93 protein-coding genes, 2 tRNA genes and 1 pseudogene (2 of these 96 only partly in view) are annotated in these 115,343 nt (G+C 40.3%); 56 read left to right on the top strand and 40 right to left on the bottom strand.

Annotation, left to right across the window (positions count from 1 at the left end):
* Both AC04Q1_RS09200 and AC04Q1_RS09205 read left to right on the top strand, forming a co-directional pair.
* On the top strand, nt 1-339 hold the 3' portion of the coding sequence (locus tag AC04Q1_RS09200; RefSeq protein WP_478363898.1) for a chemotaxis protein CheB. It extends 246 nt beyond the left edge of the window; only the last 339 of its 585 coding nucleotides appear in the window; its start codon lies beyond the left edge, outside the window; its stop codon occupies nt 337-339.
* A gap of 18 nt (nt 340-357) precedes the next feature.
* On the top strand, nt 358-723 hold the full coding sequence (locus AC04Q1_RS09205) for a response regulator (protein ID WP_478363900.1): 366 nt from the start codon (nt 358-360) through the stop codon (nt 721-723).
* A 119-nt stretch (nt 724-842) separates the two neighbouring features.
* Here AC04Q1_RS09205 and AC04Q1_RS09210 read toward each other — a convergent pair whose 3' ends face one another.
* From AC04Q1_RS09210 to AC04Q1_RS09225, 4 genes are all read right to left on the bottom strand, one after another.
* Nucleotides 843-1,799 carry a DUF3137 domain-containing protein gene (locus AC04Q1_RS09210; RefSeq protein ID WP_478363902.1) on the bottom strand — a complete coding sequence of 319 codons (957 nt, stop codon included), beginning with the start codon at nt 1,797-1,799 and terminating at the stop codon, nt 843-845.
* Complete coding sequence (locus AC04Q1_RS09215; protein ID WP_478363904.1) at nt 1,799-2,356, bottom strand: LemA family protein; 558 nt, start codon at nt 2,354-2,356, stop codon at nt 1,799-1,801. The genes AC04Q1_RS09210 and AC04Q1_RS09215 overlap by 1 nt, the downstream gene beginning before the upstream one ends.
* A gap of 50 nt (nt 2,357-2,406) precedes the next feature.
* Nucleotides 2,407-4,221 carry a hypothetical protein gene (locus AC04Q1_RS09220; RefSeq protein ID WP_478363906.1) on the bottom strand — a complete coding sequence of 605 codons (1,815 nt, stop codon included), beginning with the start codon at nt 4,219-4,221 and terminating at the stop codon, nt 2,407-2,409.
* Between the two features lie 67 nt (nt 4,222-4,288).
* On the bottom strand, nt 4,289-6,076 hold the full coding sequence (locus AC04Q1_RS09225) for an AsmA family protein (RefSeq protein WP_478363908.1): 1,788 nt from the start codon (nt 6,074-6,076) through the stop codon (nt 4,289-4,291).
* A 515-nt stretch (nt 6,077-6,591) separates the two neighbouring features.
* On the opposite strand from AC04Q1_RS09225, the gene miaB reads away from it, so the two are divergent.
* From miaB to AC04Q1_RS09265, 8 genes are all read left to right on the top strand, one after another.
* On the top strand, nt 6,592-8,007 hold the full coding sequence (gene miaB / locus AC04Q1_RS09230; protein ID WP_478363910.1) for a tRNA (N6-isopentenyl adenosine(37)-C2)-methylthiotransferase MiaB: 1,416 nt from the start codon (nt 6,592-6,594) through the stop codon (nt 8,005-8,007).
* A 70-nt stretch (nt 8,008-8,077) separates the two neighbouring features.
* Nucleotides 8,078-9,325, top strand: a complete 1,248-nt coding sequence (locus AC04Q1_RS09235) for a sigma 54-interacting transcriptional regulator (RefSeq protein ID WP_478363912.1) — start codon at nt 8,078-8,080, stop codon at nt 9,323-9,325.
* Between the two features lie 66 nt (nt 9,326-9,391).
* Entirely contained in the window at nt 9,392-9,907 is a 516-nt protein-coding gene (locus AC04Q1_RS09240; protein WP_478363913.1) for an LptE family protein, read from the top strand.
* Nucleotides 9,908-9,978: 71 nt separating this feature from the next.
* A complete protein-coding gene (locus AC04Q1_RS09245; RefSeq protein ID WP_478363914.1) occupies nt 9,979-11,040 on the top strand; it encodes a hypothetical protein in 1,062 nt (353 codons plus the stop codon).
* 15 nt (nt 11,041-11,055) lie between these two features.
* On the top strand, nt 11,056-11,421 hold the full coding sequence (gene secG / locus AC04Q1_RS09250) for a preprotein translocase subunit SecG (protein WP_478363916.1): 366 nt from the start codon (nt 11,056-11,058) through the stop codon (nt 11,419-11,421).
* Nucleotides 11,422-11,577: 156 nt separating this feature from the next.
* Entirely contained in the window at nt 11,578-12,603 is a 1,026-nt protein-coding gene (locus AC04Q1_RS09255) for a sensor histidine kinase (RefSeq protein ID WP_478363918.1), read from the top strand.
* A gap of 303 nt (nt 12,604-12,906) precedes the next feature.
* Entirely contained in the window at nt 12,907-13,548 is a 642-nt protein-coding gene (locus AC04Q1_RS09260) for a DUF47 family protein (protein ID WP_199564342.1), read from the top strand.
* Between the two features lie 12 nt (nt 13,549-13,560).
* Nucleotides 13,561-14,571: an inorganic phosphate transporter gene (locus tag AC04Q1_RS09265; protein WP_055904207.1), complete on the top strand. Its 1,011-nt coding sequence runs from the start codon at nt 13,561-13,563 to the stop codon at nt 14,569-14,571.
* A gap of 57 nt (nt 14,572-14,628) precedes the next feature.
* On the opposite strand, the gene AC04Q1_RS09270 is transcribed toward AC04Q1_RS09265, so the two are convergent.
* The 3 genes from AC04Q1_RS09270 to AC04Q1_RS09280 form a co-directional block, all read right to left on the bottom strand.
* A complete protein-coding gene (locus AC04Q1_RS09270; protein ID WP_478363920.1) occupies nt 14,629-15,249 on the bottom strand; it encodes an FMN-binding negative transcriptional regulator in 621 nt (206 codons plus the stop codon).
* 108 nt (nt 15,250-15,357) lie between these two features.
* Nucleotides 15,358-16,623: a carboxypeptidase-like regulatory domain-containing protein gene (locus AC04Q1_RS09275; protein WP_478363922.1), complete on the bottom strand. Its 1,266-nt coding sequence runs from the start codon at nt 16,621-16,623 to the stop codon at nt 15,358-15,360.
* Entirely contained in the window at nt 16,616-17,194 is a 579-nt protein-coding gene (locus AC04Q1_RS09280) for an RNA polymerase sigma factor (RefSeq protein WP_478363924.1), read from the bottom strand. Before AC04Q1_RS09280 ends, AC04Q1_RS09275 begins: the two co-directional genes overlap by 8 nt.
* Nucleotides 17,195-17,408: 214 nt before the next feature.
* Here AC04Q1_RS09280 and AC04Q1_RS09285 point away from each other — a divergent pair, with 214 nt between their 5' ends.
* The 11 genes from AC04Q1_RS09285 to AC04Q1_RS09335 all read left to right on the top strand — a co-directional run bounded on the left by AC04Q1_RS09285 (nt 17,409) and on the right by AC04Q1_RS09335 (nt 25,261).
* Complete coding sequence (locus AC04Q1_RS09285; protein ID WP_478363926.1) at nt 17,409-18,170, top strand: DUF4197 domain-containing protein; 762 nt, start codon at nt 17,409-17,411, stop codon at nt 18,168-18,170.
* A gap of 115 nt (nt 18,171-18,285) precedes the next feature.
* Nucleotides 18,286-19,221 (top strand): hypothetical protein, encoded by a 936-nt coding sequence (locus AC04Q1_RS09290; RefSeq protein ID WP_478363928.1) that lies wholly within the window; start codon nt 18,286-18,288, stop codon nt 19,219-19,221.
* A gap of 10 nt (nt 19,222-19,231) precedes the next feature.
* Nucleotides 19,232-20,164: a ketopantoate reductase family protein gene (locus AC04Q1_RS09295; protein WP_478363930.1), complete on the top strand. Its 933-nt coding sequence runs from the start codon at nt 19,232-19,234 to the stop codon at nt 20,162-20,164.
* 119 nt (nt 20,165-20,283) lie between these two features.
* On the top strand, nt 20,284-20,835 hold the full coding sequence (locus AC04Q1_RS09300; RefSeq protein WP_307524385.1) for an RNA polymerase sigma factor: 552 nt from the start codon (nt 20,284-20,286) through the stop codon (nt 20,833-20,835).
* A gap of 10 nt (nt 20,836-20,845) precedes the next feature.
* The gene (locus tag AC04Q1_RS09305; protein ID WP_478363932.1) at nt 20,846-21,199 is read left to right on the top strand and encodes a hypothetical protein; all 354 of its coding nucleotides are present in this window, start codon (nt 20,846-20,848) and stop codon (nt 21,197-21,199) included.
* Nucleotides 21,200-21,471: 272 nt separating this feature from the next.
* Nucleotides 21,472-21,738 (top strand): hypothetical protein, encoded by a 267-nt coding sequence (locus AC04Q1_RS09310; RefSeq protein WP_478363934.1) that lies wholly within the window; start codon nt 21,472-21,474, stop codon nt 21,736-21,738.
* A 5-nt stretch (nt 21,739-21,743) separates the two neighbouring features.
* Entirely contained in the window at nt 21,744-21,977 is a 234-nt protein-coding gene (locus AC04Q1_RS09315; protein WP_478363936.1) for a hypothetical protein, read from the top strand.
* Between the two features lie 4 nt (nt 21,978-21,981).
* A complete protein-coding gene (locus tag AC04Q1_RS09320) occupies nt 21,982-22,374 on the top strand; it encodes a hypothetical protein (protein ID WP_478363938.1) in 393 nt (130 codons plus the stop codon).
* Nucleotides 22,375-22,424: 50 nt separating this feature from the next.
* Nucleotides 22,425-22,877 carry an Hsp20/alpha crystallin family protein gene (locus tag AC04Q1_RS09325; RefSeq protein ID WP_478363940.1) on the top strand — a complete coding sequence of 151 codons (453 nt, stop codon included), beginning with the start codon at nt 22,425-22,427 and terminating at the stop codon, nt 22,875-22,877.
* Between the two features lie 181 nt (nt 22,878-23,058).
* The gene (locus AC04Q1_RS09330) at nt 23,059-24,279 is read left to right on the top strand and encodes a DEAD/DEAH box helicase (protein WP_478363942.1); all 1,221 of its coding nucleotides are present in this window, start codon (nt 23,059-23,061) and stop codon (nt 24,277-24,279) included.
* A gap of 70 nt (nt 24,280-24,349) precedes the next feature.
* Nucleotides 24,350-25,261, top strand: coding sequence for an AEC family transporter (locus tag AC04Q1_RS09335; RefSeq protein ID WP_478363944.1), 912 nt, complete (start codon nt 24,350-24,352; stop codon nt 25,259-25,261).
* A 238-nt stretch (nt 25,262-25,499) separates the two neighbouring features.
* Here the strand turns inward: AC04Q1_RS09335 and AC04Q1_RS09340 are convergent, their stop codons facing one another.
* A complete protein-coding gene (locus AC04Q1_RS09340; RefSeq protein ID WP_478363946.1) occupies nt 25,500-26,927 on the bottom strand; it encodes an L-serine ammonia-lyase in 1,428 nt (475 codons plus the stop codon).
* 110 nt (nt 26,928-27,037) lie between these two features.
* On the opposite strand from AC04Q1_RS09340, the gene AC04Q1_RS09345 reads away from it, so the two are divergent.
* Nucleotides 27,038-27,529: an RDD family protein gene (locus tag AC04Q1_RS09345; RefSeq protein WP_478363948.1), complete on the top strand. Its 492-nt coding sequence runs from the start codon at nt 27,038-27,040 to the stop codon at nt 27,527-27,529.
* Here the strand turns inward: AC04Q1_RS09345 and AC04Q1_RS09350 are convergent.
* From AC04Q1_RS09350 to AC04Q1_RS09395, 10 genes are all read right to left on the bottom strand, one after another.
* Nucleotides 27,510-28,169 carry an MgtC/SapB family protein gene (locus AC04Q1_RS09350; RefSeq protein WP_478363950.1) on the bottom strand — a complete coding sequence of 220 codons (660 nt, stop codon included), beginning with the start codon at nt 28,167-28,169 and terminating at the stop codon, nt 27,510-27,512. The genes AC04Q1_RS09345 and AC04Q1_RS09350 overlap by 20 nt on opposite strands.
* 23 nt (nt 28,170-28,192) lie before the next feature.
* A complete protein-coding gene (locus AC04Q1_RS09355) occupies nt 28,193-29,215 on the bottom strand; it encodes a PorP/SprF family type IX secretion system membrane protein (protein ID WP_478363952.1) in 1,023 nt (340 codons plus the stop codon).
* Nucleotides 29,212-35,160: a PKD domain-containing protein gene (locus AC04Q1_RS09360; protein ID WP_478363954.1), complete on the bottom strand. Its 5,949-nt coding sequence runs from the start codon at nt 35,158-35,160 to the stop codon at nt 29,212-29,214. Before AC04Q1_RS09360 ends, AC04Q1_RS09355 begins: the two co-directional genes overlap by 4 nt.
* Nucleotides 35,161-35,457: 297 nt before the next feature.
* Nucleotides 35,458-37,092 (bottom strand): chaperonin GroEL, encoded by a 1,635-nt coding sequence (gene groL, locus AC04Q1_RS09365; protein WP_316843415.1) that lies wholly within the window; start codon nt 37,090-37,092, stop codon nt 35,458-35,460.
* A gap of 126 nt (nt 37,093-37,218) precedes the next feature.
* Complete coding sequence (locus AC04Q1_RS09370; RefSeq protein WP_025141798.1) at nt 37,219-37,509, bottom strand: co-chaperone GroES; 291 nt, start codon at nt 37,507-37,509, stop codon at nt 37,219-37,221.
* A gap of 252 nt (nt 37,510-37,761) precedes the next feature.
* Nucleotides 37,762-38,526, bottom strand: a complete 765-nt coding sequence (locus AC04Q1_RS09375; RefSeq protein ID WP_478363957.1) for a TIGR03915 family putative DNA repair protein — start codon at nt 38,524-38,526, stop codon at nt 37,762-37,764.
* A 117-nt stretch (nt 38,527-38,643) separates the two neighbouring features.
* On the bottom strand, nt 38,644-39,900 hold the full coding sequence (locus tag AC04Q1_RS09380) for a putative DNA modification/repair radical SAM protein (protein ID WP_478363959.1): 1,257 nt from the start codon (nt 39,898-39,900) through the stop codon (nt 38,644-38,646).
* Between the two features lie 90 nt (nt 39,901-39,990).
* The gene (locus AC04Q1_RS09385) at nt 39,991-40,521 is read right to left on the bottom strand and encodes a hypothetical protein (RefSeq protein WP_478363961.1); all 531 of its coding nucleotides are present in this window, start codon (nt 40,519-40,521) and stop codon (nt 39,991-39,993) included.
* A gap of 87 nt (nt 40,522-40,608) precedes the next feature.
* Nucleotides 40,609-41,253: an HD domain-containing protein gene (locus tag AC04Q1_RS09390; protein ID WP_478363962.1), complete on the bottom strand. Its 645-nt coding sequence runs from the start codon at nt 41,251-41,253 to the stop codon at nt 40,609-40,611.
* 75 nt (nt 41,254-41,328) lie between these two features.
* Nucleotides 41,329-41,610: a helix-turn-helix domain-containing protein gene (locus tag AC04Q1_RS09395; RefSeq protein WP_316843420.1), complete on the bottom strand. Its 282-nt coding sequence runs from the start codon at nt 41,608-41,610 to the stop codon at nt 41,329-41,331.
* A 308-nt stretch (nt 41,611-41,918) separates the two neighbouring features.
* Here AC04Q1_RS09395 and AC04Q1_RS09400 point away from each other — a divergent pair, with 308 nt between their 5' ends.
* From AC04Q1_RS09400 to AC04Q1_RS09420, 5 genes are all read left to right on the top strand, one after another.
* Nucleotides 41,919-42,152 carry a hypothetical protein gene (locus AC04Q1_RS09400; protein ID WP_478363965.1) on the top strand — a complete coding sequence of 78 codons (234 nt, stop codon included), beginning with the start codon at nt 41,919-41,921 and terminating at the stop codon, nt 42,150-42,152.
* 266 nt (nt 42,153-42,418) lie between these two features.
* The gene (locus AC04Q1_RS09405) at nt 42,419-42,652 is read left to right on the top strand and encodes a hypothetical protein (protein ID WP_478363966.1); all 234 of its coding nucleotides are present in this window, start codon (nt 42,419-42,421) and stop codon (nt 42,650-42,652) included.
* Nucleotides 42,653-42,718: 66 nt separating this feature from the next.
* Nucleotides 42,719-42,934 (top strand): hypothetical protein, encoded by a 216-nt coding sequence (locus AC04Q1_RS09410; RefSeq protein ID WP_478363968.1) that lies wholly within the window; start codon nt 42,719-42,721, stop codon nt 42,932-42,934.
* 96 nt (nt 42,935-43,030) lie between these two features.
* Nucleotides 43,031-44,236 (top strand): HlyD family secretion protein, encoded by a 1,206-nt coding sequence (locus tag AC04Q1_RS09415; RefSeq protein ID WP_478363970.1) that lies wholly within the window; start codon nt 43,031-43,033, stop codon nt 44,234-44,236.
* Nucleotides 44,233-46,488 carry a peptidase domain-containing ABC transporter gene (locus AC04Q1_RS09420; RefSeq protein WP_478363972.1) on the top strand — a complete coding sequence of 752 codons (2,256 nt, stop codon included), beginning with the start codon at nt 44,233-44,235 and terminating at the stop codon, nt 46,486-46,488. Before AC04Q1_RS09415 ends, AC04Q1_RS09420 begins: the two co-directional genes overlap by 4 nt.
* Here AC04Q1_RS09420 and AC04Q1_RS09425 read toward each other — a convergent pair.
* Together AC04Q1_RS09425 and AC04Q1_RS09430 are read right to left on the bottom strand one after the other, a co-directional pair.
* Nucleotides 46,485-46,979, bottom strand: a complete 495-nt coding sequence (locus AC04Q1_RS09425) for a hypothetical protein (protein WP_316843425.1) — start codon at nt 46,977-46,979, stop codon at nt 46,485-46,487. The two genes, AC04Q1_RS09420 and AC04Q1_RS09425, sit on opposite strands and share 4 nt — an antisense overlap.
* Nucleotides 46,980-47,046: 67 nt before the next feature.
* A complete protein-coding gene (locus AC04Q1_RS09430; protein ID WP_478364095.1) occupies nt 47,047-48,225 on the bottom strand; it encodes a THUMP domain-containing class I SAM-dependent RNA methyltransferase in 1,179 nt (392 codons plus the stop codon).
* 71 nt (nt 48,226-48,296) lie between these two features.
* On the opposite strand from AC04Q1_RS09430, the gene AC04Q1_RS09435 reads away from it, so the two are divergent.
* The 3 genes from AC04Q1_RS09435 (at nt 48,297) to AC04Q1_RS09445 (ending at nt 51,629) form a co-directional block, all read left to right on the top strand.
* Nucleotides 48,297-48,662, top strand: a complete 366-nt coding sequence (locus AC04Q1_RS09435) for a DUF3127 domain-containing protein (protein ID WP_478363974.1) — start codon at nt 48,297-48,299, stop codon at nt 48,660-48,662.
* Nucleotides 48,663-48,914: 252 nt separating this feature from the next.
* Complete coding sequence (locus AC04Q1_RS09440; RefSeq protein WP_478363976.1) at nt 48,915-50,756, top strand: sensor histidine kinase; 1,842 nt, start codon at nt 48,915-48,917, stop codon at nt 50,754-50,756.
* Between the two features lie 177 nt (nt 50,757-50,933).
* Nucleotides 50,934-51,629 carry a response regulator transcription factor gene (locus tag AC04Q1_RS09445; protein ID WP_478363978.1) on the top strand — a complete coding sequence of 232 codons (696 nt, stop codon included), beginning with the start codon at nt 50,934-50,936 and terminating at the stop codon, nt 51,627-51,629.
* Between the two features lie 93 nt (nt 51,630-51,722).
* Here AC04Q1_RS09445 and AC04Q1_RS09450 read toward each other — a convergent pair whose 3' ends face one another.
* On the bottom strand, nt 51,723-52,562 hold the full coding sequence (locus AC04Q1_RS09450) for a menaquinone biosynthesis family protein (RefSeq protein WP_478363979.1): 840 nt from the start codon (nt 52,560-52,562) through the stop codon (nt 51,723-51,725).
* 117 nt (nt 52,563-52,679) lie between these two features.
* A complete protein-coding gene (gene mqnB, locus AC04Q1_RS09455; RefSeq protein WP_478363981.1) occupies nt 52,680-53,303 on the bottom strand; it encodes a futalosine hydrolase in 624 nt (207 codons plus the stop codon).
* A gap of 116 nt (nt 53,304-53,419) precedes the next feature.
* Here mqnB and AC04Q1_RS09460 point away from each other — a divergent pair, with 116 nt between their 5' ends.
* The 4 genes from AC04Q1_RS09460 to AC04Q1_RS09475 all read left to right on the top strand — a co-directional run bounded on the left by AC04Q1_RS09460 (nt 53,420) and on the right by AC04Q1_RS09475 (nt 59,262).
* Nucleotides 53,420-53,830, top strand: coding sequence for a 6-pyruvoyl trahydropterin synthase family protein (locus AC04Q1_RS09460; RefSeq protein WP_090501570.1), 411 nt, complete (start codon nt 53,420-53,422; stop codon nt 53,828-53,830).
* Between the two features lie 12 nt (nt 53,831-53,842).
* Nucleotides 53,843-54,478: a GTP cyclohydrolase I FolE gene (folE, locus tag AC04Q1_RS09465; protein WP_478363983.1), complete on the top strand. Its 636-nt coding sequence runs from the start codon at nt 53,843-53,845 to the stop codon at nt 54,476-54,478.
* Between the two features lie 76 nt (nt 54,479-54,554).
* On the top strand, nt 54,555-55,436 hold the full coding sequence (gene fabD, locus AC04Q1_RS09470; protein ID WP_478363984.1) for an ACP S-malonyltransferase: 882 nt from the start codon (nt 54,555-54,557) through the stop codon (nt 55,434-55,436).
* Between the two features lie 91 nt (nt 55,437-55,527).
* A complete protein-coding gene (locus AC04Q1_RS09475; RefSeq protein ID WP_478363986.1) occupies nt 55,528-59,262 on the top strand; it encodes a sensor histidine kinase in 3,735 nt (1,244 codons plus the stop codon).
* A gap of 33 nt (nt 59,263-59,295) precedes the next feature.
* Here the strand turns inward: AC04Q1_RS09475 and AC04Q1_RS09480 are convergent, their stop codons facing one another.
* Nucleotides 59,296-60,198, bottom strand: coding sequence for a hypothetical protein (locus tag AC04Q1_RS09480; protein WP_478363988.1), 903 nt, complete (start codon nt 60,196-60,198; stop codon nt 59,296-59,298).
* Nucleotides 60,199-60,403: 205 nt separating this feature from the next.
* Between AC04Q1_RS09480 and AC04Q1_RS09485 the strand changes: the two genes are divergently transcribed.
* A complete protein-coding gene (locus tag AC04Q1_RS09485) occupies nt 60,404-61,948 on the top strand; it encodes a glycoside hydrolase family 10-like protein (RefSeq protein WP_478363990.1) in 1,545 nt (514 codons plus the stop codon).
* A 7-nt stretch (nt 61,949-61,955) separates the two neighbouring features.
* Here AC04Q1_RS09485 and AC04Q1_RS09490 read toward each other — a convergent pair whose 3' ends face one another.
* From AC04Q1_RS09490 to nagB, 4 genes are all read right to left on the bottom strand, one after another.
* A complete protein-coding gene (locus AC04Q1_RS09490) occupies nt 61,956-62,975 on the bottom strand; it encodes a LacI family DNA-binding transcriptional regulator (protein WP_478363991.1) in 1,020 nt (339 codons plus the stop codon).
* 37 nt (nt 62,976-63,012) lie between these two features.
* Nucleotides 63,013-64,173, bottom strand: coding sequence for an acyltransferase family protein (locus tag AC04Q1_RS09495; protein ID WP_478363993.1), 1,161 nt, complete (start codon nt 64,171-64,173; stop codon nt 63,013-63,015).
* Nucleotides 64,174-64,374: 201 nt separating this feature from the next.
* Nucleotides 64,375-64,743, bottom strand: a complete 369-nt coding sequence (locus AC04Q1_RS09500; protein ID WP_478363995.1) for a transposase — start codon at nt 64,741-64,743, stop codon at nt 64,375-64,377.
* A 339-nt stretch (nt 64,744-65,082) separates the two neighbouring features.
* On the bottom strand, nt 65,083-67,008 hold the full coding sequence (gene nagB, locus AC04Q1_RS09505; protein WP_478363997.1) for a glucosamine-6-phosphate deaminase: 1,926 nt from the start codon (nt 67,006-67,008) through the stop codon (nt 65,083-65,085).
* 152 nt (nt 67,009-67,160) lie between these two features.
* Here nagB and AC04Q1_RS09510 point away from each other — a divergent pair, with 152 nt between their 5' ends.
* From AC04Q1_RS09510 to AC04Q1_RS09520, 3 genes are all read left to right on the top strand, one after another.
* Complete coding sequence (locus AC04Q1_RS09510) at nt 67,161-68,357, top strand: anhydro-N-acetylmuramic acid kinase (RefSeq protein ID WP_478363999.1); 1,197 nt, start codon at nt 67,161-67,163, stop codon at nt 68,355-68,357.
* Nucleotides 68,358-68,555: 198 nt separating this feature from the next.
* A complete protein-coding gene (locus AC04Q1_RS09515) occupies nt 68,556-71,693 on the top strand; it encodes a SusC/RagA family TonB-linked outer membrane protein (RefSeq protein ID WP_478364001.1) in 3,138 nt (1,045 codons plus the stop codon).
* Between the two features lie 17 nt (nt 71,694-71,710).
* Nucleotides 71,711-73,006, top strand: coding sequence for a RagB/SusD family nutrient uptake outer membrane protein (locus AC04Q1_RS09520; protein ID WP_478364003.1), 1,296 nt, complete (start codon nt 71,711-71,713; stop codon nt 73,004-73,006).
* A 32-nt stretch (nt 73,007-73,038) separates the two neighbouring features.
* On the opposite strand, the gene AC04Q1_RS09525 is transcribed toward AC04Q1_RS09520, so the two are convergent.
* Nucleotides 73,039-73,785: a DeoR/GlpR family DNA-binding transcription regulator gene (locus tag AC04Q1_RS09525; RefSeq protein WP_478364005.1), complete on the bottom strand. Its 747-nt coding sequence runs from the start codon at nt 73,783-73,785 to the stop codon at nt 73,039-73,041.
* A 243-nt stretch (nt 73,786-74,028) separates the two neighbouring features.
* On the opposite strand from AC04Q1_RS09525, the gene AC04Q1_RS09530 reads away from it, so the two are divergent.
* From AC04Q1_RS09530 to AC04Q1_RS09550, 5 genes are all read left to right on the top strand, one after another.
* The gene (locus AC04Q1_RS09530; protein WP_478364007.1) at nt 74,029-77,112 is read left to right on the top strand and encodes a SusC/RagA family TonB-linked outer membrane protein; all 3,084 of its coding nucleotides are present in this window, start codon (nt 74,029-74,031) and stop codon (nt 77,110-77,112) included.
* Nucleotides 77,113-77,120: 8 nt separating this feature from the next.
* Entirely contained in the window at nt 77,121-78,725 is a 1,605-nt protein-coding gene (locus AC04Q1_RS09535; protein WP_478364008.1) for a SusD/RagB family nutrient-binding outer membrane lipoprotein, read from the top strand.
* 23 nt (nt 78,726-78,748) lie between these two features.
* Nucleotides 78,749-79,546, top strand: coding sequence for a DUF4397 domain-containing protein (locus AC04Q1_RS09540; RefSeq protein ID WP_478364009.1), 798 nt, complete (start codon nt 78,749-78,751; stop codon nt 79,544-79,546).
* A 265-nt stretch (nt 79,547-79,811) separates the two neighbouring features.
* On the top strand, nt 79,812-83,042 hold the full coding sequence (locus AC04Q1_RS09545; RefSeq protein WP_478364011.1) for a SusC/RagA family TonB-linked outer membrane protein: 3,231 nt from the start codon (nt 79,812-79,814) through the stop codon (nt 83,040-83,042).
* A gap of 8 nt (nt 83,043-83,050) precedes the next feature.
* The gene (locus AC04Q1_RS09550) at nt 83,051-84,703 is read left to right on the top strand and encodes a RagB/SusD family nutrient uptake outer membrane protein (protein WP_478364013.1); all 1,653 of its coding nucleotides are present in this window, start codon (nt 83,051-83,053) and stop codon (nt 84,701-84,703) included.
* Nucleotides 84,704-84,768: 65 nt separating this feature from the next.
* On the opposite strand, the gene AC04Q1_RS09555 is transcribed toward AC04Q1_RS09550, so the two are convergent.
* Together AC04Q1_RS09555 and AC04Q1_RS09560 are read right to left on the bottom strand one after the other, a co-directional pair.
* On the bottom strand, nt 84,769-86,601 hold the full coding sequence (locus AC04Q1_RS09555; protein ID WP_478364014.1) for an outer membrane protein assembly factor BamB family protein: 1,833 nt from the start codon (nt 86,599-86,601) through the stop codon (nt 84,769-84,771).
* 188 nt (nt 86,602-86,789) lie between these two features.
* The gene (locus tag AC04Q1_RS09560) at nt 86,790-87,392 is read right to left on the bottom strand and encodes a porin family protein (RefSeq protein ID WP_478364016.1); all 603 of its coding nucleotides are present in this window, start codon (nt 87,390-87,392) and stop codon (nt 86,790-86,792) included.
* A gap of 259 nt (nt 87,393-87,651) precedes the next feature.
* Between AC04Q1_RS09560 and AC04Q1_RS09565 the strand changes: the two genes are divergently transcribed.
* The 5 genes from AC04Q1_RS09565 to AC04Q1_RS09585 all read left to right on the top strand — a co-directional run bounded on the left by AC04Q1_RS09565 (nt 87,652) and on the right by AC04Q1_RS09585 (nt 96,279).
* Entirely contained in the window at nt 87,652-87,867 is a 216-nt protein-coding gene (locus AC04Q1_RS09565) for a hypothetical protein (RefSeq protein WP_029280579.1), read from the top strand.
* Between the two features lie 187 nt (nt 87,868-88,054).
* Nucleotides 88,055-89,746, top strand: a complete 1,692-nt coding sequence (locus AC04Q1_RS09570; protein ID WP_478364018.1) for a S41 family peptidase — start codon at nt 88,055-88,057, stop codon at nt 89,744-89,746.
* Nucleotides 89,747-89,774: 28 nt separating this feature from the next.
* Entirely contained in the window at nt 89,775-91,100 is a 1,326-nt protein-coding gene (locus AC04Q1_RS09575; RefSeq protein ID WP_478364020.1) for an alpha-L-fucosidase, read from the top strand.
* A gap of 180 nt (nt 91,101-91,280) precedes the next feature.
* Nucleotides 91,281-93,539 (top strand): GH92 family glycosyl hydrolase, encoded by a 2,259-nt coding sequence (locus tag AC04Q1_RS09580; protein ID WP_478364022.1) that lies wholly within the window; start codon nt 91,281-91,283, stop codon nt 93,537-93,539.
* A 133-nt stretch (nt 93,540-93,672) separates the two neighbouring features.
* A complete protein-coding gene (locus AC04Q1_RS09585; RefSeq protein WP_478364024.1) occupies nt 93,673-96,279 on the top strand; it encodes a glycoside hydrolase family 2 protein in 2,607 nt (868 codons plus the stop codon).
* A 318-nt stretch (nt 96,280-96,597) separates the two neighbouring features.
* Here AC04Q1_RS09585 and AC04Q1_RS09590 read toward each other — a convergent pair whose 3' ends face one another.
* The 3 genes from AC04Q1_RS09590 to AC04Q1_RS09600 form a co-directional block, all read right to left on the bottom strand.
* Nucleotides 96,598-96,924, bottom strand: coding sequence for a 2Fe-2S iron-sulfur cluster-binding protein (locus tag AC04Q1_RS09590; protein WP_025141835.1), 327 nt, complete (start codon nt 96,922-96,924; stop codon nt 96,598-96,600).
* 42 nt (nt 96,925-96,966) lie between these two features.
* Nucleotides 96,967-97,977 carry an NAD(P)/FAD-dependent oxidoreductase gene (locus AC04Q1_RS09595; RefSeq protein ID WP_478364026.1) on the bottom strand — a complete coding sequence of 337 codons (1,011 nt, stop codon included), beginning with the start codon at nt 97,975-97,977 and terminating at the stop codon, nt 96,967-96,969.
* Between the two features lie 289 nt (nt 97,978-98,266).
* Nucleotides 98,267-100,396: a prolyl oligopeptidase family serine peptidase gene (locus tag AC04Q1_RS09600; RefSeq protein ID WP_478364028.1), complete on the bottom strand. Its 2,130-nt coding sequence runs from the start codon at nt 100,394-100,396 to the stop codon at nt 98,267-98,269.
* 175 nt (nt 100,397-100,571) lie between these two features.
* Between AC04Q1_RS09600 and AC04Q1_RS09605 the strand changes: the two genes are divergently transcribed.
* From AC04Q1_RS09605 to AC04Q1_RS09615, 3 genes are all read left to right on the top strand, one after another.
* Entirely contained in the window at nt 100,572-101,321 is a 750-nt protein-coding gene (locus AC04Q1_RS09605) for a UDP-2,3-diacylglucosamine diphosphatase (RefSeq protein ID WP_478364030.1), read from the top strand.
* 457 nt (nt 101,322-101,778) lie between these two features.
* A complete protein-coding gene (gene prfA, locus AC04Q1_RS09610) occupies nt 101,779-102,852 on the top strand; it encodes a peptide chain release factor 1 (RefSeq protein WP_478364032.1) in 1,074 nt (357 codons plus the stop codon).
* Between the two features lie 103 nt (nt 102,853-102,955).
* A tRNA-Asp gene (locus AC04Q1_RS09615) sits at nt 102,956-103,029 on the top strand.
* Nucleotides 103,030-103,085: 56 nt separating this feature from the next.
* Here the strand turns inward: AC04Q1_RS09615 and AC04Q1_RS09620 are convergent.
* Nucleotides 103,086-105,422, bottom strand: a complete 2,337-nt coding sequence (locus AC04Q1_RS09620; RefSeq protein WP_478364034.1) for a hypothetical protein — start codon at nt 105,420-105,422, stop codon at nt 103,086-103,088.
* 311 nt (nt 105,423-105,733) lie between these two features.
* Here AC04Q1_RS09620 and AC04Q1_RS09625 point away from each other — a divergent pair.
* A tRNA-Asp gene (locus tag AC04Q1_RS09625) sits at nt 105,734-105,807 on the top strand.
* A gap of 279 nt (nt 105,808-106,086) precedes the next feature.
* Here AC04Q1_RS09625 and AC04Q1_RS09630 read toward each other — a convergent pair.
* From AC04Q1_RS09630 to AC04Q1_RS09645, 4 genes and pseudogenes are all read right to left on the bottom strand, one after another.
* Nucleotides 106,087-106,968, bottom strand: a complete 882-nt coding sequence (locus AC04Q1_RS09630; RefSeq protein ID WP_478364036.1) for a helix-turn-helix domain-containing protein — start codon at nt 106,966-106,968, stop codon at nt 106,087-106,089.
* 3 nt (nt 106,969-106,971) lie between these two features.
* Nucleotides 106,972-107,295 (bottom strand): annotated as a pseudogene (locus AC04Q1_RS09635) (deaminase); the annotation flags it as partial.
* Between the two features lie 241 nt (nt 107,296-107,536).
* Nucleotides 107,537-107,902, bottom strand: coding sequence for a hypothetical protein (locus tag AC04Q1_RS09640; protein ID WP_478364038.1), 366 nt, complete (start codon nt 107,900-107,902; stop codon nt 107,537-107,539).
* 347 nt (nt 107,903-108,249) lie between these two features.
* Nucleotides 108,250-109,089 (bottom strand): NADH:flavin oxidoreductase, encoded by an 840-nt coding sequence (locus AC04Q1_RS09645; protein ID WP_478364040.1) that lies wholly within the window; start codon nt 109,087-109,089, stop codon nt 108,250-108,252.
* A gap of 320 nt (nt 109,090-109,409) precedes the next feature.
* On the opposite strand from AC04Q1_RS09645, the gene AC04Q1_RS09650 reads away from it, so the two are divergent.
* The gene (locus AC04Q1_RS09650) at nt 109,410-109,805 is read left to right on the top strand and encodes a RidA family protein (protein ID WP_478364042.1); all 396 of its coding nucleotides are present in this window, start codon (nt 109,410-109,412) and stop codon (nt 109,803-109,805) included.
* Nucleotides 109,806-109,934: 129 nt separating this feature from the next.
* Here AC04Q1_RS09650 and AC04Q1_RS09655 read toward each other — a convergent pair whose 3' ends face one another.
* Nucleotides 109,935-110,495: a GIN domain-containing protein gene (locus AC04Q1_RS09655; protein WP_478364044.1), complete on the bottom strand. Its 561-nt coding sequence runs from the start codon at nt 110,493-110,495 to the stop codon at nt 109,935-109,937.
* 316 nt (nt 110,496-110,811) lie between these two features.
* On the opposite strand from AC04Q1_RS09655, the gene AC04Q1_RS09660 reads away from it, so the two are divergent.
* The 3 genes from AC04Q1_RS09660 (at nt 110,812) to AC04Q1_RS09670 (ending at nt 114,991) form a co-directional block, all read left to right on the top strand.
* Complete coding sequence (locus AC04Q1_RS09660; protein ID WP_478364046.1) at nt 110,812-112,395, top strand: Na+/H+ antiporter; 1,584 nt, start codon at nt 110,812-110,814, stop codon at nt 112,393-112,395.
* An 84-nt stretch (nt 112,396-112,479) separates the two neighbouring features.
* Nucleotides 112,480-112,899: a hypothetical protein gene (locus AC04Q1_RS09665; protein ID WP_478364048.1), complete on the top strand. Its 420-nt coding sequence runs from the start codon at nt 112,480-112,482 to the stop codon at nt 112,897-112,899.
* A 418-nt stretch (nt 112,900-113,317) separates the two neighbouring features.
* Nucleotides 113,318-114,991, top strand: a complete 1,674-nt coding sequence (locus tag AC04Q1_RS09670; RefSeq protein WP_478364050.1) for an alkaline phosphatase family protein — start codon at nt 113,318-113,320, stop codon at nt 114,989-114,991.
* Nucleotides 114,992-115,072: 81 nt separating this feature from the next.
* Here the strand turns inward: AC04Q1_RS09670 and AC04Q1_RS09675 are convergent, their stop codons facing one another.
* On the bottom strand, nt 115,073-115,343 hold the 3' end of the coding sequence (locus AC04Q1_RS09675; RefSeq protein WP_478364052.1) for a hypothetical protein. 869 nt of this gene lie beyond the right edge of the window; only the last 271 of its 1,140 coding nucleotides appear in the window; its start codon lies off the right edge, out of view; the stop codon is at nt 115,073-115,075.

Below are 115,343 nucleotides of genomic sequence, written 5' to 3' on the forward strand. Positions count from 1 at the left end.
GCTCCGGCTGATTATCATCTTTTGGTGGAAGAAGATCAAAGCATTTCTCTGGATTATTCGGAAAAAGTGAATTATTCGCGGCCATCTATTGATGTTACCTTTCAATCTGCAGCTGAGATCTTTAAAGAAAAATTAGTCTGTATTTTACTGTCGGGCTCTAATGCAGATGGAGTTGAAGGATTAAAAATTGTAAACAATTTGGGGGGTAAAGTGGTTATACAAGATCCAAATACAGCGATAATGCCGTATATGCCCCAACAGGCGGTAATTAACGTAAGGCCACATGTGATATTGGATGGCCATGATATGGCTGATTATATAAATAATTTAAATGGTTAATTTGCTTTCGGAGGTAATATGATAGTTGCAAAAAAAGTATTTGTTTTTGATGATAATAGGGATATTCTAGATCTGTGTACATTTATTTTGGAAGATGCTGGGTATGAGATAAAAACATCTGAGAACGCCAATAATATAGAAGAACAGGTAGCAGAATATATGCCTGATTTAATTTTTATGGATAACTGGTTGCCAGATTTAGGCGGAATACAGGCCACAAAAGCATTAAAAAGCCATCCTGATTTAAAACATATCCCGGTAATTTATTTTTCGGCCAATAACGATATCTCTTCATTGGCTGATGAAGCTGGTGCAGATAGTTATTTATCGAAACCATTTGATATTGCTGCGCTTGAGGAGATTGTGAAAAAGCATTTGAGTTAGCAGCGCAGATCTTACGAAGGTTCGATTGGCTTGATGCTGAAAAAACTTCGTAAGCCCAGGCCCGGCCCACACGAAACCCCACATTTTGCCATTTATTTTGCCCTTGTTAAACCTCGGGTTTATGCTTTCCCCCAAATCCTGGTATTCAGGTCCAGTTCCTTAACAATATCATACATAAACTTGATGGTGGCAATATCTTCATTTACCGTTTCCGGGTTTAACAATGATTTAAAAACAGGAGCCTCGAAATAGTTCCGGTTTAAGGGAAAAGCGATATACATTCTCGATTCGATAAAGGATAGGCTAATGTTGTGTTTAGTTTGATGGTTGAGGTTTAATATCCGCTCCATCATGGCAGGAGTAAGGATGTACCTCGATTCAACCTGATCCGATCCATGCGTTACAAAAGTCTTATCGAAATCTACGTTTTCCAATTGAATAACATCTTTACTACCAAAAGAAAATAGGTTTTTTGAAAACCATGCGCCAAAAGCAGCACCAAAATCTTTCGGCTTAACAATGGTAACACCATTAAATTTCTTGTTAAAATCGGCCGCAAAAATAATTCCCTTAAAAATATCGTGCCATTCAGTTCGGGTTCCGTTCTTTGTTTGGGTAACCGTTTTATATTCAGCGTGTACTTCGGCAAAATAAAACCTGGTTTTGCCGGCACATCCTGTTACCAGGTCTTCTGTTTTATAACGATCGGGCCCGGTGTTGAAAAGCTGAGTATACATAAACTCTGAAGCCTCAATTCCCTGATAAGGACTAATGGCTAAACTTTCGTCTAAAAATTTAAGGGCAGTGCCAATTACATCGTTTTTGTAGGTGTTTTTATAAATGTTCAGCGCGTCGCTGATTTTATAAAATATAACAGACCCATAAATAATGGGGATTAAACCTGAAATTACACCTGGTATGGGAAAACCTAACAAAAAGCCAAGAATGAGAACTAAAATACCTGCAGCAATAAAAATATAGCCTTTGGTTTGGGTCGCGGCAATTCTTTTGCGCTCTACCTCCATTGTAGCCAGAACCTGCTGTAAGGCTACATTGCTTTCAATATTGACCAACATTAATTATTGAAAAGTTCTTTGGCGCTGATGTTTTTACGTTCTTCGGCCGCGGTTTCTAAAACGGCAATCGGCTGAAAGTTTAACATTCCGGCAAATAAACTGCCTGGAAACATCATAATCGAATTGTTATAGTCGGTTACTGATGCATTATAAGTTCTTCTGGCAGCGGCAATCTGCTCTTCGCTTTCGGTCCAGGTGGTTTGCAGGTTAATGAAATTGGTATTAGCCTTTAAATCAGGATAGTTTTCAATGTTCACCATCAAACCTTTAACACTGCTGCTCAATTGCGCATCTAGATCTGCTTTTTCGGCAGTACTCATGTTACCCGAAGTGGCTCTTGATCTGAGTTCAACTATTTTGGTCAATGTTCCCTGTTCGTAAGTGGTGTATTGTTTTACCACTTCAACCAGGTTAGGGATTAAATCAAAACGTTTTTTGAGCATGACATCAATGGCCGAGAAAGCATTGGTTACCTGGTTTTTTTTACCGATGAGTGAGTTGTAGAAGAAAATTCCGATCAGGAATATAAATCCGATGATAATGAGGGCAATAATCATAATTTTGGTTTAATGGTTAGAGAATAAAGATAAGAAAAGGTTACAAATTGTTAGCGCTTTTCATTTTGTTCCTGCTCCCTTTTCATGCGGCGTTCTAGTCTTTTCTGTTTTCTTAGATTATGACTGGCCCGCATGGCCTTAAACTTTGCAATGTGTTCGCGCACTTCATTCTGTTTTTCTTCAGTAATACCGATACTGTATTTTATGCCTGTAAAAAGGCTTTTCCAAATCAGGTTAAAGAAAGAAGTATTTGCTGGTCTGCTGTAATTCACATTTACCGGGACTAATTTCCCGTCTGCACCAGGGTTTTCAGATTTAATAATTAAAGCGTTCGCCAAAAAAGAAAGAAAGCCACGGGTAACCAGGTGATCTTTTTCAGGGTCGTTTTTCATCAGGGCTACAGAAAGGTCGTAATAAGAGAATGCTACCGTTCCCCTTGCGCCCAAATCATTTGCCTTAAAATCGAACTTCAGCTTATCTATATTGCCGCGGTTAATGCGTACCAGGCCAAGGGGTTTGGTAATCTGGTTTAAAACCCTCGAATTAAAATTATGTAACACGCCGTTATAGGAAAAAGCACCATCTTTGGCTGTTAAGTCGAATTTAAAATTTACATCCAGTTTTCCCTGACCAAAAAGATAAGTGTTCAGGTTAACCTCCATTGTTGGGTTTATGGCCTTGATTTTTTCCAGATTGGTAGCGTTTTTTATGATCCCTGAAGTATGCTCAAAGCTAATCTGTCCCTTCTGGCTGCTTTCGCTATTGTAAACGGCATAATTAACATTTACATCTTTCAGTTGAATTTTCTGCACCAGTATAGGGGCATTCAGCAACTGTAAAAGTTGATGGGGGAATTTGCCTATTTTGTTTTCCTGTGGTTTTTGCGGAAGCCCATTCTGATTAAAAACCGAAATAAAACCATTAGAAATGGCCATTTCCTTTGCCCATAACTCTTGCTTGCTGATATAAAGCGGCAAGTCAATACCGTTGAGCATAATATCACTCATGTTGATATTAAAGCGTTCGCGGGCATAACCAGCTACTTTTCCAAAGGTCATTTCATCATATAAGGGAACCATGGCAAAACTGTTTATCCTCAGCTTACCCGTTGTTGCCCTAAAATCCAGCTGATCCAGCTTAATATCGTACATTTTATCCGGTGTGCGGTAAACGTAATTATTAAGGTTGATTACAATATCTTTAAGCAGGTAAAAGCGTGAAGGATCTTCTGCAGAGGTAGAATCGACCAATAGGTCGGTTAACGTAATATTGAGATCGTCAATTGAAAATGGAGAGGAGTTGGGTCTGTTTTTATTGATGTACTTAAAGCCAACATCCTTAAACCGGATGGTTTTAATGCTAAATTCTTTCAGGTTTTTGGAGATGATGTCGTAAGGAGACTTAATCGGTCTTGGCGCACGGCCCTCGTTAAAGGCAAACTGCTGATTAACCATCGTTACTTCCGGTTTATCAAATATGATCTCCTCGAGCTGGAGTTTCTGTTCCCTGTACAAGGTTAAAGGATGGAAACGTTTCACCACCAGCTTTTTTAAAGATACCGTGTACAGGTTATTTGGGGCTCTTTTTAAGGCGATAAGTTGTTTAAACCGATTGGTATCGGGCGTTATTTTTACATTTTGTAAAGTAGCATTGCCGGTAATCACATTGGTAGAAACCTTGGTAAAGCTAATGGTGTATAAACTATCGGTCGATTTATAGAGCAGCGTTTTTATCCTATCGGTTAATATCGGGCGCGATTTTACATTTAAAAACCAAGCGACACCTGCAAGTAGGATAAAAATGCCAAGCAGCGTGCCGGCAACCCATTTCAAAACTTTATAACGGTATCTTTTTGTATCAGGCATTAAAAAAAGGAGGCTGTGGTTTTATCAGCAATATACGCTTATAAACATATATTTTAGAAAGGTAAGATCAGTTTTTTTCTCTCCTTGCTTTCCTTGCGGCTTTTCTATCTGCACGCTTTTGTTCCCTTATTTTTTTAGCGGTTACTTTTTGTTGCTTTACCGGATTTTTTTCCGGTACGATGCCAACACCTACTATATCTTTTATACCAACAAAAACGGTTTTCCACATCAGGTTAAAAAAAGATGCCGAATTAATCCTGGTATTGGTCATCGTTGCAGTTCTTGGGGCCTCGCCTTTCTGTGGATTTTCATTTTTAACAAGAATGGCATTGGCCAGAAACGATAAAAATCCCTTTTCCTTAGTTCCCTCACCATCAATGTTATCCGAAAGCAACTTTACCTTTAAATTGGTGTACAGCATATTCATGGAACCTGTAGCCGACCTTAAATTTCCATTCGCCTTGAAATCGATGTGTTGGATGTCGCCGCTTTCTATTTCTACTAAACCCAGCGCTTTAGATAGTGGATTTAGGTTTTTCATATCAAATTTGCCCAGGTTTCCACTGTAGGTAAAGGCGCCGTTATTGTCGGTAAGGTTAAAATCAATCTTTACATTGAATTTTCCTGTGCCCATCAAAAGTGTATTTAAATTGGCTATAGCATGGTTCTTTCTGCTCAATTGTACGCTATCATTGGTTACGTTTAAAATATTTCCGGTTACTGCCTTAAAATCAACGGATCCCGTTTTTTTACTGGCAGGGTTAAATTCCGAATACTTCACATTCACATTTCTCAGCTTTACCGTATCGATTAGTGTAGGCATATTCAATCTCTTCAAGGCAATATGTGGATAATTTTGACCTTTATCCAGGCCGGGAGGTGGCGGCGATTCGCGGCTCATAAAAACTTCAACATTTGCCGGACCGACTCTTAACGATTTTGCATGCAACTTCTGATCGGTATTTAAACCGATAAAATCAACACCATTAAACTCTATCTTCTCAAATGCCAGGTTGTAGCGGTCTTTCTGGACTTTATATTTCCGGGCAAAAGTGAGTTCATCATATAGTGGCGTGAGTTTAAAACCTTTAACCGTTATTTTTTTTGATGCTGTAGAACCGTTAATGGTATCCACCTTCATGGAGTACATTTTATCTTTCGTTACCGACTTGTATCCTGCAATCTGAAAAGAGGCATCTTTTGTATAATAGAATCTGGTGGTGTCATTTCCGGAGAGCGAATCCAATAAAAAATCGTTAATAGTGATATCAAGGTGTTTGATAGCGTTTTTGGTCTTTTTTGCAGCAGTTTTGTTGATGTAATCAAAATCTGCATCCACAATTTTGATGCTTTTAATGTGTACCGATTTGAACGTTTTTGAAATTTGCTCGTAAAGCGATTTTTCGTCTTTTATGGTATCTGGTTTTTTGCTTACCTTGTTAAAAACCATATTGATGGATGGTTTCTGCAAAAGAATTTCACTCACATCTACCCGTTTTTTAAAATAAGCGGTTAATATCCCAACACGGGTAATTTGCAGTTTCTTTAATTTGATTTCAAAGGTGTGGGCGGGTGCCAGCTGCTTTTTCTCTAAGCTGTCAAAAACAGCCGTATCGGCTGTTAAGGTAACATCCCGCAGCGCTAAACTGCCAGTAATAACATTTAGGTTGATGCTTTTAAAATCAATCCGATATAAATGATGGGAGCCATTGTACACACCGGCCTTAATTTTCTCGGTCAGGATAGGTTTCCATCGGGCACTCAAAAACATAGCACCAAAGGCGATAATTAATACCAGTATACCGAATATGCTTCCTATCCAGGTCCAGATTTTGTTTTTATGCTGAGCTGTCATTGTTGTGGCTTATCGTTAGGTAACAGATGGGAGGGCGAAAGGTTTTTTGAAGCTAAAAGTCTAAAGGAGAAAGGCCTCAATCGGATACTTTTTGTAGCGCAAGGACAGCATTAATAACGAGGTACGGTCTTTTGCTACGCTTATACGCTTTGGCCATCGTACCTCCTGCCTGCAGGGTACCGCTTCGCCAAGGGCTATATAGGTTAGGGCGGTGTCATGGAAACCCTCATAGGAGCAAAAGCAGCTGTCATCTAAACCCGACCGGAGTGAAATGCCGGTTTCAAGCGGCAGAAACGGGGGCGGGGCTGAAGCCCGCAATAATAACTGAACCGCTCGTTTCCAAAAAACCGTTGATCTTAACGCCTTTTCTATACTCAGTGGCAATAAGATTGCTTCATTACTTCCCGCAACGGCTTGGGGATCATAATCCCAGGGTAAACATTTCAATAAAATATGTCAATTTGTCACTTTTAATTTTATTTGTGTATTTTTGCAATCCCCAATTTTTTTAAATAATGATTGATTTACAAGTACCAGATAAGACGCACGATGAGGCCAGACAAGGTGAAGCTTTAATTTTAGATGCACCTGTTAAAGCCGATGCCCGTAAATTATACATCGAAAGTTATGGCTGCGCAATGAATTTCGCCGATAGTGAAATCGTTGCCTCTATTTTATCCGAAACTGGGTTTGAAACCACCGGGGATTATCACCAGGCAGATGTGATTTTCATCAATACCTGCTCTATCCGCGAAAATGCAGAAACCAGGGTAAGAAACCGTTTGTCGCAGTTTGGTGTTGAAAAACGCCGTAACCCAAAATTAATTGTTGGGGTTTTGGGCTGCATGGCAGAGCGTTTAAAATCTAAATTTTTAGAAGAAGAACGTTTGGTTGATGTAGTTGTAGGGCCAGATGCTTACCGCGACCTGCCGAACCTAATCGAACAGGTAGAAAGTGGACATAAAGCCGTTAACGTTTTATTGTCGCGCGAAGAAACTTATGCTGATATCAGTCCGGTTCGTTTAAACAGCAACGGAATTACCGCATTTATCTCCATCACCCGTGGTTGTAATAACATGTGTTCGTTCTGTGTGGTTCCTTTTACCCGTGGTCGCGAACGTAGCCGTGATGCACATTCGATTATTGAAGAGGCAAAAGGTTTGTTTGCCGCAGGCTACCGCGAGGTGACGCTTTTAGGCCAAAACGTAGATTCATACACCTGGACATCAGAAGATGGAACCGAAACTGTAAATTTTGCACAACTCCTGGAGCAAACGGCCCTCGTTAATCCTGATTTAAGGGTTCGTTTTTCTACTTCGCACCCTAAAGATATTACCGACGAAGTTTTACATACTATCGCCAAATACGATAATATCTGTAATTATATCCACTTGCCTGTTCAATCTGGAAACACCAGGATATTGGAGTTAATGAACAGAACTTATACCCGCGAATGGTATATTAACCGCATTGATGCCATCCGCAACATTATTCCGGGTTGCGCAATTTCTACTGATATTATTGCAGGATTCTGTACCGAAACCGAAGAAGAACACCAGGAAACATTGAGTATAATGGATTATGTGGAATATGATTTTGCATATAATTTTACCTATTCGGAAAGACCGGGCACTTTAGCCGCTCGTAAATTAGCAGATGATATTCCGGAAGAGGTGAAAAAACGACGTTTGGCTGAAATTTTAGCAAAACAGCAGGCACATTCACTGATGCGTTTACAGGAATGGGTAGGTAAAACCGTTCGTGTTTTAATTGAAGGCACTTCTAAAAAATCGGATCTTGATTATTGCGGAAGAGGAGATAGTGGGGCAATGGCCATTTTTCCGGCAATTGAAGGCGTTAAACCTGGTGAATATGCAAACGTATATATCGAAAGATGTACGTCTGCAACATTGATCGGTAAAATAGTTTAAAAAGGTGGCGGGTTAGAAGATAGAAGGCCTAAGGTCTGGTATCTCAAATCTCCATACTCAAATCTAAAGAATGGATACACAAAATATTAAACAACGGTTCGGGATTATTGGGAATTCACCCTTACTTAACCGTGCCATCGATATTGCAAGCCAGGTAGCGCCAACCGATATGTCGGTATTGATCACAGGTGAAAGTGGTAGTGGTAAGGAGGTTTTCTCACAGATTATCCATCAGATGAGTGCCCGTAAACATGGTGCCTTTATTGCCGTAAACTGTGGTGCTATTCCAGAGGGAACAATTGATTCAGAGCTGTTTGGTCACGAAAAGGGATCTTTTACAGGTGCACACGAAGCACGTAAAGGTTATTTCGAGGTGGCCAATGGCGGAACAATTTTTTTGGATGAAGTTGCCGAACTGCCTCTAGGCACACAGGCCCGTTTACTGCGGATTTTAGAAAGCGGCGAATATTTGCGTGTAGGTTCATCCAAAGTACAAAAAACAGATGTCCGCATAATTGCAGCAACCAATGTTGATGTATATAACCGCGTTAAAAACGGAAAATTCCGCGAGGATTTATATTACAGGTTAAATACGGTTCCTTTGCGTATTCCGGCACTGCACGAGCGTAAAGAAGATATTTACTTGTTATTCAGGAAATTCTCTGCCGATTTTAGCGATAAATACCGCAGTCCGGCCTTACATTTAGAGCCAGATGCAGTACAGATTTTAACGAATTACAGCTGGCCTGGTAATGTGCGTCAGTTGAAGAATATCGCCGAACAGATCTGTGTTTTAGAAAAAGACCGTAACGTTACCGGACAGGCCATTTTAACCTATATTCCAAATGAAGCCGGGAGTAACCTGCCAATGGCGATTAATGCGCAATCAAAAGAAGACTTTACAGAACGCGATATTTTGTATAAAGTTCTTTTCGACATGAAAAAGGATATGGTTGAGCTTAAAAAACTTGTTGCCGAGATTATCCAACATGGTGGAAATACCGCGACTGTTTTGGCTGATAACCCTCAGTATATCAATCAATTGTATCGGGATGTGGAATTGCCTGCGGGCCAGGAACATGCTTTTACCATTCAACAAGCCACGCCAGGTAATAATAACGGAAGCAATAATAATAACACTGATTATTTTGCGCACGAAGCCGAAGAAGTAGAAGAATCGTTATCGCTGGTTGACAAGGAATCAGATCTGATTAAAAAAGCCTTAAAAAAACACAAGGGCAAGCGTAAATTTGCTGCCCAGGAATTGGGTATTTCTGAAAGAACATTGTACAGAAAGATTAAGGAATTAAATTTATAATTTGACTTGTAGTTCCAGCCTAAAGCTGAATAAAAAGCACTCCCAATAATTATACTACTTTCGATAATGATGAAAATTAAAATATTAGCGTTAATCCTCGTTGCTTCAGTATTGAATGCCTGCTCTTATAAATTCAGCGGAGCATCTACAACTGGTTTAAAAACGGTTGTGATCAGGTTGTTTGAAAACAATGCACCGCTTGTAGTGCCAACCTTAAGTAACCAGATCACGGAATCCTTAAAAACCCGTATCCGTAACCAAACCAAATTGATCATTTCTACTACTGGCGAGGGCGATGCCTCATTTGAGGGCAGAATAACCGGCTACGACATTAAACCGGTTGCACTTCAAAACAGTGCCACGCCTACTTCAGGCGCAAACCGGTTAACGATTACGGTTGCTGTAAAATATAAGAACAACCTTAAAGAACACGAAAAGGAAAGTTTTGAAGAGAGCTTTACCAAATTTTTTGATTTCCCGATCAGTGGAGCGCCTATCCAAACCTTATTGCCGGGCGCTATTGAAAATATCAACAAACAATTGTCAGAAGATATTTTTAACCGCGCATTTGCGCAATGGTAGATAAAGCGGAGCACTAAGACAAAATTTTAAAAAACCCGTCTATATTTTTAACTTAGCGGCAAACCTCAATAATGGATAACAAAAAGCTACTGGCAGATTTACTTGCGCAACCTGGAAAGGTTGGACCAGAGCATGTATCCTTATTACAGGAAATGGTACAGCAATTTCCCTATTCCCAACCCATTCATTTGCTTTTAGCTAAGGCGAACGCCTCATCGATTCCGAAGGCTGCGCTATATAGCCAGGGACATGTACTGTTTCATGTGCTCAATATGGTGTCGGTTAGAGAGTTAAGCGAAGTTAAGGAGGAAATAGAAGCTGATTTGGCTGTTATCGAAAATACGGCAGACGAACAGGAGGTTTTTGATGAGATAGGTGAATTTGCATCGGATTCTTCTTCACCGATAAATAATCCCACACCTATAGAAACACCGAATAACCTGCCAGGAATTGATCGCCATCTAATGGATTTACCTGCTGTAGATGATTCGTTTATTGAAAGTGTTGCTGCTGTTGATTTCTTTGCTTTCGAACAGAAATTAAGCACTGATGTAGTTACCCAGGCGCCAGAAATTGAAACGGTAGTTCCTGATGAGCCTGAAAGAAATTTTGTTTCGCAATATAACGACGATAAACTTCCTTACACGTTTTTATGGTGGCTGGCTAAAACACGTAAAGAGCACGAACAGATTTTTCAGCCTTATGCGCATCCTGGCGCAGGGAAGTTAAAACCGCAACCACAAAATAATCAGCAGCAGGAGCGTGCAGAATTTCAGCAACAGTATGTGGAGCACATTTTTCACATTCAAACACCTTTCGAAGTAGCCGATCATCTGGCCGAATATCCTGCCGGAGAAATTAAAGATGCCAAAGGTGCGGAGATTATTGATAAGTTTTTAAAAGAAGACCCCACAATCAAACCGCCGAAGCCCGAACAGATTGATAATGAAAACAAGGCAAAGAAGAGCGCAGAAGACAATTATGACCTTGTTTCGGAAACTTTAGCAAAAATTTATATCGAGCAGATGCTTTATCACAAAGCCATAGATACTTATAAAAAATTAAGTTTGAAATATCCGGAAAAAAGCCGTTACTTTGCCGACCTTATCCAATCTATAGAAAAGAAATTTTAAAATATAAATATTAGCATGGTAACCTTTTTAATCATTTTATTAATTATTGTTTGCGTAGCCTTAGGCTTATTTGTTTTAATACAAAACCCTAAAGGCGGTGGTTTAGCTACAGGTGGTGGCACCAGTAATATGTTTGGTGTACAACGCACCGGCGATGTTTTGGAAAAAGGATCGTGGGTATTGTTAGCTGCTATTGTTGTTTTAACATTATCAATTACTACAATTGCTAAAACCGGTGGTGGCACTGCTGCTGTTGGAAACTCTGCTATTCAGGAGCGTTTGGATAAGACACCATCGCCATCTCCACTTGGCGGAACTTTAAACAATACTAAGCCGGCTGCAACTCCTGCACCAGCTAAATCAGATACGACTAAGAAATAATCAGTCACAACCGCATTTTAAAAGCTTTCCTCAAAAAGGAAAGCTTTTTTGTTTTTATCAGCTCTTGAGCATTAACGATTCTGGTATTCAACGGGAATAAACCAATCTCCATGATCTGTTAACATACATTTAACATAAAAAGCTTTAAATTGCAGCATGAAATTAAGCGTGCTGGTTTTATTTACTGCTCTTGCCGTTGGTCTTTCCATCGGTATGGTTAATTTTTATTTTCAGCATAGCTGGTATTACCTGGCTATTTCTTTTGGTGTGTCGTTTCTATGCAGTTTTTTGGTTTTTTATTACCTGCTCGAAAAATACATCTATACTAAAATTAAGCTTATTTACAAGCTGATCCACAACCTTAAACTCGGTAAGGATTTAAAAGATGCCCTTGGCGAATATGTAAGCTCAGATCCTATCAACGATGTAGAGCAAGAAGTGAAAGAATGGGCAGGTGCCAAGAAAAAAGAGATCGATCTGTTAAAAAAACAGGAACAATTTAGAAGAGAATTTCTCTCCAACGTATCTCATGAATTTAAAACGCCACTTTTTGCCATTCAGGGATATATTGAAACTTTACAGGATTGTTTGGTAGACGATCCTGATCAAGCGGTTCTGTTTTTAAAAAAAGCAGAAAACAATGTAGAGCGGTTGAGTTATTTAATTAATGATTTAGATGCCATTTCTAAGCTCGAAACAGGCGAATCGCCTATAAATTATCAAAAATTTGATTTTGTGCAACTGGCCAAAGAGGTGATGGAAAACCTCGAAGACCGTGCGCAGGCAAAACATATTAAACTCTTCTTTAAGGATAAATATACTGCTATAACTTACGTTTTGGCCGATCGGGAAAAAGTGCGCCAGGTATTGATCAATTTAATGGTGAATAGCATTAAATACGGGATTGACGGTGGTGAAACTGCAATAAAGATTTTTGAACTGCACGATCAGGTTTTAATCGAGGTTACAGACAATGGAATCGGGATTGAAGAAAAGCACTTGTTACGTTTGTTTGAGCGTTTTTACCGCATCGATACGCATCGGGCAAGAGAAGTAGGTGGCACCGGTTTAGGTCTGGCTATTGTGAAGCACATCTTAGAAGCCCATCAGCAAACCATTTCGGTTAGAAGTACACCGGGTATTGGAACCACCTTTGCCTTTACTTTGCAAAAGGGAGGTTAGTTTTCTTACCACGAGGAAACGAATTACGCAGAATTTTTATTCTTGATTCCTGGCTTAGTGGTCCCCTGATCCTGGTATTATGTATTGGATAAAAATGGTAGCCGGATCTTATAAAATGATAAGTTTCTTCCCGCAAACCGTTTCTGACCTCGTCCGCTTCTTATTCTATTCATAATCAAATACCTAAAAGATGTTGAAATGAACTCCATATGACGAAAGACCAGTTGATTTCGTTAATATAATTAATAAATTAACATTAACTTAACATTGAGCTTGTAGCTTTGCAACATATTAAAAATTAACATGAACAATATTTTTAAGTTCTTTACACCTCAAGACAGAAAGTTTCACCCACTTTTCGAACAAGCAGGGAGCAATGCATTAAAAATTGCAGAAACCCTTTTAGAAATGGTTAGCACAGGTGATGCTGAAAGAAGAAAAACAATTTTTAAAGAAATTGAACGCTTAGAGCACGTAGGTGACGATATTACCCATTCGATTTTTCTTGAGTTAAGCAGGAACTTTATCACTCCATTTGATAGAGAAGACATTCACCAACTGGCTACTGCTGTTGATGATGTTGCCGATTATATCTATGGTACTGCAAACCGTATGCAAATGTACAACATGAACACCATTAACGAACCGATTGTTAAAATCGCTGAACTTTTGGTCGAAATGTGTACCGATATTGATAAAGCAATTAAAGAATTAAGAAGCTTTAAAAACATCCGTGTAATTGCTGATGCTTGTATCCGCATCAACAGCGGCGAAAACCAGGCTGATTACGTATTTACATTAGCGGTTGCCCGTTTATTTGAATACGAAACCAATGCGATTGAATTAATTAAACAAAAAGAGGTTTTACAAACGATAGAAAAAGCGACAGATAAATGTGAGGATGTGGCAAATGTGCTTGAAACTATCTTGGTTAAAAACGCTTAATAATACACAAACATGGTAACTACCTTATTGGTTGTTGTTGTAATTCTGGCTATTGCTTTCGATTACATTAACGGCTTTCACGATGCCGCTAACTCGATTGCAACAGTTGTTTCTACAAAAGTGCTTACGCCTTTTCAGGCGGTTTTATGGGCTGCGCTTTTCAATTTCGCAGCTTATTTTTATTTTACCGATCATAAAGTGGCCAACACGGTGGCGAAAACCGTAATTGAGCATTACATCACCTTAGAAGTAATTCTTGCAGGATTAATTGCTGCAATTATCTGGAATCTTTTAACCTGGTGGTACGGTATCCCTTCGAGTTCTTCTCATACGCTGATAGGCGGTTTCGCAGGCGCAGGTATGACCTATGCGCTAATTACAGGTGCTAGTCCGCTGGATGCTGTAAACATGGGTTACGTAATCAAAATTATTTCCTTTATTGTGCTGGCTCCGATAATCGGTTTGGTTATTTCTGTTGTTTTAACCTTAATCATTATCAATATCTGTCGAAATGCCAAACCGGCAACAGCAGAAAAATGGTTTAAACGTCTGCAGTTAATTTCATCTGCGGCATTGAGTTTCTTTCATGGTGGTAACGATGCCCAAAAAGTAATGGGTATCATCGCAACAGCATTGATCGCAGCCAAAGTGATTCCAAATTTCGAAGCAATGCCCTGGTGGGTTCCTGTAGCTTGTTATTCTGCGATATCGTTAGGTACCATGAGCGGTGGTTGGAAAATCGTAAAAACAATGGGTTCTAAAATCACTAAAGTAACAGCACTTGAAGGTGTTGCTGCAGAAGGTGCAGGCGCAATTACCTTAGGAATTACGGAACATTTTGGTATCCCGGTTTCAACTACGCATACCATTACAGGATCGATTGTAGGGGTTGGGGTTGTAAAAAGTGTATCCGCTGTACGTTGGGGTGTCACCATCAACCTGATTTGGGCATGGATTTTAACCATCCCGGTATCGGCAACTTTAGCTGCAATAATCTATGCAGCAATTTATTATTTGAAGTAAAAACAAAATCATTTAATATATCAAGAGACCAAAGCGATAAGCTTTGGTCTCTTTTGTTTACTCACAATTCATCCTTTTCATCTCTTTAGCCATTTCCTGATTCAGTACATTATCACTTTTCTCCAATTGCGCTACAATACTTTCCTTGTTTTTATCCGAATGGTTCTGGCTCATTTTAAAAACATGATCGATATGGCTAACCGAGACCTCAAATCCGGTAATGGCCTTTAAATGTTTCTGAATGTATGCTTCATCCATTTTATTAAACGCCGCAGGGCTGGTTTCGGGATCTTCGTATTTGTTGGTTAATTCTTTTATCACCTGATAAGTTTCTTTCGGGGTCATGAGCCTAATGATGCCTTTAGCCTGAACCGTTTTGTAATTCCATGTAGATGCTACAGCAGGACTTTCGTATACTGAAGCACTGATATAGGCGTGAGCACCCGTAAAAAGGGCCGTAACATGAGGATTTTGTTCGAAAGCTTTATAATGATCGGTTTTAGTCATGATGTGGCCGATCAGCTTTATCGATCCGTCTTCAACTAAAGTTTTAACGGGTACCTGTGTAGCTACCGGGAATTCACCGTCGAAACCAATTAGGGTTACAAAAGTATTTTGATGCATAAACTCAAGGATTTCATCCTGGTTCTGGGCGGTAAAGTGGGGTAATTTGTACATGAAGAATTGGTTTTGATCACATCAGAACAATGATCAACGCGATGCGTATATTGTTATTTTAAAATAACTCAGCGTTCTTTTGTGCCCTTTGTGTTAATAAAACGAAAATTAAAACTTAACGCTGATTTCGACTAAATCAGTTCCTTTTTTAGGCAATACCCAATCAGGACCATCTTGAATAAGCCGTTTTGCTTCTGCATCGGCTTTTTTGTTAAGGGATTTGATAACGGCAATGTTGGTAGGCCGCCCGTTCTTTTTAACCTTAAAACTTAAAATCACAAATTGCTCAGGCCCTTTTGGGTTGTAGAGCTTATTGTTATTTTCTAAATACTGCACATAGTTGATGGTAGAAACCGGAACTGGCTTCGTAATGCTATCAGCTGATTTTCCATCCAGGTTCTGTTCTGCACGAAGGGTGATTTTTGGCGCTGCAATATTCTCTTTCCTGCGCCCGTTAGACCCTGTGATCAATGCAATTTCGTTAAGGGATTTATCTCCGCTTAATGCGCTTTTAATCGCGTTAGGGTCTTGTAAGCCTGCTACAGGGACTTCTTTGAAGCCAATGGCATTAATCAACAGATCCTTATCTTTTGCATTGCTATCGGCAGGTAACGAAAAATAACCTTTTGCATCAGTTGCAGTTACATTTTTAGAACCGGCCAGTTTTACAACCGCGCCTTGAACGGGTTTACCATTACTTTGATCAACTACATTTCCGCTAAAAACAATTTTGTTTGAAGCAATTGCCGGTGCTGCAGCAATTGCCACTTCATTTAATGCGTTTTGTTCTGCTTTTGCCGCGCTTGTACGATTATATGTTGAAATGCTTTTTGCTTTAACGGTTTCCTGCTCAGCAGGTTGCACAACAGATTTATTTTTCGTGTTTTTGGCCAAATCGCCAGTTTTGGCATCGGCAATTGCTTTATCCACTAAAGCTGCCCTCGTAGAATTTTGTACTACAGTATCTTTTTTAGGCAAGGTTGAAGCAACAGCTGTTGAGCTATCCAGCTGAACCATTACACCTTTCTCTTTTCGGGCAGCGATTTCCGCATTTCTACGGTTGGTTTCGCGCATAAAGAACAAGATACTCACCGCAATAAAAGCTACGGTAGCCGTTGCAGCAATACTTAACCTTTGTGTGGTGATGCCCCAGAGCTTACGCTTTATAGGTTTTTCAGCAACTCGGTCGTAAAGCTGCTTTTGCAAGATAGAAAGCGTTTGTTTACGTTTTGGCGATTGTTTAAGTCCTTCGAGTGCTTCGGCAACAAAAGGATCTTCCAAAGCCTGTCTTTCTACAAAGTGCATAGCTTTAGCATCAAGTTTACCATCCAGGTAATCTTCCAGAACATCAATATCTAACCAATCGTTATTCACTACTGTTTTTCTCTATACAAATCTTTAAATTCCGCTTACCATTTTGGATGTAACTCTTTACTTTAAGCATATCGTAGCCCGTAATATCGGCCACTTCTTTATAGCATTTTTCTTGTAAATAAAATAAATCTACGCTTTTTCGCTGTTCTTCGGGCAAAGTTTCCATACACTTTTCCATAATGGTAAGTTGCGTTTCTTTTGTGTTGTCTATATCCAGATGCACAAACTCGCTGTTTTCCACAAAAGTATCATCTATAGACACGTTATTTTGCTTGGCCGATTTCCGCAGTGCCATTAAACAATGGTTGCGTGTTAAAACATGAAGCCAGCTTTTAAAATTCTGTACTTCGTATACTTTTAGCTTTGTGACCAATTCTTCAAAAATTTGCATTACCGCATCTTTGCTTTGCTCTTCATCTTTAAAATAGTTTAAGCAAACCCCGAAAACCAAATGCATGTATTTGTTGTAAAGCGTACCCAACGCGTCCAAATCGCCCGTATTTTTATACTCAGCAATTAATTTGGCGTCGTCTTGCTGGTTGTTCCCAGCTGTGTTTTTTATAAATCTCAAAAAAAATGGTAGCTATATCGAATTATCTTTCAAGTATAAAAAATATTTCTGAGTGATGGGACATAAACTAATTTTTTAGGGCTTTTAAAAGATAAAATTCCTTATCGTAACATTCTTTTTAAACGGTTTAACATGGTTGCCATTTGCAAAGGCTTATATTTGAGCAGTAATGAAAAATGGCAGCTGTTTTGCTAATTATGATTAAACACACAAAATGAAAAGAATTCATATTTTAACGGCATCGATCGCCATGCTGGCATTGGGAAGCTCCAATGTTAGTGCACAGATTAAACTGAGCGATATATTTAAAAAAGTAACCCAGAAACAAGGCACATCAACAGCGACAAGTGGAACGCCATCCACTTTAGAAATAGGGCAGGGGATTAAGGAGGCTTTACAGATCGGGGTTTCTGCGGGGGCAGATCGGCTTTCGGTTAAAGATGGGTTTTTAGGTAACCTTGCGGTTAAAATCCTGATGCCGCCTGAAGCACAAAAAGTTGAAAAAACATTGCGTAGTATAGGCTTGAACAAACTTTGCGATAATGTAATTGTGAGCTTAAACCGTGCCGCTGAAGATGCCGCTACAGAGGCTAAGCCTATTTTTATCTCTGCAATTAAACAGATGACTTTAACCGATGCTACCAATATTCTTTTAGGAAACAGTGATGCAGCTACAGAATATTTTAAAAGAGTAACCACTTCACAGTTGATGCAAAAGTTTAGCCCGATTGTAACAGCAAGTTTAAGTAAGGTAAATGCCACTAAATATTACAGCGATTTAACTACACAATATAACCGTTTGCCTTTGGTAAAGCCTGTAAATACAAACCTAACAGAATACGTAACACAGAAAGCAATAGATGGTTTATTTGTTGAGGTTGCCAAAGAAGAATTAAAAATCAGGGGCAATTTAAGTTCAAGAAGTACAACCTTATTGCAAAAAGTATTCGGTTACGCGGATAAGAAAAAGATTTAATCGGTTAATCTGTTCGTGGAGACACGAACCAAGGCGAAAAGTTGACGGCAGGTAAAATGTAGTCATTTCATTGCTTTCTGGGCCATAGGCACAAAAACTATTTGTAAAATTGCACATGATGAAGTTCCATAAACCATTTGCCTTAGTTTACATTGCCATTTTAGTTGTATTTACCGCTTGCAATAGCAATAAATCAGACGATAATACAAACAAAGCCGTTTTAGATACCGTTTCTTTAAGCAATAAAAATTTTGCTTTGGCTTATCAGGATGGCGATAAAATTGTTGCAACGAGTATCGATACGATGAAACAGATTTCATTCGGTGGCGCTACAGATCCTGCAATCTCTCCGGATGGTAATAAACTGGCTTATACCCTTAGCGATTCTGTAGGCCATAGATCAATCTGGGTTGCCGATATGGAAAATAAAAGCCAGGGGAAATTGCAGGTCAATAACAATAACTACTATCAGGCCATGTGGTCGGCAGATGGGAATGCCATCGCTTTCAATATTTTTAACAGCAAAAATCTTTGGAAAATAGGCGTAATTAAGACTGATAATTCAGGATATGTCATGCTGGATAGCGCATCTAAGATCAATGTTTATTCACCAACCTGGAAAAATGAAAAAGAAATCATTGGGCAGGATCTTAATAACCTGTACACTTTTGACCTTTCTGGAAAATTGATCGATACCAAACCGATTGCAGGTTTAATTGGTAAAGATTTTTCGATTGCGAGCAGTAACCGTTTCTTTTATACAAAAGACGGACAAAAGTTGATATTCAACGCAGGGAATAACGATGTTTTAGACGGATTAACGGGGCCAGGCGAGGCGGTTTACTTGTTGGATTTAGCCACTAAAAAAGTAACGCGGATTTCGCCAAAAGGCATCAATGTACCTTATGTTTTTGTGACGGCCGATGATCGGATTTTCTACAGCGGCGCCGAAAAACCTTTTACACAGCACAAAATATATGTTTCTGATTTAGACGGGAAGATTAAAACGGTAGTGGATAAGGGAACTCATCCAACCGGAGCTTTAAAATAGTCTGTGTATCATGCGAAATAAAACAAGAATTGTTATTGTAGGGATTGGTGGCGTAGGTGGTTATTTTGGTGGCTTATTGGCTAAGAAATATAATAGTGGCAATGAGGTGGAAATTATTTTTGTTGCCCGAGGCGAACACTTAGAGGAGATACAAAGAAACGGCCTTACTATAGTTGATGGTAACGAAAGCTTCATCACGAAACCGCATTTAGCTACCGATGATTATAGCAAAATAGGCCTGGCCGACTACATCATCATCTGTACAAAAAGTTACGATTTAAAACAGACCATCGAAAAGTTAAAACCCTTAATCCATCATAAAACCATATTATTGCCACTTTTAAACGGCATAAGTGCCAGTGATGAAATTTTAGAGATTCTACCTACGGCAAATGTTTTAAAAGGCTGTGCATTTATCGTTTCCAAGATTAAGTCTCCCGGGCTGATCGAAAATTCTGGGAATGTCCAGAAGCTATCTTTTGGTGTAGATGGTACACTTAATGATGGGATTTTATATCTCAGGGAGCTCATGGTCAATGCAGGCCTGGAGCTAACCGTATCTGATCAAATCTCGACCGCAATCTGGGAGAAGTTTATATTTATTTCACCTACAGCTACTGCTACCTCTTATTTCGATACTCCTATTGGAAAAGTGCTTGACGAAAATCTTGATACTGTTTTGAGTTTAATTGCAGAAGTGAAAAATCTGGCGCTTGCCAAAGGAATAACCATTAGCGAAGAAATTTCTGATAAAACACTGCACGCAATGGGGTCAATGCCTTACGAAGTTACCTCATCGATGCACCGCGATTATATGAATAAAAAACCGGAAACAGAACTGGAATACTTAACCGGTTATGTTGTGCGTGAATCGGAGAAATTGGGCATTTCAACACCAACATACCATAAGCTGTACCAGGCATTACTCAAAAAAGGCCATTAGGGGTAAATCGTTAAAAATCAATTGATTTTGCTGAAAAACATCAGTATTCCGAAAAAAATAAAGAAATTTTAAAGTAATATTGAGTTTCATCCGTTTACCGGATTATTAAGCAAGATTTAGTGCCAACAAACGAACCTCAAAATATCATTTCAACAGTTGCCAATTATGGTAAACGCTTATTCAGTTTCATCCGTGGCCGGGTGAATACGGATGAGGATGCGGAAGATATTTTGCAGGATGTTTGGTTTCAGTTGAGCAACCAGCCTGAAGCTGGTGCCATTGAGCAGATCAGCGGCTGGCTTTATCGGGTAGCCAGAAATAAAATTACCGATAAATACAGGAAGCAAAAGGAAGAATCGTTAGAGGATTTCACTTTTGAAGGTGAAGATGGTGAAATCAATTTTAAGGAAATTTTACTTGCCGAATCCTTCTCGCCGGAAGAAGAGAGTTTAAAAAAATTATTCTGGGATCAATTGTTTCTGGCCCTTGAGGAATTGCCCGAAAATCAACGCTACGTTTTTGTTCAGAACGAATTGGAAGAACGCACTTTTCAGGAACTGGCGGATGAAAGCGGAGAGAACATCAAAACATTAATATCAAGAAAGGGTTATGCGGTAAAACACCTGCGTAACCGCTTACAAAATTTATATCAGGAATTTATTAACTATTAAATTTGCAGACATGATGAATAGAAATTTTAATCGGCGCAAGAAATTTATTTTCTTTTTACCCGTAGCGGTGCTTATAGCAGCGGTATTGGGTTATGTGGTTATGTTTTTATGGAATTCGATTTTACCTGAAGTGGCACATGCAGGCAAATTAAATTATTGGCAGGCGCTTGGTTTATTGGTGCTGTGCCGGTTGCTCTTTGGCAATTTTAAAAAGGGTGGCCATGATGGGCATAACGGTTTCCGTGAGCGGGCCAGGAGCATGCGTGCCAAGTGGGAAACCATGAACGAAGAAGAAAGAATTAAATTTAAAGAAGAATATAAAAGGAGATGTGGCGGATGGGGCCACCACCGCAATAAGGAATAATAAAGAGCCTCGACAAATGTCGGGGCTTTTTATTATGCCGACATTCTGAACAGCGCGTAGAATCCATGAGCGATTAAACACAGCCCTCAAAAGATCCTTCGCCTAGGCTCAGGATGACCCCACGAAAGAAAATCCTTAAAAAATAAAAAAATCAAAATAATTTAAAGTAAAAATAAAGCTGTTCCGTCTTCCTATATAAATAACAAAAACAACAGTGCTGGTTGTCAAATCGCTTATGGTGAGTTGATTACCGCATATAAAATTATAAGGAGATGAAAAAAATATTAAAAACCATAGGATTCGGGATTGTACTCGGTGCAGCCGCTTTCTTCATACCATTTGTATTCAAATTCATATTTGCCATTTTGCTGATCGGTTTCGTGTTCAGGTTTTTTATCGGTAGAAGACATTACCGTTTCCACAATCGCTTTAATGGATTCGAAAATCATTACAATCCAATTGTACCGATCGATAACCAATGGTACAGGCCAAACGTACAGGGCAATGGAACAGTGCATAACATTAACGTAAATTATTAACCGCCATGAGAACATTTAGAATATTATTGGCTCTTGCCGTAGCAGCAGGAACTTTTTACAGCTTAAATGTATTGGCTGTTCAGAATGGATACCCCGACCGGTTGGATTTCAAAAACAGGCATTATCATGATGATTGTCAGCAAGGGCATGATAAGAACCATAGTTTCAGTCATCACAACAGAAAAACGGATGATACCATAATTAAGCCAATTGACAGTATATATAAAATAAACAGATAAGATCATGTCACAGGTACTTTTTTTAAGCGATCCATCTCAAGCTGATGTTCGTCCGATTTTAGGCATGGCAAATGAGCTGATAACCAAAGGAGAGAAGGTAACCCTTTTCAGTTCGAAGGAGTTTAAAGGCCCTATAGAGGAAATTGGTGCTGATTTTAAAGCTTACACGCAGGATTTAAATATTTTTGGAGACAAGGAAATCGCCGGGGAAGAGGAGATACCCAAATCGGGGTTGATCAGCGCATTGCTTGAGCCGATGAAATTTATAGATGATATTTTGGTTCAGATCAGAGGCTTGAAGTTTGATTATGCCATTTTTTCTCCATCATACCCTTATCAAAATATCATTACCCAGCTACTGGGCATATCAAAAACCGAGCAGGCGGTTTACAATTAAAATATTGGCTTTTTGCCAATGAATAAATAATAACAATTAAAATTAATATCATGTACAACAAACATAGATGCCATTCGGGCAAGATGCATAGCCGTTTTGGCTCAGAAGAAGGAAGATTTGGAAGACACTTTGCCGGGCCTTTTGGTCATCACAAATTTGGAATGTTTAACCAGGGCTTTAGAAAAGTACCCGTTAACATCGAAGAAACAGAAAGCAGCTTTATTATCGAACTTTTTGCACCAGCCCTGGTTAAGGAAAACTTAAAGGTAGTTACCAAAGATGATATATTAACGATCTCTTACCAGGTTGAAGAAGAAGCTGATGCGGCTAAAAGGTATAGCCGTAGGGAATACAGCAACGGAAGTTTTGAAAGGGCTTTCGGTTTAAACGGAAAGGTTTTATCCGAAAATATTTCAGCCCGTTACGCTGACGGAATTTTGAAGGTTACGTTACCTAAAAACCCTGAAACGAATACACCAGAAAAAGATATTCTGGTAGACTAAGTTTCGTCTATTATAATTTCCAGGCCCCAATTGTTTATAACAGTTGGGGCTTTTTTTATGGCAATGCATAAAAACAGATCATATTTGCTTTCAAAAAGGTTAAACCGGACCTATATTAAAATGCAGTTTGCTATTCGCCGTATTTTAAGGTACTTTTGCTAAAAGACATAAACACAATAGATTGAATTTTAACGACTTTAATTTTAACCCCGATTTATACGAAGGCTTGATGGCCATGGGGTATAAAAGCGCTACTCCAATACAAGAACAAGCTATTCCGGTAATTTTAGACAACCATGATCTGATTGCCTGTGCGCAAACCGGAACTGGAAAAACCGCCAGCTATCTTTTACCCGTAATGGATAAAATTAGCAAAGCTGCTGACAGACATAACAATACCCTGATTTTGGCGCCCACACGCGAACTTGCTCAACAGATTGATTTGCAGGTAGAAGCGCTGGCTTATTTTACCAATATCAGTTCTTTGGCGGTATACGGTGGGGGAGATGGTATTGCCTACGAGCAACAAAAACGCTCGATGCGTGATGGAGTAGATATTATTATTGCTACTCCTGGCAGGTTAATGGCACACTTATCGTCTGGCGTGCTGAAATTGGAGCATCTGCAGCATTTAATTTTAGATGAAGCAGATAGAATGTTGGACATGGGCTTTTACGATGACATTATCCGCATTATTAGCTACCTGCCAAAGAAAAGACAAACCCTTTTGTTCTCGGCTACAATGGCGCCAAAAATAAGAACAATGGCGGGTAAGATTTTGCACGAACCAAAGCAGATTACCATTTCAATTGCGAAACCTGCCGAAGGGATTGATCAACAGGCTTACAATATTCACGATCAACAGAAACAAGCTTTATTAACCGAAATTTTTAAAAGCGGACAATACAAAAGCAGTATCATTTTTGTATCTACTAAAGAAAAGGTAAAAGCGTTATACAAAACTTTTAAAGGACTGGGCATTAAAGCCGAAGCTTTTCATTCTGATTTGGGTCAGAAAGAACGCGAAGATATTTTATTGGCTTTCAAAAACCGCAGGTTACCAATTTTGATCGGAACAGATGTGCTATCCCGCGGGATTGATGTGGAAGGAATCGACTTGGTCATCAATTACGATGTTCCCGGTGATCCGGCCGATTATGTACACCGTATTGGCCGTACCGCAAGGGCCGCCACAAAAGGAACGGCAATTACTTTGGTAAATGGAAGGGATAAACGTAAGTTCGATAATATTGAAAAGTTAATCGAAAAAGAAGTTCCGCGCATGCCTCTACCAGAAAGTATAGCTGCAATGGAAATTACACATGTGGAGGAAAAAAGACCTCAGCATAACGGCAAGAAAAAGGTTTGGCACAAAAAGAAAAAGCCAAAACCTTCTGCTTAAATGATTCGAAACGCCATAAGTACAATTCTTATTGGCGTTTTTCTTTTATAGATTATCTTTGCACCACTCGATGGCAAACTTTATTCTTATTGGTTTATGTATTTTAGCGGGAATTCTTTACAGAAAAAGTAAGTCGCTGCCCAAAGATGCACACAAAGGCATCAATGCCTGGATTATTTACGTTGCATTACCCGCAGTTTCGTTTAAATATCTGCCCCATATTACCTGGACTAAAGATCTGTTGTTCCCTGCCTTTGCGCCAGTATGCATATGGTTAGCTGGGTGGTTATTTATTACGATATATAGTCGCATCACCAATATCAGCAAAGCAACTTCGGGTGGATTAAAACTCACCAGTTCTTTAAGCAATACATCCTTTGTGGGCTTTCCATTAATTGTAGCCTATTTTAGCGAAAAAGAACTGGCTATAGCCATCATCTGCGATCAGGTTACCTTTACGCTTTTATCTACCATAGGCATTATTGTGGCCATCCGCTCGTCGCAAAATCAAAAGTTAAGCCCGAAACTGGTGTTTAAAAAAGTTTTGACCTTTCCTCCGCTTATTGGTTGCGTTCTGGCATTAAGCATTCCACACTTTATTGATGTTTCTGCGCTCGATCCATTGTTTGATAAGCTGGCCGGAACTGTTGGTCCGCTGGCTCTGTTTTCGATCGGCTTGCAGTTAAAATTTGGAGGCTGGTTTGGCGAACTGAAACACATCAGCTTTGCGCTATTGTATAAACTGATTTTGGCACCTTTGGTGGTATTGCTTGTTGCAATTGTTTTGGGTATGAGCGGAACGATCACCAAAATCACTATTTTTGAGATGGCCATGCCAACGTTGTTAACTGCAGGTGTAGTAGCCGACCAGTATAACCTTAATCCGAAGCTTTCCAATTTGGTGGTTGGAATTGGGATATTGCTTTCGTTTATTACCACTGGTTTATGGTGGCTGGTGTTGACTTATTCAGGTTGGATTTAGGTTCGCAGAGATCGGGGAGAGAAGGCACGAAGCACACGGAGGTTTAACTACAGATAAAAGGGATGAACACAGAGATAAGGGCTTTAATTTAATTCCAGATGTCTCCTTTCCTTTGTCTATTTTACATCATCTCTTTGCGCGCTTTGCAAAAACCTCAGAGTTCTTTGCGGTTTAATACCACAAAAAAAGCTGCAAAATTTCTTCCCCTGCTCTAAAGAATGTAGGTTAATTACAACCCTTAACACTCCGGTAAACTGATTGGAATATTGGTTGCTAAGCCTCCATCGGATGTTTCTTTGTATTTGGCGTTCATATCCAGGGCGGTTTCCCACATGGTATTTACTACCGCATCCAAACTTACTTTTGCCTTATCAGGATTGCTTTGTAACGCCAACTGACTTGCTGTAATGGCCTTGATTGCGCCCATGGTATTTCTTTCGATACAAGGAATCTGCACCAAACCACCGATCGGATCGCAGGTTAGGCCCAAATGATGCTCCATGGCAATTTCTGCGGCCATTAAAACCTGCCTTTGCGAACCACCTAAACATTCGGTTAATGCGGCGGCAGCCATGGCAGAGGAAACGCCAATTTCGGCCTGACAGCCGCCCATCGCAGCTGATATTGTAGCTCCTTTTTTGAAAATACTGCCTATCTCAGAAGCGCAGGCAATAAACTGGATGATTTTTTCTTCACTATAACCATCGCAAAAAGTAATAAAATATTGTAGTACAGCTGGAATTACCCCTGCGGCACCATTGGTAGGGGCAGTTACCACCCGGCCAAAAGAAGCATTTTCTTCATTAACGGCCAAAGCAAAACAGCTTACCCAGTCTAAAGTATAATTGAAACCATTTCCGCCTTTTCTAATCGCTTCTACCCAGGTATCATAGTTTGAATAGTCGCTTTTAGCCATTAAACGTTTGTTTAAAGGGAAAGCCCTTCGTGCAACATTTAAGCCGCCGGGAAGAAAACCAGTAGTGTGGCAGCCACGGTAAATACAATCGCGCATAACCGCGAAATGTTGTAAGATGCCCCTTTTTGTTTCCGCTTCTGTTCTCCAGGCCAATTCGTTTTCCATCACGATTTCACTTACTTTTAAACCGGTAGAGAGACACCAGTGTAAAAGCTCTTTTGCTTTTTCTACCGGAAAGGGTAAATCTACCTGAGCTTTTTTACTATTGTCTTCCCCTTCTTTCACCACAAAACCACCGCCAATAGAGTAATAGGTTTCTGAAAATGCTTTCCCATTCTTTAAAAATGCCTGAAAAGTAACTGCATTGGGGTGAAAAGGCAAGCTTTCGGCAAAAAGGAAAAGCAAATCGTTATTGTAATCGAAATCGATCATTAAATGATTGGCAAGATTTAGTTTCTGATCCTTTTGGATGTTTTCGAAGGTTGGTGTAACAGCATCCACATCAAAAGTTACAGGATCCGCCCCTGTCAGGCCAAGCAGGATCGCTACATCTGTTCCGTGGCCTTTGCCTGTTTTGGCAAGTGATCCATAAAGCAATATTTTTATGCCTTCTACATCATCAATCAATTTGTTTTGAGCAAGTGAAGCTGTAAATTGTTGGGCAGCGCGCCAAGGGCCTAGGGTATGTGAACTGGATGGGCCAATGCCTATTTTAAAAATATCGAAAACTGAAATCTGTTCCTTGATCATTATGAATATAGTTACACAAAGCTATGATTGTTTTATGATTTTGGATAAATTAATTTTGACTCCTTGTGAAAATATTTTACCTTGAAAATAGTTGATTTAAACGCTCCATTATGAACCTCAATCATCAGTACCAAGTCCTTAATCTAGACGACTGTCGCGCCACTACATTCAAGCGGTTTGCCAATTACCTGATCGATTTAGTTGTTTTATATATCCTTGCATTTGGTGTTATCATGATTTTCGGAATGAGCAGGCCGAAATTTTTAAATGGTTTTGATGGGTTATCGGGACGCTTAATTTTCCTGTTAATTTATGGGCTTGTGATGTTTATAACAGAGGCCATGTTTAATGGAAGATCTTTAGGTAAATTAATTACAGGAACAAGGGCTGTAAACGCCAACGGTAGCGACATCACTTTTCAAAAGGTATTTATACGGAATATGGTCAGGGCTGTACCCTTTATTGCCTTTAGTGCATTGGGTAATCCCTGCACACCATGGCACGACCTTTGGTCGGATACCATTGTGGTAGAAGTTAAAAAAGTCGCATTACAGCAAAGGAAAGTAGATCTTTTTGCTGCTGTTAAAAATCAAACTCTATAATATCATCATCCTTAAGCATACGCTCCACAAACTTCTGATGGTTTTGTGGCGTTCCGGTAGCTACCCAGTTTCCGGTGATGATGTTATCAACCAATTGGTGTTTGCCGCGTTGTGGTTTCAGTTTACTCTCGCGAAAAACTTCTTCATAGCTTTCTAAGTCGCCGTGCACGTGTTGCTTTTTAACAATGCGGTAAATTCTCTTGGTAAAACGCCGGTCGCCGATTTCTTCTAAAAAGGGGAAAATAATAAGTGCCAATAACACGACGATGGTAACACCTACGGCCTGTTCATAATAGCCCGAGCCAACGGCCATGCCAATAGCGGCAACAATCCAGATAATACAGGCAGTGGTGAGGCCTTTAACGCGGTTTTCTTCCTTAAAAATTACCCCGGCACCTAAAAAGCCGATTCCGGTAACAATATTCGAGGCAATACGGTCCTGACTGGTTGGGCCGATTTTGATTGATAAAATGGTAAATAACGTAGCGCCTAAACCAATCATCATCATGGTTTTTAGTCCGGCGGATTTACTTCTATATTCGCGTTCAGCGCCGATTATACCACAAAGCAGCGTAGCCAATAAAAATTTATTGATTTCACTCTGTGTAATGAAATGCGTTTTATCTAAGATATCGTCCATTGCCTTTAATTATTAAAGGCAAATTAATAAAAATCATAACATCTTAAGCCATTTGCCCTACCACCATTTGAGCTATTCGGAAAATATTTTTCATAACCTACGCCAATCTCTGATGTTCCACTGGTATTGGTGTAATTGATTTTGGAAGTTGTTGCATCATGACTGATACCCAATCTGAATTTTTCGCCGTTGGTACGCCTGTTGAAAATATCAAAGATCACAGAAAAGACGATAGCATCACTCCCATGAGAAGTGCCGTCGTTGCGGTACCAGATCCCTGCATTTATTCCGGCATATTTATATTGCATACCTATACTGAAAGATTTCACATTGCCCTGTTTGTAAGCAACAATGGAAGGAATGAGGTAATTTCCGTCGCGATCGTACTCATCGGGCACCAGGGTGAGTTTATAACTTAAATTCCCTGAAATGCGCATGGGTAATTTCGCCTGAAAACCCGAGAGCGATTCGTCCGGGCGGTTAAGATGGTGTGCTGCAAGCCCCACCATAAATTTTCCCACCACGAGGTTTGCGCCTGCATTGGCATCAAAATAGAACCGGCTATCTACACTTGGCCGCTCGGCACCAGAAATACTTCCGGGAATATATCCGGTATTGATATCGATCTGGTCGCCGAAGACCAATTTATCCCAGTTTAATTTTTGATTCGTGATGCCACCTTGCAATCCAAACGACAATGCAAAGTCGTCGCCTCCGATAATATAAGCATAGCTTACTGCAATATTATTTTTCACCAGATAAGCTGTGCCCTCGCTGCTCCGGTTAAAAATGATTCCAATACCGCTATTTATGCTCCGTAGATTAAGGTCGCCGGATGCGGTCATATACGAATAATCACTTGCCAGGCCCGTCCATTGGTTGCGGTAAAGTGCATTAAACCTGATATCGCCCTCAAACTGACCGGTTAAAGCCGGATTTAGATAAATCGGGGAATTATAAAACTGCGAATAAATATGATCCTGCGCCACACCAATCAGTGGCAGTACCATCACAAACAAAAATAATATTACCCTTCTCCTCATCATCTTATTAAATATATTACGCCCGTTTTTTTGGGTGGAGATGAATCATAAGTCACCCCTTTCCAATCGCTTCCATTAGTAAATTTTATATCTACTTTCCAGTAGTAAACCCCTTGTGGTTGTTCCTGTCCTTTATAAGTGCCATCCCAACCTTCTAATGGTGCGCCATCGTCTAGTTTGTTTGTTTCCCACAATACCTGTCCCCATTTATTAAAAACAGACATTTGCCACTCTTTTATGCCACGACCCTTTGCTTTAAAAATTTTAATCTCATTTTTCGCACTTGCCGGCATAAATGAATTGGGAAGGTTCAGGTAGCCTGGTACGCCAATGATCCTTACCGATTGGAAAGTAGTAGAGGAACAGCCTTCTTTGTTCAGTACTTTAAGGGTTACATTATAAACCCCTTCGTTGGCATAGGTATGGCTTGGGTTTTGCAAAGTGGATACCGATCCGTCGCCAAAGGTCCAGGCCCAGCTAACCGCGTTTGCGCTGATGTCTTTAAAGCCAAAAGTATAGTTTGGAATGGATGTTTCATTGCCTGGTGTAACCGTGAATGTGGCAACAATTGGTGGAACAATACGGATAAAATCGGCTATTGTAGTGGTGTTGGTACAAGTTTGGGCATTTGTAGTGGTTAAGGTAACCGCATAATTCATATTTGAGCCCGTGTAGGTATGTTGTGGCTCAAACTCATTTGAGGTTGGGGAACCATCGCCAAAATCCCATAGATAACCTACAGCACCAACACTCGTGTTTTTAAATTTAACCGTAAGATTGGTACATCCCGATGTTTTATCGGCCGTAAAACTTGCTGTTGGTTGTGCCAGTATGGTTACGGTCTCGGTGGTGAAATTTTTAGAACAGTCGTTTTCTGCATCCAGTCTGATTGTATATTTTCCAGGTTTGGTAAAAGTATATGGATTAATGCCTGTTGTGTTGGAAACTGTAGTAGAAATTTCGCCTGTGTCATCATTGGTAAAGGTGTAAACAAACCTATTCGCACCGCTTGAATTGTTCACGAAATTTACCTTAAAGGGCGCACAGCCTTTTTTCTCATTTCCGTTTACCACCAGTTCTGCAATTACGTTATTTGGCGAAACCACGATGACGTGACTTGAAGAACTTATTCCGCAATCGTTTTTAGCCGTCATTGTAACTATAAAATCCTTGACCACAAGTGTGCTAAACGTGTGGCTTACTGTTCTTCTGTCAGTAACTTCAACTGGTGCAGAGCCATCGCCAAAATCATATGTGTAGGTGGTGCCTGCGCTTTCAGGAGAGGTATTGCTAAAATTTACCAAAAGATCAGAACATCCCGTGGTTTTATCTGGAGAAAATACAGAAACAGGTTTTGCATGTACCGTAACAGTAGCTGTTTTTATAATCGGAGGGCCGCATGGTACGGTGGTTTCCAGCGTAACGTCGTAAACAATGTCTTTTCCTGTGGCGTCGGCCTGGAAAGTTATTGCTGGTGGCTGTGTCAAATTTGATGTTGTACCATTACCAAAATTCCATTTATAGGTAGCCCCCGAAATTGGTGTAGTGGTGTTGGTAAAGGTAACATTAACGGGACCACAGCCTTCTGTTACACTTTGTGCAAAGGAGGGTGTAATTACAGGTAAGGTACTAAAATCAATGCTTTTCTCGTCCGAATTACAACCCAAGCTACTGGTAACAATAAGTTTTATCGATACCGTTTGGTTTCCGCTTGATAAAGTATAGCCAGGAAAAGTCGGGCCTGTTCCAATTTGTACATTATTGGCGAACCAAGTGTAAGTGGCATTTCGATCTGGATATAGGGTTGCTGAAATATTGTTTGAGCTCAAGATGAAAGGCGCACAGCCAACATTGTTAATATAAATTATTTCTGCTTTGGCATGCGGGTTGACTGTTATTTTAACCTGATTGCTCAAATTATTGCTACAAGGCCCACTGGATACAGAACGCCTGTAATAAATCGTAACGGTTGGGCTTGGTGGTGTAAAGCTTATTCCTGTTGCGCCCAATATATCGCTCCAGGCTGCGCCGTCAAGGCTTGATTGCCATTGATACATATACGCACCACTGCCACCACCGGGCAGAGCACCCGTTAAGGCTACTGCCGGTGCACCAATACAGATATTTTGATCAGCAGAGATGGTATTATTGGTAAGCCCAGGTAAAACAGTAATCTGTAGCGAATTACTGATTGAAGTACAAATGGTGCTGTTAACCAGCCTTCTGAAGTATGTTGAGGTAGAAACAATTAAGGTCAAATCTTTGTTGATTGCCGATGGTACATTGCTCCAGGTATTTCCATCTGCACTGCTTTGCCATTGGTAGGCAAACGTACCTGTTCCACCGGTTGGTGTATCGCCTGTAATGGTAATGTTTTGGCCGGCACAAAATGGAGCTGCTGGAGCGGTGATATTATTGGTAACAGGCGAATAATAAGTAACGGTAGTTTCTGATATTGATGGCGGGCAGCCACCGAAACCTGAAATAGTCCACCTGAATTTATAGGTTTGTCCGGGAACTAAACCGGTAACTGTAGTGTTGTAAAGCGTAGGTTCGGTTATCGTAACACCCGTTTGTGTGGTTTCAATTGTCCAGACACCTGCATTTGGCGAAGGGTTATTTCCATTTAAGGTAATCCCATTCCCGCTGCACAAATTTTGATCGGCTCCAGCATTTGCAGCAACAGTTCCCGGATTTACAGTAATGGTGCTTGCTGTAGATATGGCTTCTGCACAGCTACCGCTTTGTACCACCGCCCTGTATTGTGTAGTGATGTTAAGGTTGGAGAATACATAAGGGTTTGCTGTTGAGGTAAGGGAAGACCAGGTTATGCCATTATCAATAGATTTTTCCCAACGGATCACATTTCCAACCTGCCCGGTTAAATTGATGCTTCCTCCATTGTTACCAGCACATACATTTACATCGCCGGTAGTTGTACCGCCAACGCTGAGTGGATTAACGGTAATCTGAACATCATCGCTGGACGATGAGCAATTTGTATCGGCGATTGTCCACCTTAAAATATATGTGTTTCCTGCCTGCAGACCAGAAATCGCTGTATTGCCCTGTGTATCATCTGTAAATGTTACGGTTGTAGGTGCAAAAACGAGGGTCCACTTGCCTGTACCTACTACTGGTGAGTTTCCTCTTAAAGTATAAGAAGTAGCGTTACAGATAGCCTCATCTGCACCGGCATTTGCCAATGTTGCACTTGGTAAAACTGTTATAGTGATGGTAGCTGGTGTACCTGGGCAACCGTTTGTAGATACTGGTGTAATGGTATAAGTTACCGTGCCTGATGTAGTACCGGAATTGGTTAAAATATCGTTAATCTGTTCATCTGCCGAGGCTACGGTTCTATTGCTATTCCCGGTTATTGCACCGCTTACCGTACTGGTATAAGTATAGTTGATGGCTGGTAGGTTTGCAGATAGGGTTATGGCTGATGAAGCGGCGTTACAGATGCTTGGTTTGGCTGCTGTTGGAATTACAATCGGATTGGGTTTAACGGTAAGTACCAATGGAAAGGGTGCTCCATCACAACCATCTAAATGCGGGATAATGGTATAAGTAACGCTCGCGTCAATATTAAGGTCTGTATTGGTGATGATATCATTAATATCGCCAGTTCCGCTTGTGGTGTAACCGGTAGCCGATGCTGTAGCCGTAGCGGTCCAGGTATAGGTAACGCCTGTTGCCGCAGAAGTTGGTGTATACGCCACGCTATTGCCTGTACAAATGATTTTATTATTTGCACTTGTTAAGCTGATGTTGGGTTTTATTTTTAAAATAATATCATCATCAATCTGATTACAGGGTGCGGCCAAGGCTGTTGTTACCCTTAATTGTAGGGTAACGGTACCTGCCGTTTTTTCGGCAGCAGTCGGCGTGTAGGTAGCATTTAAATCGTTTCTGCCAGGTGTAAATGTTCCCTGACCACCAATCCAGCTTTGTGTAACTGTGGCGCCTGATATGGTTCCGCTGAGGGCAAAACTAGGGTCATTAAAACAGATACTTTGATCTGTTCCTGCGTTAACCACTGGAGCTGTGCTAAAAGTAAGTATTTGGGTATCTTCGGCCGTGCCACAATTGTTTTTATGGATAACTTTTACGGTATAAGTATCGTAGCTGTCGAATTTTATAGAAGGATATTTTGAATTTAACGTTGTACCTCCGGTAAAGCTATAAGTGCCAGTTCCGGCAGGGCTTACTGTCCATGTATAAGTATCCGCTAAATCCTGAGTGGTACCTGTAATGAAGGTTTTAGTAGGGCCGGTTGTGGTGGTATTAAAATCATAGGTAGATAAATTACAGAGCGTAATATCTGGCGAAAGTGTAGCCGTTGGATTTTCATTTACCACAACAGTTTGGGGCTGGCTGGCTATGATCCCACAAGATGGAGTCGTAATATTTAGGATAATGGTATAGGTGCCTGGGTTAGTGAAATTGAAGACCGGCTCTTTGCTCGTTGCGCTTGTGCCGCCTGTAAAATCTACTGCCGGGTTAACTGACCAAAAATAGCTATTGGCAGTTTCGCAGATATTATCCACAACGGAGAGATCAGAAGCTTTTAATGGAGTCCCCGAGCAAATGGTAGTTGAAGGTAGGCTAAATGCTGGCTTAGGCGCATCCTGGATACAGATGGTATGTTCTACAGGATCGGCATTACAGGCGCCCGAGCTATTGGATTCCAATCGGATAATATGCGGACCACGCGAAGAGAATTGATGCACCAGGTTATAAGAATGTGGCTTATTTACCGCTACCGGCACCCCATCAACATACCAGTTATATGTTACCAAATTTGGCGTACACCCAAGTGTATTGGTATTTGGGTTTTCTCCCAAAAGCGAAGTGTTAACAAAAGTAATATCGCTATTGGTACAGCCGGGCGTATTAAAGGCAAAATCGTTTATCGGTTTTACCACTACCTTGGCCGAAGAAGAAACAGGTGTACCTATGGTGCCGCAAAAAGCATTTGATACATTGATGGATACATCAAAGGCATTATAAATTGTTCCTGCGCTGGATGTTGAAACACTGCCACAAGATGATCTTGTATAGGGATGCGTTACCTTACCTCCATCATTCACTATTTCACAAAGGGTATACACTGAGGTGCTTTGATCGCCCCAGATGATGGTATAAATATCGCCTGGAAAATTGTTTTGTATACCCGAAGCTGAGGATACATCCACGTTAAATGTTAATAAGCCTAATGGTAAACAAACCACCGTATTGCCTGAATTGGCAAAAGCGGTTATTGTTTTATTATTGATGATCAGGTAGGCTTTGGTTGCAACGGTACCATTAGGCATTACCGCTTTGGTATAAATGGTATAATGCGCCTGTTGAGCAATAAATGGCTGGATTGGGGTCGGGAAATTGATCACCGTTGGGCTTCCGCCATTTAATTCGTTGGTAATCGCAGCGGTTACCATACTATTCGCTGTAGACTCATTATTAAGGAAAAAAGAATTATCGGGCCTGCTAAGGCATGTGCCAAAAATTTCGTTATTGTTGGCATTTAAATAGTTAGAAGTTAATTTAGCTTCGACAGGTGCGCCGGCTTTAACCTCAAAAGGAGTAGAAGGATTACTTACAGAATTTGGGTTAGTAGATTTTACCCTCACTCTGTAGCCCGTACCTGCAACGATACCGGAGGGGATTATACCATTTACGTAGGTGCTGTAGAAACCGTCATAACTGCCAATAAGTGTTTCAGTACCGAAATTTCCATTTTGATCAGAAAGATAAAGTTGGAATTGATTGCCCTGTGATATACAGCTTGCAGGTACAATAAAAGGAGCTGCAATCGTACTACCAGGGGTAAATGGTCCTGGATCTACTGAGCCAATATTCACTTGAGCTAAACTTGTTGACGAGTACAAAAATGCCCCAAAAAACAGGACAAAAAGCCATTTCCTTTTACAACGAATCTTCATAAATCTCTAACACTAGGGAATGATTTTATTGTGTGCTGGAAGCTAGCCAGTTAAGCTAGCTTTTAATCCAAATCTCAGAAATGAGTATCAGACCTAAGACGCGCCAATAAATATTCAGGCGCTAAGAACGTAGTTTTCGCATTACAGATACAAAACTTTACACCAACAGGAACTAAATGAGTAGGTTGTAAACGGTTTAACTTCGTTTCTGATGGCGCCAGGGCATAAAAAAACCCTCAAGGCGGTAAGCCTTGAGGGAATATTTTTACACGAAATAGCTTCGCTATAAGGATGGTATTACATCATACCACCCATACCGCCGCCACCCATTGGAGGCATTGGAGAACCACCTTCTTCAGGCTCGTCTGCTAAAACAACTTCTGTAGTTAATAACATGGCTGCAATAGATGCTGCATTTTCTAATGCTACACGGCTTACTTTAGTTGGGTCGATAACACCGGCACCAATTAAGTTTTCGTATACATCAGTACGTGCATTATAACCGAAATCGGCTTTGCCTTCTTTAACTTTTTGTACTACGATAGAACCTTCGATACCTGCGTTTTCGCAAATTTGACGTAATGGTTCTTCGATCGCACGACGGATGATCTGGATACCCGTATTTTCGTCTTCGTTAGCACCTTTTAAATCAGCTAAAGCTTCAACTGCGCGGATAAAAGCAACACCACCACCGGCAACAATACCTTCTTCTACAGCCGCGCGGGTTGCATGTAAAGCATCATCAACACGGTCTTTTTTCTCTTTCATTTCAACCTCACTCGCTGCTCCAACATAAAGAACGGCAACACCGCCAGCCAATTTAGCCAAACGCTCTTGTAATTTTTCTTTATCGTAATCAGATGTAGTGGTTTCGATCTGAGATTTGATTTGGCTTACGCGGGATTTGATATCTTCAGAGTTACCAGCGCCATTGATTACAGTTGTATTGTCTTTATCAACAACAACTTTTTCAGCAGAACCTAAATAAGTTAAATCAGCATTTTCTAATTTGTAACCTCTTTCTTCCGAAACAACAATACCGCCAGTTAAAATTGCGATGTCTTCCAACATTGCTTTTCTTCTGTCACCAAAACCTGGAGCTTTAACAGCAACAACTTTTAACGAACCACGGATCTTGTTTACTACCAAAGTAGCTAAAGCTTCGCCATCTAAATCCTCAGAAATGATCACCAATGGTTTACCGGTTTGAACCGTTTTTTCTAAAACTGGCAACAATTCTTTCATGTTGCTGATTTTTTTATCGTAGATTAAAATGTAAGGATTTTCTAATTCCGCTTCCATTTTATCTGCATTGGTAACAAAATATGGAGATAAATAACCTCTGTCAAATTGCATACCTTCAACTGTTTTAACTTCAGTTTCAGTACCTTTTGCTTCTTCAACAGTAATTACACCATCTTTACCTACTTTGCTCATGGCTTCAGCAATTAACGAACCGATTACTTCGTCGTTATTAGCAGAAATAGAGGCAACTTGTTTAATTTTATTGTTGTCATCACCAACCGCTTGTGATTGAGATTTTAAGTTTTCTACAACAGCAGCAACCGCTTTATCGATACCACGTTTTAAATCCATTGGATTTGCACCTGCAGCAACGTTTTTAATCCCGGTAGTGATAATGGCCTGAGCCAATACAGTAGCGGTAGTTGTACCATCACCAGCAATATCAGCCGTTTTTGAAGCTACTTCTTTAACCATTTGAGCACCCATGTTCTCAACGGCATCTTTTAATTCAATTTCTTTAGCCACAGTAACACCATCTTTAGTGATTGCTGGTGAACCGAATTTTTTATCGATAATTACGTTACGGCCTTTTGGACCTAAAGTTACTTTTACTGCATTTGCAAGAATATCAACACCTCTTTTCAGGGCGTCGCGTGCTTCTACGTTATATTTTACTTGTTTTGACATTTCTTTTTTGAATTTTGAATGATTGTATGAGAGAAGAATTGAATTTATATTCTTCTAACATTATTATTTTATTTGTTGATTTATGCTGAATTCTCATTTGAGATTCAGTCATTCAATCATTGCCTATTACCCAACAACAGCGTAAATATCAGTTTCGCGCATAATGAGGTAATCTTTACCTTCGTAAGGGAATTCGGTACCGCCGTATTTACCATAAATTACAACATCGCCAACTTTTACACTCGCTTTTTTACCTTCAGAATCTTCTTCAGAAACAGAAACTACAGTTCCTTTAGATGGTTTTTCTTTAGCCGTATCAGGGATATACAAACCCGATGCAGTTTTCTCTTCTGCCGCAGCCGGTTCAACTATTACTCTGTTCGAACTGCCAGCAATTGGTTTAAGGTTTAACGCCATAACTTTTATTATTTTTTTATTTTGATTTGAGTTTTTTAACTAAGCTTACAATTAACACTTTTTATGCCAAGTGTTTTTGAGGGACAAATTTTCACCAAACTGTCAATCTTTTTACCTGAATTAAGAAGGTGGGTGTCAGCATGGCAGTAAGTTTTTGATTGTTTTGCCAGATTATTAATTTTTTCAGATGCATATCAATGTTGACAGATTACGAACCAGCGCGCTGGTTCGTAATCTGTCAACAGGTATTCATTAAACGGGAGCTTTCTCTGTTAAGTATTTCCAATACCTCTTGGGCACATGCTGTACATGCAGCTTGGTGTTTTTCCGTGCAACAATATTGGCACTTTTAAAATAATCTTTCCAAAGGGTGGCGTATAAAGTTTCCCCTTCATCCATTAAAACGGGTGCCGGATTCTGTTTATTTACGCCATTGCCAAAACTGATCGTTATTTCTTCTACTGTATTTAAGTTATAATGTAAGCCATATTTACGTTTTAAGTCATAAATCACCCATTGCTGATCGGCATAGCGGTTTTTAAAGTGATTGGATATTAAAGGCAACACATTAAAATCGGGATCGATACTGGCATAAAATATTCCATCACCAGTTTTCTGAAAACGGATAAAAGCTTCCATCCTGTGTTTTTCTCTTTCTACACTTTTGGCATATTTGGATAGGGCAATTACATGTGCATTGCCAAAATTACTTTCGGCGCCTGGCTGGTTTTGAAAGATATATAGGGCAAATTGAAAAAGATGGTTATATGCCTCTGGAATTTCTGACAGATAACTGCAATAAAATTTACGCAGCCAGTCTTTTTTGAGTTTCTTTTGTAATCCTGCCCAAACCCGATCTGCTTTTTCTTCATGTGTAGTTACAGTAAAACTTTCAACAAAAGCCTCGGGCTGAAAAACTGCGATAGATTTTAACACGGTTCTTCCGGGTTTGCGTTCAAACCATTCAAAAACTGCGGATAAAAGACCTTGCAGTGATCCATCAAAAATGTAGATCATTGGTTGTTCATGTTTAAAAAGATTAAGGTTAGGAAGGAACCGCTTCGGCTCCCAAACGGAGCTGTTATACTATAGATTAAAATTTAATCTGTCATTGCATTCATAATGGTATCGTATTTAAAACAAAATCATCTGGTTGTTATCGGTTTTGAGGTATTTGCTCTGGCTTTCGGCCAGAATAAAAGCCTTAATCTGCGTGCCCTGATAATCTTTTAGCTGATAAGGGCTGTCTGAACAAATTATAAAATGCCTGGCACGGTTATACGCAACACCAATTTTTTTTAACTGATCAATCCTGAGTTTTCCAAACTTACGGGCTTGTACAATTTTTTTAGCCGACATTACGCCGATTCCCGGTATACGAAGGATCATTTTATAATCGGCTTTATTAATATCGACGGGAAAATGCTGCATATTGCGGATGGCCCAGCTTAATTTTGGATCAATATCCACATCAAGATTTGGATTGGCATCGTTTAAAATTTCCTGGACTTTAAAGCCATAGAAACGCATTAACCAATCGGTTTGATATAACCTGTTTTCTCTTAAAAGCGGCGGCTGAGTACCCAGGATGGGCATCCGGGTATCGTTACTAATGGGTACATAACCAGAATAATAAACCCTTTTTAAAGAGAAGTTTTTGTAAAAGGCATTTGCGGTATACATAATATCCTTATCGCTTTCGGGCGTAGCGCCAATGACCATCTGGGTACTCTGCCCGGCGGGAACAAACTTTGGGATATGCTTTATTAACTTTTTATCTGCCGAAAACTGTGTTATCTGTTGTTGAACAAAGGCTAAAGGTTTGATTACGTCTTCATGGTTTTTTTCTGGTGCCAACAGTTTCAACCCTGCTTCGGTTGGCATTTCCAGATTTATGCTCATGCGGTCGGCATATAAGCCTGCCTCTTTAATCAGTTCATCGCTGGCTCCCGGAATCGTTTTCAAGTGGATATACCCATTATAATTTTGTTCCAAACGTAATTTCTTTACCACCAAAAGCAAACGCTCCATAGTAAAATCGGCATTTTTGAAAATCCCCGAGCTTAAAAACAATCCCTCAATGTAATTACGGCGGTAAAAATTCATGGTTAGCTCAACTACTTCATCTACCGTAAAAGCCGCACGCTTTATATCGTTGCTTTTTCGCGAAACACAGAATAAGCAATCGTAAATGCAATGATTGGTTAACAGGATTTTTAAAAGGGAAACACATCTACCATCTTCGGTATAAGTATGGCAAATACCAGAAGAGTGACTATCACCAAGGCCCTTGGATGTGTTTTTTCTCGTGCCGCCGCTTGATGAACAAGAAACATCATATTTAGCGGCGTCAGCAAGAATATTTAATTTTTCACGGATTCGATCAAACATAGGATAAATTTTGCTAACAAATATAGTTTAATAACTAAATATATTAGCAAATTGATTAGTTTAATCTATTCCCTTTTGGAATAATCGTACTTAACTAAAACTGTTGGTCGGATTTAATTTTCTGCTTATAGGCAATTGATGTTCAATATTATAGCTTTCCTGATAGTATTGCAGTTCAGAAAAGAACCGATCTGCTTCAGTTTCGTGGTTTTTAAGTGGACTGAAATTGGCCACAAAATCGGGATTATTGAATGCAATCTGATAAAAATAACCGCCATTATTGTTGTCGAACATTTTGGTCACTCTGGTAACATGCTCCCAGCCACAGAAAAAATCTGTTCTTCTGTATAAAAAAGAAGTGCTTTTTAATTTAAAGCTGATCCCATCTTCATTGATCAATACTGTGCTGTGTACAAAAATCTGCGTTTTGGTAACCCATAATAAGGCCAATGCCATCGATATGATTGATAAGGAAACTAAAATTAATGTCGAAAGTTCTGAAAGCGATGTGGGTAAACTAAAAAGACAGTATAGCATCAAGGAGATAATGAACACAGGAATACCAACCATCGCAATTAACAAAACACTGTTTTTATGGTATTTTAGTTTGTAGGGATGCATGAGGGAATAATTTTTATAAAGTTAAGCCCTTATGCATGATCTTGAAATACTTAGTAATAGGTATTTTATAACCGTCTTTTTGTAGAATTATTTACCTTCCCATTCTTTATAAAAATGGTCTAGATATAGCAGCATAAAGTTGTGTCTTTCTATAGCTATTGCTTTGCCGGCAGCTGTATTCATCAAATCTTTTAACAAAAGCAATTTTTCGTAAAAATGATTGATGGTAGGGGCAGTGGTGTTTTTATAACTTTCTTTGGTTAAATGCTCTTCTGGTGGTATTGCCGGATCGTAAAGCACACGGTTTTTAAAACCACCATAGGTAAAGGCCCTTGCAATACCAATGGCACCTATGGCATCTAAACGGTCGGCATCCTGAACAATCTGCATTTCTTTTGAGGAAAATCCGGCACCATCAAAGCTATTCTTGAACGACATGTTTTGAATAATGAGCTTCACATGGGCGATAATATCAGCATCAACCGCAATCGATGCCAAAAATGACGCAGCCAGGTTTGGACCCAGTTCTTCATCACCATTATTAAATTTAGGATCGGCAATATCATGCAATAAGGCCGCAAAAGCCACTACCTGTTCGTCACCATGCTCTTGCTGATTAATGTTTTGAGCGGTTTTAAAAACGCGTTCAATATGAAACCAATCATGACCGGATTCGGCATTTGCTAAAGTTTTCTGTACAAATTCAATGGTTTTCTCAATGGTTGCCTGCATAGCCTTAAATTTCTTCCAAATGTATTGGATTTATTTGCAGGTAAGAAGAAATGATATCAACAGCGGATCGAGTAATTAACTCGCCGCTGCTGTTCTGTTTTCATCATCCGCAATAATTTTAATCAAATCATTGTGGTTAAGGGTTAATAAATGTGGTACTTCAACCTCTAAAATTGCCGCAATCTGAAATAAACGGTCGATAGTGAGTTTACTATAACCAAGCTCAATTTTACTATATGCATTTTGAGAAATTTTCAATTTTGCTGCCAGATAATCCTGAGTATAGTCTCTGTATTCTCTAATTTTTCTAATATTCCCGGCAACATTCTTCGTCTTTAAAGCCAATACATCTTCCATAAAAAAGGGATAAAATTTTTTAATGTTCTTTTACTATGTACGAAACTTTTGTCGTAACAGATTTTTAGCTTCTGAATTTTAGCACCATTAGGAGTCGCGCGAAACGGGGAAACCAACAGTTTATTATAACAAAAGAACAACCTAAATGTTTAATGTATTCTGCTTTAGTGTTGTTAATCAGGGTTTTGTAAAAACTTTAGGGCTGTTGGCATCGTTCTTATAATAGCTTCGCCACTTAAATGGCAGGCTTATAAAAGGAGTAGCCGAAAACCTCAAACAGAGTAGGCATTATTAAAATTAGAAACGTTATGAAACTTCAAGAGTTAAATTTAAACGAAATGAAAGAAATCAACGGTGGTGGTTTATTTGGTGGTAATGATTCATCAAGTTCTGGTGGTCTGTTAGGATCAATCGGGATTGGTAATTTATTAACCTTCTCAAACGAAACCCAAGACGGAGATGAATCGAGTAAAACCTCGTTCTCTTTAGGAAATAACATTGGTGGTAGCTTAGAGGGATTATTCAAAAGCTTAACCAGCTAATTTGACTTCACAACTCAATTAATAAAAAAGGGATTTCTTCAGAGGTCCCTTTTTTATTGCCGCCCGCCTAACCATTTAGGTTGTGATATTGTTTTAATTATCTGACAACCAGTAAGTTTAATGTATTCTACGCTGTTGTTTGAAACCCTTCCTTAAGAAAATCTATAAGTAGAATCTTTCCGTTTGTTAATTAAAGGGAGATGAAAATCAACCTTTAGGGTATGCCGAAAACCTTTAAGAGAGTAGGCTTAGTAAATCTATTTATTATGAAAATGCAAGATTTGAATTTAACAGAAATGAAAGAGATTAATGGTGGTGGTTTATTTGGTAGCAATGATTCATCTAATTCGGGTGGTTTATTGGGCTCAATCGGAATTGGTAATTTATTGTCGTTCCAAACCGCAAGTAAAGATGGTGATGAGGCCAGCGCAAGTTCGTTGTCAATCGGTAACAACATCGGTGGTAGCCTAAAAGGACTGTTTGACAGTTTAAGTCAATAATAAATAATTAAAGAAGGAGGATATTAATTTATCCTCCTTTTTCTTGTTCAGTTCATTTGAAAAATCATGGAAAATTTATCAGAAAAGGCGCTTGTAGCCATTGGAGGCGGGGGGGTATTCGATGGTAATTCGGGATCAATGGGGATATCGCTGTCTGCTACGGCAGATAGTTTGTTAAGCGTCACTTTTACTGGGAGTTATGGAGATTATAAAAACTCAACCACATTATCAACCGGAAATAATATTGATTTGAACCTTGGTTTTTTAAGCAACAAACAATAATTATATGCTTAATCATATTAAAAGAGACCATTGTTTTGGTCTTTTTTCGTGTGTACGAAAAAACCAAAATACCACAATTGCGTATATAAATTAGATATGGATAGCGATAAATACATATTTCCTAAAGAAGTGATTGAAAATACGGCTGAATATCATTTTCACTCGCATAACTCGTATACCAAAATTATCTATCAGGTAATCCTGGCCATGCTTATTGTCGCTTTTTTAGCCATGTTTCTCATCAAAGTAGATGTAAATGTGAAAAGTACAGGGCTTTTTCGGCCAACTGCCGAACGCAACGAAATAAAGCCATTAGTAGCCGGTCGGATCGATTCGTTGTTTATTAAAGAAAATATGCATGTTAAAGCCGGGCAGGTTTTACTCACCATCAAAAAAGAAAATATCGACAGTCAGGATGCATTGAACCAATTTCAGCAAAGTGATGTTACAGATCAGCTTCACGATCTGGGTTTGCTCATAAATGCTTACAAACGAAACGACTGGTCGAAAAAACTGCCGCTTAAATCAGGTGTTTACAGTCAGCAATACAGTTTGTTTATGCAACGGGTTACCGAGGCAAAAGCCCGCTACCAACTGGCCTATAAAAATTACGACCGTTATGCTTATCTCTATAAACAAAAGGCGGTTTCGGCATTAGAATACGATGAGGTAAAACTTAAAAAAGATAATGTATTTAACGAGCTTTCCCTAATCGGGGAGGAGCAGGGCAGTAAATGGCAAACGGAACTCAATCAGTTGAGTATCCAGAACCAACAATTGGGCACGCGCGACAGGCAATACGAAGAAGAAAAGGAGTTTTATACCATTAAAGCTCCATTAACCGGTACGGTACAACAGCTAAAGGGGATCCAGTCTGGAAGTTCTATTTCTGCCAATGAAATTTTGGGGGAGATTTCGCCTGATTCTGGTTTAATTGCCGAAACCTATGTGCAGCCTAAAGACATTGGCCTCTTGCATATTGGCACAAAAGCGAGGTTTCAGATTGATGCCTACAATTATAACGAATGGGGAATGGCAACCGGAAACGTGATTTCCATTTCGAGCGATGTTTTTATGCAGAATGGTGCGCAGCCCTTTTTTAAAGTGAGGTGTTTGCTGGATAAAAACAGCCTTAAACTGCGCAATGGTTATATCGGCAAAATTAAAAAGGGTATGACCTTACAGGCACGGTTTTTTGTTACCCGCCGGACTTTGTTTCAGTTGCTTTACGATAAAGCAGACGATTGGTTAAACCCGAACGTAATTCCCCAAAGTAAAGAAACCCAAGTTACGCGCCTATGAAAACCATAAACCAGTTTTTTGAGTCTTTAAAATCAAAGCAGAAAGCAAAAAAAACGATTATCAAACAGCATGATGTTACCGATTGCGGGGCAGCATGTTTAGCCTCAATTGCAATTCATTATGGTTTGGATCTTCCCATTGCCCGGATCAGGCAGTATGCATCTACCGATAAAAAGGGTACCAATGTTTTGGGTTTGATCGAAGCATCGGCAAGGCTGGGCTTTTCTGCTAAAGGTGTAAAAGCCAGTTATGATAATCTTTTTACCATTCCGTTGCCGGTTATTGCGCACGTCAATCATCATAATATTGCCCATTATATTGTACTTTATAATATTACCGAAACTTATGTAGAGGTAATGGACCCGGCTTATGGCGAAATGCAGAGGCTAAGTCCGGATGAGTTTAGGCAAAAATGGACGGGTGTGTTAATTATGCTATTGCCTGGCGATGATTTTACAGCTGGCACTGAACGCATTTCTTTAGAAAAAAGATTTATTTACCTGTTAACGCCCCATAAATCGGTTCTGATACAGGTTTTAATAGGGGCTGTATTTTATACGATACTGGGTTTGTCAACCTCTATTTTTCTTCAGAAAATTGTAGATAATGTGTTGCCGGAGGGAAATACCAATCTGCTTAATTTAATGGGTACGGTGATGATCATCATCATTTTGGTGCAGATTTTTATCAATTACGCTAAAACTTTATTAACGATAAAAACCGGACAGCAAATTGATGCCCGCTTGATTTTAGGCTATTACAAACATCTTTTAAAGCTACCGCAGCAGTTTTTTGATACCATGCGTGTAGGGGAGATTATTTCGAGGATGAACGATGCGGTAAAAATAAGGGCTTTTATCAATGATGTGCTGGTTGGCTTTGCGGTAAATGTTTTTGTTCTCATTTTCTCTTTCGCCCTGATGTTTACCTATTATTGGAAACTGGCTTTGATTATGCTTACGGTGGTGCCTTTATATGCTTTGGTGTATTATGTATCTAACCGCTTAAATAAGACTACCCAGCGCCAGTTGATGGAGAAAAGTGCCGAACTGGAAAATCAATTGGTAGAATCGGTGCATTCTGTAAGCACGATTAAACGTTTTGGTTTGGAGAATTTCTCGAACTTAAAAACCGAAATCAGGTTTATTAACCTTTTAAAAACTGTTTATACCTCAGGCACGAACTCGCTCTTAGTAGGAAATGCGAGTGGTTTTATTTCCAGCATTTTTGCCGTAATCTTACTTTGGGCAGGCGCGAGTTTTGTGTTGCAGAATATGATTACGCCCGGCGAATTATTGTCATTCTATGCCATTATCGGATATTTTACGGGGCCGGTAATCAGTTTGATCGGGATGAACAAAGTATTTCAGGATGCACGTATTGCAGCCGACAGGCTTTTCGAAATTATGGACCTGGAACGTGAAAAGACGGAAAATAGAACCGATTTAACACCCGACATGATTGGCGATATCGAATTTCGGAATGTAAACTTTAGGTATGGAACCCGGGTAACCGTATTTGATGGTTTTAGCCTGCACGTGCCGAAGGGGAAAATTACGGCTGTAGTTGGCGAAAGTGGATCGGGTAAAACCACGCTGCTCTCGCTTTTGCAGAATATTTATCCGCTCCAGTCGGGTAATATTATGGTCGGTGAATTTGATATCAACTACATTACTAACGAAAGTTTACGAAAACTGGTGGCGGTAGTGCCTCAGGATGTGCACCTTTTTGCCGGGAATGTAATTGAAAATATCGCAGTCGGAGAGATGGAGCCCGATATGAAAAAAATTATCCGCATCTGTGCCCAGTTAAACATCATGGATTTTATAGAGCGTTTGCCAAATGGATTTGATACCTATCTAGGCGAAAATGCAACCAATTTATCTGGCGGTCAACGACAGCGTTTGGCCATTGCCAGAGCCTTGTACCGCGATCCTGAAATCTTGATTTTGGATGAAGCTACTTCATCACTTGATTCTTCTTCTGAAGAGCATATTCACAATGCCATTTCTTTATTGCGTGAAAATGGAAAGACCATTATTTTGATTGCCCATCGTCTGAGTACTGTGGTAAATGCAGATAAGATTGTGGTTTTAAAAGAAGGAAAGCTGATTGAAGAGGGAACACACGAGCAATTGGTGAAACGTGATGGTATGTATACCAGCATGTGGCATAAGCAATTCCCATCCATCACAGCTACTTTAAAAAAGGGGAAAAAGAGAACGGCGGAAAATTTAGATGCTAAGGACTAATATAATCCCCAGTCATCTTCAAATTCATCTTTTTCGAAATATTTAACCCATTCGATAAACAGGAGACGAAATTTTTCAATTTCGTCTAAAACAATGTCTTTATATTCTGGTGTACAGATTTCGAACATATCTGCTGCCCTTACCTGGGTTTCCAATTCGCGACAGTTGGTTCGGATGATGGAGGCATTTTCCATCCTTAAAATGTACATATCTGCTCCTTCTGCCCCAACAATTTTAGGGCATAGCATTAGTGCATTCTGCATGATCAGGTTTGCGGTCATTTCTGCCATTTCACCTTCCAGTGTTTCGCAAAACAAGGCAGCGTATTTGTAAACAGCCCTGGCCTGGTTGTAAAGGCTTTTGGCCCGGGTTACTTTTAGCCTAACCTTTTCCGCATCATCACTTGATAGATTTTCTTCATCCTCATCATCCCGGCCAAATCGGCTAAAATGCTCCCATTCGGGCATATGGTCCATGTCATCAAATTCCATATTTTTCAAAATTGTTTACGTTATGGTACGTAAGAGAGCCTAATATATTAATTTTCAATCAAAAAGTCTAGCCCTCAATTAATGGTGCACGGCGCGAGCCATCATATAATTCGTATTCTAATAAACGACAATCTAATTTACCATTATAAAATTCAACTTTTTTAGCGGCTTTTAATCCAATTTTCTTTGCAAGATCGGGATTTCCGGTGAAAATATAACCAGAATAACCTTTGCATTTGGTTTTCATAAAATCGCCCATGCGTTTGTAGGTCAGTTCCAATTTGCTGTGAACACCTAAACGCTCACCATATTCAGGGTTAAAAACAACCACACCTTTACCATCTTCAGGAACAGGGGTCAATTCGAAATCGCATACTTCGAATTCAATCAAGGTATCTACTCCTGCGGTTTTGGCATTTCTGCGGGTTACCTCAACAGCGTCTTCAGAAAGATCGGATGCCACAATTTTTAGATCAATATTTTTGATCACCTGATCTTTTAAAATTCTGCGTTCTGCGAAAAAATCTTCCTCATTATAGCCTAAAATATGCATAAAACCATAATTCATGCGGTATAAACCCGGGGCACGGTTGGTTGCAATTAAAGCTGCTTCGATTGCTAGCGTTCCCGAACCACACATGGGGTTGATAAATGGCGATTTTTTATCCCAGTTGGTGGCTAAAATAACACCGGCCGCCAACGCCTCTAACATGGGTGCTTTTCCTGGGATTTTACGGTACCCATGTTTGGCAAGGGTTTCGCCGGAAGTATCCATAAAAACATCTGCATCTGCATCTTTCCAGTATAAATGAACTACTGCTTTGTTCGCATCGGATCCTGAATTGGGGCGAATGCCTTTTTTCTCTTTCATGCGGTCTACAATTGCATCTTTTACCTTTAGGTTGGCAAATAGCGGCGTAGTAATATTTGGGTTATCCACATTTGAGGTTACCGAGAAATAACCCGAAAAATCAATCAGTTCTTCCCATTCAATGGCAGAAATTTCGTTATATAAATCATCAGGCGTAATGGCCTTGAAACTTTTAATTGCATAGAGGATCTGACTGGCACAACGCAAGTTCAAATTGAGCTTTATACACTCTGTAAGGGTGATATTAAGCTCAACGCCCGTAGCGAAAGCTCTTTCGATGGTGTAGCCCAAAGCCGTAACTTCAGCTTGTAAGTAGGGCGAAAGGCGCTTGTTGCAGGTAATGATTACCTTGCTTTTATTGTGGAAAACTTGCATCATAATATATGCGAAGTTATCAATAAAATTATAGAGATTTGATGTTTATAGTACATTAAGTAGTATTAGATATGGAAATTAAAGGAAAAGTACACGAAGTAGGTGCCACACAACAAGTAAGTGAAACGTTTAAAAAACGTGATTTAATAATAGAATACGCAGAAAATCCAACATACCCAGAATATATCCGTTTTGAGGCTTTGCAAGATAAAACTGCATTATTAGACACTTTTAAAGCAGGCGATGAGGTTGAAGTGTTCTTTAATTTACGTGGTCGCCCATGGACAGATAAAGCGGGTAAAACATCATATTTTAATAGTTTGGTGATTTGGCGTATCAATGCGGTTGCAGCAGGTGCTCCGGCAGCAGCGCCAGCTTACGCAGCCCCGGTTGATGTAAGCAATGCACCAGGTGAAGATGATGATTTGCCTTTCTAAATAAAGAATCTTTTTTAAGCAAACAATTTTGAACCATGCCGAGACTTTTAGTCTCGGCATTTTTTTTGCCTACGTGCCAGACTTCCGAAGTTTACATAACTTGTGCGATAGCAAAACTTAACAAGTCTTCCCGCCGCTGTTAAAATATGTTAAAAACAAACACTTAGCTTAGCGATTCAGTATTTTTGATATCTGTTTAAATTTAAAAAGATTGTGATTTGGTTTTTTAAAGCTTAAAATCATTCTAGTTCAATGAAGAAAAAGAGTTTTTGGTTAATTACCGTTTTAATGACGGTGGCTTTACTTGGTGTATTTGTAATGCAATTGTATTACATCAGGGAGTCTTATAAACTAAAATCCCAACTTTTCGATGAACAGGTAAATCAGACCCTGACCTCGGTGGTAAATAAAATTCAGCGGAAAAATACCGCTGATCACCTGAATAGAAGAGGTGCCGAAATCAGGCTGCAGCAGATGCAGGATGTGAGGCAAAGGGCACTGGATATTAATGAATTAAGGCAACAGTACGAACAGGAAGTAGAAGTTAGGCAATCGGAGCGCGAAATTGAGATTGAAAATTACCTGAATCAACAGGATAGTGTAATCAGGGTTTCTTACCGTAAGCCAGAAATGCTCAGCGAAAACACCTTTAAGTCGCTATCATCGCCTACTCCAACAACCAAAATCGGAAGCGCACGTCTAGACATACAGATTGATGGTATTGTTGATGAAAACTATAATATGAATGCCTTTAGTATGCGGTCGAAACTGTATTCGAACGATAGAAAGACTTTTAATTTTAGTTCACCGAAAAGCGTTCCCGATTCTATCAGGTATTTGGTTTACGATCCACGAGATGGTGCGCCGGGATTAATTAGTGTACCGAAGATACCGGATGATATGGCCCTGAAGTTTAAAAGGGAAGATCAGCTGGCTAAAAAGAGACTTGATCTTAAAATTGCTACTTTGAGTAAAGGGAAAGGTCCGATTAACTATTCGCAGACTAACTTAATCGAAGATGTGGCCAAAGAAATGGAGGAGGTAAATGTTCCAATATATAAACGGATAAACTTTACTGCCCTCGGACCACTTTTAAAGCAAGAACTCGTGGCCCACAATATTACATTAGAGCCTTCTTATCGGGTTTCTTTAGCTAAGAAAGATTCTACTATTTTTATGACAGCTTCCAATAAAAATGGAGAATTTTTACCAGAAAACACCTATAAAACACCTTTATTCGGTAACGATTTATTCCGCGACCCCGGTATGCTTTTCGTGAGTTTTCCGAATAAAAACTCAGCGATTATTTCTAACCTGAGTGCTACACTTGCCTCATCTATCGGGTTGTTACTGGTACTCGTTTTCATCTTTTCTTATACCCTTTATGCCATTTTAAAGCAGAAGAAACTATCAGAAATGAAAACAGATTTCATCAACAACATGACGCATGAGTTTAAAACCCCTGTGGCCACCATTATGATTGCCAGTGAGGCTTTGAAAGATCCCGAAGTGACGGAAGATAAGGCTCGGTTGAAACGGTTGGCAGGGATTATTTATGATGAAAATGTTCGTTTGGGCAGTCATATCGAACGTGTATTAAGTATCGCCAGACTGGAAAAGGGTGAGCTTACGATGGAGAATACCGAGGTAGATATGAACGATTTAATTGTGATTGTGCTCGATAGTATGGAGTTGCAGTTACAAAAAAAGAATGCCATTATCCACGTCAATACCGATGCCGAAAACGCAGTAGTTTATGGCGATGAATTGCATCTCTCCAATGTCATTTATAACCTCATTGATAACGCGAATAAATACAGCAGCAATACACCGGAAATTACCATCACTACGCGCAATACCAACAGGAGTTTAATTATTGAAATAGCAGATAAGGGCATAGGGATGACCAAAGAGCAATCTAAAAGGATTTTTGATCAGTTTTATAGAGTACCAACAGGAAACCTGCACGATGTTAAGGGATTTGGCTTAGGGTTAAATTATGTTCAGGATATTATCAAGAAACTGAACGGAACAGTTAAGGTAAGTAGCGAAAAAGATAGGGGAACAACGTTCGAAATATCTTTACCTTTATAAACCGGCTAACCATCGGTACAAAAGGTTGCTTTGTCGATACATTAAAATATAACAGGTTTAATTTGTCTAATATAGTAGAGTATCAATTTAATCTACATCATAAATTAAACCGTTATGCATATTCAGAATCAAACTTTCAGTGTAGGGAATGCTACATACGTGAATAAAATTAAGAAAATGAAAAAAATACTTCTGGTAGAAGACGACCCAAATCTAGGTTTATTATTACAAGACTATTTGCAGCTAAAAGGTAAATTTGATGTAGTGTTATGTACTGATGGTGAAGACGGATTAAAAACGTTTAACAAACAGAATTTCGATCTTTGTATTTTGGACGTGATGATGCCTAAAAAAGATGGATTTACCTTAGGTAAAGACATTAGAAAGGTAAACACACAGGTTCCGATCATTTTTGCAACGGCTAAAACCATGTTGGAAGATAAATCTGCTGCTTATGATTTAGGCGGTGATGATTATATTACCAAACCATTCCGTATAGAAGAACTTTTGCTGCGCATTAACGCCATGTTTAAGCGTGTGGCCAATAAAACCGATCAAAACGACGAGTCTGCAGAGACACAATTTTCTATCGGTCAATATCATTTCGATTATACCACCCAGATTATTACCCATAATGATGTACAACAAAAGCTGTCTACCAAAGAAGCTGAACTGCTACGCTTATTGTGCTTAAAAAAGAATACCGTTTTAACCCGTGAGGAAGCTTTGTTAAGTATCTGGCATGATGATAATTACTTCAACGGTAGAAGTATGGATGTATTTTTAAGTAAGCTTCGTAAATATCTTAGAGCCGACCCCACAGTAGAAATTATCAATGTGCATGGAAAAGGCTATAAGTTGCTGGTCAGTTAAATTAACTAAACCAACCATCCTCCTGAGCTTGTTTCAGGATTTACGAAACAATTAAGAAAGGATGCTGAAACAAGTTCAGCATGACGAAAAGAATTAAATATATAAGTTCTCCTGAATAGTGGGAATAATATTCCGTTCCTGCGCAAGCTTAAATAAGGTATCAACCGCTTTACGGCCTTCTTCGCCAAGATTAACGCTATATTTATTTACATACAGTTCAATGTGTTTATACATTACACTTTCTTCCATGGCCTGGGCATGCTGGCGGATAAAATCAATTCCTGATTTTGGATGTGCAAAGGCAAACTCTACCGACTGGCGGATTAAGCGGTTCACTTTTAATTGTACTTCGCGGTCTAAATTTCTATTGATGACGATTCCGCCCAGGGGAATGGCGCAGCCGGTTAATTTTTCCCAGTAATCTCCTAAATCAACAATCTTGGTTAAACCTTTATCCTGGTAGGTGAACCTGTTTTCATGTATGATTAAACCTAAATCAATCTCGTTGTTCAGCAAGGCGGATTCGATCTCCGAAAAAACGAGTTCCTGTTTGTTCAGCAAATGGGGATAGGCAATGCCCAATAAAAAATTTGCCGTGGTATATTTTCCCGGAATCCCAATTCTCAGTTCAGCGTTTGCAGTTTGAAGTTCGGCGTTATCGAAATGATTTTTACTGATCAACAACGGGCCTACGCCAAAACCTAAGGCGCTGCCGGCGTCTAATAAGGCATATTGATTAGCTACGTAGGCGAATGCATGAAAACTTAACTTGGTAATGTCTAATTCGCCTCTGAGTGCCTTTTGGTTTAAGGTTTCTACATCATCATAAGAAACTTCAAATGCTAAACCTTCAGTATCAATTTTATGGTGAATGAGCGCGTCGAAAATAAAGGTGTCGTTAGGGCAGGGTGAAAATCCAAGTGTAAGTTTCATCTATTTATTTTTTTGTTTTCAGGTGTTAGATAGAACTTTGACAATTAAAATAATTATTTTAATTGTGTCGGGTTCACAAATCAAAATTAACTACTGCAATAAATTAATCGGTCATAATCAGTTCATTTCTCCAATAAAAGCAATTGCCCAATCATTTAAATTTTTAACAGCAAGGTCTATTTTCCAGTTTTCTTTATTTCTGGGCTCTACGTAATTGGATATGCTCCTAATCTGGAGGCAATCGATATTTAACTGCTTGCAGGCATAAAAAATGGCAGCCCCTTCCATGCTTTCGGTTGTTGGGTTTAACCTTTGAATCAGTTTTTTTATGCTTTTTTCGCTTCCGGTTACACAATTCATGGTGATGCCTTTTGCAATCGGCAAAGCCACTTCTCTATGGGGCCGGGAGGTATAATGGTTTTCTCCAAAACCTAAATCCGTGATGGTTAGAAAGTCGTCGCCATTTTCAGCACCCAGTTCGGCAAATGTATCTTCGGTAATGTTTAATACCGTACCTAAGGCTATGCTTCGATCAAAACAGCCCGCAATACCAAAATTTACCACAAGATCGTATTTGTGCGAAAGGTGTTTACCTAAGGCAAATGCTGTTGCCACCATTCCAACACCTGTGATCAGCAAATCGAAATTTTTATGCTCCACAAAATTTCCATCGGGCAGATTAAAATGCTGATAAACGAAGTTAAGTTCCGCTTTTGTAGCGGCAACAACTAAAATTTTCATATGGTAAAGTTAATTCATTAAATAATAATCCGACTACATCATCCATTTTTCCATCTTACATTTTCCATAACGGGGCTTAAACCTTTATCTGTATATTTGCACTTTATTTTATAGTAATGATTTACATAACGAGAAAAGCATCATTTAATGCGGCACATAAATTAGCCCGTACCGATTGGGATGATGATAAAAATAATGAAGTTTATGGTAAATGTGCCAACCCAAACTGGCACGGCCATAACTATTGGTTGTATGTTACAGTTAAGGGCGAGGTTAATCCGGAAACAGGTTTTTTGGTTGATTTAAAATGGCTGAAAGACGTAATGAACGATTATGTTGTAGATAAGGTTGATCATAAAAATTTAAATCTTGATGTAGACTTTATGAAGGGCAAACTGGCCTCTACCGAAAATCTGGCCATAGAGATCTGGAAACAGTTATGGGCGCCAATTGCAGAGAGCGGGGCAATTTTACATTGTGTAAAAATCTACGAAACCGAAAATAATTTTGTTGAATACTTTGGTTAAAAACCTAAATTAATGAGCAGTAAAGACGTATTAAAAGGCGAATCGAGGGATGGTTATGTGAAAATAGACCGTTACAACGAAGATAAAATTGAAGCTGTAGCTACACACTACAAAGATATTCTTGGCCAGTTGGGCGAAGATCCGGAACGCGAAGGGTTGTTAAAAACACCTGAACGTGTGGCTAAAGCGTTGCAATATCTAACCCACGGTTATGATTTAAAACCAGATGAGATCCTCAAAGGAGCCATGTTCCAGGAAGATTATAGCCAAATGGTTGTGGTGAAGGACATTGAAGTGTATTCGATGTGCGAACACCATATGCTGCCCTTTTTTGGCAAGGCGCATATCGCTTATATCCCTAACGGCCATATTGTTGGCTTGAGCAAAATTCCACGTGTAGTTGATGCCTTTGCCCGCCGTTTACAGGTACAAGAACGGTTGACCAACGAAATCAGGGATTGTATCCAAAATACGCTAAACCCTATGGGGGTAGCCGTGGTGATAGAATGCAGGCACTTATGCATGTCGATGCGCGGAGTACAAAAACAAAATTCGGTTACTACAACCTCGGCGTTTACCGGCACTTTTTTAAGTAATGATAAAACAAGAGCTGAGTTTTTAAGGTTAATTACAGCAAGTTTAGATTAACCCCAGCCCCCTAAGGGGGATGGATTAATAATAATTTAATAAAATATTTAATTTCCCCTTTAGGGGATTAAGGGGTATGAAAGCATATATTTTTCCCGGACAGGGAGCACAGTTTGTAGGTATGGGTAAAGATCTTTATGAGCACCCAAAAGCTGCAGAATTATTTGAACAGGCCAACGGGATTATCGGTTTCCGCATCAGCGATATTATGTTCGGCGGAACAGATGAAGAGCTTAAACAAACCAATGTAACGCAACCGGCTATCTTTTTGCATTCGGTTATATTGGCGAAGGTGTTAGGGGATGATTTTAAACCTGATATGGTTGCGGGCCACTCCTTGGGTGAGTTTTCTGCTTTGGTAGCGGCAAAGGCCTTAAGTTTTGAAGACGGCTTAAAACTGGTTATTGCGCGTGCAAATGCAATGCAGAAAGCTTGTGAGGCTCAGCCATCAACAATGGCGGCTATTTTAGGTCTTGCTGATGAGGTGGTTGAAAAAATCTGTTCAGAAATAGATGCGGTAGTAGTACCGGCGAATTATAACTGCCCGGGCCAATTGGTGATTTCGGGCAGTATAGAAGGTATTGATCTGGCCTGTGCTAAATTAACTGAAGCAGGAGCAAAAAGAGCATTAAAATTAAATGTAGGTGGAGCATTTCATTCCCCTTTAATGGAACCTGCAAAAATTGAATTGCAAGCGGCTATTGAGGCAACAGATATTTCGGTGCCAATTTGCCCGGTTTATCAAAATGTTGATGCCAGGCCTTATACAGATCCAACCGAAATTAAAGCCAATTTAATTAAACAATTAACAGGTGCTGTACGTTGGACACAAACAGTAGGAAATATGCTTGCTGATGGTGCTACAGAATTTGTTGAGGTTGGCCCGGGAAATGTATTACAGGGATTGGTTAAAAAAGTGAGCCGCGAAGTACAAACAAGCAGTGCTGGCATAGCTTAACTTATTCAAAATAGAATAATAGTTCCAACGCCATAAACCCAAGTGTTTATGGCGTTGTTTTTTATCAATATTTAATATCTTTATCAATAGGATGAAAATGAGCTTTGGTGTAAAAATAAGGTTTCTATTGCTCGTTTTGGGCTGTTGCCTGATGGCAACTTCCATCTCGCTGAGCCGTTTTACTACCAAGAGTGAACTGCTCGAGCACGATGCCGAAGAAATTCAACAAAACCTTTTGATCAAAGAAAGATCGGTGCAAAATTTCCTGACCGATAAAAAAGAGGTGGCCAAGGCCGAGCAATTTCATCTCAATCCTAAAGACGCACTTGATTTTATCGAATCATTCCGTGAAAAGAACGGCATCAATCTATTAACCTATCAAAATAATCAACTTAAATTCTGGAGCACCTATAAAGTTTCGGAAATAGATCCGACTACAATAAGGGAAGGTAGTTCTGTATTGTTTTTTTCCAATGGCTGGTATGAGGTAATCAAAAGCACACGGCATAATTTTAGCCTTATTTTTCTGATTTCCATTCAGTCTCAGTATCCTTTTAAAGAAACGCAGTACTTTAAAAATGATATTGACCCCATTTTATCAAAGACCAAAATATTAACTTTTGCATCTTTTACCGATAAGGATGTTTATGTGATAAAAAGTCTTGATAATAAGTTTTTATTCGGACTTAAAGTGAAGCCGGGTTATGCAGAAACCTATTATTCTGGTACACAGTTATGGTTATTTGTTGCAGGTATGTTGTGCATCTGTATGTTTTTTAACTCTTTAAGCTCACTTATTGCCAGGCGGGGGCATATTGCATGGAGTACCTTTTTACTGCTTTTTTTCTTTTTGGCTTTTCGTTTATCAGATTTATATTATGGATGGTTTAATCACCGGTTTATCTTAGAGCTGTTTGACCCACGCATCTATGCCGATAGTTTCTTAATGCCCTCATTGGGCGATTTTCTGTTAAATGTTATCGTACTTACCTGGTTGCTCCTGTTTATGTACAACCATAAGGCGCAATATCAGTTCCCCGAATGGATCAAGCGGAATAAGATAATAGGGATACTGATCCAGGCAGGATTACTGGTGTTGATCGGGCGGATAGTTTGGGATACCGACGATATTTTCTTCGGATTGATCTTCAACTCCAAAATCAATTTTGATATCGTAAACATTTTAAAACTGAGTGGAACAAGTTGGGTAGGGATCGTGATTTTATGTTTGGCCTGGTTTCAGATCTACCTGATAACGGTTATATCTGCAACAGTAAGCAGCCAGTTAAATGTTACGAACAGAGAGCGGTTAATTATTTTCTTAACCGGCTTTGCCGGTGTTTTTGTATATAAACTTATTGTTGATTTTAATGCATTTTTTATCGTTTTTGCGCTCGCGTTATTTATTGTTGCAAGAGCTGTTTACCTAAAAGAACGAAATTTTTCTATCGGTATGTTTGCCATTGTTTTCTTCTGTCTGGCTTTTAATACTTCGATTAAATATACCAGGTATAAAGATTTCAAAGAAAGAAGCTTACGCGAGCCGTTGGCACGAAAAGTACAATCATCAGAAGATCCCAATGCCATTGTAGCCTTAGGTGCCCTAGGAAATGAGATTGTTAAAGATGATTTTCTGGTGCGGTATTTTAACCAGGAACGGATGGGCAATTATGCTGTGCTCAAAAATCACATTAAAGATTATTTGGATGGTTATTTAAACAGATATGATTATCAGATTTATCCTTACGATAAATCCGGGATCATCATTGGAAGCGCCGATAGTCCGCCGATTGATAAGTATAAAAACCTGGTAGAAGCCGGTTCAGTTAAAATTGATGGGTCAAACTTTTTCTATCAGGTTAACAACACGTTTGGTTATCAGGATTACTTTGGGATTATTTCTGTTGTAGATCAGGGCAGTTTACTCGGAACACTCGTTATCGAACTTCGATCCAAGCCTTACAATTATAATAATCGTCTACCAGATCTTTTGGGTGATCAAAAGATAATGAAGGATGAAGATTTTAAAGGTTATTCCATTGCTTTATACAGTAATAATAAACTCCTTAATCAATCTGGTAACTATACCTATCCGCTTGATGGTAGCATATTTAAAGGTAAAAAAGATGATTTTGTGACCATCAGCGATGATAAGCTCCGTTACAGCCATTTAATTTATAAACCATCTAATAGTAAAATGGTCATTATCAGCAGAGAGAAAGTCGATTATCTTGAACGTCTGGCGGCATTATCTTTCTTTTTTCTGGTGTTTATTATCTTTTCGATATTGCTTTACGGCTTAATCTGGCTCATCAAGAATTTGGATGATGATAAGGTGGGCTGGTTTAGTATCAACAGGTCGTTAATGATCAATGCCAATAAGATTTTATATAAAACAAGGATCCAGGTCTCGATTGTACTTTCTGTTGTGGCTACATTGGTTATTGTAGGTTGGGTAACCTATTATTATATGAACCTCGAATACCGTGGCCAGCAAGATGCAATATTAAAGGATAAGATCAGAAAGGTTCAGCAGAATTTTGAAAAGCAGGTTTTTAGCAATGGAATTGTTGCCAATGATGAGAATGCGGTAGCAGATTTTAACAATTTTGCAGATATCAACAATGCAGATTTAAATTTATATGATCTGAATGGCGACCTAATAATGACTACTTATCCAAAACTCTATAGTTATAAAATTATTGGGAAAAAGATGGGCCCGTCAGCATATCTTTCTTTGAGCATTCTGCACCGGTCAGAGTTTATCAATGCGAATGAGAAAATTGGTAATTTAAAATATGCGGCTGCCTATGCGCCGATCAGAAATGCCCAAAATAAAACAATTGCTTATATCGGTTTGCCAAATTATTCTAACGAAGAAGAGTATACCGATAAGATTGCCCTTTTCGTAAGTAATCTGATTAATATTTATGCTTTGGTTTTTGTGGCCATTGGCGTGCTGGCGGTATTTTTGGCCAACCAGATTACGAGCCCTTTAACGTTTATTCAGGAAAGCATCAGTAAAACAAAAATTGGCCAGCGGAACGAACCCATTGTATGGCGTAGGCACGATGAAATCGGCTCTTTAATTAAAGAGTATAACAATATGATTTCTGCTTTGGAGGCCAGCGCGCTGAAGCTCGCAAGATCGGAGCGCGAAAGCGCCTGGCGCGAAATGGCCAAGCAGGTTGCCCATGAAATTAAAAACCCCTTAACGCCTTTGAAATTGGGGGTTCAATTGTTAGAAAAATCATGGCGGGAGAAGGATCCAAACTTCGAGCTTAAGTTTAATAAGTTTAGCAAATCGTTTATAGAGCAGATAGATAGTCTTTCTAAAATTGCCTCCGAATTCTCCAATTTTGCTAAAATGCCCGATACCAATTTGGAGCGGCTTTCTTTATTGCCAATTATCGAGCAGGCAAGAGAGGTGTTTAAAAGCACAGAAAACGTAACCATAGACGTGCTGAATAAAAGTGATAAGGATGTTGAGATCATGGCCGATCATGATCAGCTTTTAAGAACCTTTAATAACCTGCTTAAAAACGCCATTGAGGCCATTGATGAGGAGACTTTATGCTGCATCACCATTGTTGTTTACGTGGATGTACAGAATGCCTATATCGAGATCAAAGATAACGGTAAAGGGATTCCGCTAACTTTACATGATAAGATATTCGTGCCTAACTTTACCACCAAAACTTCTGGAACAGGATTAGGACTCGCTTTTGTAAAACAAGCGGTAGAGAATGCAGGTGGGGCAGTTAAGTTTACCTCTATTAGCGGCTTGGGGACTACCTTTTATTTGAATTTCCCTTTAGCTAAATAAAAAAGAATTAAGGTTGGTTTTGAGGGGATAATTTTATCTCAGTTCTACCTGAGCCTTGCCCATGGTATTACCATCAGCATATAAAATTACAGTGTAAATACCTTTTATAAAAGGTTTTGGGTTGGCCCAATCGATAACATAGGTACTGTCGTCGTTATTGTAATTGATAAATATAGAGTGGCTGTACTGCATATCCTGTCCATCAGCCTCGAAACGGTTCCCTTCATCGGCCAGTAAGTTGCCAGCAGGATCAAATACCCTAAGGTAAATGTTGTGATGGCCTTTTTCTGCTAACTCGTTAGGTATAATGTTAAAACGGACACTTAGTTTTTCTGCCGTTGAAGATCTGGTTACCTCAACTTTTTTACCGCTTGATTTTGTTCTGAAAGCGATAATTTCGGCGGTTTGGAGTTTTAATGCTGCGGCTGTTTTAACCTTTGCATTGAGATTTGCGTTTTCGTTCTCCAGATTCGAAGCCTTATTGCTAATGTTTCTGAGGGTGTTTTCTAAACTATCGCGACTATTTTTTAGAAAAATGTTATCTTTTTGAAGCTGGATAATCTGCTCGTTGTAATTTTTTACAAATGTTTTCAGCTCGTTTATCTGCACATTGGCTTTATCTAGTTCGCCCTGGGTAATCTGGGCTTTTTCTAAGGCTGCCTTAAGTTCTTCAATCTTTACGCGGGCGAGTTTTTGTTCTTCAACCAGTTTATCGTTTAAATCTAAGTTTAAAGCATTCACCTTATCCAGCTCAACCTCAATCTTTTCCACCTCCAGCCTTAACTTATCTTTTTCTGTGCTAACGGTTACAAATTTTTCGCTCTGCTTTCGGTCTTTAAAAAACAAGTAAGCATTTGTGCCGATTAAAGCCGCAATAACGATGACCAGGAAGTAAATTTTGTTTCTATCACCCTTATTAATCTTTTGTGGTTCCATTTTAATAACGCTGTATCTTTCTTAAATTAATATACTTTTGTTCTCCATAGGTAAATGGGTGTACACAATTAATTTTAGCAGGGCGCAAATTAAAATTTTTAATAAACTTATAAGAGTTTTTAAAAAAAATCGTTTAATTGCTAATGTTCATTTGTATTCAAATCAACACAAATACACAACCTGAATAAAAAATAAGACAGAAATAATGCTTAAAAACTTCCTATACGCACTTTTATCTTTAACTGTAGTACCTTATATATTAAATGCACAACCTTTATCAAAAATTGCACCAAAAAGGGAGTTTAGGGGTGTTTGGGTGGCTACTGTTACCAATATAGATTGGCCATCGCGGCCAGGTTTAAGTATCGATCAGCAAAAACAAGAATTAATCGGCATTTTAGAAAGGCATAAAAGTCAGGGCATGAATGCCATTATTTTGCAGGTAAGGCCTGCAGCTGATGCTTTTTACGCAAAATCAAGAGAGCCCTGGAGCCAGTGGCTAATGGGCAAACAAGGTTTGGCACCCGCAGCTGGGTATGATCCATTGGCCTTTGCTATTAAAGAGGCTCATTTTAGGGGCATGGAGCTTCACGCCTGGTTTAATCCGTACAGAGCCAGTATGAGCAGTACTGCTGTGTTGAGCGAAGACCATGCATACCGCAAACACCCAGATTGGTTTTTTACCTATGGTGGCAAAAAACAGTTTGATCCTGGGATTCCTGAAGTCAGGGAATATATTGTTCAGGTAATTTTAGATGTTGTAAAGGGATACGATGTAGATGGTATTCACTTTGATGATTATTTCTACCCGTATAAAGTAGAAGGGCAAAGTATTAACGATGGCAGTACTTTTTATAAATACCCCAATAATATCTCGGATATTAAAGATTGGAGGCGAAATAACGTCGATTTGCTCATTAAAGCGTTAGATGATAGTATTCATCACTATAAGAAATGGGTTAAATTTGGCATCAGTCCCTTCGGCATCTGGAAAAACAAGTACGAAGATCCGGAAGGCTCTGCTACAAGTGGTTTATCCAATTATGCAGAGCTTTTTGCCGATAGCCGTAAATGGGTAAGGGAAGGCTGGGTAGATTATATCAATCCCCAAATTTATTTTACGTTTACCAGAAGGGTAGCGCCTTATGGTATTCTGGTTGATTGGTGGAGCAATAATACTTTCGGTAGGCATGTTTATATCGGGCAGGGTGCCTATCTGGTAAACTCGAGGGCAGAAGCCGCCTGGAAAAACCTGAGTGAAATTCCGAATCAGATCAGGTATATCAGAGATAACAACAGGATTCAGGGAAGCGTTTTTTTTAGCTCTAAATCTTTAAGCACCGTTGCAAAAGCTGTTGGTGATTCACTGAAAAACGACTTTTATAAATATCCGGCTTTGCCACCGCAAATGCCATGGTTGGATGAAGTGCCTCCAAACGAACCCCAGGCTTTAACAGCCGATGCATTGAAAGATGGCGTACATTTAAAATGGCAACTTCCGTTAAAGGCAAAAGATGGAGAAACAGCTTCAGGGTTTGTGATTTATCGTTTTGCTGAAGGAGAGAAAATTTCTGTGCTTGATCCCAAGAATATCATTAAAATCAGTTTCGAAGATTACCTATCTTTTATCGATACCAGTGTTGAAAGCGGGAAACGGTATAGTTATCTGGTAACAGCGCTCGATCGCTTAAAAAATGAAAGTGAGCCGAGTGGACCTGTAGGAATAGAAGTGCCTTTAGCGAAGGAGTAACGGCCTGTTAATTTTTTTTGTTGGTCGATTCTCTTTCTACAACTGATGGATCAAGAACTATATGCTGCATATTGGTATAAGGGTTTTCCTGGCTGATCATTTTGAGAAACATTTTGGCGCATTCCTTTCCCATTTGCGACGCATGCTGATCGATGGTGGATAAATTGGGTGTAATGTAGGCTGAGAATGCCTCGTTTGCAAAGCCGATTACACCAATTTGCGGGGGTATTTCATTTAGCTCTTTAAGCTTGTTAATCACGCCTAAAGCAGTAAAATCATCGCCGGCAATAATCGCATCAGGTCTGTTTCTGCTGCGCATTAATTTATCTGCGCCGAATAGGCCATCTTTAATGGATAGGCCATTAAAAATAATATGTTCTTCTGTAAGTGGGAGGTTATAATCTGTAAGTGCTGCCTTGTACCCCGCTAGGCGGTTGTTAAATATTTTAATCTGATGAACTGTAGTTACAAATGCAATTTTTTTATAGCCTTTGTCAATTAAATGTTCAGTGGCAATATAACCTGCCTTAAAATCATCCAGTGTAATGCTTGGTGCTTTTAAATCTGAGTTTACACGATCGAACAAGATAAGCGGCTTGTTTTGCTTAATAATTTCAGCAAAGTGAGAAACATCTTCTGTTTCCAACGACATGGAGGCCATAATACCATCCACCTGGGCTTCTAATAAGGCTCTTACGCCATTTATTTCGTTTTCAACTGATTCATTCGATTGATAAATAATAACGCGGTAACCGCTGTCTTTTAGTCCATCTTCGATACAATGTATAATTGATGCAAAAAAGTGCGCCTGTACACTGGGTACAATCACGCCAATAATATATGTTTTGCCCGATTTTAATGCGGAAGCGAGTTTGTTTGGACTATAATTTAGTTTTTTAGCGGTCTCTATTACCGCTTTTCTCGTGGTATCACTAATTGCCGGAAAACCACTAAGTGCCCTGGAAACTGTTGATACCGTAATATTCAGCTCCTTGGCTATATCATATATGGTGGTTTTCTTTTTCAATTAAGGAAGGAAATCATTTAATTCAGGTGTAAATCTACTAAACCTTAATAATAATGTTCTTTTTGTACATGAAATATAATAGTACATAAAACCCCAGCACATAAGTAACCGCCCAAACGAGTGATGCATTGATGGGGCTAAAAAACGGCGTATAGCAGGTTTCGTAAAACCTGACCAATAATCCAGTTTTGGTGCCGTCGGGTTTGGTAACCTGGATCAGGTTTAATACGCGTGGCATTAAACCTGCCAGAAAGAAAACAGTAATGGCATTTACTCCATATACCACAAAAGGAGTAGTAAATTTTTTGTAGCCCTGCACATCAATGATCCAATAGCACAGTGCTAGTCCAATTGAAGCCAGTCCGCCGGCATATAAAACATAAGAACTTGTCCACAATGCTTTATTGATCGGGAACTGCAAATCCCAAAGCAAGCCCAAAATAACGCCTGTAATACCTGTGGTAAATAGCCAGGCAACCTTTGTTGGGTTATCCACATCTCTCCTGCGCATCCAAACGCCTACTAAAATGCCAAACAAACAGGTTCCTATTGCTGGTAATGTACTTAAAATTCCCTCCGGATCCCAGGTTTTAGATGAGGCCCAGGTATGCGCCTCTGTTAAAATTCCACGATCAATCCAGGCCGCTAAATTGGTTTCTTTTTCCAGATTGGGATAACCCACTCCGGGAACAGGAATGAAAGTCATCAGTGCCCAATAAACTGCGAGTATTATGATTAATACTTTAAATATCGTTTTGTTTGAGACCTTGATGAAGATTACACTGCTAATGATGAAAACAATGCCTATTCTTTGCAATACGCCTAATAGCCTTACTGTTTGAAAGGCCTCCCAAATGGATCTGCCGTCCATTATAGCACTGATAATTTTCCCGAAAATAGCCAGGAAAAATCCAAGTAAATAGAGGATAATACCGCGTTTAATGGCTTTTATGATTGTTTTTTTATGCGTAGATGGATCTGCTTTACTGCTGCTCATGGCAAAGGCAATGGATACGCCAACAATCCATAAAAAGAATGGGAAAATTAAATCGGTGGGGGTGCAACCATTCCATTCAGCGTGCTCTAGAGGAGCATAGATGTGCCCCCAGCTGCCCGGATTATTTACTAGGATCATTGCAGCTACAGTTAATCCCCTGAAAAAATCGAGAGATAATAATCGTTGTTTAGGTTCGGTCATGGTTTTTTGTTTGGCTTCGGTAAACTAATTTAGAGTATTGTTCTTAGAATGAGAAATTACTGACGAAGTTTAGAAAGGACAGGTGGGGTAGGATAACTTCGTAAGTCTAAGCAAATGTCTGAAAAAACTAAGAGGCCTTGCGGTTCGCTTGGTCATCTATATTTGTAAGCTGGGCAAAATGAAAACTTATACTTCATTAAATTAATGATTAGCTATAAACCCAGCTAAGCCATCAAACCATTCTAGAACTTCAGATTTACTGATTGAAGTTGGTTCATTCAATAGATAAGAGCTGAATGAAGAATATTTATAGTCTTCCATGTTTTTTGCCAATCCCGAAATTACTGGATTTTGGTGTATGTAGGTAATAATCCGGGTGTAGTAAGTCTCAGAATTAACTTTTTTTGATTTATATCGCCCTTGCCATAAGCCTCCAACCCGGTTATAACTTTGATTTATTGCCTTGGTGTAGGAGATAAGCATATTTCTAATTCCTTTTTCAAAATTTAACCTATCCTTTACCCTGATAAAGAAATGAAAATGGTTTGGCATTAAACAATACGCAAACACATCAACCGATGTTAAGACATAATTTTAAACTGCTTTGAAAAGAAAATATAATTTCTGTCTTCAAAAAAGATCTTATCCTTATTGTTTCCCCTGTTGTAAATGTGGTAACAGCACCCTTCCTCTATCTTCATATTTTAATGATTTGAATAATTGACGTCAGGGGATGACTGATCAGATAGAAAGATAAATATTTATTTTGAAAATAACGAATAGTTATTTATGAAGATTAGTTTGGGTTTGTGCGGTGAATTAACTTAGCGCTTTTTATTAAACCTGCGAAGTCTTCCAGTGCTCTTGGCCATTGAGACTTCGCAGGATTGGTATTTATTTAGATTTTAACTAATCTTCAAACTTCCAGCGAACAAAAGCTTCCATTGCTTCATATTCTGCAAGGCCAAGTTCATCGTAGGCTTTTGCTGTTTCGCGGTTCCGGTCTTCTGCACGTTGCCAGAACTCCCTCGAATCATCACCAGGGAAAACAGCTCTGTCTTTTTGACTTTGGTGTTTGAAAATCGCGTATTTTTTGCGCTCAAGTTCTTGTGGAGAAATTGGAACAGCCATTTCGATTTCATGGGTTTCAAACTCATGCCATGCACCACGGTACATCCATAACCAACAGTCTTTTGCCCAGTCTTCGGTTTTGCGCAGACGTTTTAATGCTTCTAAGATAATATTGAAACAAACGATATGCGTGCCATGTGGGTCTTCAAAATCACCGGCTGCATAAACCTGTTGCGGTTTAACTTTTTGTAAAAGCTCAATAGTCAGTTCGATATCTGCATCTGTTACCGGATTTTTCTGAACTTTACCACTTTCGTAAAACGGAAGTGCCTGGAAATGAATATGATCATCCTCAAGACCGCAATACCTTGCTCCAGCAATGGCTTCACCTTTTCTGATCAGCCCTTTAACCGTTTGGATTTCTGAAGTATCAATCTGATTTGGTTGTTTCTGCTCAATAAAGGTCCTCATTTTGTTGTAAAGGTCCTTTAAATGCGTATTGTCCATACCCATTTTCTCCGTAAAATCTACATTGAACTCCACAAATCGAAGTGCATCGTCATCCCAAACTGCTGTGTTTCCCGAAGTTTGGTAAGCTACGTGTACATCATGTTTTTGATCAACCAGACGGAGAAAAGTACCCCCCATCGAGATCACATCATCATCAGGATGCGGAGAGAAAATAATGACTCTTTTCTTTGCAGGCTCAGCTCTTTCGGGACGTTGAGAATCATCCGCATTGGGTTTGCCGCCTGGCCAGCCTGTAATGGTATGCTGTAATTTATTGAAGATATGGATGTTGATATTGTAAACCGGGCCCTTTTCGGTTGCCAGTTGTGCCATACCGTTATTGTTGTAATCGTCTTCAGTTAATTTTAAGATCGGTTTTTTCAAGGTATTGGCCAACCAGATTACTGCTTTACGGATCAGCGCATCAGTCCAAACACAGTCTTTAACCAGCCAAGGGGTATCAAAACGGGTCAGTTCTGAGGCTGCAGGTGCATCAAGGATAAACTCTACATGATCAGAAAGCTGTAAGTATGTTGCCGGAACATCGCCCGAAATCTCACCTTCAACTGCTTTTTTAATAATTGAAGCTTTTTTACGGCTCCAGGCCATTAATATAATTTCCCTTGCTTTGAAAATGGTACCGATCCCCATGGTAATTGCCTTGGTGGGTACAAAGGTTTTTCCACCGAAATCGCGTGCAGCATCGCGGCGGGTTAGGTCATCCAAAGTAACCAAACGGGTACCCGAGTTTGGTGCGGAGCCCGGTTCGTTAAACCCGATGTGACCAGTACGGCCAATACCCAAAATCTGGATATCAAGACCGCCTAGGTCGCCGATTTTCTTTTCATATTCCAAACAGAATGCAGGAATGTCTTCCAGTGCAAGTGTTCCATCAGGAATGTGAACATTTTTCCTTTCGATATCAATATGATCGAAAAGGTTCTCGTTCATAAAAGTAACGTAACTCTGTGCCGCAGTTGGCGCCATTGGATAGTATTCATCCAGGTTGAAAGTAATTACGTTTTTAAAACTTAAGCCCTCTTCTTTATGCAGTCTAACCAGCTCGGCATAAACTGCAATTGGGGTAACACCTGTTGCTAAGCCCAGTACTGCAGGTGTGTTGTTTGCTTGTTTTGATTTAATGAGCTCGGCAATGCGGTGTGCTACATTAATTGAAGCAATTTTTGGATTTTCGAACACGCTTACGGGTAATTTCTCGAAACGTGTCTCCTCCAGTAGATTTAATCTAGCCATTTTTTTTATATGGATTTTAATGTACGGAGCAGTAAATATAGAGAGTTATGCCCAATTTGTACCAAAGGTTATTTACATTTATTGCAAGTATTTACACAACATTCGATTAAAGGGCCAAACAAACGTTTGATCTTTTTATGATAAAAAGCAATATGAACGCACAGATCCAGAAGTTATACGCTAAAGCAGGCAAATCAGAACGTTTAATTATCGGATTAATGAGCGGCACCTCCATGGATGGACTGGATATTGCGCTCTGTTCGGTTAAGGAAAGCGGGGCGGATACGGATATTCAGGTTTTAAAATTTAAAACGGGCGATTATACGGATGATTTTCGGGCCAAAATAAAGGCCATCTTTTCTAAAAAAGAGGTTGATTTACAATTGGTCTGCCTGATGAATGAGCATATCGCCAATATCCATGCGCAGCTCATCAATGATGCTTTGGAGGAGTGGGGCTATAAAAATGAAGATGTTGACTTTATTGCCAGCCACGGACAAACCATTTTTCATGCACCGAAATCGTTGCATCAGCTGGCTGATTTCCCTAACGGAACACTGCAGATTGGCGATGGTGATCATATCGCCTTAAAGACAGGGATTATTACCCTTTCTGATTTTAGACAAAAACACTTGGCTGCCGGAGGCGAAGGAGCACCATTGGCGGTGTATGGCGATTATTTAATGTTTTCGAAAGCAGGTGAAGACCGTGTGATGCTAAATATTGGCGGGATAGCGAATTTTACCTATTTACCTGCCAGTATGGATGCCAGCGAAATTTTTTCGACGGATATTGGTCCGGGAAATACTTTGATGGACCAGTACATGCAAAAACATTTTGATCAGTTTTACGATAAAAATGCTGTGGTGGCATTGGCAGGAAGTTCAGATTCGAAGCTCTTGTCGGCTTTGCTAAATTGTAGTTTTTTTGATTTGGATTTCCCTAAAACCACGGGGCCCGAATTATTTAATCTGGAATATTTAATAAAGGCTCAGGAACAATCATCAACAACAAATCTAAATGGGGCAGATGTAATGGCTACTTTGTGTCATTTTTCGGCAGAAACGATTGCAGATGCTATAAAACATTGTTTTGGCGAAGCAACTCAAGTGCAAATCTTTATGAGTGGTGGTGGGATGCATAATCCCTTGCTGGTTAAGCTTCTTCAGGCCAAACTGCCTCTTTCCAATTTTCTAACCACTGAAGATCTAAATATTAATCCTGATGCTAAAGAAGCGGTTTTGTTTGCTGTTTTAGCCAACGAAACACTTTGTGGTAAAGCGATCAACTTTGGCGATAGGCTAGGTGTTCCTTCTGTTTGTATGGGTAAAATTAGCCTGCCCGAATAAGTGGTGAACCTGGAGTCTTAGTCTTAAATCCTCATTCGATCGTCCTGAGTTGGCAGTTAATTTGATGTTCTGCAACTTTCAAACCTTCCAACTTTACAAGTCGAAGCATCAAAAATAAACAGTAACCACAAATTTGCTTTGTGCCGTATTTTGTTAAATTTGTTTTAACACTAATCTTCTAACACAAAACCAAATTTTATGGAAAAAAGTTACCTAAAATGGTCATCGGGATTCTTCGCGATTTTGTTGATCCCATTTCTGCTGCTTCTTTTTACAGAAACAGTTCAGGCACAGAATAAACGCTATAACATTAGCGGAAAAGTGACTGACGCCTCAAATAATGAGGCCATCCCTGGCGTAGTGGTTAAAATCATCAATACAAATTTAGCAACCAGTACCAATGCTAACGGCGGCTATACTTTCGCAGTAGATCTGGCCCCGGGCAAATACCAGATTCAGTTTTCTTATGTGGGTTACAAGAGCAAGGCCCAATCTGTAGATCTTGGCACTAGCGATCAGATTCAGATAAGCGCTGCCCTAAGTGCTGATGCTGTTGGTCTGGATGAAGTGATTGTTACCGGAACATCACAGGGAACAACCAGGAAAGAGTTGGGAAGTTATGTGAGTACTGTTAAGGGTGATGATCTGAACAAAGCGCCGAGTGGAAATGTGCTCTCTTCTTTACAGGGGAAAACAGCAGGTGCCCAGATCAGTCAGAATTCAGGTGATCCGGCTGGTGGACTATCGGTCCGCTTAAGGGGTATAAGCTCCGTAAATTCATCATCAGAGCCACTTTACATTATTGATGGTGTAATCGTTAACAATTCAACTACCAGGGTTACCAATACGTCGAGCAATTACGATGGGGGTAATTTTGTGGGGAGTATTGGGCAGAATAGAATGGTGGATATCAATCCTGCGGATATTGAACGTATCGAGGTGCTTAACGGCGCTGCGGCTGCAGCTATTTATGGATCGAGGGCAAATTCGGGGGTAATTCAGATTTTTACCAAAAAAGGTGTGAGTGGAGCCGCTCAGGTTAATTTTAGCACAAGTTTAACTTTAAGCCACCTGCGTAAACAGGTTGAGGTAAACGAATCTCCGGTTAGGTTTGGTACACCTACGCTTTTTCCTACACAAGATGTGATCCAAACGGTTGGTGATCCGCCTGTTCTGGAAACCAGAACCATTCCTGCAGCCCGTTATAATTATCAGGATTATATCTTTCAATCGGCTACAGGTACTGATAATACGGTTTCTGTTTCCGGAGGTAATGAAAATACAAAATATTATACTTCTGCTGCTTATTTCAGTAATCAGGGGATTATTAAAAATACGGATTTTACCCGGTATAATTTCAGGGCAAACATCGATCAGAAAATCACTGAATGGGCAAAATTGAGTGCGGGCTTAAACTATATCCGCAGTTCGGCTAACGAGAAACCAGATGGGAACTCGTTTTTTTCGCCGATGAATTCGGTTACCATTATCGGAAACATTCATGATATTTTTGCCAGAGATGCCAATGGTAATTTAATGGCAGTTGGAGAACGGGGAAGGGTAAATCCTGTTTCGGTAATCGAAGATATTAAACAGCGTCAGGAAACAAACCGCATTATTGCAAATGCCAATTTAAAATTGTACCCGGTAAAAAACCTAACCTTAGATTTTACTTTGGGTGTTGATAATTCTGGTCAAAGTGGCTCAACTTATATTCCGCCCTTTGCATACAATGTAAACCCCGATTTTTATGGAGGAGGTGCGGCTTTAGATGGCACGCTGAACGGTTATGCCAGCGCTGCAACAAACAATGCCTTTCAGTTTAACAATGAGTTTAATGCGACTTACCAAGCTAAACTGTCGGATCTGATTTCGTCAACCACCCAGGTTGGTTATTCGTTTCAATATGAAAAAACAAGATACCAGTTGGTAAATGGCAGGGGTTTAGCCCCATTAATCGAAACCGTAAATGCTGCTGCTACACAACTGCCAAGCGTAGATGGAAGGACTGAATTGTCGGTTAACGGAGGATATATCCAACAAAACTTTAAATACAAGGATCATTTATTCGTTACGGGCGCACTAAGGGTCGATCAATCTTCTGTTTTTGGAGCTGAGAACCGTACACAGGAATACCTGAAGGGAAGCTTAAGTTATGTGCTTTCTTCAGCAGATTACTGGAAAAGTTTTGGTGTTTCTGATTGGTGGGACACATTTAAAATCAGAGCCGCGTATGGAGAATCGGGAAACTTGACGGGCATTGGTGCATACGATCGTATAAACGCCTATTCAACGCAATCATTTTTGGGTAGGGCTTCGTTGTTTTCAAGTGCGACTTTGGCTAACGAAAATGTTAAACCAGAACGCCAGCGCGAATTGGAACTGGGAACAGATTTATCTTTTTTCAAAAACAGACTGGGCCTACAGTTTAACTGGTACAATAAAAAAGTAAGCGATTTATTAATTGCCAGCGTGCAGGCGCCTTCAACCGGGTTTTCGAGCTTATTGGATAATATTGGTTCATTAAGGAACAAAGGAATTGAGCTTGTGCTGAACGGAACACCTGTTGATGGGAAGGGTTTTAAATGGAATACTTCGGTTGTTTTCAACAGGAATAGAAATACAGCACTTGACGTAGGTGGTTTAAGATTGTTTAGTACAAATCCAGGTGCTCCGGTGGCGATTATAAATGGTGAGGCAATTGGCGTGTTCTACGGAACTTTTTTTGCACGTAATCCCGATGGAAGTCTGCTAACAAATGCTGCAGGAATTCCTCAAACTGAAAAAGGAATTCAAAATTCTGCAACAACCTTTACTCCGCAGCGCGATGCAAATGGTTTACCCACAGGAACCACATTACGTAAAGTAATTGGTAATCCAAATCCAGATTATAACATGTCGTTTGTGAACGATTTTACCTATAAACGATTGAATTTACATGTGCAATTCGATGCTGTTCAGGGCGGTGATGTATGGAATGCCGATTGGAGAACCCGTCAGGGTGTTGGCAATGGTAAAGTAGCGGAGCAGGAACAACTTGGCCAGTTGCCAAGGGGATACGTTGCCGGCGTTTATGCCATTGAAGAATGGAGGATTGATGACGGATCTTTTGTTAAATTGAGAGAGATTTCGCTGAGCTATAATGTGGGCAAGTTAAAATTCCTAAGGGATCTTACGGTAACCGTTAGTGGTAGGAACCTCATTTCGTGGGATAATTACAAAGGTTACGATCCTGAGTTAAATTCTGGTGGACAGTCAACCATCTTAAGAAATATAGATTTTGGCTCGGTGCCTATTCCACGAACTTTTAGTCTGGGTTTACAAGTTAAATTATAATCGTTAAAGGAAAGTTTATGAAAATTTTAGGAAATAATATTTCGACAAATATCACCTGTTTAGCGCTTTCGTTAACATTGTGCTTCGCCTCATGTACGAAAGAATATCAGGATCCATCCAGGGCTAAAACAGATGTGGCTTTGGGTACTCAGCAAGGATTGACTGCCGTGGCAATAGGTTTGCAACGGGTGTACACCTTAAGCCGTACAGGTGTGATGTTCAACGCCGTTGCGGCAAATGGTTTTGTAACCAACGAATTAAGGTTGCTCAATTCGGGGAATATTCCCGAATTACAGTTAAGCACCGGTGGTAGTACTGTTGATGGAACAAATACCATTTTATTTAATCTTTGGACAAGCGCCAACAAGATTATTTACGATGCAGATTTAGTGATTGCCAATGCCAGTAATTTGGGTGATAAAGGATATGCGGCAGGCTTAATTGCTTATTCAAGTATATTCAAAGCCCTTGCCATTGGAAATATGGCGCAATACTGGGAGAAAATTCCTGATGGAACTGGGAAAAATGTAGCTTTTATTACCCGTTCTGCAGGATTTACAAAAGCAATTGCCGTTTTGGATAACGCATTAGCTGTTATTGCCGCAAACTCAATTTCTGCCAGTTTTTTAGGTAATGTTCCATCTGATGTGAATATAGTAAATACAATACATGCCCTGAAAGCCAGGTATGCACTGTTCTCAGGAAATTATCCGCTGGCATTAGCAGAAGCAAATGCTGTTGATCTAACTAAGGCATCATTTTTCAAGTTTGATACAACTTCACCGAATATTTTATTCAGTATCATCTCCTCTAATAATGTTTTTCAGCCATTAAATACAAATCTGGGGCTTACAGGGGCTAACATTCCGGATGCAGCTGATAAAAGAATTGCTTTTTATACCATATTGGCGGGTAGCCCCCAAACATTGCGGATGAATGGTTTTGCGGCAGCAACGGCAACACCATTCCCAATATATTTGCCTGGGGAAATTACTTTAATCAAAGCGGAAGTCCTGGCCAGGCAACCAGATCTGACCAATTCATTAATTGAACTGAATAAGGTGGTAACCAAAACTTCCGATCTTTTTGGCGTTGCGGCTTCATTGCCACCGCTAACGGGACCTTATACACAGCAACAATTGCTTGATCTTATTTACAAACACCGTTCGATAGAACTGTATGCTTCTGGATTAAAGATTGAAGATATGAGAAGGTTCAATCTGCCTCTAGCTGATCGCAAACGGAATTTCTTCCCTTACCCTTTTCAGGAACGGGATAACAACACCAATACCCCGGCTGATCCAGCTTTTTAACAAAAAAGTCCCGATGAAAATCGGGACTTTTTTTACAAAATGTTCAAATCCTTTTCTCGGTAGCGGGAAAGGGATTCGTGATCTAAATCTAATTCGGTTATCAAATAACTAATGCTTTCTATCGGGCAAACCCTTAATCTCAAAGCAATGTCCAGCTTTTCTGAAATGCAGAGCACGGCTGTTCTCTTTGCACAGGCCAACATGGCCTTTTTAAGTTGGTTAATTTCCCAGTAGGTATCTGTCAGGCCCTCATCGGGATGGATGGCACTGGTTCCCATGAGACATAAATCAGCCTTTATTTCTGATAACTGCGTAATTACCTGTCCGCCATAAGTAACCTGCGAATTTTTGGAAAACAAACCGCCGATCAAAATCACTTCAATGTTATTGTATTTGGCAAGCTCCACTGCAACCAGCGGGCTAATGGTGAAAAAAGTAGCAGATAAGCCTTGTGGAAGTAGTTTTACAAACTCCAAAATCGTTGTTCCTCCCCCTGTTAGAACAACCATACCATCTTTTATCAACTGAACTGCTTTTTTGCCAATCGCAATTTTGCTATCTCTGGCGTACACTGTACTATCGTCAAAAGAACTGTGATAAGACTTAGATAAAGCACCTCCATGCACCTTGTAAAGTAGATTTTCATCAACCAGTTCTTGCAGATCCCTTCTGATGGTATCTTCCGAAACATTAAGTAATTGCACTAAATCGGATGTTAACACGCGGTTATGTAGGTTAATCTGGCGCATGATGAAGTCGTGACGTTCTTTTTTCAGCATAAACTTATCTGGTTTTAGAACGAATGTATAAAAGATTTTTAGAATATTTAAATGTTGCGTGTATTTGCGTGTATTTGCAATTAAATATTGTTTTTATAGGCTTTAAATCTTAGCTATTTGTTTTTTTTATCAAAAACATTCATCATATTTACTGAACTAACATCAGATATGCGGTAATATGCGTGTTTGATAAGCCGGAAAACAAACAACAACCTCTAATAACCTAATTCTTACTAACTAATTATGAAGAGAAAACTATTCTGTAGTTTTATCGGTATGATTATGCTGTGTGCCCAAGTTTTTGCGCAACAGATAACCATTACCGGTAAGGTCAGCTCCGCTGACGGCCCCATTCCCGGTGTTTCCATCCGGGTGAAGGGGAGTACCATCGTATCACAATCCAATGGCGATGGGAATTATACCATTAAGGCCTCAAAAACCGATGTATTGATATTTTCTTATGTCGGGTACAGGAGTGTTGAAAGAACTGTTGGTACGAATACCAGCATCAACGTTAATCTTTCTGCCGATGCAAGCAATCTTAATGAAGTTGTAGTTACCGCTTATGGGATTGATCGGGATGCCAAATCTTTAGGTTATTCTACACCCAAAGTTTCAGGGTCCGAAGTTGCCGAAACCCAGAGGAACGATTTTTTTGGGGGCTTGCAGGGCCGTGTTCCTGGTTTATCGATTAATAGTACCAATGGGAACCCAGGCGCTTCCGCACAGATTGTTTTGCGTGGATTTGTATCCATCAGTGGCGACAATAATGCCTTGATTGTTGTAGATGGCGTGCCAATTAACAACAGTACTTTAAACCAGACCCGCGAACTTGTTTCGGGGGCGGCAAACAGAGATCAGGATTATTCTAACAGGGGAATGGATATCAATCCGAACGATATCGAAAGTTATGTCATTATGAAAGGCCCTGAGGCCACAGCCCTGTATGGAAGTGCTGGCGCAAGTGGCGCGATTTTAATTACCACAAAAAAGGGTAAGGCGGGTCGTGGAAGTATTAATTACAATAACTCGTTCAGGGTAGAGCAGCTGAATAAATTTCCGGAAATACAGACCAAGTATAATTCCGGAGCCTCTAATGGGGTTTATGACGGTGGTTCATCTAATTTTTTCGGACCGGCATTTTTACCAAGTACGCCGCTTTACGATAATATCCATAATTTTTTTGAAACGGGTTTTACGCAAAAACACAACTTGTCTTTTGAGGGCGGAACTGAGCAGTTTTCTTATCGCTGGTCTAATGAATATACCGATACAAAAGGAACGATCCCCACAACTGCCTACACCAGAATTTCTTCAAGGATAACCGCCGTTGGTACGATCTCACCGGTACTAAAATTAACGAGCACCTTCAACTATATCAATTCTAATAACGATAAGGCTAACAAAGGTGCTAATGGATCTTTGCTTCAGTTGATGCGGTTTAGTTCTGCCTACGATGTTCAGAATTATCAGGATGCCAACGGAAACCGGATTTTGCATCTTGCAAGCATCTATTCGGAATTTGATAATCCCCTTTGGGATGTTGTTAAAAATGTGAACAATGATAAAGTTAACCGGTTGATCGCCAATACGAATGTGGAGCTAAAGCCTACAAAATGGTTGAGGATTAATGGCATTATTGGCGCTGATATTGCCAATACCAAAGGATTGTCGGTATATCACGCTCAATCTTACCGTGGTTCGGGTTCTGCAGCAACCCCAACGGGAGGAACGGTAATGACCTATGATCAACTAACTAAAGTGTTTAATGGATCGTTAACGGCCAGTGCCAAGCATCAATTTGGCGATTTCAACAATACCTATGTGATTGGTGCCACCTTTAACAATTACAACTCCACTACCGATTCTCAGCGCGGTACAAACATGTACGATCCGAATTTCTATAGCATTAATAATACGCTGCCAACAACACAGCGTACCTTAACCTATGTAAACCGTTACCGCACAGTTGGTGCTTTTGCCCAAGCCATTTTGGGTTATAAAACCTTATTGTATTTAACCTTATCGGGCAGGATTGATGGCGCTTCGCGGTTAATGCCCAACAATCCGTATTTTGCTTATCCGTCAGCCAGTTTGGCCTTTAACTTTACCGATCTGGCATCTGTTAAAACAGCTTTGCCCTGGTTGGATAATGGTAAGTTAAGGGCCTCTTATGCATTAACAGGTAAAGAGCCCTGGAGAGAATATTCTACAGGCACAAATTACGAAGCTAAAAGATTTACCGGTGGTGGTTATGCCTATTCCTACTATGGTGGCAATCCGGACTTAAAGCCGGAGGTGTCAGAAAACTTTGAAATCGGCACTGAAATGCAATTCTTTAAAAACCGGATCGGAGTGGATTTTAACTACTACAATCTCTTAAGTAAAGATCAGATCATTAATCCGCGTTTAAGTTATGGTACGGGTTTCGTTTTAGAGATGATGAATGGCGGTACAGTGCGCAACCGGGGTATCGAGGTACAATTAACAGGTAATCCGGTAAAAGGAAAAGATTTTAGCTGGAACACAACTTTTAACTTCACCCGCAACCGTGGTGTGGTATTATCGCTGGCAAATGAGCTTCCCGAACTTTACGAATCTGATACCTGGGTAATTGGTGAAATCAGGAGCGCAGTTCATCCGGGTTACAGTACGGGTGCGATCAGCGGAACCAGGTTTGATAGAAATAATCGGGGCGATATCTTGATCAATACGTCTTCTGGTTTGCCAACAAGCTCTGATACGCAATATTATCCTATTGGCGACAGGAACCCAAAATTTACATTGGGTTTTGTAAACAGATTTACCTATAAAGGCTTTAATCTCTCCTTTTTGTGGGATTTAAGATATGGCGGCGATGTAGTGAATGGTACAGAATACGATTCTTATAGAAAAGGGATTAGTTTGAAAACATTAGACAGGGAACTTCCGCGGGTAATTAAAGGGGTTTTAGCCGATGGATTGCAAAATACGGCCAATCCTACCGTTAATACCATCGCGGTAACGCCATTTTATGCTTCTAATTATTACTCTCTAAATGTTTCACCAGAGATGTTTGTAGAAAGGAATATTAAAACACTGCGTTTAAGGGATGTTACTTTGGCATACGATTTTCCACCGTCACTGGTTAAGCGTATCGGCTTTATCCAGAGTTTTGGTGCCTTTTTTACGTTAACCGATTCGATACTGATTACCAATTATTCAGGTGGTGATCCAGAGAGTAATTCAAATTCGCCAGGTGTTGGCGGGATTGGCGGTTACGGTATCGATTATGGTAATGTGGGTAAACCGATAGGTTTTAACGTAGGATTTAGGGTTAAATTATAGCGAATAACATGAAAAGATTATATAAACTATATATTGCTGCGGCAGTATTATTAATGGCTGGAGGGTGTAAAAAATACCTCGATATCAATACCAATCCTGCCGTGCCTCAAACCAGTAAAGCAGAATTGCTGCTGCCTCCGATTCTATTTCAGATGACAAACGGAACCTCGCAGGATTACCGTTTTATTTGGAAAATCACACAAAATCTTATTGGGGCATCAAATGATGATGGCTCTATTGCCTTTGAAAAACATACTTTCCTGCGTTCGAGCGATAATGGTGGGGTAATATGGAGAATGACTTATGTTGATCTGGGCTTGAACCTGGAAAATTTAATCAATGATGCCGTTACCAATCAAAAGTATGAGTATGCAGCTATTGGTTATGCCATTAAAGCTTGGGCCTATCAGCAAACAACAGATCTGCATGGTCCGATTATTTTAGATGAAGCCTTTACCCCGGGGATGTTAAAATTTCCTTACCATGATCAACCGGAGGTATATGCAAAAGTGCGTTACTACTGTGAGCAGTCGTTGAAGTATTCTATGATGAAAAGCCCGCTTAATTATGCTACACAGTTGGCAAGTGTTACCGGAGATGGCATTTATAAAGGCGATATGGCCAAGTGGAGAAAATTTGTATATGCAATTTATGCATTACAGTACAGCCATTTGATCAATAAGCCGGAATTTGCAACCATGTATGCAGATAGTGTTGTGAAATACACTAATTTATCTTTCGCCAATGAGGCGGAATCAGCAACAGTTTATTTCTCTGCAGCAAGTACCGATGATACCAATCCATTTGGTCCGACTTTGGGTTATATTAACACTTCTGGCACAACATCGACCTACTATGGAAGAATTTCGACCACCATCTTAAATTATCTGACCGGGGGAGTGAAAGGGACGCCCGACCAAACCAAGGCTGTGGATCCACGTTTGAGTAGGATGTTGCCCGTAAGTACGGCTGCAGCTACATTGGGTAAGTACATAGCGGGTGTTCCCACCCAGGGAAGCAGTACATCCGGCCTGCCGATTGTTTTCGGATCCGTTCCGGCAGGTGCTACTACCTATAACGGGAAGTATATTTTTGCCGATGCGGCAAGATATCCGATTATGACCTATTCACAGTTGCAGTTTACGAAAGCAGAGGCATTGTTTATACAGGGAAAAATTACGGATGCTTTTACGGCATACCAGGCTGGGATATTAGGTCACATGGTTTTTTGCAATACCTACGGCAGGTCTTCTAAAACGCCCGATCCGTTGATAACCGATGCCGAAATCAATACTTATTTAACCTCTTCTGAAGTTGCACAAAGTGCTGCTGCACTAACCTTAGCCGATATTATGGGGCAAAAGTATATTGCACAATGGGGGTGGGCCGGCCTGGAGCAATGGTCCGATATCAGAAAGTACCACTACAGCGCAACGGTTTTCAGGCAGTTCTATCAAATTCCAGCAGCAGATCTTCTTTTGGGTGGGAAATATGCATATCGTTTTAGGCCACGTTACAATTCTGAATACGTTTGGAATGCAGATGAGTTGCGCAAGTGGGGTGGACTAGACGCTGACTACATGACCAAAGAAACCTGGTTTAGCCAGCCATAATTATTAATTTAAAAAATATCAAGATGAAAATATTTTCTAACTCATTTGCCTGCCTGTTTATTGTAATGGCTTTAGCCGGTTGTACTAAAAATGTACTCGATTATGGTGAAACGGAGAAATTAACCGGCGATGAAGCCTTGTTAAAGGTGAACTATGTTTCTTACTATTATAACAATAGGGCAATAGCGATTAAAATTAACGATAAAAGGGTAAGCAGTGTAATTACCGCACGTACACCTTTTCCTGGTGGTGGATACAATACAGGAGGAAGCTCTACCGCCGATTTCCTTGCCGTGAGCCCGGGGAATTTAAAACTATCGATCGTCCTTCCCAAAAAGAAGGACGACGGAACCGATTCGCTCGTACTCTACAGCACTACCTTCCAGATAGAAGCTGGTAAAAACTACGTTGCCCATATTACCGATACTGCTGCAAACACTAAGAATGTTTTAACCCAGGAAAGTTTTGTCAGGCCGGATACGGCGTATTGTAAATACCGGTTTATTAACCTGATGCCCAATGTGCCATCTGTAGACCTGTATTATGGAACGAGTGCAACAGATCATGCAAAAGACTCGCTCATTGCGGGCAATGTGAATTATTTAAACATAAGCAATGAGATTACATTAAGGTCTGCACAATCAAAAACCTGGAAAATCAGGCCTGCCGGAGCGGCCATTACAAGCGCAACGGTGCTGGCCAATTATACCAGTGCAAGTACATTTTTAAACAAAAGGGTTTATACCATTTTTGCGAGTGGCTATAATGGCATCACCACAGCGCCACGCAGGCCATATGTATCGTTCTTCTTAATCAGATAAACAGAACCTTACAGGATAAAAAAGCCAACCCTTAGCGGTTGGCTTTTTTATTTAGCAACTTTTTTGAGCCTGTGTAAGGAAAGTAGCAAAGGCAATAACTGCTTCATAATCAGTTTGTGCGCTTTTTTGCGTGTTTATGCGGTAATATAAATGTTGCAAACTTAAATTTGTTTTTTTTAATCAAATAATTAATGATATTTACTTAAATATTGCTGTTTTATGCGGTATTAAAACTAAACTACAAAACAATTCTAAACTTACGTTTATGAAAAAAAAACTACTATTAATTTTTCTTGGTATGTTTTTGTTGCTGGCCAATGCCATTGCGCAACAAATAACCATTACAGGTAAGGTTACATCCGATGATGGACCCGTCCCTGGTGTTTCCATTAGGGTAAAAACTGGAACTACCGTAGTACAAACAGATGGAAATGGAGTATACTCCATAAAAGCCAACAAAGGCGATGTCCTTGTATTTTCTTTTATAGGTTATACCACTCAAGAAAAAGCTGTGGGTATAGGCAATACAATTAACGTTTCATTGGCTTCCGATTCGCAAGGACTTCAGGAAGTTGTGGTTGTGGGCTTTGGAACCCAGAAAAAGGCGAATTTAACAGGCGCTGTAACCACGGTGGATGTTACAAAAACTTTTGGAAGTAAACCTTTAAATGATCCTACAAAAGCACTACAAGGTGTTGTTCCTGGTTTAACCATTACTTATGGTAATGGTGGCTTAACCGCAGGGCCAAACATTAACATTAGAGGTGTTGGCTCTATAAATGGTAACAGCCGGCCGCTAATTATTGTTGACAATGTAGAAACTCCCGATCTTTCCATCATTAATCCAGCCGATATTGAAAGTGTTTCCGTTTTGAAAGATGCGGCATCAACTTCAATTTATGGAGCCAGAGCGGCATTTGGGGTAGTTCTAATTAAAACCAAATCAGGCAAAAAAAACCAGCCGACAAAAATAGTTTACACCAACAACTTCTCATGGAACAAGCCAACAGTATTGGCCGATTTTGCGAATCCAGTTGATGAATTGCAGGCACTATATGATGCATCTGTAAGGGCCGGTACTACATCACCCGAAACTTTTGGTATGCAGTTAACTAAACTTAGGGATGGCATTGCGAACTGGCAGAATAAATATGCGGCCACAAATACAGGTAATGACATGATTTTAGGTCAGGATTTTGATTACGTGGATGGTCGCGTTTATTTTTATAAGGTTTGGGATCCGAAAAAGGAGATGCTGAAAGATTACACGGCTCAATCTAGCCATAATTTGAGCTTGCAAGGAGGAAGCGATAAAATTGGATATTATTTATCTGGTGGTTATGCCAATGAGGGTGGTATTTTCAAATTAAACCCTGATCAGATTAACAAATATAATATAAGCGGATCGGTTAATGTTGCAGCAACCAAATGGTTGGATGTAGATGCCAAATTTCTGTATAGAAACTTTAAATATGACTATCCATATCAATACCAAAATTATTGGTATTATTTCTGGAGATGGGGCTCTTATTTTCCATATGGTCAGTACAATGGAAACTACTTTAGGCATACACCCGCTTACCTGGCTAACGCACAAACATCAAATGTAACGGAAAATTACAGTCGGGTGGATCTTGGTGCAACCATTAAAATTACCAAGGATTTAAGCATCCGGGCCGATTATACGTTGGGTCGATCTAATGCGCTAAGGCACGAAGTTGGTGGGCCCATTAATGCGATTGATTTCTGGACAGCAGGCACACCACCCCTTATTGCCAATATCGCAACAGCTTCGCAAGATATTGTAAGCTATGGCGAAACAAGAAATATGGTTAATACACTTAACGCATATGCCACCTATCAAAAAACATTTGGTACGGACCATAATATTAAAATTACGGCAGGCGTAAATTCCGAGAATTATGACAATGTTCAATTTACTGCTGCAAAAAATACTGTTTTAGATCCTACCAGGGGCGAATTGGCCTTGGCTGTTGGCACACAATTGGCAAGTGGTTATCATGGTACGGTAAATGGTAATGTGTCGTATCCAGTTGGTGCTTATGCTGGCTATTTTGGCCGTTTTAATTACGATTATAGAGGAAAATATCTTCTAGAGGTAAATGGAAGATATGATGGCTCATCCGCTTTCTCTAAATTAGATAGATGGGGCTTTTTCCCTTCAGCTTCTGCTGGTTACCGCTTAACGGAAGAGAAATTTATGAGTTTTATCAAACCGTATGTTGATGAGGTTAAATTCAGAGCCTCTTACGGTTCGGTGGGGAATCAAAATGTTGGTGGTCAGTATTATATTCCTACAATGACAGGATCATCGGTTAACTGGATCACACCGTCTGGCACTACACTGGTTCAGGGAGTTGCAGCGCCGATTGCCGTTGCGCAGTCTTTAACCTGGGAAAAAATACAGACACTTGATTTTGGTACAGATATCCGTTTCTTGAAAAATTACGTTGGTTTATCGGTTGATTATTATCAACGTGATACCAAAGGCATGTTGCAGTCAACCTCTGTTCCATCTACTTTCGGTACAGCGGGCCCAAAAATTAATGCTGGTAATTTTAGAAATCGGGGTTACGAAATCAGTTTAGACTTAAACTATCCGGTTAACAGAGACCTTAACCTTTATGCCACCTTAACCCTTGCTGATAATAAAACGGTATTTACGAAATGGAACAACCCGTCTAATCTAATTTATCAGAATAATGCAAACTATCAAAATAGTGGTTTTTATGTGGGGCAGCAATATGGTGAAATCTGGGGATTCGAAACGGAGGGTTTTTTCCAATCTGCGGATGAAGTAAAAAACTCTGCTAGTCAGGTGGCTTTGCAAAACGGAAACTTTGTTTATGGCGTAGGAGATGTGAAGTACAAAGATTTAAATGGCGATGGCGTAATTAACCAAGGTAAGGGAACGGCCGATGATCATGGTGATTTGAAAGTTATTGGCAATAGTCAGCCCAGATATCAATATAGTGCCCGTTTAGGAGGAACTTATAAGGGCTTTGATTTAGATGTATATATTCAGGGGGTAGGTAAACGTGATTATTGGGGCTTGGGTACTATGATTATTCCTGCCTATGGCAACGCAGATATTATGTATGCCAATCAGTTAGACTTCTGGACACCTACAAATACAAATGCATTTTATCCGCGCCCATATATTGGTAATAGTGCAACCAAAATTGCTCAATTTCCTGCAAGTGGAAACAACTTCTATCCCCAATCTAAATATCTATTAAATCTTGCTTATGCCAGGTTAAAGAATGTAACTATTGGTTATACGCTGCCAAATAATTGGCTAAAAAAATATGGAATTGAGAAATTTAGGATTTACCTGAGTGGACAAAACCTTGCAACAATTTCAAACGTGGGTGTGCCAATAGATCCTGAGATGACAGATGGAGAAGCTGGTTATACAGGGCGTACCTTTCCATTTAATAGACAATATTCTTTCGGTGTTAATTTAACATTATAATAAGGGCCATGAAATTAATTAAATCAATACTATATCTTTCATTTATTACAATCTTAGGCATTAGCTGCTCTAAAGATTTAAATGTAGACACGCCAGATCAGTTTTCTGATGACAACTTTTGGACGAGTGAAAATAATGTTCGGACTTATAATTGGGGCTTTTATGCCTTATTTACAGGTTTTGGAACTGGTACGACTGCCGATTTTTATTTTTCAACACTGTCGGATGATCAGAATGCTTCAACCTTCCAAAATTTTGCATTAACAGCATCTACAACCTCATCAGATTGGGACTGGACTTATGTCCGTAAGGCCAATATTATGTTAGAGCGTATTAATCAGGTGCCGATGAGCGATGAAGGAAAGAAACATTGGAATGGGATTGCCAAGTTTTTTAGGGCGATGGACTATTTTAATAAGGTAAAAACCTTTGGAGGAGTTCCATACATCAGCAAATCTTTAGATGTTTCTCAAACGGATGTAATTTATAAGCCTCGTGATACCCGCCAATTAGTAATGGATAGCGTTTTAAGTGATATCAATTATGCAGTAGAAAATATCCGTGTCAATGATGGAGATAATGTTGTAAATCGTGATGTTGCCCTAGCATTAAAAGCTCGGATTTGTCTTTTTGAAGGCTCCTATCGGGTTTACCACACCGAATTATCCTTGCCAGATGCTGATAAGTTTTTAACCCAGGGTAAAGATGCCTGCGAAAAGTTAATGACAGGAAAATATATTCTAAACACCGATTATAGAAGTATCTACAGCTCAATGGATTTGGCGGGAAATAAAGAGGTTTTACTTTATAAAAGATATTTAGCTGGTGTATTAACGCACTCTGTTATTGGTTACACGAATGCTACTACGCAAATGAGTGGTTTAACCAAATCAGCGGTTGAGGCTTATCCGGCAACCGATGGTTTGCCTATTGGCCAATCACCACTTTATCAAGGTGATAATTCCATTGCCACACTTAGAGCAAATAGGGATAACCGTTTGTTGGGCACCATTGATAATTTTTTATGCTATAATGGTACTTTGGTAAATGGTTATAGTTCGAGCACTGGTTACCGTCCTTCCAAGTTTCTGAACCCGGCTTCCAACCAGTTGGCACCATTTAATGAAACCGATGCACCTATCTTTTACTATCCTGAGGTTTTACTTAATTATGGTGAAATTACCGCAATTCTTGATCAATTGGGTAAACTTACCTTTACTCAAGCCGATATGGATAAATCAATCAACCTTTTAAGAGGCCGTGCAGGAATTACCAAGCTTACCGTTACTGGCGGCGGTAATGTAGCTGCTGGTACAACAGCTATTGCCGATCCTAAAAGAGATGCGGATGTTTCTGCTTTAATGTGGGAAATAAGACGCGAACGTAGGGTAGAATTAATGATGAATGGATTTAGGTATCAGGATTTGATGCGTTGGAAAAAAGGGAAGTATTTAGATAGAGCTCAAAACGTTGAAGCCTTCTTAGGGGCTAAAGTACCTGATAACGGTAAAGTTTTAAGAAATTCAGAGGGTTATATTATTCCATATGCTACAACTTTAACCAGAACATTTGTTGATCCAAAAAACTATTTATCTGCAATTCCAACTAGTCAGATTAGTTTGTATCCACCAAATACGCTACAACAAAATCCGGGCTGGTAGTTTTTTGTAGAAAAGTATAGTAACCTCCTCAAATTGCCTAATTTGAGGAGGTTTTTTTATGTCTTTTACTTTGTGCGCAACCACACCACTTTACCATCCATTGTACTGGCCAGAATATTTTTACCATCGATCACATTTACGGTATTGATCATCGAATTATCGATCTTATGTGCCCAAACGGTGCTTTGCTGTTTAGGGTCTATGGCGTAAATAACACCATTCTTTGTTCCAAAAAATACCTTTCCATCTTTTTCAATCAACATAGAGGGTACATGTTCATATCCAAAACCTGCATTATAACGCCAAAGTATCCCCGGATCTTGCGCCTGTGCCTTATAGGCTACAATTTCATCCTGCATGGTTTTGCCATAAATGATGGTGCTGTCGGCCGATTGGCCGATTGATTCGCGAACGGTAGCCTCTTTATTCCGCCAAAGTGTACTACCGCTTTTAGCGTCAATTGCTGTTAAATGCCGGTCGGGGGCCGCGATGTAAACGATACCGTTGTAAGCAACAGGGGTTACCATGGCTGGCGAAAACATCCTGTTGCCCTGGCCATTGTTCCATTTCCATAATAAGTTACCGGTGTTTATATCAAGTGCATATAAATGCCTGCCCCAGGAACCAAAAATAATTTTACCCTGATAAATCAGCGGTTTGCCCACAATTGTACCTTCAACTTCTTTAAATGCCCATATTTCGTTTCCGGTTTTGACGTCCAGCGCCCTAAATGTATTGTCGCTGCCACCTATATACACCTGTTCGCCGTTAATTACCGGAGAGCCCAGCACCGAGTTGGTCGTTTCTTTGTGCCAGACTTCCTTTCCTGTTTTTGCATCTAATGCATAGATGGTTCCATCACCTGAGCCCAAAATAACCGTGTTGTTTACTGCCACAGGAGAAGAATAGATAGCCCCATTGGTTTTAAAAGTCCACATTTTTTTTCCGGTATGCTTATTTAAGGCCTCAACCAAACCTAAGCTGTTTCCAAAAATAACATTGTTCGAAGCATAGGTAGGTGTGTTCACCACGTTGGCGTTTGAGTGGTAAGTCCAAACTTCTTTTGCGCGTGCATATTTCTTGTTAATGGCAAAATCTGGTCGTTCATATTTTTTTGTGTCGCCTTGAAAAGTTTTAAGTGCGATTTTTCGCCATGCAGGTAGAACATCTTGTGTTGGCTTTTTAACCTGGAAAAAAACGCTGTCCTTGGTCATGCTTACAATGTTGTAACCGCCAATACTATCTTTTGCCCTCAAGTTAGAGCGGCCCATGGTAGCTTCAATGCCTTCAAAATTGTAAGGGTGGTTGTTGTGCCCATGACCGCAAATGGCATATTGGATATTGTATTTCTTTAATAAGTCTGTTGCTTCGTACCAATTGTCTAAACTATTGTCCAAAGGGTAGTGGTTGGCAAAAATAATGGGCATGTTTTTAGGTGTCGCTCTGAGCACGCTGTCCAGCCAAACAGTAGCATCCCTTGGAATATGCCCGTCGCTCATTCTTACATAGGGGCCCGATGCACAGGCAATAAACCGGTAGCCATTATGGTCGAATATAAATTTATCGCCCCCAAACTCTTTGATAAAATTTACACCTCCCGATTCGGACCATCCGGTATCATGGTTTCCGGGAATAATGTGATAAGGTTTGTTCAGTTTAGATAGGATATCCTTTGCCAGTTTCAGCTCATTATTGGTACCCATTTCGGTGATATCGCCGGTAATGATTACAAAATCGATGTCTTTTAACGCATTTAAATCAGCAACAGTTCTGGCGAGGTCTTCTTCGCCTGTTGATGAACCCACATGGGTATCGGTAACAAAAGCATATTTAAAATTTTGGGCCTTTACAGAGAGCGATAAGAGTACAGCAAACAGCAAAAGAATGGGATGTTTCATCTTGTTTTTCGTTAAATTGTTTTACTATAAAAATCGACATTTTTTAGGGCTTAAACAGGGCTGTAATGCCAATTTTACATGTTAACAAATGTGGTACGGTAGGTTAAGAAATGGCTTTCTGTTGCCGGAAAAGAATTCAACAAAAAAGGCGACCGATGGCCGCCTCTTAATATGATCTGTTGTAAAAATTACAAAATTTTGAATCCTAAACTCAATTGAAAAAGGTTAGGTTTCTGGCTGTATTTTTCGCTTTTGCTAATGTTCGATAAACCGGCTTCATAACGTAAATCAACCGAAATACTGCCTACATCCACGCCTGCACCAGCCTGTAAACCCAAAGCCTGGTTTTTGTAATTGCCAAAATCCGTCGCCTGTTGGTAAGCTGAGCTAAATGATGAATTCTCATCCAGAATAAATGAAATCACCGGGCCCGCCATCAAACGGAAGTTTAGGTTTTTAGCACCGAATTTCGTTCCCAGTAAAACAGGGATATCTAACGTGGTAAATTTTACTTTTCCTTCTGCAGATACTTCATTGCCATTATCCTGCTGAATGCTGATGAATTTGTTGCCTTTGCTGCCAATGTAAGCCTCCGGCTGTACATAAAAACTTGCACCACCAATACGTGCCCAGGCACCGACCTGATAACCTAAACGGTTTTCTTCACTCGCAAAATCTGCATTTAACTTGGCTAAATTTACGCCTGCCTTAACCCCAAGGTTAAAGGTTTGTGCCTTTGATGTTGCCCAACCGAGGGTTAGGAAAACAATTGAGAAGATGATTTTTTTCATGTTGTTTAATTTGCTTTTTTAAGGGTTTTCGAATCCATAGGCCATGGATAGGGCTTTTTAAAGGCATTTTTCCCGGCCATGGTTTCATTTTTATTATTAACACGATCCGGGTTTTATTCCCGATTAGGTTTTATAACGCGCTTTTAACACAATTATCGTGCAAAAAGAGTTCGCGAATCTCCATTTTTTTTGTCACATCACATAAAAAGGTATCAACCTGAGCAAATATTTTTTACTTTTGCATCAAATAAAATATGCCATGGCTAATTTTCAACTTACTTCAGAAACCGCATTTAAAGTAAAAACTAAGTTCCTAAGGAAATACCGCGACTTAGCGAACGAACCTTTAGATTTTACACCTGGTAAAGAAGATCAATTGATTGAAGATTTAATGCGTTTGGTTAAACGCGATCGTACTTATATCGAATTTACCATTCAAAAGGCACTTGCCGATACCAAGGGCAACAGACTTTAGCCTTCTTTTCTTTAATAATCCATTACTTCTTTTAGCGTAACGCTTAATTTACGCTTAGCCCAAATAAGCTATTTTTAATATTTATGGCTTTTTGTACATTTACGTTTGTACACGTTATAAATAATCTTCCAAACAGACAGGTATTTCATTTAACTTGCTCCGGTCGGAATTAAAATAATTTAAGGGAATGAAAAAACTAAAATATGGTCTTTTGGCAGCTGGATTTGGTGTAGCTGTTTTATCTTTTTCATTTAAAGAAGATTTATTCCTGGTATCTAAAAACCTGGATATTTTTGCCTCACTCTATAAAGAAATCAATATCAATTATGTTGATGACACCAATGCCCCGCAATTGATGAAAACGGGGATTGATGCCATGCTGGACAGTTTAGATCCTTATACCGAGTACGTTCCGGAATCGGAAATTGAAGATTATAAGCTGAAATATGTAAGTACACAATACGGTGGTATTGGTGCAAGTACCGTTTTTATTGATGGTAAACTGTTCATCAACGATGTTAGCGAAGGTTACCCTGCCAATAAAAGTGAAATAAAAGCCGGAGATCAGGTATTAAGCATAAACGGAATTGCCGTAAAGGGAAAAGACCGCCCCGAGATTAGCCAGTTGTTGCGGGGGCCTAAAGGAACTCCGGTTGACCTGTTGGTGATCAGGGAAGGGAAAGAAATCACTAAAAAACTTGTTCGGGAGGAAATAAAACAACCCAATGTTTCTTATTCTGGTATGGTTGGCGATGGCATAGGTTACATCAAACTCGATAAATTCCTCGAAAATTCAGGTCAGGAAGTAAAAGATGCTTTGTTGGCCATCCAAAAAGAAAATCCTAAAGGAGTGGTGTTGGATTTGAGGAATAATGGGGGAGGTATTTTACAGGAAGCCGTTAAAATTGTTAACCTTTTTGTCAATAAGGATCAGCTTGTAGTGACCCAAAAAGGTAAAAACGTGGAGAAAACAATCACCTACAAAACACTTTCGGCGCCAATATCCACCTCAGTTCCCCTGGTCGTGCTGGTGAATGGAAATTCGGCCTCGGCTTCTGAAATTGTTGCCGGTTCATTGCAGGATTTAGACCGTGCCATAGTAATCGGCCAACGGAGTTATGGCAAGGGTCTGGTGCAACAGACTTTCAATTTACCTTATAACAGCCTGGTTAAGGTAACCGTGGCCAAATATTATACCCCATCAGGCAGATGCATCCAGAAACTGGATTATGCACATAAAAATGCTGAAGGCGTAGCCGAACGTTTTGCCGATTCAACCATGGTGATGTACCAGACCAAGGCAGGCAGGAATGTGTACAGCGGCAATGGGGTTTATCCTGATATTGTGGTTGATGCCGCCAAATTAAGCCCGATTACCATTTCAATGATCAATAAGAGTCTTTTCTTTAATTATGCCAACCAATACAGAAAAGAAAAGCCCACTTTGGCCTCTGCTAAAACCTTCCAGTTATCTGATGCAGATTATGCCACTTTCTCTAGCAGTCTGGCCGATAAAGACCTGTCGTACCAAAGCCGCACTGAAAGATTACTTTCTGATCTGCGCGCAGAGGCGGAAAAAGAAAATAAATCTGCCGAGGTAAAAACCGATCTCGAAAACCTTAAATACAAACTCACTTCCTCTAAAAAGACTGATTTAACCAGCCATAAAGCTGAAATCAAAAGAGTTTTGGAAACACAGATCGTAAGCCGTTATTTTTACGAAAAAGGACGAATCGAGCAGAGTTTCCAATACGATAAAGAACTGGCTGCAGCGAAAAACCTGTTTACCAACCAAACACAGATCCTTGCGATTTTAAAAGGCGATGGAAACTACAAAGTAATTGGTAAACCAAGTAAAGCCACGGCTTCGATAGATTAAAATCCAACCAAATATACTTCATTACCCCATGAAAAAATTAATGATTATAGGCTTAGTCCTATTGCTTGGCCTACAGCTAAAAGCGCAGGACTACGTGCCGGCAGCTTCTAATTTAAAACAACGCGAATGGTTTAGCGATGCCCGTTTCGGATTATTTATCCACTGGGGGCCTTTTAGTATCCCGGGCAGTGGAGAGTGGGTAATGAACGAGAGAAAGTTAACTGTTCACAATTATACCAATCTTAAAGATTTTTTCAATCCGGTTGATTTTAATGCCGGACAGTGGGTAAGCATGGCAAAAAATGCCGGGATGAAGTACATTACACTGATTACGCGTCATCATGATGGTTTCAGCATGTGGGATACCAAATATTCGGATTTTAACATCATGAATACACCCTACAAAAAGGATATTGTAAAAATGATGGCCGATGAGTGCCACAAACAGGGGATAAAACTGTACTTATATTACTCTTTATTAGATTGGCGCAGGGAAGATTATCCGCACGAAACCGGGCGCACGGGGCAGAGTTCTGGCCGGACAGGCAAAGGCGACTATGCCAGCTATTTACAGTTTATGAAAAACCAGCTGACCGAATTATTGAGCAATTATGGCGAAATCGGTGGGATTTGGTTTGATGGCCATTGGGACCAAACCGAACCCGAAGGATCAAAAGACAGGACCTCTCGAATTGACTGGAAGTACAATGAAATTTATGGTTTGATACACAAACTGCAACCGCAGTGTATGATTGGGAATAACCATCACCTTACACCATTTGCAGGAGAAGATTTTCAGATGTTTGAGCGTGATCTTCCGGGGGAGAATAAATCAGGGTTAAGTTTTCAAAAAGCGTCAGATCAGTTGCCGCTCGAAACCTGCGAAACCATCTCCAACTCGTGGGGTTATAACTTAAGCGATACCTATTACAAAACGAATAAAGAATTGGTGCACATGTTGGTTAAAGCCGCAAGCTTAGGTTCCAATCTTTTACTGAACATTGGTCCGATGCCAAGCGGTAAGATACAGCCGGAGTTTCAAGACCGCTTAGTGGGTTTCGGCGATTGGCTTAAGGTGTATGGCGAAAGTATCTACGGCACAAAAGCCGGATTTATCAAGCCACAAGCCTGGGGGAGCATCACGCAGAATGGTAACAAAATCTATATCCACATTGTTGACGGAAAAACCACAAACCTGGATCTCGAAAACGTTCCGGTAAAGAAAATCAAAAAGGCATATTTACTGAAAGATAAAAGTGCAGTAAGTTTCACCTTTAAAAAATCGAAATTAACAGTTACTACCGGGGCAAATGCTGCTGAACCTGATCAGGTGATTGTTTTGGAGGTTGGATAAAAGAGCTTGCAGGTGTAATCGTCATTTCTCTCTCAAATGTTCGGGGCTAAGAGACATCCGATAACGATCGGACCGAAATGACCTGCTTTTGATGTAATTCTTTCCCCTTTTTAGGAGAAATGAACATAAAACGTTTTACTTTTAGATTTTTAAATCTATTGTAGGAAATTATAAGCACACATGCAGTTCAGGAAAACCTCATCTATTCTACTTCTAACCGCCTCTCTATTTACAATTAATGCCACAGCTCAACAGAAAACGAAGTTTACCCGATACGTAGATCCATTGATCGGATCGGCCAAACACGGGCACGTTTTTGTTGGCGCCAATGTTCCGTTTGGAGCAGTACAGCTCGGACCAAATAACATTTTTGAAGGCTGGGACTGGTGCAGTGGTTACAATTATAGCAGCAATACGATTACCGGTTTTGCGCATACCCATTTGAGTGGTACGGGTATTGGCGATTTAGGCGATATTTCGATCATGCCGGCAACGGGTAAAATCCTGCTCGAAAAAGGTAAAACAGCCGATGATCAGGAGGGTTATCTCTCTACGTTTTCGCATCAAAACGAAGTGGCAAAAGCAGGTTATTACAGTGTATTGCTAGATAAATATCAGATTAAAGCCGAATTAACTGCAACCGAAAGGGTGGGTTTTCATCAATATACTTTTAAAAAAGGAGCTGAAAACCCTCATATCATGATCGATTTGATCGAAGGCATTGGTTGGGATGCACCTGTATCGGCTTCATTGAAACAGCTGGATGCCACCACTATTGTAGGACATCGAAATTCTAAAGGCTGGTCTAACGATCAGCGTTTGTATTTTGTAATCAAACTTTCGCAACCGATTAAAACACTTGTCTTATACGATAGTACCGTAGTTAAAAGTGGAGCAGCATTATCGGGTAAAAAATTAAAAGCAGTGGTGAGTTTTAATGCCATCAATAAGGAAAAACTGCAGATTAAAGTGGCTTTATCTCCGGTAAGTATCGAAAATGCCATTTTAAATTTAAAAACAGAACTGCCAGGCTGGGATTTTGCGGCTACCGTTAAAAACAGTGATGCAAAATGGGAGAAAGAGCTTTCGAAAGTTAAAATTGAAGCATCGAATACGACAAAAAAGGTGTTTTATACGGCTTTGTACCATACTATGGTGGCGCCATCACTATTTAATGATGTAAATAAAGATTACCTCGGTACAGATAAAAAGGTGTACAAAAAGGCCACTTTTAATAATTTAACTACGTTTTCCCTATGGGATACCTATCGTGCGGCAAATCCGCTTTTTACTATCCTTCACCAGGATAAGGTGAGCGATGTGGTGAATACCATGCTGGCCATTTACAAGCAACAAGGGAAATTACCCGTTTGGCACTTAATGGGAAGTGAAACCAATACCATGGTGGGTTACCATGCCGTGCCGGTTATTGTTGATGCTTATTTAAAGGGATACCGCGGCTTTGATGTAAAGCTGGCATATGAAGCGATAAAACAATCGGCCATGCAGAAAACAGATGGCATCGAATACATTCAGCAGCTTAAATACATTCCGGCCGATAAAATAAACGAATCAGTAGGAAAGGCTTTAGAATATGCTATTGACGATTATTGCATCGCGCAGATGGCTAAGGCACTGAACAGAACGGCAGATTACAATTACTTTAGCAAGAGATCGAAACTGTATAGTTTATATTTCGATCCTGGTGTTCAGTTTATGCGTGGTAAACTTGCCAACGGAAACTGGAGAAGTCCTTTTGATCCTTTTTCATCTAAACACCGTGAAGATGATTATGTAGAAGGGAATGCCTGGCAATATACTTGGTTGGTGCCGCAAGACGTAGAAGGGCTGATTAATCTTTTTGGAGGGGATAAGCCATTTACCAAAAAACTCGATTCGCTATTTACCTTACCTTTGGATTTGGGAACCAACGGCTCGCCGGATATCAGTGGATTAATCGGTAATTATGCACAGGGGAACGAACCCAACCACCACATTCCTTATTTATATACTTACGCAGGTCAGCCCTGGAAAACTGCCGATCTGATCCGAAAAATCGATAAAGATTTTTACTCGTCTAAACCAGATGGCTTATGCGGTAACGAAGACGTGGGCCAAATGAGTGCCTGGTACGTTTTCACGTCAATGGGATTTTATCCGGTCAACCCGGCAAATGGGGCCTATGTTTTCGGAACACCTTTGGTTAACGATGCTACCATTTCACTTGCCGGAAATAAGAAATTCAATATCAAAGTTGTTGATAACAGTACTGAAAATAAGTACATTCAAAAAATTGTATTAAATGGGAAACCCTATACGAAATCATATATTTTGCACAAGGCCATAATGGCTGGTGGAAATATGCAGATTTACATGGGAAATAAAGCATCTGCAAGCTGGGGCATAAAACCTGAAGACAGACCTGTTTCAACTCATTAAGGATTGAATTTTGAAGGATTAAATGAGAGAATAAAGAAATTTTTAATCATGAACAAGAAACCATTCTCTCATTTAATCATTCTTCCATTCAGGCACAAATGCAATCATTCATTCATTCAATAATTCCAAATACATGAAGAAAATACTTTTACTTCTTTTACTCTGTCCGGCCTTCATCGTGAACGCGCAACAGCGTTACGAACTAAACTCGGGCTGGGTTTGTGCCAATATCAGAGACGCTCAGGCTAATGGCTCAGCAATTTCTAAACCCGCTTTTTCGCTTGGCGGCTGGATGCCTGCAACTGTGCCCGGAACGGTATTGACAACCTTATTGAACAATAAAAAAGTTCCGGACCCATTTTATGGGATGAATAACGAAAAAATCCCGGATGTGTACAAAACGGGAAACGATTACTACACCTATTGGTTTGTAAAAGATTTTGAGGAACGTGCAGTTGGCAATGAACAGGTTTGGCTCCAGTTCAGAGGGATAAATTATAAAGCCGAGATTTATTTAAACGGCAAAAAGGTGAATCCGGCAACCCAGGTAGGTATGCACCTTAGGGCACAGTATAACATTACCAAACTATTATCGCCAAATGGGAAAAACAGGCTTGCTGTAATTGTTTATCCACCAGATTTTCCGGGCAACCCGAATGGCGGCCAAGGTGGTGACGGGACTATTGCCAAAGGTTTAACCACACAGTATACTGCCGGCTGGGACTGGATTCAACCCACCCGCGACCGTAATACCGGAATCTGGGATAAAGTAACGATCGAAAAAACCAAAAATATTAACATCCAGAACCCACAGGTAATTACCTTAGTGCCAGGTAAACGTTTACCGGAAGGAAAGCAGAGCCCGGCAACTGTTAAAGTTTCGGTTGAGGTAGAAAATCCAACCAGTCAGGCTGTTTCGGGTATGTTGCAATATCAGATTGCAGGTAAGTTGATTAAACAGGCGGCTACCATTGCCGCGAATAAAACAACTATAGTTAAACTTCCTGATTTACAGCTCGAGAACCCTAAGCTTTGGTGGCCAAGTGGCTATGGGGCGCAAAATCTGTATGATGTAAAAATCGAATTTGTGGCGGCTAACAAGGTGTTGGATCAGGAGCAGCTTAAAGTAGGCGTACGTCAGATCGATAACATCTGGAACGAACATACCAAAAGTATGGGCGCCTATGTAAACGGACAAAAGATTTTCATTAAAGGCGGTAACTGGATCATTTCTGACGCCATGTTACGTTTTAGTGATGCCCGTTATGATGCGGAGATCCGTTACCACAAAGACATGAACCTCAACCTGATCCGCATCTGGGGCGGGGCGATATTAGAACGACCTGAATTTTATAATGCCTGTGATAAATATGGCTTACTGGTCTTTCAGGATTTCTGGTTTAGTGGCGATTGCAATGGCCGTTGGGTAGATCCAATGAAAAAAGGAGATCAATGGACAAGAAGAAATTATCCGGACGACCACAACCTAACTTTAACTGCTATTGAAGATCAGATCAAAATGATCAGAAACCATGCGTCACTTGCTTTTTGGTGCGGAGGAAATGAAATTACGCCACCAGAAGATATTTTGGAGCCGTTAAAAAACGATATCCTGCCGCGCTTAGATGGAACGAGAAAGCTTTTCGATTTCTCTAACAGTGATGAAATGTCGTTTAATGCTATCGGTGGAAATGGCGATGGACCGTATGGGATACAGGATATTAAAACTTTTTGGGGTACAAAAACTTTCCCTTACAATTCGGAAGTAGGTTCGGTAGGCGTGGGCGACTATGCTTCTTTGCTCCGTTTTATCCCAAAAGAAAACCTGATTGCGCCACAATACAAAGCAAAGCCCGATTCGGTGTGGGATTACCATAAATATATCTCTTACGAGCAATACATTAATCCATATGGTAAACCAAAAAACGCTGAAGACTTTGCCATGAAAGCCCAGTTGGCCAATTATGATCAGTACAGGGCTTTGATGGAAGGCTTTTCGAATAAAATGTGGGATTGGTATACCGGTTCCATCATCTGGAAAACCCAAAACCCCTGGACGGCCATGCGCGGGCAGATGTACGATTATTACCTCGATCCTAACGCTTGTTTATACGGTTTGCGTAAAGGTAGTGAGCCGCTACATGTAATGATGAATCCTTTGGACAGTATGGTTACCATCGTAAACAACGGTTTTACCACCAAAAACAATCTAATGGTTCAGGCCAAAGCCTACGATATGGATGGAAAGGATTATTTCTACTCACAGGTGTTTAATTCGGTTGGGCCATCTTCTGTGAGAAGACTTTTTCCAATGAACGAATTTTTGGCCAAGCTGGATAAAAAAGAAGGGGTGTTTGTATCATTAAGGATTTTGGATCAGAAGCAGAATATACTGAGTGAGAATATTTATTGGCTTCCGGGTAAAGATGGCGAATATTCAGGTTTAAAAAATATCAGGCAAACGCCGTTAAAAGTCGATGCTGTAGATCGCAAAAACGGTAAAGTAGAAGTAACACTGAGCAATGCGAACGGTAATCCGGTGGCATTTTTTAACCGTGTGGCCTTAATTAATAACAACAGCAACGAACGCGTGCTTCCTGCTTTTTATGATGATAACTACGTGAGTATTTTACCTGGGGAAAGCAAAACGGTAACGGTAGAATATACAGGGAAACAAAGCAATTTAGCTGTAGAAGTATATGGCTGGAATGTTGTAAAGCAGAAGGTAAGTATTCAATAGCTTACAAGACCTATCAGGTTTTTCGAAATCTGATAGGTCTATAAATATCATCTTTATTGATAGATTTTTTTGGAAATGATGGTTGCTGTTATAATGGCGGACAGCAGTCCTGCTATCGCTTCAAGTCCTCGCTGCGCTCCGGGCTTTCCGCTTTATCAGGTTTAATAACGGGGTGCGCTGCTCCAGATTCCGATGCATCCACGGTACGGAGAGTAGAGATTGCAAATCTCGACTAACAAGACGTTTGCAATTCAGGGCTATTAAAAACAAAAAAGGCGACACTTTATGTATCGCCTTTGCTTTAATATGTTTTAAAATCTAGCTTACGCCGTGTAATTTTACTTTTAATCCGTCCATGTTGTTATTTAACTGCAACTGGCAGGCTAAACGCGAGTTTGGCAACAGGTCAGGCAAGGTATCCAGCATGGCATACTCATCGTCTGTCATTTCGTTCAGTTTTTCTTCACCTTCCAAAACATCAACACAGCAGGTCGCGCATAAAGCCATTCCACCACAGGTTGCCAGGATATCGTACTCTGATGCCTTTAAAAACTCCATCAGGCTTAAACCCATGTCAGTTGGTGCAACGTGTTCGGTAACCGAGCCATCCGGCTCTTGCATATATATATTAATATTGTTTTCCATTTTTTAGCTTACTTATATTGATTCACAAATATAGTAGAAAGCTTAAAATTCCGAAACTCCGTTTACCGTTGTATATTTCATGGTATATTTCACACCTGGGTTCATATAAGAATAGGCACTGTGGCTCATTAAGGCAGCCTCGTGGAAACCACAAAGAATTAACTTTAACTTATTGGTGTAGGTGTTGATATCGCCAATTGCATAAATTCCAGGGATGTTTGTCGAATAATCATCCACATTTACCTCGATCGCACTTTTGTTGATATTTAAGTTCCAGTCTTCAATCGGACCTAATTTAGGGCTCAATCCAAACAAAGGAATAAGGTGATCGGCCTCAACAACCGTTTTTTCCATCGTGCGGTTCTGCACAATTTCTACCTGTTCCAGTTTATCGGTTCCCTGTACGGCCTGAAGGTTGCTGTTTAAAACCAAATTGATTTTTCCACTTTCAGCCAGTGCCATTACTTTAGCTACTGAATCGGGTGCGCCACGGAAACTCTCGCTTCTGTGCACCAAGGTTAACTCAGAACAAACTTCAGCTAAATAAATGGTCCAGTCTAAAGCCGAGTCGCCACCACCGGCAATCACCATTTTCTGATCGCGGTATTTCTCCGGATCAAGGATCATGTAGTTTACACCTTTACCGTTCTCAAATTTCTCTAAGTTTTCTACAGCAGGTTTACGTGGTTCGAAACAGCCCAAACCACCGGCAATAACCACAACCTTAGCTTCGATAACGGTACCCATATTCGTAGTTAAAACGAAATCGGCTTCGCCACGCTTTTCTAAACCTTCGATACGCTCGCCTAAAGTAAACGTTGGATGGAAAGGTTTTGCCTGTTCCATTAAGTTATCGATAAGTTCCTGAGCCAGCACAGAAGGATAACCAGGGATATCGTATATCGGTTTTTTAGGGTAAATTTCAGACAGCTGCCCACCAACCTGAGGCAGGTAATCGATTAAATGGCAACGCATTTTTAATAAACCGGCTTCAAAAATGGCAAATAAACCAACCGGACCAGCGCCTATTACGGCTATATCAGTAGTGATCATTAAAAAAAATTTGACGCAAAGTTACAAAATAAAGTATTACCAATTCTGCTATTTAGAAATATTCTAGATAATTTTGCAATCCTATTATATTCAGTATTTTATATTCCCTGGCTTAGCAAAAAGCAAAAGTTAAGGGTTTTCGGTAGTTTAAAGCAAATTATAATTGGTCTATGGATTTAGTGGGATACGAACGATTGTCATTCTAAGGAACGAAGGATCTTTTTAATTGTCAAAGCTTTCGCTTGTTATAGAAAGATCCTTCATTTTGTTCCGGATGACAAAGAAGCATTTACCAGTTCATTCCCAAATTCTGAAATACAAAGCTCCATACATCAGCGGCTTCTTCGATCATTTTGGTAGTGGGCTTACCCGCACCATGGCCAGCCTTGGTTTCGATCCGGATTAAAACCGGGTTTTCACCTTTGTATTTTTCCTGCAAGGTTGCAGCAAATTTGAATGAATGTGCAGGCACCACGCGGTCGTCGTGATCGGCTGTGGTGATTAGTGTCGCCGGATAATTTACGCCGCTTTTTATGTTGTGAAGTGGCGAATATTTGATCAGGTAATCGAAATCTTCTTTTTTGTCGCTGCTTCCGTACTCTACCGCCCAGCCCCAGCCAACGGTAAATTTGTGATAACGGAGCATATCTAAAACGCCAACCGCAGGCAGTGCCACTTTAAACAGATCGGGTCTTTGGGTCATACAAGCGCCGACCAACAAACCGCCGTTCGAACCACCAGAAATGGCGATTTTAGAAGGGTTGGTGTATTTTTCTTTCACCAGGTATTCTGCTGCGGCTATAAAATCGTCGAAAACATTCTGTTTTTTTGATAACATGCCCGCTTTATGCCAGGCTTCGCCATATTCGCTTCCACCACGTAAACTCGGTTGCACGTAAATCCCGCCACGCTCCAAAAACAACATCCGCGACAGACTAAATCCTGGCGTTAAACTGATCTGGAAGCCGCCATAAGCATAAAGATAAACCGGATTGTTGCCATCAAGTTTGATACCTTTCTTGGATACGATAAACATGGGTACTTTGGTGCCATCTTTCGATGGATAAAATACCAGTTTGGTTTCGTAATTTTCGGTGTTAAATTGCAGTTCTGATTTTTTATAGAGGATCGATTCTGCCTTGTTGATATCGTAACGGTAAATGGCACCTGGCGTGGTGAAATTGGAAAAAGTGTAAAAGAATTCTTTATCCTCTTTATAGCCGCCAAAACCACCAACAGTACCTATTGCCGGAAGTTTTACTTCCCTGATTTTCTTTCCGTTTAAACCAAACTGTATAATATTGGTGCTTGCATCTTTCAGGTACGAAGCCCAAAGAAAACCGCCGCCCGTGCCAATGCCTTCTAATGCCAGTGTAGATTCGGGGATCACTTTCTGCCAGTTTTTTGGATCTGCATTTTTTGGATCAACCAAAACCACTTGTTTGTTTTCGGCGCCAAGATCAGTATTCACCAATAGCTTATCGCCAATATTATCCACAACGCTATGGTTATTTTCATAACCCTTAATCAAAGGCTCAATTTTGCTTCCCTGTGCTTTTAAATCCTGATAGAATAAGGCATTACCCGAAGTGCCTGCACTGGCATATACCACTAGAAAACGTTCATCTTCAGTAATATTGGCGCCAAAATATAGGTTCGGATTGGTTTTGTCTTCAAATATTAACTGATCGTTTTTTTGTTCATCGCCCAGTTTGTGGAAATATACTTTTTGGTATTTGTTGGCTGCAGAAAGATCAGTTCCTTTTACGGCAGGTTCATCAAATTTACTATAGTAAAAGCCATCGCCTTTCCAGGCAGCACCCGAGAATTTGGTCCATTTCAACTCATCGGCCAGTTTCTTTTTGCTGGCAATTTCCATTACGTAAATATTGCTCCAGTCTGAGCCGGCTTGTGCAACGGAATAGGCTAGGTATTTTTTATCGTGAGAGAAACCCAGTAGAGAAACCGCTGCTGTTCCATCGGCGGTAAGCTTATTAGGGTCTAGAAAAACTTCTTCCTTGCCATCCAATCCTTTTTTAATGAACCAGATGCTTTGATTTTGGAGTCCGTCGTTTTTGGTGGAGAAATAATATTCGCCCACTTTAAACGGTGCGCTTTCTTTTGGGTAGTTCCAGATTTCGGTCAAGCGTTTTTTAATATCTGCACGGTAGGGGATTTGCTCCAGGTAATTTTGGGTCACTTTATTCTCAGCTACTACCCAGGCTTTTGTTTCGGCAGAGGTATCATTTTCCAGCCATCGGTAAGGATCGGCAATGGTAGTTCCGAAGTAATTATCGGTTGTGCTGTCTTTTTTGGTTTCGGGATATTTCATCAATGTTATTTTTTCTGCAGGTTTTTTGCCCTGATTACAGGCGAAAAGGCTTAATGCAAATAAGCTCAATACAATTTGTTTTTTCATGTTGAAACAGATTTATTTACTAATATATGTTTTTTTCCTTGTGGGTTGATTACAGAGATATTAGGATTGCACAGGTTATGTTGTTTTGGTCTTTTCCTTCGGGTTGATTACGCAGATTTTAGGATTGCACAGATTAAGATATTTTAAGCTTTTTGCCTTACCTTTGGATTTGTACATGGCAAAGAATATTTATTTCGCTTCTGATTTTCATTTAGGCACACCGGGTTATGCCGAAAGCCGTGCCCGTGAAGCGCATATTGTAAGCTGGTTGAGTTTTATAGAGCCAAATTGCGGTGAGCTGTTTTTGATGGGGGATATTTTTGACTTCTGGTTTGAATATGCGAAGGTGGTTCCGAAAGGTTTTATCCGCCTGCAGGGAAAACTGGCTGCTATGGCCGATGCCGGAATAAAAATTTACTTTTTTAAAGGCAACCATGATATGTGGGTGCGCGATTATTTTACCCGGGAAATCGGCATGGAAATTATCAGCGATGAGCTGATTATTGAACGGGGCGGTAAGAAATTTTACCTGCATCATGGCGATGGTTTGGGGCCAGGCGACAATAAATATAAATTCTTAAGGAAAATTTTCAGAAGCAAACTTTGTCAGTGGTTGTTTGCCCGCTTGCATCCAAACCTGGGCATTGGTATTGCCAACTCGTGGAGCCAGGGGAGCAGGGCTGCACAAACCGAAAAGGAAGTTTTTTTAGGTGAGGACAGGGAGTGGCTGGCTATTTATGCCAAAGAACAGTTGCAGAAAACCCATTTCGATTATTTTATTTTTGGGCACAGGCACCTGCCGCTCGATATCGATTTAGGTAAGGGGAGCAGGTATGTAAATATCGGCGAGTGGCTCAATTATAATTCTTACGCAGTGTTTGATGGGCAGGAGTTGAAATTGGAGTATTATAAGCCTAATTTATAGTCCCTATTTATTTTTTGGAAAGCAGCACCTGTAGCATCAGTTTAATGTTCGCCGGGCTTTTCGTTATAGTCCCGATTTTGAAGGAAAATCGGGAGCTGTCACTCCAATCCCATTTAAATACCCCGGTTTTTGCTACTATTTAGGGTTGCGAAGTGTCTAAAATGCACCGCCCTTTATATCTAAACCCGATAGAACGAAAAGCCCGGAGCGAGGAACGTAGCGAGGACTTGAAGTGATAGCGGGACTACAGGCCCCATAGAAACAGAACCCGTTCATTTCCAAAACCTTTTAAATAATACTATAACCATCCTTTTTTACACCTTACAATTAAACGATTCAACAGTTACCCAATTAACCATTCTCCCCAAACAAACAAATTCAGCTTTTTTCCTTATTTTTGCATTTCCTGAATTTTTGAGCCTATGCCAATCGTCAGGAAATTTCAACAAGAATAAATATGTTAGATAAATTAGAAGCTATAAAGCTGCGTTGGGAAGATGTAGAAGAATCGTTGAGCAATCCGGATGTTATTCAGGATATGAAACGTTTTGCGGCTTTAAACAAAGAATATAAAGACTTGGGCAAAATTGTAGACGAATATAAAATCTACAAAAATGTGATGAGTAATATCGATGCCAACAAAGAGATTTTAGCAACGGAGAAAGACGCCGAAATGCGTGAGATGGCAAAGGAAGAACTGGATATGCTTTTAAAGCAACAGGAAGAAATGGAAAGCAATATCCGTTTGATGCTGATTCCTAAAGACCCGGAAGATGCGAAGAATGCCGTATTTGAGATCCGTGGTGGTACTGGTGGTGATGAAGCGGCTTTATTTGCCGGCGATTTATACCGCATGTACACCCGTTATTTCGAAACCAAGGGCTGGAAAGTGGAAACTGTTGATGTAACCGAAGGTACTGCTGGTGGTTATAAAGAGGTGATCCTGAAGGTAAATGGCGATGATGTGTATGGTCAGCTGAAGTACGAAAGTGGTGTACACCGAGTACAACGTGTACCAGATACCGAAACCCAGGGCCGTGTACACACTTCGGCGGCATCTGTTGCCGTTTTACCAGAGGCTGAAGAAATTGATCTGTACATTAATCCTGCCGATATCGAACTGCAAACTTCGCGTTCAGGTGGTGCGGGTGGACAGAATGTAAATAAGGTAGAAACCAAGGTGCAGTTAACACACAAGCCATCGGGGATTGTAGTGGTTTGTCAGCAGGAGCGTTCGCAACTCGGTAACCGTGTGATTGCGATGGAAATGTTGCGTAGCAAGCTTTACGATATCGAATTGCAGAAAAAGAACGGGGATATTGCTGCCAAACGTAAAACAATGGTATCAACCGGCGACCGTTCGGCCAAGATCAGAACCTACAATTATCCACAGGGGCGTGTTACCGAACACCGTATCGGATTAACGATGTATAATCTGCCAACCATTATGGATGGCGACATCCAGGAGATTATCGATGCGCTTCAGTTCGCAGAAAATGCAGAAAAAATGCAGGAAGGTGCTGTAGGATAAGGAGTTAAATATTTTTTAAAATAAAGTTTGCGAATTAAGATATAGTCTCTATATTTGCAACCTCGAAAGAGGAAAGAGGTTCGAACTTTAAAGGAGAACAAATGGAGTGGTAGTTCAGCTGGTTAGAATGCCTGCCTGTCACGCAGGAGGTCGCGGGTTCGAGTCCCGTCCATTCCGCAACAAAAGCCTTAACTTGTAAAAGTTGAGGCTTTTTTGTTTGTGATGCTTTTGCGTTATAATATTGCGATCCGCAAAGCTTTCAGTCCGCTTAATCCTTGCAGATCTTCCAGATCAAGGTCTTCCGTTTCAGTATTCAACACACCGGTTTCCTGCAGGTATTTTACAAATGGGAGGTAATCTTCAATGTCGCGTTTATTGAAATAGATCAATGCCAGTTTATCGGGCTGGGTGAGCCGTTCCTGCGAATTGCGGATCAGCACCTTGTCTATCCTTTTTTTGATCATCTGATACCTGATGTTGTATGCACCTTCTACATCAAATTTCCTTTCGTCGGCCCTAAAACTGATGCTTATCGGGTGGTTATGGATAAAGATCAATTGTGTGGTAGCCAGTTTAACCGGGAGCTCAGGTTGGAGCTGTTGTATCATTTTAGCCACTGTGGCCATTGATGATAGCTGCCACAAGCGAAGGTTCTGCAGGTGAAAGTTGTTAAAGGGCTTATCAGGTGCAATAGATTGCCCGATATAGATATCGTATTCTAAGCCGTCTGTCCTGAATTTCTCAAAATAGCAGGGATAGGACTGTTGCAGCTTTTCGCGCTCGGATTCAAAATAATTGTTGATGGCGGTATTGATCAGCTGCATAGAAACTTCCAGTGCCTGACGGTGTTTGTAAACCTCGCCGTTGTGTTCGGAAATTTCCTGAAGATATTGATCGATTACCTTTTTGGTATTTGGATCCGACTGCGAAATAAGTTTCAGGTAATCGGTGGATTCTTCTTTAAGGAAGATATTGAGGCTGTTTTCTTCGGTGGTATTCAGGTCGCCGGCCTCCAGGGCATTGCTCCATTTTTTACAGCTGAAGATCTTTTCTTCCAGCAAAGGCGAGCTATACAATTTGTTGAGCTGTGCCAATGTTTCAGAGAGCATGTTCAAATGCAGCCTAAAATCAGCCTTGCTGGCGCTATTGCGTTCGGTTGTAGAGTTTCTGATGTCGATAGCGCCATAAGAAGGGTATACATCATCGAAACTGATTTCTTCAGTGCGCAAGGGGAGGTTCTTCTTTTTGTCGTAAAGCTGGTGCCAGGCCGCTTCGTTAAATTTCCATTGCACAGATGGCTGGATGGAAGTATATTTTTCTTTGATGATATTTTCAATCTCCAGGTTAAACTCGTCGATGTAGATCTGTAGCAACTGGCCAATCGGCTCAAGTACTGGCTCCAATAGGGTGATTTTCTTTTCATCAAAACTTTCCCCAATCCAGGTGTGCATGCCCAGCACACCTACCAGTATGTGGTTGTGAAATATGGGCGAGAGCGACATTGATTTAACACGCAGTTCCCTAAACCGATCTAACCAGGGAAACATTTCCATATCTTCTGCCCAGATATCGGGCGAGTAAAAGGAATCGGGATGTGCGGCATAACCTTCTGCAATCTGTTGAAAGGCTTCGGGACTGAGTGTTTCTTCGCCCCATACCGAAAACAGCAGGCCACTTCCACCCTTAACATAGCCATAAACCATTTTATTGTTAATCCTTACAAAGGGAAAGAGATCGAACTCGATGTTGGCGTTTTGCACCAGGATTTTAAGCGACTGGATCACCTCTGTATAGGCCACTTCCTCATCGCCCGGGCTGCGGCTCAATCTGATGCTCTTAATATTTTCTACCGCCTTTTTGGTGGTTACATCGCTAATGGTCAGTACCGAAATGCCCCTAAACTCAAAAAGATCAAGCGGCAAAACCTGCTGAATCTGATCGAGGCCCGATTCTTCATTGAAATATTGCTGCAGTTCGCGGTAGCTCAGCTCCGGAAGTTGTTGTTTGGCCTTTACCTCCATAAAATTGGTATTGATGCCGATATGAAAATAGCCTGGCAAGCCGGTATCGGCATTCATGCCGGAGTGGTATTTTTCTTTTAAAGGGGTATGGAAAGTATAGAGCTCATTAAGGATAAACGAATAGATGAAATGCAAACGGTCTTGCTGGTGTTGCTGAATGGTTTTACCGCCCATGTAGCCGTTTTGGTCCTTTTCTTCATTTTCCAATAAGTGGTACATCAAATCTGTTCCGTAAAAGGTAATGGGCTGCATCGGGAAGCATAGTCCCCAGGCGAGATGACTTTCTGTTGAAAGCGAGGGGGAGAGGCAGGCGTAAACATGTTCTAATAGCAGCTCATGTTCATAGATGTTTTCAATAGCGATAACCTGGTTATCAATACCTTGTTTTTGAAATGCTTCCAGGGCGTTGATATAGATAGCCGATTTTACCGTCTGCTCTTCTTCAATTTTTCGGTGCAGGTATTTGATGAAAGGACCAAAGGAGATGGCGGAGTTTATTTCCGGCAAATCGGCATAGCTTTGCGCAATATTCAAAATGCTCTTTTTCATCCCTTTAATTTTAAATCATAACCTTAGCAGGCTATCTGATGCTTAAATTATAACTGCTCCATTGATTATTATAAAGATAAGAGATGCGGCGGGTGGTATAAAAACTTTTTGCCTGAATATTATGAAACTTAATTTGGAAATGCCGAGGCTTCCTTATTGATTATCCTTTTTTAATAAATTATTTAGAATGAGGTTCAGTGGGTTACGGAATTATAGCGAAAAAGATTATCCGCGATAGTGATAAACGGAATATTTATCTATATTTGCAATCCCGAAAGGGAAAGAGGTTCGAACTTTAAAGAAGAACAAATGGAGTGGTAGTTCAGCTGGTTAGAATGCCTGCCTGTCACGCAGGAGGTCGCGGGTTCGAGTCCCGTCCATTCCGCAAAAGTAAATTAAACAACCTGCTAAAACATTGATTTTTAGCAGGTTGTTTTGTTTAAAATCTTATTGTGGGAGTTTACGGTCGGGCTAAATTTGAAAAATTTAACTAGCCGTTTGAGTGGGTGTTAAGTGATGCTATCTGTTCGAGTTCCGTTTATGTCCTGATAAATTCCTTATTTTGCTCATTAGCCTCTCTTATAGAAATATCGGCGATTATTTTGGCGAGCAATTTTAAGAAAGCTAATTCTAAATTGCCGTTATAAGTATAAGCTCTTTCATATCATGAAGCGCCCCTGTTGAAACCTATGGTATCTCTATAAAATTGTGGTGATGTCTCTGTTTTTACCTTGAATAACCTGCTGAAATAGAACTCATCGTTGTAGCCAAGCTCATAAGCTATTTCCTTCACCGTCTTATCGGTAAGATACAATTCCCTTTTTGCTTCAACGATGATCCGCTCTGTAATCAGCTCAGAAAGGGTTTTGTTAAAATGGTTTTTCGTAACCCTCGCCAGGGCAACTGGTGTTACCTGCAACATGTCAGCATATTCGCTGGCCGAATGCATTAGCCGAAAATTTTCCTCAATAGCATTCCTTAGTTTTTGTACCATGGCCAGTTGTTTTCCGTTGAGGATGGCCGGCGATTGAACCGTTTGCTGCTGGATCTTAATCCTGGTTGCTAATACCAACAATATTTTCAGGTACGAAACTAGCACTTCATCCTTTCTCAGATCATCCGTCTTGAGCTCAGCAACGATTTCACTGACAATATTGAGCAGTGCAGTCTTCGCATTTTCGTCCAACGCGATGAAAGGCCGTTCATAAATATTGTTGAACAATATGCCATTGGCCGCTATCTCCTTATGGTGCCGGTAGATGCAAAAGAAGTCATGATGGAACTGAATTGCAATGCCCCTTAACGGCCCTTTTGAGATCAGCATAAATGGCTGGTAGGGATAAAAGGCAAACATGATGTCCTCTTGGAACTGATACTCACATAGATCCACCTTGGCCAAACCCTTCCCAGAGGTAATGATGATCAGGGTAAAATAATTGTTCCGCTGGATATGATCAAAGTAACTACTATTGTCGAACTCAAAAACCTTGAACGACAGATTACCGTTCTGTTGGTTCACGAGTGTATAAACGGATTGTGATAACATCTGTCAGGTTTTATTTAAAGATTGAAACTGCTCATTTAGCGCTATGCATTTCTCAAGGCAGATACCACTGGTTACTTTTGGTTTGTTTCCCCATTTGGGTACTGTTTCGGTAGAAAGGACGCTAAACTGCGAGGTAAATCCGCAAATATGCGGAACGGATGTACCATAAACGATTTCGGGTATCCTGTGGTGGCGGATCAAGTAGGAGCACATGATACAAGGTTCATGCGTAGTAAACATTTGTGCCGAAGGTAATTGTGCTGCATAGCCATTTTTGATCGCTGAGCGGATCGCCAAGATTTCTGCATGATTGGTGATATCACCACTTGATTTGCCATCCTCCTGACCGTTCCAATCACCATGCCATTATAAACAACAATTGCACCCACGGGAGGGTTACCCGCTGTCAGTGCTGCTTTAGCGATGTCCAGGCACTGATGCATATAATATTGATATTCTTCCTGCATAATTCGAATCATGTTCCCACAAATTTACTTAAAAAATTTCCGATGGTCTTGAAACCAAAAACTGTCCTTCGCCGAAAGCAAAGGACAGTTCAAAGCTTAAATTAGAATATCAAAAGGTCGTAACCTTCGTTTCTCAGGTTCAGGAAGCTAGGTAGGCCAGGAGTACCTGGTACTTCATTGTCGTTTAACAGATCATAACCTGAAACTTCAGTACCAAACACGGCAACGCAGCCTTTTGACAGGCCATGCACATGATCTTTTACTTCTGAAAAAAGCCCATGGACCGGGTGATCAGCTTTTTCCAATTGTTCAGGCCATCTGATACCTGCACCCTGAAAAATGATCTTTACATCTTCATCTGCATGTTTGAATTCATATGCAGATGCCAAAGCGTTGAATACGCGTCCAAGTGCTTCTTCTGAACCAGCCTTGGGATCAGAAAGAATAATTATTGCTGTTTTTTTCATGTCAAATATTTATTTATAGTACAAAGTTGTGGTAAACGTGATGCTTAGAGAATGGATGATTTTGACTATATCATAGAGCATTTTACACGGGGCAAGCGATTACTTGGAGCCTGGACGAACGAATGTCTGCCATCCCCGCATGGTCTCGATAAAGCGCTCGCTTAACCCGCCCTGCCGCAGGTAGTCGGCCGTAACAGGCATTTGGGGACTTTCGTACAGTGGATTCGCTTTGACCTGGAGTGGAAAGTCCCTCTGAAGAATACCCGCTCTGGCAATCAGTACAAAGTCGCAGCCTTCCTCCAGCAGCTCAGCTGCACGCTGTCCGCTGTATATCTTTCCGGCTGCGCCTAAACGAACGCCTTTGCGGGGAATATCGGTAAAAACGCTGAGCAGGGTTTGCCCTTAAAAGTTCCTTCCCTAACAACTTGCGCTGAATCCCATAAGGCCAGGTCCAGGTAGTCGATCAGCTCACGGTCAAATATCTCAGCAGTAATTTCCTGCAATTCCTCCAGGCGCAATCCATAGCGCTCAACCGATAAGCGCCAGCCAATCTGAAACATAGGGCCACAGGCCCTGCGGATACCCTCGATAACTTCAAGGGTGAAACGTGCGCGGTTCTGCACATTGCCTCCATATTTGTCCGTCCTGTCGTTCAGGTTGGGAGAGAGAAATTCTGACAGGATCCACCCGAAAGCACCGTGTACAGAGACCCCATTGAAACCTGCCATCTCCGCTCTTTTAGCTGCCGCAATGAAACTGTCACGGATTCGCTCCACCTCTCCGGTAGTGATTGCCTTTACACCCGGGACTCTCTCGTCCGAGGCAGGAGCCGGAATACCGCCAACTGCTGGTACGGCACGGTGCCCGGCATGGTGTAACTGCACTGCGGCAAGAGCGCCTCCTTCACGGATCGCTCTTGCCATCCTGGTCAGGCCGGGTAAATGGTCATCGCTATGGATCCCCATCTGGCGCTCAAAGGCAATCCCACCAGCTTCCACGGTAGAAGCACCAGCTTGTATCAACGCATAACCGCTCCCGGCAAGTTGCTCGATCCAGAGCTGGTCGAACTCGGAAGCAGTTCCGTCATCATTGCTTTGCTGACTGGTGAGCGGTGCCATCATGAAACGATTTCTCATCTCAGGCCCATGTAGTAAAGTGAGTGGTTTGAACAGATCAGAAACAGACATTTTTATTAAATTTTATGTATAAGCTATTGTCTGTCAAAGATGGCTGGATATCCGCCAGGGAAAAATGGATGTTTTTTACAATCTAATGGATTTTTTTAGCCCTAAAGCGCAAAATGACTGCTATCTAATGATAGGGTTCGGGTTTCGTCTATTTAGATCATTAGCGTGGATCGCTTAAACTAAATGATTCCAAAGTGGGCACATTTGACCATTATAAAAGGATCTGATCAGAATTTTCAACAATATCATCATTGCCAGCTTAGCCCTGACATACCCTTGTCACAATCGCAGCCCATCTTTGTACCATAATTTAAAACAACATGATGGAAAAGCAAACATTTGATCCCTGGTTATGGGGTAAATCTACCAATTCGGTACAGGCGGTAGAAGTTAAAAACAGTACGGGGACACTTTATTGTTCTGGACAAGTCGCGATTGATCAAAACGGTGTGCCAAGCCATGCAGATATGCGTTCACAACTGATCCAGACCATTGCGAATCTGGAACAGCTCATTAAAGAATCAGGTTATGAATGTAAAAACATCGTCAGGCTCAATGTGTATACCACTTCAACGCAGGATTTTTTTACAAGTTGTATGGATGTGTATGTCCCATTCATTCAAAAATACAATATCCAGCAGGCCACTACCTTGCTTGAAGTGAAAGGGCTTTTTGCTACACTTTCAGTAGAACTCGAAGCTACGGTAGTAAAATAATGAATATGGTGTTCATCATCCAAATGAGTGGTTAAACCATATAAAGCTTAATAACACCAAAGCCGTAATTTGCAAAAGTTACGGCTTTGGTGTTTCACCGGGTTTGCTACCTGGCATAATACATTTTTATCATTCAGTTACTTGCGTATGCAATACCGCAAACTGATCGAAAGTGAGTTTTTGCGTTTTATCCATTACAAGAAAATGTGTATCCGTATTTCCCTTGAGGTACAGTGTCGATTTATCGTAAATGGCGGTATAGAGTTGCTGGCTTGTGGTATTCACATCAGCAATTGCATTTCCCCTTAAAATAATTTGAAGGTATTTAACTGATAAGACACCCTGCGTTTTTACAATAGCATTTTCGTCGGCCTCTATTCGGTAAATTTCCGATACATAAACAATCAGTTTACCTGTTGCACTACCCGTTCCGGTGATGCTAAGCACATCGCCCTGCTGTGTTATTCTGGCGTTTCCTTCATTATCATCGGTGTAAGAAACACCAACCTGAGGCCGCTGGATCAGCAATACTTCGACATTCCCTTTGATCAGGATTTTCCTAAAGGGAGCAACCTGATCGGTTTTGGCAGGTTGATCTGCTTTGGCACTGGCAGCTGTTGGAAATAGGTAGATCAATACTAAAATAATGATTGATACCATGGCAGTTGAGGATTTTAAATAAGATTTCATTGTGTTTTATTTTAATGGTGTATGATAAATCGTTTTTGATAAGATCGTTAATTCTTTTAGTGATCATATCGTTCGAATGCCTATTAACGAAGGAAGTGCCAAAACAAATAATTATATTTATTGTGCTGATAATCAGTTAATTGATTTTATTTTTGAAGGATTTTAGTGTTCATTATCGAACAGTCGATCGTGCGGCACCGAACAGTTTACATGGATAATCACATTCAAATCGTGATGCAGTGGTTAGGATTGTCTCTTATTTTTTATAAATTGAGGTACCGAAACCATACTATTTCCTTTCACCTTAACTGCTCCTATGCATACCATTTTACCTTTTCTGCTGGCTATTGTAGCCATCATTGTACTGCTAAACATGTGGGCCACCAGGCTCAAAATCGCTTATCCGATTTTGCTGGTTGTTGGTGGATTGGTGATCAGTTTTATACCTGGCTTACCAAAGGTGAAAATTGATCCCAACCTGATATTTTTTATATTTCTTCCACCACTGCTGTTTGAGGCCGCCTGGTCGATCTCATTTAAAGAGATGAAAAAGTGGTGGCGCATTATCGGAAGTTTCGCCTTCCTGGTTGTTTTTTTTACCGCACTATCGGTGGCGCTGGTGACCAGCTATTTTATTCCCGGATTTACGATTGCCTTAGGTTTTCTGCTGGGTGGGATTGTTTCACCGCCCGATGCCGTAAGTACCGCTGCCATTACCAAGTTTGTAAAAATCCCAAAGTCAACCGCAGCTATTCTGGAGGGCGAAAGTTTGTTAAATGATGCCTCCTCGCTGATTATTTTCCGTTTTGCATTGGTTGCGGTGGGCACAGGTCAGTTTATCTGGCAGGATGCGGCTACAAGCTTTCTGTGGATGGTAATTGGTGGAGCGGGCATTGGTTTGGTATTGGGTTGGCTATTTGTGCAGGCACACAAGTATTTACCCACCGATGCGCCATCCGATACCGCACTTACCCTCATTGAGCCTTATTTTATGTACTGGATCGCCGAACAGGTGCATAGTTCAGGTGTACTGGCAGTGGTAAGCGGGGGATTGTATATGTCGGCAAAGCGACTGGTGTTTTTAAACAGTACCAGCCGCATCAGGGGATTCAGTGTGTGGGAAAGTTTTATCTTTATTTTAAACGGCGTAGTTTTTCTGATTATCGGGCTGGAACTTCCCGAAATCAGGGATGGTTTGCGTGCACAGGGCATTCCCTTAAGTACCGCCATTGGTTATGGTTTGCTGGTTACCGGTGTATTAATTGCTGCCCGGATCATCAGTTCCTATGCCGCCATGCTCGCTACGCTGATTTTCCGGCCAAGCGTAACACCTGCGGCACGTTCGGGAAGGGCACTGCTGTTTATGCCGTTATTGCTCGGCTGGACGGGTATGCGTGGCGTGGTTTCATTGGCAGCAGCTCTGGCCATACCTTTGACCTTCGATAATGGAAAAGCCTTTCCACAGCGAGACCTGATCTTGTTTATTACCTTTATCGTAATCTTGTTGACACTCCTGGTGCAGGGCCTTACGCTACCATCCATCATCAAGCGTACAGGGGCTTTTGGTTTTATATTTAAGCAGGAAACAGATGAAACGGTTAAGCGTGAGATGAAACGGGGCCTCAAACAACATGCCTATCAATTTCTTAAAAACAAGTATGATAACGAATTGAACGGGCATGCAGGTCTGGAAAAAATACTAAAACACTGGGAAGAAAAAGCCAATGCTACTGACGATAGCTGGATGAATGAAAATACCAAAATCATCTTTATCGAACTGCTCGAGAGCCAGCGGGCATTTCTTACCGAACTAAATAAAGATCCCGCCATTAATGAAGAAATCATCCGTCATCAACTCTATCAGATCGACCTTGAGGAAGAAAGGTTAAAGATGATCTGATTTAGCTGTTAATGCTTCTTAACAAATTACAGTTTGTAGCGTTTTGCCCCGTCTTGCCGTTTTTGATTAAAAAACCAATAGACAATGAAAAAAATAACACTCGTATTAGTAATGGGTATTGCCCTCATCGCCTGTAAAAAAAACAAAGGCACTTCTGATTGTGAAAACAAGGTATGCACAGAAGAATTTGTGATGACGGGTATAAAATTTGCAGACAATAAGGGCGCAGGAGCTGAGATAAAAGATTTTAGTGTGGTTAATCAAAGGACGGGAGAAAAACTCTACGCAAAATCAAGTGCAACAGTTAACACCATAAAAGGGTATTATATTGTGCTTGATGATGGAAATAAATTACAGTTATCGGCGCAGGGCGATGATCTCAAAATCACGGGTACATCTATAACAACCAATCAAACTAAATCGGCCATAGTAAAAGTGAGCGGCGGTGATTGTGCCTGCCACATCAGCAAGATCTCAGGACCAGAACAGATTGCTTTCGATTAAAAACACTTTATTCTGCATAAAAAGCACTGGATAAAAATTAAAACACGGTTTGTGCCAGTCCATTCATATTAGACTTAACCCTACAAGGTTGAGTCTTTTTTTTACCCCATCGATTTTTAGCCAGGGAACATTAACGGCAGCGTACGGTTTGATATCTTATCGGCAGTTGTTTAAAAATTGATAAACTATTAATGCATCATATCTACAGAGTTAAAACGGATTTTTTTCGGGTACAATTGTCACAGCTCCGTCTGGGGCCCGAAGCGGCTCCGAAGGGGATCCGTCTCAATCCTAAATTTATCATAGCCATATTGTGGTCAATAAGTTAATATGAATGTTTCATATTGGCGAAAAAATTGTTTAGTTTAGCTAAACAATAATCATTTTATGTAAACATTTCCTTAACCTTAATTTAACTATGAAAACATTGAAATCCCTATTATCCCTAATTGTTCTAATGGGTTTATGCATCCTGTCCTGTAAAAAGGCAGACACAGCAGCTGCTGAAGAAAACCAAATCTCAGATAAGCAGTCGTTAGCCAATAACGCGCTCGCTGCCAAACCTAAAAAAGTATTATTTATTGGTATTGATGGCTGTGTATGGAAGGCCATTACTGCCACGAATGCGCCTAACCTAAAAACTCTGATGGATCAATCGTACACCAGCACCAATGCCCTGGCGCAGGTACCTACCTGGTCGTCGAACGGATGGTCGGCTTTGTTTACAGGCGTAGGCGTAGCCAAGCATAAGGCATCCGACAATAGTTTTTCGGAATCTGATTTTGTAAACTACCCTTCTTTTTTCAGGCAGATTAAAACCAGTTTGCCAGCTTTACGTACAGCTTCAATCGTGACCTGGTCGTCGATAAATGATTTTATTGTGGCTACTGCAGATGTAACGGTGAAACAGAACAGTGCAAACGATAACGCTACAGAAACCAGGATTATCCAGGAAATTACCACGAGCAATACCGATGTTGCCTTTTGCCATTTCGATGATGTAGATCATGCAGGCCATGCCAGCAACTATAGAACAACCACCCAGATGTACATGGATTCGGTAAAAGCTGCGGATGCACGTGTAGGCCGGATATTAACCGCATTAAGGGCCAGACCGACCTATAATAACGAAGATTGGCTGATTGTTGTGGCTACCGATCATGGCGGCGACGCCAGTCATGGTGGTGCCAGTTATCCGGAGCAGAACGCTTTTATCATTTTAAACAATAGTGCTATTGCGCCCCAATTGGTGAATACATTGCCCACTACAGCGACAGAATCAAATCCACACAGTATTACCACCGTCGATTTTAAAACCAATATTTATGGTCAGTTGCCAACGCTTAGTAATTTAAATCTGAGTGCAACCAGCAGTTTTACCATCGAGTTTAGGGCAAGGGCAACCTCAGCGACAAGCGATCCGGTCATTATCGGGAATAAAAACTGGGCCAGCGGTTACAATAAAGGCATTATTATTGCCAACAGAAACGGCGTAATCAGGGCAAACTTTGGCGATGGCACGCACCGGTTGGATGTTGATGGTGTTGATTTAACCGATCAGCTATGGCACCAGGTGGCCATAGTAGTGAACCGTACTACCCAAAAAGCGACCATTTATGATGGCGGAATACAAGTCGCTGAAGGTAATATTTCTGCTGTTGGTGATTTGCAAAGTGGGACTGCATTTAAAATCGGGCAGGATGGTACCGGAAATTATAGCCCGTATTTTACCGGGAATATATCCGAAATCAGGTTGTTTAAATCGGCTTTGCCTGCAACGAGTATCAGTACATATAGTTTTACGGCTCTAACCTCGGCACATCCACAAAATGCCGACCTTGTTTTGTATACTAAGGGAAATGAAACCTCGGGAACTGCCTATAACGGCACTTTAGTGAGTCCGAAAATAGATATCCTGACCAAAAACAGCGCTGTAATTACACGTAGCGCTTTAACTACACCTATTTTTTACCGTAAAACAACTGATTATCATGGTGCCCCTTATTTATATAACGTACCGCCAACGATCTTGAAGTTTTTGGGCATTGCAAAGCCAAGTTATTACGACGGCTCGGCCCTGGTCAATTTTTAACGGCCAACGGGCATAATAAACAAAGAAACTGTACCTGGTTTAAGGGTACAGCTTCTTTGTTAAGCATTTCCGGGAAATATTTTAGTCCAGCAATGTCCAGGTTTTTCTGGCCTGTACCTGTTGTACCACTTGCTGCTCGGCAACAACAATATTTTCTTTGCGCTGGCCAATGTATTCCAGTCCGCTCAATTTATTCCAAAGTGCAACCAGTACATTCATAAACTCGCTGGCCATGAGCATGCTGTTGTTGATCTGTTTATGATCGTAAACCAGTTCGATGGTTTTGGCTAAAAGTTCTTCGAAGTTTCCGGGGGTAACATCCTTCCACTCGTAAAAATATTTTAGCAGTTCC

It is taken from the genome of Pedobacter humicola (genome assembly GCF_056490705.1).

What these genes read in the sequence shown, in the direction of transcription:
- AC04Q1_RS09670 (WP_478364050.1), top strand. Translation starts at nt 113,318, where the DNA reads ATGAAAACATTGAAATCCCTATTATCCCTAATTGTTCTAATGGGTTTA.
- AC04Q1_RS09645 (WP_478364040.1), bottom strand. Translation starts at nt 109,089, where the DNA reads ATGTCTGTTTCTGATCTGTTCAAACCACTCACTTTACTACATGGGCCT.
- folE (WP_478363983.1), top strand. Translation starts at nt 53,843, where the DNA reads ATGAGCAGTAAAGACGTATTAAAAGGCGAATCGAGGGATGGTTATGTG.
- AC04Q1_RS09345 (WP_478363948.1), top strand. Translation starts at nt 27,038, where the DNA reads ATGAACCTCAATCATCAGTACCAAGTCCTTAATCTAGACGACTGTCGC.
- AC04Q1_RS09395 (WP_316843420.1), bottom strand. Translation starts at nt 41,610, where the DNA reads ATGGAAGATGTATTGGCTTTAAAGACGAAGAATGTTGCCGGGAATATT.
- AC04Q1_RS09515 (WP_478364001.1), top strand. Translation starts at nt 68,556, where the DNA reads ATGGAAAAAAGTTACCTAAAATGGTCATCGGGATTCTTCGCGATTTTG.
- AC04Q1_RS09390 (WP_478363962.1), bottom strand. Translation starts at nt 41,253, where the DNA reads ATGCAGGCAACCATTGAGAAAACCATTGAATTTGTACAGAAAACTTTA.
- AC04Q1_RS09305 (WP_478363932.1), top strand. Translation starts at nt 20,846, where the DNA reads ATGATGAATAGAAATTTTAATCGGCGCAAGAAATTTATTTTCTTTTTA.
- AC04Q1_RS09215 (WP_478363904.1), bottom strand. Translation starts at nt 2,356, where the DNA reads ATGATTATTGCCCTCATTATCATCGGATTTATATTCCTGATCGGAATT.
- AC04Q1_RS09650 (WP_478364042.1), top strand. Translation starts at nt 109,410, where the DNA reads ATGATGGAAAAGCAAACATTTGATCCCTGGTTATGGGGTAAATCTACC.
- AC04Q1_RS09535 (WP_478364008.1), top strand. Translation starts at nt 77,121, where the DNA reads ATGAAAAGATTATATAAACTATATATTGCTGCGGCAGTATTATTAATG.
- AC04Q1_RS09270 (WP_478363920.1), bottom strand. Translation starts at nt 15,249, where the DNA reads ATGTACAAATTACCCCACTTTACCGCCCAGAACCAGGATGAAATCCTT.
- groL (WP_316843415.1), bottom strand. Translation starts at nt 37,092, where the DNA reads ATGTCAAAACAAGTAAAATATAACGTAGAAGCACGCGACGCCCTGAAA.
- AC04Q1_RS09430 (WP_478364095.1), bottom strand. Translation starts at nt 48,225, where the DNA reads ATGCAAGTTTTCCACAATAAAAGCAAGGTAATCATTACCTGCAACAAG.
- AC04Q1_RS09245 (WP_478363914.1), top strand. Translation starts at nt 9,979, where the DNA reads ATGGATAACAAAAAGCTACTGGCAGATTTACTTGCGCAACCTGGAAAG.
- AC04Q1_RS09545 (WP_478364011.1), top strand. Translation starts at nt 79,812, where the DNA reads ATGAAAAAAAAACTACTATTAATTTTTCTTGGTATGTTTTTGTTGCTG.
- AC04Q1_RS09660 (WP_478364046.1), top strand. Translation starts at nt 110,812, where the DNA reads ATGCATACCATTTTACCTTTTCTGCTGGCTATTGTAGCCATCATTGTA.
- AC04Q1_RS09240 (WP_478363913.1), top strand. Translation starts at nt 9,392, where the DNA reads ATGATGAAAATTAAAATATTAGCGTTAATCCTCGTTGCTTCAGTATTG.
- AC04Q1_RS09450 (WP_478363979.1), bottom strand. Translation starts at nt 52,562, where the DNA reads ATGAAACTTACACTTGGATTTTCACCCTGCCCTAACGACACCTTTATT.
- AC04Q1_RS09360 (WP_478363954.1), bottom strand. Translation starts at nt 35,160, where the DNA reads ATGAAGATTCGTTGTAAAAGGAAATGGCTTTTTGTCCTGTTTTTTGGG.
- AC04Q1_RS09295 (WP_478363930.1), top strand. Translation starts at nt 19,232, where the DNA reads ATGCGAAATAAAACAAGAATTGTTATTGTAGGGATTGGTGGCGTAGGT.
- AC04Q1_RS09600 (WP_478364028.1), bottom strand. Translation starts at nt 100,396, where the DNA reads ATGAAAAAACAAATTGTATTGAGCTTATTTGCATTAAGCCTTTTCGCC.
- AC04Q1_RS09495 (WP_478363993.1), bottom strand. Translation starts at nt 64,173, where the DNA reads ATGACCGAACCTAAACAACGATTATTATCTCTCGATTTTTTCAGGGGA.
- AC04Q1_RS09320 (WP_478363938.1), top strand. Translation starts at nt 21,982, where the DNA reads ATGTCACAGGTACTTTTTTTAAGCGATCCATCTCAAGCTGATGTTCGT.
- AC04Q1_RS09575 (WP_478364020.1), top strand. Translation starts at nt 89,775, where the DNA reads ATGAAAAAATTAATGATTATAGGCTTAGTCCTATTGCTTGGCCTACAG.
- mqnB (WP_478363981.1), bottom strand. Translation starts at nt 53,303, where the DNA reads ATGAAAATTTTAGTTGTTGCCGCTACAAAAGCGGAACTTAACTTCGTT.
- AC04Q1_RS09445 (WP_478363978.1), top strand. Translation starts at nt 50,934, where the DNA reads ATGAAAAAAATACTTCTGGTAGAAGACGACCCAAATCTAGGTTTATTA.
- nagB (WP_478363997.1), bottom strand. Translation starts at nt 67,008, where the DNA reads ATGGCTAGATTAAATCTACTGGAGGAGACACGTTTCGAGAAATTACCC.
- AC04Q1_RS09285 (WP_478363926.1), top strand. Translation starts at nt 17,409, where the DNA reads ATGAAAAGAATTCATATTTTAACGGCATCGATCGCCATGCTGGCATTG.
- AC04Q1_RS09415 (WP_478363970.1), top strand. Translation starts at nt 43,031, where the DNA reads ATGGATAGCGATAAATACATATTTCCTAAAGAAGTGATTGAAAATACG.
- AC04Q1_RS09315 (WP_478363936.1), top strand. Translation starts at nt 21,744, where the DNA reads ATGAGAACATTTAGAATATTATTGGCTCTTGCCGTAGCAGCAGGAACT.
- AC04Q1_RS09525 (WP_478364005.1), bottom strand. Translation starts at nt 73,785, where the DNA reads ATGCTGAAAAAAGAACGTCACGACTTCATCATGCGCCAGATTAACCTA.
- miaB (WP_478363910.1), top strand. Translation starts at nt 6,592, where the DNA reads ATGATTGATTTACAAGTACCAGATAAGACGCACGATGAGGCCAGACAA.
- AC04Q1_RS09410 (WP_478363968.1), top strand. Translation starts at nt 42,719, where the DNA reads ATGGAAAATTTATCAGAAAAGGCGCTTGTAGCCATTGGAGGCGGGGGG.
- AC04Q1_RS09420 (WP_478363972.1), top strand. Translation starts at nt 44,233, where the DNA reads ATGAAAACCATAAACCAGTTTTTTGAGTCTTTAAAATCAAAGCAGAAA.
- AC04Q1_RS09530 (WP_478364007.1), top strand. Translation starts at nt 74,029, where the DNA reads ATGAAGAGAAAACTATTCTGTAGTTTTATCGGTATGATTATGCTGTGT.
- AC04Q1_RS09335 (WP_478363944.1), top strand. Translation starts at nt 24,350, where the DNA reads ATGGCAAACTTTATTCTTATTGGTTTATGTATTTTAGCGGGAATTCTT.
- AC04Q1_RS09630 (WP_478364036.1), bottom strand. Translation starts at nt 106,968, where the DNA reads ATGTTATCACAATCCGTTTATACACTCGTGAACCAACAGAACGGTAAT.
- AC04Q1_RS09375 (WP_478363957.1), bottom strand. Translation starts at nt 38,526, where the DNA reads ATGATCTACATTTTTGATGGATCACTGCAAGGTCTTTTATCCGCAGTT.
- AC04Q1_RS09580 (WP_478364022.1), top strand. Translation starts at nt 91,281, where the DNA reads ATGCAGTTCAGGAAAACCTCATCTATTCTACTTCTAACCGCCTCTCTA.
- AC04Q1_RS09480 (WP_478363988.1), bottom strand. Translation starts at nt 60,198, where the DNA reads ATGGAACCACAAAAGATTAATAAGGGTGATAGAAACAAAATTTACTTC.
- AC04Q1_RS09540 (WP_478364009.1), top strand. Translation starts at nt 78,749, where the DNA reads ATGAAAATATTTTCTAACTCATTTGCCTGCCTGTTTATTGTAATGGCT.
- AC04Q1_RS09565 (WP_029280579.1), top strand. Translation starts at nt 87,652, where the DNA reads ATGGCTAATTTTCAACTTACTTCAGAAACCGCATTTAAAGTAAAAACT.
- AC04Q1_RS09605 (WP_478364030.1), top strand. Translation starts at nt 100,572, where the DNA reads ATGGCAAAGAATATTTATTTCGCTTCTGATTTTCATTTAGGCACACCG.
- AC04Q1_RS09205 (WP_478363900.1), top strand. Translation starts at nt 358, where the DNA reads ATGATAGTTGCAAAAAAAGTATTTGTTTTTGATGATAATAGGGATATT.
- AC04Q1_RS09590 (WP_025141835.1), bottom strand. Translation starts at nt 96,924, where the DNA reads ATGGAAAACAATATTAATATATATATGCAAGAGCCGGATGGCTCGGTT.
- AC04Q1_RS09340 (WP_478363946.1), bottom strand. Translation starts at nt 26,927, where the DNA reads ATGATCAAGGAACAGATTTCAGTTTTCGATATTTTTAAAATAGGCATT.
- AC04Q1_RS09380 (WP_478363959.1), bottom strand. Translation starts at nt 39,900, where the DNA reads ATGTTTGATCGAATCCGTGAAAAATTAAATATTCTTGCTGACGCCGCT.
- AC04Q1_RS09400 (WP_478363965.1), top strand. Translation starts at nt 41,919, where the DNA reads ATGAAACTTCAAGAGTTAAATTTAAACGAAATGAAAGAAATCAACGGT.
- AC04Q1_RS09570 (WP_478364018.1), top strand. Translation starts at nt 88,055, where the DNA reads ATGAAAAAACTAAAATATGGTCTTTTGGCAGCTGGATTTGGTGTAGCT.
- AC04Q1_RS09325 (WP_478363940.1), top strand. Translation starts at nt 22,425, where the DNA reads ATGTACAACAAACATAGATGCCATTCGGGCAAGATGCATAGCCGTTTT.
- fabD (WP_478363984.1), top strand. Translation starts at nt 54,555, where the DNA reads ATGAAAGCATATATTTTTCCCGGACAGGGAGCACAGTTTGTAGGTATG.
- AC04Q1_RS09435 (WP_478363974.1), top strand. Translation starts at nt 48,297, where the DNA reads ATGGAAATTAAAGGAAAAGTACACGAAGTAGGTGCCACACAACAAGTA.
- AC04Q1_RS09520 (WP_478364003.1), top strand. Translation starts at nt 71,711, where the DNA reads ATGAAAATTTTAGGAAATAATATTTCGACAAATATCACCTGTTTAGCG.
- AC04Q1_RS09475 (WP_478363986.1), top strand. Translation starts at nt 55,528, where the DNA reads ATGAAAATGAGCTTTGGTGTAAAAATAAGGTTTCTATTGCTCGTTTTG.
- prfA (WP_478364032.1), top strand. Translation starts at nt 101,779, where the DNA reads ATGTTAGATAAATTAGAAGCTATAAAGCTGCGTTGGGAAGATGTAGAA.
- AC04Q1_RS09550 (WP_478364013.1), top strand. Translation starts at nt 83,051, where the DNA reads ATGAAATTAATTAAATCAATACTATATCTTTCATTTATTACAATCTTA.
- AC04Q1_RS09665 (WP_478364048.1), top strand. Translation starts at nt 112,480, where the DNA reads ATGAAAAAAATAACACTCGTATTAGTAATGGGTATTGCCCTCATCGCC.
- AC04Q1_RS09225 (WP_478363908.1), bottom strand. Translation starts at nt 6,076, where the DNA reads ATGACAGCTCAGCATAAAAACAAAATCTGGACCTGGATAGGAAGCATA.
- AC04Q1_RS09655 (WP_478364044.1), bottom strand. Translation starts at nt 110,495, where the DNA reads ATGAAATCTTATTTAAAATCCTCAACTGCCATGGTATCAATCATTATT.
- AC04Q1_RS09265 (WP_055904207.1), top strand. Translation starts at nt 13,561, where the DNA reads ATGGTAACTACCTTATTGGTTGTTGTTGTAATTCTGGCTATTGCTTTC.
- AC04Q1_RS09405 (WP_478363966.1), top strand. Translation starts at nt 42,419, where the DNA reads ATGAAAATGCAAGATTTGAATTTAACAGAAATGAAAGAGATTAATGGT.
- AC04Q1_RS09290 (WP_478363928.1), top strand. Translation starts at nt 18,286, where the DNA reads ATGATGAAGTTCCATAAACCATTTGCCTTAGTTTACATTGCCATTTTA.
- AC04Q1_RS09260 (WP_199564342.1), top strand. Translation starts at nt 12,907, where the DNA reads ATGAACAATATTTTTAAGTTCTTTACACCTCAAGACAGAAAGTTTCAC.
- AC04Q1_RS09425 (WP_316843425.1), bottom strand. Translation starts at nt 46,979, where the DNA reads ATGGAATTTGATGACATGGACCATATGCCCGAATGGGAGCATTTTAGC.
- secG (WP_478363916.1), top strand. Translation starts at nt 11,056, where the DNA reads ATGGTAACCTTTTTAATCATTTTATTAATTATTGTTTGCGTAGCCTTA.
- AC04Q1_RS09585 (WP_478364024.1), top strand. Translation starts at nt 93,673, where the DNA reads ATGAAGAAAATACTTTTACTTCTTTTACTCTGTCCGGCCTTCATCGTG.
- AC04Q1_RS09440 (WP_478363976.1), top strand. Translation starts at nt 48,915, where the DNA reads ATGAAGAAAAAGAGTTTTTGGTTAATTACCGTTTTAATGACGGTGGCT.
- AC04Q1_RS09370 (WP_025141798.1), bottom strand. Translation starts at nt 37,509, where the DNA reads ATGGCGTTAAACCTTAAACCAATTGCTGGCAGTTCGAACAGAGTAATA.
- AC04Q1_RS09460 (WP_090501570.1), top strand. Translation starts at nt 53,420, where the DNA reads ATGATTTACATAACGAGAAAAGCATCATTTAATGCGGCACATAAATTA.
- AC04Q1_RS09385 (WP_478363961.1), bottom strand. Translation starts at nt 40,521, where the DNA reads ATGCATCCCTACAAACTAAAATACCATAAAAACAGTGTTTTGTTAATT.
- AC04Q1_RS09595 (WP_478364026.1), bottom strand. Translation starts at nt 97,977, where the DNA reads ATGATCACTACTGATATAGCCGTAATAGGCGCTGGTCCGGTTGGTTTA.
- AC04Q1_RS09350 (WP_478363950.1), bottom strand. Translation starts at nt 28,169, where the DNA reads ATGGACGATATCTTAGATAAAACGCATTTCATTACACAGAGTGAAATC.
- AC04Q1_RS09555 (WP_478364014.1), bottom strand. Translation starts at nt 86,601, where the DNA reads ATGAAACATCCCATTCTTTTGCTGTTTGCTGTACTCTTATCGCTCTCT.
- AC04Q1_RS09640 (WP_478364038.1), bottom strand. Translation starts at nt 107,902, where the DNA reads ATGAAAAAAACAGCAATAATTATTCTTTCTGATCCCAAGGCTGGTTCA.
- AC04Q1_RS09355 (WP_478363952.1), bottom strand. Translation starts at nt 29,215, where the DNA reads ATGATGAGGAGAAGGGTAATATTATTTTTGTTTGTGATGGTACTGCCA.
- AC04Q1_RS09220 (WP_478363906.1), bottom strand. Translation starts at nt 4,221, where the DNA reads ATGCCTGATACAAAAAGATACCGTTATAAAGTTTTGAAATGGGTTGCC.
- AC04Q1_RS09310 (WP_478363934.1), top strand. Translation starts at nt 21,472, where the DNA reads ATGAAAAAAATATTAAAAACCATAGGATTCGGGATTGTACTCGGTGCA.
- AC04Q1_RS09255 (WP_478363918.1), top strand. Translation starts at nt 11,578, where the DNA reads ATGAAATTAAGCGTGCTGGTTTTATTTACTGCTCTTGCCGTTGGTCTT.
- AC04Q1_RS09510 (WP_478363999.1), top strand. Translation starts at nt 67,161, where the DNA reads ATGAACGCACAGATCCAGAAGTTATACGCTAAAGCAGGCAAATCAGAA.
- AC04Q1_RS09560 (WP_478364016.1), bottom strand. Translation starts at nt 87,392, where the DNA reads ATGAAAAAAATCATCTTCTCAATTGTTTTCCTAACCCTCGGTTGGGCA.
- AC04Q1_RS09485 (WP_478363990.1), top strand. Translation starts at nt 60,404, where the DNA reads ATGCTTAAAAACTTCCTATACGCACTTTTATCTTTAACTGTAGTACCT.
- AC04Q1_RS09210 (WP_478363902.1), bottom strand. Translation starts at nt 1,799, where the DNA reads ATGTTGGTCAATATTGAAAGCAATGTAGCCTTACAGCAGGTTCTGGCT.
- AC04Q1_RS09235 (WP_478363912.1), top strand. Translation starts at nt 8,078, where the DNA reads ATGGATACACAAAATATTAAACAACGGTTCGGGATTATTGGGAATTCA.
- AC04Q1_RS09620 (WP_478364034.1), bottom strand. Translation starts at nt 105,422, where the DNA reads ATGAAAAAGAGCATTTTGAATATTGCGCAAAGCTATGCCGATTTGCCG.